Origin of the sequence: Polaribacter sp. R2A056_3_33, assembly GCF_019278485.1 — a bacterium.
Taxonomy (GTDB): domain Bacteria; phylum Bacteroidota; class Bacteroidia; order Flavobacteriales; family Flavobacteriaceae; genus Polaribacter.
Genome location: NZ_CP058984.1, coordinates 115,343 through 230,685 on the forward strand (window position 1 = coordinate 115,343; position 115,343 = coordinate 230,685).

The 115,343-nt window shown below is 28.5% G+C and carries 116 protein-coding genes, 1 pseudogene and 1 CRISPR repeat array (2 of these 118 running past the window's edge); of the genes and pseudogenes, 69 read left to right on the top strand and 48 right to left on the bottom strand.

What is annotated here, in order from left to right; translation table 11 throughout:
- The 6 genes from H0I29_RS00565 to H0I29_RS00590 form a co-directional block, all read left to right on the top strand.
- Positions 1 to 1,342, top strand: partial view of a site-specific integrase gene (locus H0I29_RS00565; protein ID WP_218754041.1) — the 3' portion only. Its footprint begins 20 nt before the window's first position; 1,342 of the gene's 1,362 nt are visible here — the last part of the coding sequence; its start codon lies beyond the left edge, outside the window; the stop codon is at positions 1,340 to 1,342.
- The gene (locus H0I29_RS00570; protein WP_218754042.1) at positions 1,342 to 2,271 is read left to right on the top strand and encodes a hypothetical protein; all 930 of its coding nucleotides are present in this window, start codon (positions 1,342 to 1,344) and stop codon (positions 2,269 to 2,271) included. Before H0I29_RS00565 ends, H0I29_RS00570 begins: the two co-directional genes overlap by 1 nt.
- Before the next feature lie 214 nt (positions 2,272 to 2,485).
- Positions 2,486 to 2,698, top strand: coding sequence for a hypothetical protein (locus tag H0I29_RS00575; RefSeq protein WP_218754043.1), 213 nt, complete (start codon positions 2,486 to 2,488; stop codon positions 2,696 to 2,698).
- 10 nt (positions 2,699 to 2,708) lie between these two features.
- The gene (locus tag H0I29_RS00580) at positions 2,709 to 3,743 is read left to right on the top strand and encodes an AAA family ATPase (RefSeq protein WP_218754044.1); all 1,035 of its coding nucleotides are present in this window, start codon (positions 2,709 to 2,711) and stop codon (positions 3,741 to 3,743) included.
- 5 nt (positions 3,744 to 3,748) lie between these two features.
- Positions 3,749 to 3,937 carry a hypothetical protein gene (locus H0I29_RS00585; RefSeq protein ID WP_218754045.1) on the top strand — a complete coding sequence of 63 codons (189 nt, stop codon included), beginning with the start codon at positions 3,749 to 3,751 and terminating at the stop codon, positions 3,935 to 3,937.
- A 59-nt stretch (positions 3,938 to 3,996) separates the two neighbouring features.
- Positions 3,997 to 4,854, top strand: coding sequence for a DUF6371 domain-containing protein (locus H0I29_RS00590; protein WP_218754046.1), 858 nt, complete (start codon positions 3,997 to 3,999; stop codon positions 4,852 to 4,854).
- Positions 4,855 to 6,826: 1,972 nt separating this feature from the next.
- A CRISPR array of direct repeats spans positions 6,827 to 8,393; the repeat unit is 46 nt; unit sequence GTTGTGAATTGATTTCAAATTGTATTTTTACGTGAGCAATCACAAG.
- 114 nt (positions 8,394 to 8,507) lie between these two features.
- Here the strand turns inward: H0I29_RS00590 and cas2 are convergent.
- From cas2 to H0I29_RS00635, 9 genes are all read right to left on the bottom strand, one after another.
- The gene (gene cas2 / locus H0I29_RS00595) at positions 8,508 to 8,846 is read right to left on the bottom strand and encodes a CRISPR-associated endonuclease Cas2 (protein WP_218754047.1); all 339 of its coding nucleotides are present in this window, start codon (positions 8,844 to 8,846) and stop codon (positions 8,508 to 8,510) included.
- A 5-nt stretch (positions 8,847 to 8,851) separates the two neighbouring features.
- Positions 8,852 to 9,739, bottom strand: coding sequence for a type II CRISPR-associated endonuclease Cas1 (gene cas1 / locus H0I29_RS00600; RefSeq protein ID WP_218754048.1), 888 nt, complete (start codon positions 9,737 to 9,739; stop codon positions 8,852 to 8,854).
- Positions 9,736 to 14,346, bottom strand: coding sequence for a type II CRISPR RNA-guided endonuclease Cas9 (cas9, locus tag H0I29_RS00605; RefSeq protein WP_218754049.1), 4,611 nt, complete (start codon positions 14,344 to 14,346; stop codon positions 9,736 to 9,738). Before cas9 ends, cas1 begins: the two co-directional genes overlap by 4 nt.
- A gap of 545 nt (positions 14,347 to 14,891) precedes the next feature.
- Positions 14,892 to 15,479, bottom strand: coding sequence for an SOS response-associated peptidase (locus H0I29_RS00610; protein WP_218754050.1), 588 nt, complete (start codon positions 15,477 to 15,479; stop codon positions 14,892 to 14,894).
- A gap of 67 nt (positions 15,480 to 15,546) precedes the next feature.
- Complete coding sequence (locus H0I29_RS00615) at positions 15,547 to 16,710, bottom strand: RES domain-containing protein (protein ID WP_218731061.1); 1,164 nt, start codon at positions 16,708 to 16,710, stop codon at positions 15,547 to 15,549.
- Between the two features lie 145 nt (positions 16,711 to 16,855).
- Complete coding sequence (locus H0I29_RS00620; RefSeq protein ID WP_218754051.1) at positions 16,856 to 20,302, bottom strand: DEAD/DEAH box helicase; 3,447 nt, start codon at positions 20,300 to 20,302, stop codon at positions 16,856 to 16,858.
- A complete protein-coding gene (locus H0I29_RS00625; RefSeq protein WP_218731063.1) occupies positions 20,295 to 21,119 on the bottom strand; it encodes a Hachiman antiphage defense system protein HamA in 825 nt (274 codons plus the stop codon). The genes H0I29_RS00620 and H0I29_RS00625 overlap by 8 nt, the downstream gene beginning before the upstream one ends.
- Positions 21,120 to 21,122: 3 nt before the next feature.
- A complete protein-coding gene (locus H0I29_RS00630) occupies positions 21,123 to 22,121 on the bottom strand; it encodes a hypothetical protein (RefSeq protein WP_218754052.1) in 999 nt (332 codons plus the stop codon).
- Between the two features lie 266 nt (positions 22,122 to 22,387).
- The gene (locus H0I29_RS00635; RefSeq protein ID WP_218754053.1) at positions 22,388 to 22,543 is read right to left on the bottom strand and encodes a hypothetical protein; all 156 of its coding nucleotides are present in this window, start codon (positions 22,541 to 22,543) and stop codon (positions 22,388 to 22,390) included.
- Between the two features lie 335 nt (positions 22,544 to 22,878).
- Here H0I29_RS00635 and H0I29_RS00640 point away from each other — a divergent pair, with 335 nt between their 5' ends.
- Positions 22,879 to 23,154: a hypothetical protein gene (locus H0I29_RS00640; protein WP_218731065.1), complete on the top strand. Its 276-nt coding sequence runs from the start codon at positions 22,879 to 22,881 to the stop codon at positions 23,152 to 23,154.
- Between the two features lie 5 nt (positions 23,155 to 23,159).
- Here the strand turns inward: H0I29_RS00640 and H0I29_RS00645 are convergent, their stop codons facing one another.
- The 3 genes from H0I29_RS00645 to dinB (H0I29_RS00655) all read right to left on the bottom strand — a co-directional run bounded on the left by H0I29_RS00645 (position 23,160) and on the right by dinB (H0I29_RS00655) (position 28,144).
- On the bottom strand, positions 23,160 to 23,702 hold the full coding sequence (locus H0I29_RS00645) for a hypothetical protein (RefSeq protein ID WP_218731066.1): 543 nt from the start codon (positions 23,700 to 23,702) through the stop codon (positions 23,160 to 23,162).
- Positions 23,703 to 23,966: 264 nt separating this feature from the next.
- The gene (locus tag H0I29_RS00650) at positions 23,967 to 26,918 is read right to left on the bottom strand and encodes a DNA polymerase III subunit alpha (protein WP_218754054.1); all 2,952 of its coding nucleotides are present in this window, start codon (positions 26,916 to 26,918) and stop codon (positions 23,967 to 23,969) included.
- An 11-nt stretch (positions 26,919 to 26,929) separates the two neighbouring features.
- The gene (dinB, locus tag H0I29_RS00655) at positions 26,930 to 28,144 is read right to left on the bottom strand and encodes a DNA polymerase IV (RefSeq protein ID WP_218754055.1); all 1,215 of its coding nucleotides are present in this window, start codon (positions 28,142 to 28,144) and stop codon (positions 26,930 to 26,932) included.
- Positions 28,145 to 28,196: 52 nt separating this feature from the next.
- Here dinB (H0I29_RS00655) and H0I29_RS00660 point away from each other — a divergent pair, with 52 nt between their 5' ends.
- From H0I29_RS00660 to H0I29_RS00815, 32 genes are all read left to right on the top strand, one after another.
- Positions 28,197 to 28,976: a LexA family transcriptional regulator gene (locus H0I29_RS00660; RefSeq protein WP_218754056.1), complete on the top strand. Its 780-nt coding sequence runs from the start codon at positions 28,197 to 28,199 to the stop codon at positions 28,974 to 28,976.
- Positions 28,977 to 29,209: 233 nt separating this feature from the next.
- Positions 29,210 to 30,679, top strand: a complete 1,470-nt coding sequence (locus H0I29_RS00665) for a tyrosine-type recombinase/integrase (RefSeq protein ID WP_218754057.1) — start codon at positions 29,210 to 29,212, stop codon at positions 30,677 to 30,679.
- Positions 30,680 to 31,315: 636 nt separating this feature from the next.
- Positions 31,316 to 31,465 carry a hypothetical protein gene (locus H0I29_RS18450; protein ID WP_218754058.1) on the top strand — a complete coding sequence of 50 codons (150 nt, stop codon included), beginning with the start codon at positions 31,316 to 31,318 and terminating at the stop codon, positions 31,463 to 31,465.
- A gap of 603 nt (positions 31,466 to 32,068) precedes the next feature.
- The gene (locus H0I29_RS00675) at positions 32,069 to 33,184 is read left to right on the top strand and encodes a tyrosine-type recombinase/integrase (protein WP_218754059.1); all 1,116 of its coding nucleotides are present in this window, start codon (positions 32,069 to 32,071) and stop codon (positions 33,182 to 33,184) included.
- 124 nt (positions 33,185 to 33,308) lie between these two features.
- Positions 33,309 to 34,055 (top strand): hypothetical protein, encoded by a 747-nt coding sequence (locus H0I29_RS00680; RefSeq protein WP_218754060.1) that lies wholly within the window; start codon positions 33,309 to 33,311, stop codon positions 34,053 to 34,055.
- 210 nt (positions 34,056 to 34,265) lie between these two features.
- Positions 34,266 to 34,559: a type II toxin-antitoxin system HigB family toxin gene (locus tag H0I29_RS00685; RefSeq protein WP_068449008.1), complete on the top strand. Its 294-nt coding sequence runs from the start codon at positions 34,266 to 34,268 to the stop codon at positions 34,557 to 34,559.
- 2 nt (positions 34,560 to 34,561) lie between these two features.
- Positions 34,562 to 34,918, top strand: coding sequence for a type II toxin-antitoxin system HigA family antitoxin (locus H0I29_RS00690; protein WP_068449010.1), 357 nt, complete (start codon positions 34,562 to 34,564; stop codon positions 34,916 to 34,918).
- A gap of 166 nt (positions 34,919 to 35,084) precedes the next feature.
- Positions 35,085 to 36,146 carry a GTP pyrophosphokinase family protein gene (locus tag H0I29_RS00695; RefSeq protein ID WP_218754061.1) on the top strand — a complete coding sequence of 354 codons (1,062 nt, stop codon included), beginning with the start codon at positions 35,085 to 35,087 and terminating at the stop codon, positions 36,144 to 36,146.
- Between the two features lie 154 nt (positions 36,147 to 36,300).
- Complete coding sequence (locus tag H0I29_RS00700) at positions 36,301 to 36,780, top strand: hypothetical protein (protein WP_218754062.1); 480 nt, start codon at positions 36,301 to 36,303, stop codon at positions 36,778 to 36,780.
- 275 nt (positions 36,781 to 37,055) lie between these two features.
- Positions 37,056 to 37,766, top strand: a complete 711-nt coding sequence (locus H0I29_RS00705; RefSeq protein ID WP_218754063.1) for a hypothetical protein — start codon at positions 37,056 to 37,058, stop codon at positions 37,764 to 37,766.
- 163 nt (positions 37,767 to 37,929) lie between these two features.
- Positions 37,930 to 38,886: a hypothetical protein gene (locus H0I29_RS00710; RefSeq protein ID WP_218754064.1), complete on the top strand. Its 957-nt coding sequence runs from the start codon at positions 37,930 to 37,932 to the stop codon at positions 38,884 to 38,886.
- 105 nt (positions 38,887 to 38,991) lie between these two features.
- Positions 38,992 to 39,513, top strand: a complete 522-nt coding sequence (locus H0I29_RS00715; protein ID WP_136583671.1) for a helix-turn-helix domain-containing protein — start codon at positions 38,992 to 38,994, stop codon at positions 39,511 to 39,513.
- Positions 39,510 to 40,346 carry an IS3 family transposase gene (locus H0I29_RS00720; protein ID WP_254712735.1) on the top strand — a complete coding sequence of 279 codons (837 nt, stop codon included), beginning with the start codon at positions 39,510 to 39,512 and terminating at the stop codon, positions 40,344 to 40,346. The genes H0I29_RS00715 and H0I29_RS00720 overlap by 4 nt, the downstream gene beginning before the upstream one ends.
- A 174-nt stretch (positions 40,347 to 40,520) precedes the next feature.
- Positions 40,521 to 40,979 carry a helix-turn-helix domain-containing protein gene (locus tag H0I29_RS00725; protein ID WP_218761396.1) on the top strand — a complete coding sequence of 153 codons (459 nt, stop codon included), beginning with the start codon at positions 40,521 to 40,523 and terminating at the stop codon, positions 40,977 to 40,979.
- A complete protein-coding gene (locus H0I29_RS00730) occupies positions 40,925 to 41,773 on the top strand; it encodes an IS3 family transposase (RefSeq protein WP_254712736.1) in 849 nt (282 codons plus the stop codon). Before H0I29_RS00725 ends, H0I29_RS00730 begins: the two co-directional genes overlap by 55 nt.
- Before the next feature lie 121 nt (positions 41,774 to 41,894).
- Positions 41,895 to 42,425, top strand: a complete 531-nt coding sequence (locus H0I29_RS00735; RefSeq protein ID WP_218754065.1) for a hypothetical protein — start codon at positions 41,895 to 41,897, stop codon at positions 42,423 to 42,425.
- A 185-nt stretch (positions 42,426 to 42,610) separates the two neighbouring features.
- A complete protein-coding gene (locus H0I29_RS00740; protein ID WP_218754066.1) occupies positions 42,611 to 43,615 on the top strand; it encodes an IS30 family transposase in 1,005 nt (334 codons plus the stop codon).
- Between the two features lie 26 nt (positions 43,616 to 43,641).
- On the top strand, positions 43,642 to 44,289 hold the full coding sequence (locus tag H0I29_RS00745; RefSeq protein ID WP_254712671.1) for a DUF3885 domain-containing protein: 648 nt from the start codon (positions 43,642 to 43,644) through the stop codon (positions 44,287 to 44,289).
- 113 nt (positions 44,290 to 44,402) lie between these two features.
- Positions 44,403 to 44,924, top strand: coding sequence for a helix-turn-helix domain-containing protein (locus tag H0I29_RS00750; protein WP_218754067.1), 522 nt, complete (start codon positions 44,403 to 44,405; stop codon positions 44,922 to 44,924).
- A 50-nt stretch (positions 44,925 to 44,974) separates the two neighbouring features.
- Positions 44,975 to 45,250, top strand: a complete 276-nt coding sequence (locus tag H0I29_RS00755) for an IS3 family transposase (RefSeq protein ID WP_218754068.1) — start codon at positions 44,975 to 44,977, stop codon at positions 45,248 to 45,250.
- 45 nt (positions 45,251 to 45,295) lie between these two features.
- On the top strand, positions 45,296 to 45,757 hold the full coding sequence (locus H0I29_RS00760; RefSeq protein WP_078617556.1) for an IS3 family transposase: 462 nt from the start codon (positions 45,296 to 45,298) through the stop codon (positions 45,755 to 45,757).
- Positions 45,758 to 46,392: 635 nt separating this feature from the next.
- Complete coding sequence (locus H0I29_RS00765; RefSeq protein WP_218754069.1) at positions 46,393 to 47,397, top strand: IS30 family transposase; 1,005 nt, start codon at positions 46,393 to 46,395, stop codon at positions 47,395 to 47,397.
- 101 nt (positions 47,398 to 47,498) lie between these two features.
- Entirely contained in the window at positions 47,499 to 47,957 is a 459-nt protein-coding gene (locus tag H0I29_RS00770) for a helix-turn-helix domain-containing protein (RefSeq protein WP_218761396.1), read from the top strand.
- Positions 47,903 to 48,751, top strand: coding sequence for an IS3 family transposase (locus H0I29_RS00775; RefSeq protein WP_254712737.1), 849 nt, complete (start codon positions 47,903 to 47,905; stop codon positions 48,749 to 48,751). Before H0I29_RS00770 ends, H0I29_RS00775 begins: the two co-directional genes overlap by 55 nt.
- A 502-nt stretch (positions 48,752 to 49,253) precedes the next feature.
- Positions 49,254 to 49,613: an integrase core domain-containing protein gene (locus H0I29_RS00780; protein ID WP_218731049.1), complete on the top strand. Its 360-nt coding sequence runs from the start codon at positions 49,254 to 49,256 to the stop codon at positions 49,611 to 49,613.
- A 66-nt stretch (positions 49,614 to 49,679) separates the two neighbouring features.
- Positions 49,680 to 50,114 carry an integrase core domain-containing protein gene (locus tag H0I29_RS00785; protein ID WP_218731050.1) on the top strand — a complete coding sequence of 145 codons (435 nt, stop codon included), beginning with the start codon at positions 49,680 to 49,682 and terminating at the stop codon, positions 50,112 to 50,114.
- Positions 50,115 to 50,339: 225 nt separating this feature from the next.
- On the top strand, positions 50,340 to 51,701 hold the full coding sequence (locus tag H0I29_RS00790; protein WP_218754070.1) for a site-specific integrase: 1,362 nt from the start codon (positions 50,340 to 50,342) through the stop codon (positions 51,699 to 51,701).
- On the top strand, positions 51,701 to 52,630 hold the full coding sequence (locus tag H0I29_RS00795) for a hypothetical protein (RefSeq protein ID WP_218754071.1): 930 nt from the start codon (positions 51,701 to 51,703) through the stop codon (positions 52,628 to 52,630). The genes H0I29_RS00790 and H0I29_RS00795 overlap by 1 nt, the downstream gene beginning before the upstream one ends.
- Positions 52,631 to 52,845: 215 nt before the next feature.
- On the top strand, positions 52,846 to 53,064 hold the full coding sequence (locus H0I29_RS00800) for a hypothetical protein (RefSeq protein ID WP_218731053.1): 219 nt from the start codon (positions 52,846 to 52,848) through the stop codon (positions 53,062 to 53,064).
- Between the two features lie 4 nt (positions 53,065 to 53,068).
- Entirely contained in the window at positions 53,069 to 54,103 is a 1,035-nt protein-coding gene (locus H0I29_RS00805; protein WP_218731054.1) for an AAA family ATPase, read from the top strand.
- 5 nt (positions 54,104 to 54,108) lie between these two features.
- Positions 54,109 to 54,297: a hypothetical protein gene (locus H0I29_RS00810; protein WP_218754072.1), complete on the top strand. Its 189-nt coding sequence runs from the start codon at positions 54,109 to 54,111 to the stop codon at positions 54,295 to 54,297.
- Positions 54,298 to 54,356: 59 nt separating this feature from the next.
- Complete coding sequence (locus H0I29_RS00815; protein WP_218754073.1) at positions 54,357 to 55,214, top strand: DUF6371 domain-containing protein; 858 nt, start codon at positions 54,357 to 54,359, stop codon at positions 55,212 to 55,214.
- A gap of 227 nt (positions 55,215 to 55,441) precedes the next feature.
- On the opposite strand, the pseudogene H0I29_RS00825 reads toward H0I29_RS00815, so the two are convergent.
- The 5 genes and pseudogenes from H0I29_RS00825 to H0I29_RS00845 all read right to left on the bottom strand — a co-directional run bounded on the left by H0I29_RS00825 (position 55,442) and on the right by H0I29_RS00845 (position 59,569).
- Positions 55,442 to 56,446, bottom strand: a pseudogene (locus tag H0I29_RS00825) (IS30 family transposase).
- A gap of 271 nt (positions 56,447 to 56,717) precedes the next feature.
- Complete coding sequence (locus tag H0I29_RS00830; protein WP_218754075.1) at positions 56,718 to 57,455, bottom strand: YggS family pyridoxal phosphate-dependent enzyme; 738 nt, start codon at positions 57,453 to 57,455, stop codon at positions 56,718 to 56,720.
- Between the two features lie 55 nt (positions 57,456 to 57,510).
- The gene (locus H0I29_RS00835; protein WP_254712672.1) at positions 57,511 to 57,966 is read right to left on the bottom strand and encodes a hypothetical protein; all 456 of its coding nucleotides are present in this window, start codon (positions 57,964 to 57,966) and stop codon (positions 57,511 to 57,513) included.
- 239 nt (positions 57,967 to 58,205) lie between these two features.
- Entirely contained in the window at positions 58,206 to 59,090 is an 885-nt protein-coding gene (locus H0I29_RS00840) for a dihydrodipicolinate synthase family protein (protein ID WP_218754076.1), read from the bottom strand.
- Positions 59,091 to 59,110: 20 nt separating this feature from the next.
- Positions 59,111 to 59,569 carry a cupin domain-containing protein gene (locus tag H0I29_RS00845; protein WP_218754077.1) on the bottom strand — a complete coding sequence of 153 codons (459 nt, stop codon included), beginning with the start codon at positions 59,567 to 59,569 and terminating at the stop codon, positions 59,111 to 59,113.
- An 89-nt stretch (positions 59,570 to 59,658) separates the two neighbouring features.
- On the opposite strand from H0I29_RS00845, the gene H0I29_RS00850 reads away from it, so the two are divergent.
- Positions 59,659 to 61,065 (top strand): PLP-dependent aminotransferase family protein, encoded by a 1,407-nt coding sequence (locus tag H0I29_RS00850; RefSeq protein WP_218754078.1) that lies wholly within the window; start codon positions 59,659 to 59,661, stop codon positions 61,063 to 61,065.
- An 81-nt stretch (positions 61,066 to 61,146) separates the two neighbouring features.
- Here H0I29_RS00850 and H0I29_RS00855 read toward each other — a convergent pair whose 3' ends face one another.
- From H0I29_RS00855 to dinB (H0I29_RS01005), 31 genes are all read right to left on the bottom strand, one after another.
- Positions 61,147 to 61,725, bottom strand: a complete 579-nt coding sequence (locus H0I29_RS00855) for a MarR family winged helix-turn-helix transcriptional regulator (RefSeq protein WP_218754079.1) — start codon at positions 61,723 to 61,725, stop codon at positions 61,147 to 61,149.
- The gene (locus H0I29_RS00860; protein WP_218754080.1) at positions 61,718 to 62,455 is read right to left on the bottom strand and encodes an AAA family ATPase; all 738 of its coding nucleotides are present in this window, start codon (positions 62,453 to 62,455) and stop codon (positions 61,718 to 61,720) included. The genes H0I29_RS00855 and H0I29_RS00860 overlap by 8 nt, the downstream gene beginning before the upstream one ends.
- 40 nt (positions 62,456 to 62,495) lie before the next feature.
- Positions 62,496 to 62,858 carry a gamma-glutamylcyclotransferase family protein gene (locus H0I29_RS00865; RefSeq protein WP_218754081.1) on the bottom strand — a complete coding sequence of 121 codons (363 nt, stop codon included), beginning with the start codon at positions 62,856 to 62,858 and terminating at the stop codon, positions 62,496 to 62,498.
- A gap of 3 nt (positions 62,859 to 62,861) precedes the next feature.
- Positions 62,862 to 63,119, bottom strand: coding sequence for a DUF2024 family protein (locus H0I29_RS00870; protein ID WP_218754082.1), 258 nt, complete (start codon positions 63,117 to 63,119; stop codon positions 62,862 to 62,864).
- Positions 63,120 to 63,178: 59 nt separating this feature from the next.
- Positions 63,179 to 63,412, bottom strand: a complete 234-nt coding sequence (locus H0I29_RS00875; protein WP_218754083.1) for a thioredoxin family protein — start codon at positions 63,410 to 63,412, stop codon at positions 63,179 to 63,181.
- A 388-nt stretch (positions 63,413 to 63,800) separates the two neighbouring features.
- Positions 63,801 to 64,118 carry an integrase core domain-containing protein gene (locus H0I29_RS00880; protein WP_218754084.1) on the bottom strand — a complete coding sequence of 106 codons (318 nt, stop codon included), beginning with the start codon at positions 64,116 to 64,118 and terminating at the stop codon, positions 63,801 to 63,803.
- A 27-nt stretch (positions 64,119 to 64,145) separates the two neighbouring features.
- Entirely contained in the window at positions 64,146 to 64,475 is a 330-nt protein-coding gene (locus tag H0I29_RS00885) for a hypothetical protein (protein WP_218754085.1), read from the bottom strand.
- Between the two features lie 111 nt (positions 64,476 to 64,586).
- Positions 64,587 to 65,591, bottom strand: a complete 1,005-nt coding sequence (locus H0I29_RS00890) for an IS30 family transposase (RefSeq protein WP_218754086.1) — start codon at positions 65,589 to 65,591, stop codon at positions 64,587 to 64,589.
- A 225-nt stretch (positions 65,592 to 65,816) separates the two neighbouring features.
- Complete coding sequence (locus tag H0I29_RS00895) at positions 65,817 to 66,482, bottom strand: PliI family lysozyme inhibitor of I-type lysozyme (RefSeq protein WP_218754087.1); 666 nt, start codon at positions 66,480 to 66,482, stop codon at positions 65,817 to 65,819.
- 121 nt (positions 66,483 to 66,603) lie between these two features.
- Positions 66,604 to 67,533 carry a hypothetical protein gene (locus H0I29_RS00900; RefSeq protein WP_218754088.1) on the bottom strand — a complete coding sequence of 310 codons (930 nt, stop codon included), beginning with the start codon at positions 67,531 to 67,533 and terminating at the stop codon, positions 66,604 to 66,606.
- A gap of 161 nt (positions 67,534 to 67,694) precedes the next feature.
- Positions 67,695 to 70,445, bottom strand: coding sequence for an ATP-binding protein (locus H0I29_RS00905; RefSeq protein WP_218754089.1), 2,751 nt, complete (start codon positions 70,443 to 70,445; stop codon positions 67,695 to 67,697).
- 163 nt (positions 70,446 to 70,608) lie between these two features.
- Entirely contained in the window at positions 70,609 to 71,013 is a 405-nt protein-coding gene (locus H0I29_RS00910) for a hypothetical protein (RefSeq protein ID WP_218754090.1), read from the bottom strand.
- 86 nt (positions 71,014 to 71,099) lie between these two features.
- Positions 71,100 to 72,104, bottom strand: a complete 1,005-nt coding sequence (locus H0I29_RS00915; protein ID WP_218754091.1) for an IS30 family transposase — start codon at positions 72,102 to 72,104, stop codon at positions 71,100 to 71,102.
- Positions 72,105 to 72,314: 210 nt separating this feature from the next.
- A complete protein-coding gene (locus H0I29_RS00920; protein ID WP_218754092.1) occupies positions 72,315 to 73,193 on the bottom strand; it encodes a DUF4238 domain-containing protein in 879 nt (292 codons plus the stop codon).
- A 230-nt stretch (positions 73,194 to 73,423) separates the two neighbouring features.
- Positions 73,424 to 74,254, bottom strand: coding sequence for a DUF6602 domain-containing protein (locus H0I29_RS00925; protein WP_218754093.1), 831 nt, complete (start codon positions 74,252 to 74,254; stop codon positions 73,424 to 73,426).
- Positions 74,255 to 74,405: 151 nt separating this feature from the next.
- A complete protein-coding gene (locus H0I29_RS00930; RefSeq protein WP_218754094.1) occupies positions 74,406 to 75,128 on the bottom strand; it encodes a hypothetical protein in 723 nt (240 codons plus the stop codon).
- A gap of 148 nt (positions 75,129 to 75,276) precedes the next feature.
- A complete protein-coding gene (locus H0I29_RS00935; protein WP_218754095.1) occupies positions 75,277 to 75,972 on the bottom strand; it encodes an HNH endonuclease signature motif containing protein in 696 nt (231 codons plus the stop codon).
- A gap of 123 nt (positions 75,973 to 76,095) precedes the next feature.
- The gene (locus H0I29_RS00940; protein WP_218755159.1) at positions 76,096 to 77,010 is read right to left on the bottom strand and encodes an IS3 family transposase; all 915 of its coding nucleotides are present in this window, start codon (positions 77,008 to 77,010) and stop codon (positions 76,096 to 76,098) included.
- The gene (locus H0I29_RS00945; RefSeq protein ID WP_136583671.1) at positions 76,929 to 77,450 is read right to left on the bottom strand and encodes a helix-turn-helix domain-containing protein; all 522 of its coding nucleotides are present in this window, start codon (positions 77,448 to 77,450) and stop codon (positions 76,929 to 76,931) included. Before H0I29_RS00945 ends, H0I29_RS00940 begins: the two co-directional genes overlap by 82 nt.
- A 110-nt stretch (positions 77,451 to 77,560) precedes the next feature.
- Positions 77,561 to 78,595 (bottom strand): hypothetical protein, encoded by a 1,035-nt coding sequence (locus H0I29_RS00950; RefSeq protein ID WP_218754096.1) that lies wholly within the window; start codon positions 78,593 to 78,595, stop codon positions 77,561 to 77,563.
- Positions 78,596 to 78,748: 153 nt separating this feature from the next.
- On the bottom strand, positions 78,749 to 79,198 hold the full coding sequence (locus H0I29_RS00955; RefSeq protein ID WP_218754097.1) for a hypothetical protein: 450 nt from the start codon (positions 79,196 to 79,198) through the stop codon (positions 78,749 to 78,751).
- A 263-nt stretch (positions 79,199 to 79,461) separates the two neighbouring features.
- Positions 79,462 to 79,974, bottom strand: a complete 513-nt coding sequence (locus tag H0I29_RS00960) for a hypothetical protein (RefSeq protein WP_218754098.1) — start codon at positions 79,972 to 79,974, stop codon at positions 79,462 to 79,464.
- Positions 79,975 to 80,095: 121 nt separating this feature from the next.
- A complete protein-coding gene (locus tag H0I29_RS00965) occupies positions 80,096 to 80,944 on the bottom strand; it encodes an IS3 family transposase (protein WP_254712738.1) in 849 nt (282 codons plus the stop codon).
- Positions 80,890 to 81,348: a helix-turn-helix domain-containing protein gene (locus H0I29_RS00970; protein WP_025566198.1), complete on the bottom strand. Its 459-nt coding sequence runs from the start codon at positions 81,346 to 81,348 to the stop codon at positions 80,890 to 80,892. Before H0I29_RS00970 ends, H0I29_RS00965 begins: the two co-directional genes overlap by 55 nt.
- A gap of 202 nt (positions 81,349 to 81,550) precedes the next feature.
- Positions 81,551 to 82,624: a Fic family protein gene (locus H0I29_RS00975; protein ID WP_218754099.1), complete on the bottom strand. Its 1,074-nt coding sequence runs from the start codon at positions 82,622 to 82,624 to the stop codon at positions 81,551 to 81,553.
- Positions 82,625 to 82,848: 224 nt separating this feature from the next.
- On the bottom strand, positions 82,849 to 83,229 hold the full coding sequence (locus H0I29_RS00980; RefSeq protein WP_218754100.1) for a hypothetical protein: 381 nt from the start codon (positions 83,227 to 83,229) through the stop codon (positions 82,849 to 82,851).
- 136 nt (positions 83,230 to 83,365) lie between these two features.
- Positions 83,366 to 83,797 carry a hypothetical protein gene (locus H0I29_RS00985; protein WP_218754101.1) on the bottom strand — a complete coding sequence of 144 codons (432 nt, stop codon included), beginning with the start codon at positions 83,795 to 83,797 and terminating at the stop codon, positions 83,366 to 83,368.
- A gap of 190 nt (positions 83,798 to 83,987) precedes the next feature.
- On the bottom strand, positions 83,988 to 84,350 hold the full coding sequence (locus H0I29_RS00990) for a hypothetical protein (protein WP_218754102.1): 363 nt from the start codon (positions 84,348 to 84,350) through the stop codon (positions 83,988 to 83,990).
- Positions 84,351 to 84,793: 443 nt separating this feature from the next.
- Positions 84,794 to 85,918: a tyrosine-type recombinase/integrase gene (locus tag H0I29_RS00995; protein WP_218754103.1), complete on the bottom strand. Its 1,125-nt coding sequence runs from the start codon at positions 85,916 to 85,918 to the stop codon at positions 84,794 to 84,796.
- Positions 85,919 to 85,953: 35 nt separating this feature from the next.
- On the bottom strand, positions 85,954 to 88,905 hold the full coding sequence (locus tag H0I29_RS01000) for a DNA polymerase III subunit alpha (protein ID WP_218754104.1): 2,952 nt from the start codon (positions 88,903 to 88,905) through the stop codon (positions 85,954 to 85,956).
- A gap of 11 nt (positions 88,906 to 88,916) precedes the next feature.
- Entirely contained in the window at positions 88,917 to 90,131 is a 1,215-nt protein-coding gene (gene dinB / locus H0I29_RS01005; RefSeq protein ID WP_218754105.1) for a DNA polymerase IV, read from the bottom strand.
- Positions 90,132 to 90,183: 52 nt separating this feature from the next.
- On the opposite strand from dinB (H0I29_RS01005), the gene H0I29_RS01010 reads away from it, so the two are divergent.
- The 29 genes from H0I29_RS01010 to H0I29_RS01150 all read left to right on the top strand — a co-directional run.
- A complete protein-coding gene (locus H0I29_RS01010; RefSeq protein ID WP_218731069.1) occupies positions 90,184 to 90,963 on the top strand; it encodes a LexA family transcriptional regulator in 780 nt (259 codons plus the stop codon).
- Between the two features lie 233 nt (positions 90,964 to 91,196).
- Positions 91,197 to 92,666 (top strand): tyrosine-type recombinase/integrase, encoded by a 1,470-nt coding sequence (locus H0I29_RS01015; protein WP_218754106.1) that lies wholly within the window; start codon positions 91,197 to 91,199, stop codon positions 92,664 to 92,666.
- Positions 92,667 to 93,302: 636 nt separating this feature from the next.
- On the top strand, positions 93,303 to 93,470 hold the full coding sequence (locus H0I29_RS18455) for a hypothetical protein (RefSeq protein ID WP_218731034.1): 168 nt from the start codon (positions 93,303 to 93,305) through the stop codon (positions 93,468 to 93,470).
- A 154-nt stretch (positions 93,471 to 93,624) separates the two neighbouring features.
- The gene (locus H0I29_RS01025) at positions 93,625 to 94,740 is read left to right on the top strand and encodes a tyrosine-type recombinase/integrase (RefSeq protein ID WP_218754107.1); all 1,116 of its coding nucleotides are present in this window, start codon (positions 93,625 to 93,627) and stop codon (positions 94,738 to 94,740) included.
- A gap of 124 nt (positions 94,741 to 94,864) precedes the next feature.
- Complete coding sequence (locus H0I29_RS01030) at positions 94,865 to 95,494, top strand: hypothetical protein (protein WP_218754108.1); 630 nt, start codon at positions 94,865 to 94,867, stop codon at positions 95,492 to 95,494.
- Between the two features lie 160 nt (positions 95,495 to 95,654).
- Positions 95,655 to 96,449, top strand: a complete 795-nt coding sequence (locus H0I29_RS01035) for a hypothetical protein (RefSeq protein WP_218754109.1) — start codon at positions 95,655 to 95,657, stop codon at positions 96,447 to 96,449.
- A 211-nt stretch (positions 96,450 to 96,660) separates the two neighbouring features.
- Positions 96,661 to 97,665, top strand: coding sequence for an IS30 family transposase (locus tag H0I29_RS01040; RefSeq protein ID WP_218754066.1), 1,005 nt, complete (start codon positions 96,661 to 96,663; stop codon positions 97,663 to 97,665).
- A gap of 117 nt (positions 97,666 to 97,782) precedes the next feature.
- Positions 97,783 to 98,388, top strand: coding sequence for a hypothetical protein (locus H0I29_RS01045; protein ID WP_218754110.1), 606 nt, complete (start codon positions 97,783 to 97,785; stop codon positions 98,386 to 98,388).
- A 430-nt stretch (positions 98,389 to 98,818) separates the two neighbouring features.
- Positions 98,819 to 99,931, top strand: a complete 1,113-nt coding sequence (locus H0I29_RS01050; RefSeq protein WP_218754111.1) for a hypothetical protein — start codon at positions 98,819 to 98,821, stop codon at positions 99,929 to 99,931.
- A gap of 210 nt (positions 99,932 to 100,141) precedes the next feature.
- Positions 100,142 to 100,888 (top strand): hypothetical protein, encoded by a 747-nt coding sequence (locus H0I29_RS01055; RefSeq protein WP_218754060.1) that lies wholly within the window; start codon positions 100,142 to 100,144, stop codon positions 100,886 to 100,888.
- Between the two features lie 227 nt (positions 100,889 to 101,115).
- Positions 101,116 to 101,667 (top strand): hypothetical protein, encoded by a 552-nt coding sequence (locus tag H0I29_RS01060; RefSeq protein WP_218754112.1) that lies wholly within the window; start codon positions 101,116 to 101,118, stop codon positions 101,665 to 101,667.
- 159 nt (positions 101,668 to 101,826) lie between these two features.
- Positions 101,827 to 102,285, top strand: coding sequence for an RDD family protein (locus tag H0I29_RS01065; RefSeq protein WP_218754113.1), 459 nt, complete (start codon positions 101,827 to 101,829; stop codon positions 102,283 to 102,285).
- Positions 102,286 to 102,452: 167 nt separating this feature from the next.
- The gene (locus H0I29_RS01070; RefSeq protein ID WP_218754114.1) at positions 102,453 to 103,304 is read left to right on the top strand and encodes a hypothetical protein; all 852 of its coding nucleotides are present in this window, start codon (positions 102,453 to 102,455) and stop codon (positions 103,302 to 103,304) included.
- A gap of 180 nt (positions 103,305 to 103,484) precedes the next feature.
- Positions 103,485 to 104,387 carry a hypothetical protein gene (locus H0I29_RS01075; protein ID WP_218731073.1) on the top strand — a complete coding sequence of 301 codons (903 nt, stop codon included), beginning with the start codon at positions 103,485 to 103,487 and terminating at the stop codon, positions 104,385 to 104,387.
- A 115-nt stretch (positions 104,388 to 104,502) separates the two neighbouring features.
- Complete coding sequence (locus H0I29_RS01080; RefSeq protein WP_025562376.1) at positions 104,503 to 105,024, top strand: helix-turn-helix domain-containing protein; 522 nt, start codon at positions 104,503 to 104,505, stop codon at positions 105,022 to 105,024.
- The gene (locus H0I29_RS01085) at positions 105,021 to 105,857 is read left to right on the top strand and encodes an IS3 family transposase (RefSeq protein ID WP_254712739.1); all 837 of its coding nucleotides are present in this window, start codon (positions 105,021 to 105,023) and stop codon (positions 105,855 to 105,857) included. The genes H0I29_RS01080 and H0I29_RS01085 overlap by 4 nt, the downstream gene beginning before the upstream one ends.
- 162 nt (positions 105,858 to 106,019) lie before the next feature.
- Positions 106,020 to 106,577 carry a hypothetical protein gene (locus H0I29_RS01090; RefSeq protein ID WP_218754115.1) on the top strand — a complete coding sequence of 186 codons (558 nt, stop codon included), beginning with the start codon at positions 106,020 to 106,022 and terminating at the stop codon, positions 106,575 to 106,577.
- Positions 106,578 to 106,902: 325 nt separating this feature from the next.
- Positions 106,903 to 107,283 carry a hypothetical protein gene (locus H0I29_RS01095; RefSeq protein ID WP_218754116.1) on the top strand — a complete coding sequence of 127 codons (381 nt, stop codon included), beginning with the start codon at positions 106,903 to 106,905 and terminating at the stop codon, positions 107,281 to 107,283.
- A 160-nt stretch (positions 107,284 to 107,443) separates the two neighbouring features.
- Positions 107,444 to 107,947, top strand: a complete 504-nt coding sequence (locus H0I29_RS01100) for an energy transducer TonB (protein ID WP_218754117.1) — start codon at positions 107,444 to 107,446, stop codon at positions 107,945 to 107,947.
- A 207-nt stretch (positions 107,948 to 108,154) separates the two neighbouring features.
- Entirely contained in the window at positions 108,155 to 108,613 is a 459-nt protein-coding gene (locus H0I29_RS01105; protein WP_218761396.1) for a helix-turn-helix domain-containing protein, read from the top strand.
- Positions 108,559 to 109,407, top strand: a complete 849-nt coding sequence (locus H0I29_RS01110; protein WP_254712740.1) for an IS3 family transposase — start codon at positions 108,559 to 108,561, stop codon at positions 109,405 to 109,407. Before H0I29_RS01105 ends, H0I29_RS01110 begins: the two co-directional genes overlap by 55 nt.
- A 502-nt stretch (positions 109,408 to 109,909) precedes the next feature.
- Positions 109,910 to 110,269 carry an integrase core domain-containing protein gene (locus H0I29_RS01115; protein ID WP_218754118.1) on the top strand — a complete coding sequence of 120 codons (360 nt, stop codon included), beginning with the start codon at positions 109,910 to 109,912 and terminating at the stop codon, positions 110,267 to 110,269.
- Between the two features lie 66 nt (positions 110,270 to 110,335).
- Positions 110,336 to 110,770, top strand: a complete 435-nt coding sequence (locus tag H0I29_RS01120; RefSeq protein ID WP_218754119.1) for an integrase core domain-containing protein — start codon at positions 110,336 to 110,338, stop codon at positions 110,768 to 110,770.
- A gap of 649 nt (positions 110,771 to 111,419) precedes the next feature.
- The gene (locus H0I29_RS01125; protein WP_254712673.1) at positions 111,420 to 112,358 is read left to right on the top strand and encodes a site-specific integrase; all 939 of its coding nucleotides are present in this window, start codon (positions 111,420 to 111,422) and stop codon (positions 112,356 to 112,358) included.
- Positions 112,358 to 113,287: a hypothetical protein gene (locus H0I29_RS01130; protein ID WP_218754120.1), complete on the top strand. Its 930-nt coding sequence runs from the start codon at positions 112,358 to 112,360 to the stop codon at positions 113,285 to 113,287. Before H0I29_RS01125 ends, H0I29_RS01130 begins: the two co-directional genes overlap by 1 nt.
- Positions 113,288 to 113,502: 215 nt before the next feature.
- Positions 113,503 to 113,721, top strand: coding sequence for a hypothetical protein (locus H0I29_RS01135; protein WP_218754121.1), 219 nt, complete (start codon positions 113,503 to 113,505; stop codon positions 113,719 to 113,721).
- 4 nt (positions 113,722 to 113,725) lie between these two features.
- The gene (locus H0I29_RS01140) at positions 113,726 to 114,760 is read left to right on the top strand and encodes an AAA family ATPase (RefSeq protein ID WP_218731054.1); all 1,035 of its coding nucleotides are present in this window, start codon (positions 113,726 to 113,728) and stop codon (positions 114,758 to 114,760) included.
- Positions 114,761 to 114,765: 5 nt separating this feature from the next.
- Positions 114,766 to 114,969 (top strand): hypothetical protein, encoded by a 204-nt coding sequence (locus H0I29_RS01145; RefSeq protein ID WP_218731055.1) that lies wholly within the window; start codon positions 114,766 to 114,768, stop codon positions 114,967 to 114,969.
- 59 nt (positions 114,970 to 115,028) lie between these two features.
- On the top strand, positions 115,029 to 115,343 hold the 5' end (the start) of the coding sequence (locus H0I29_RS01150) for a DUF6371 domain-containing protein (RefSeq protein WP_218754122.1). It continues 543 nt past the right edge of the window; the window shows 315 of its 858 coding nt (coding positions 1-315); it begins with the start codon at positions 115,029 to 115,031; its stop codon lies beyond the right edge, outside the window.

A 115,343-nucleotide genomic window follows, 5' to 3' on the forward strand; every position in this document is an offset into this window, starting at 1 on the left:
TTTACAAAGAGTACACGATAAAGTACACGATTCCACTATGAAATTGAATTATTCAGAGCCAAAAATCTTCACAGGTGGAGTTAATATTGGAGACTGGTCTAAACTGTCAAAAAAAAATAAAAAAGAAGCATTATCCAAAAGTTGGTATGTCTATTATTCATTTAGAGATCCAATTACAGGAAAACTAAAAAGGCAGACTAATATAAAAGCTGGAGTCAACCTTTATAAAGATAAAAGAAGTAGAATACACATCTTAACTCAATTAAAGGAAAGTTTAGAATATGTTTTATCAAAAGGCTTCAATCCTTATGAAGACAATAGTTCCTTAGCTGAATTTATCGAAAATCTTCTATCTCCCGAAGAAGACAAAATCAAGAATACACCAACACAAAAGGAAACTCCTGTGTATCTTGAAAAAAAGGCTGTACAAGAAACACCAATCCTCTACCCTATTAACACTTCTTTTGACTTAGCATTAAATACCAAATCTAAAGTTCTAAGTGGAATTTCATATCAAAATTTAAAAAATAGAATTGAACGATTTAAAAAATGGCTCAACGATGAAGGCTATAATCTTAAAGAAGATATTTCAATTATAAATAAGAAACTTGTAATACAATATCTGAACACTGTATTACAAGCTACAAGTCCTAGAAACAGAAACAATACACGTACTGACATCAGTTCCTTATTTCAAACGTTAGAAGACAATGAAATAATTGAAAATAATTTTGTTAAGAAAATTAATGTTTTAAAATCTGTACCAGAAAGAAATAAAACCTATACTACAACTGAGCAGAAAGATATTTTTAAATATTTAGAAAAACATGATGCAGTATTATATCTTTTTGTTCAATTTATATCTTATAATTTTCTTAGACCTGTTGAAGTTTGTCGATTAAAAATTGGTGATATCGATTTAATAGATAAAAAGATTTATGTTAGAGCCAAAAACAAGCCTGTAAAAATTAAAATCATTCCTGATATATTAATTAAGCAATTACCAGATCTATCTAAATTAAATAAAATCGATTTTTTATTTACTCCAAATGAAATTGGTGGCGAATGGGAAGCAAAAGAAAACAATAAAAGAAATTATTTTACCAAACAGTTTAAAAAAGTAAAAGACCATTTTGGTTTAGGTAAAGATTATGGTTTATATAGTTTTAGACACACCTTTATAACGAAGTTGTATAAAGAAATGGCAAAAGCAGCAACTCCTTTTGAAGTAAAAAGTAAATTAAAATTAATTACAGGACATGCAACAATGGATGCACTAGAATTATATCTACGAGATATTGATGCCGTATTGCCTGAAGATTATTCAAAATTATTAAAGTAATGGAAAGTAAATATTTTGGAATTATTCCAAAAGAACTAAACTCTTTGAATAAAATTATACAATTAGAAAATTTTCTAAAGGAAAATGATTTAATAATTATATCAAATAAATTAGAAATAATAAAATCAACTAAAACAGAAAATCTAGGAGAACGAAAGAACGTAGTTAAATACGATCATAATAATACTGGTTACAAATTTACAGATGAACTTACTATAGAGGTTTATGACTTTTTATTAAATCAATATAAGAATAGTTTATGTAAAAATATTTTATTTAACATTAACTTTGATGATGAAACCTTTGGTTTTTTAGAAGCTAGAAAAAAAGAAGCTGCCTTAATACAGTTCAAAAATCTTTATTCTAAATGGACTAACAATCTACCTACAATGGTCTCGGAAAATGAATTTAATAAATTAAAGAGAGCTAGAGCATTATTCCAAAACCAACTAAAATATCAGTATGAGTTAGTTGTAGCCTTCCTTATTGGGGAAATAAATTACTTTAACAGAGATTTACTTCAAACTAATGAATTATTAATTGAAATGTTTGATTTTGAAAATGATTTATTAATTTTAATAGATTTAAACCAACGTTTTTCTTTTTCAGAAGATAATGTCTATACAAAAAAAACAATAGCTCAAATAATATATAAAGAATACCCTGAAGAATTTCATTCTTTAAAACAAATTGAATTTATAGAACATCTAATTACTAAAAAAGAAATAATAAATAGAGCTTTTATCGTAAGCCTTTTTGATTTTTTTAGTAACAAACTAAGTATAAAAACACCATCTGCCGAGTCCTTTGGGAAAATTATAAATAGTCACTTTAGCTTTACTTTTGGAGAAATTAAATTAAACAGTTCTGAAGGGGATAAACATTTTAAAAGAGTAAAAGAAATTGAAAAAGAATGGGGGGAATTTTAATAATTAGAAGCTATTTTTAACTATTCCCCATAAACCTTAAAAATTCCCACACATTTTCCACACATTTCCCCTTTTCCCTCCCTTTTAAAACCTTAATTGTATCACGTAATTGCACTTAGTTAATTCTTGTTAATTAGGCAGTTATCTTTTGATGTAAAACCACCTTACTTTTTAACAAGTATTTATTTTAAAAATATTTAAAACAAAAAGTAAAATGATTGCAACAATTAATTTTAGAATTGATGAAGACCAAAAAGAGTGTCTTCAAATTTTAGCAGATGAAAAAGGTATAAAAGTATCCGCTTTAACTAGAGAAATTATAACAGACTATTTAAATAGTTTAGATAATCACGGTCTGTATGATCCATCAAAAACTATCGGTGGGTTAATAATGCCTATTCCGCCAATAGACTCTATTAATCTTTAAAATTAACTTTATGATAAGAGATAAAGTTAATTTAATAACTAAGGATATAGAAAACAATCAAAAGAAATTTAAAAATAAAGGTTTTGAATATGGCTGTTTAATTATTAAAGAAGCAAACACTTGGGTAGAGGAAGCTAAAAACAGACCAATACCCAACATGCTTTTTAGTGAGCTATGGTATGAAAATGAGGTTTGTATTTTATTTTCGGATACTAATTTAGGTAAATCTATTTTAGCTGTTCAAATTGCAGATAGCATCAGCAAAGGAAGACCAATTCCTGGTTTTAAACTTGAAAGTTCTCCTAAAAAAATACTCTATTTAGATTTTGAATTGTCTGATAAACAATTTGAAAATCGATGTTCTGAAGATTATGAAAATCATTATCAATTTAATGAAAATTTTCTAAGAGCAGAATTACATACTGAATTAGAATTGCCCAAGGAATTTAAGAATATTGAAGAATACCTATGTGCAACGTTGTCAAATATTATAATTGAAACAAAAGCATCTGTTGTAATTGTAGATAATCTCACCTTTTTAAGTAGCGAAAATGAAAAAGCAAAAGATGCTTTGGTATTAATGAAAACTCTTAAAAAAATATCTAAAACAAATAATGTTTCAATTCTTGTTTTAGCTCACACTCCTAAAAGAGATGACTCTAAACCAATTACCAAAAATGATCTAGCAGGAAGTAAAATGCTAATGAATTTTTGTGATAGTTGTTTTGCTATTGGTAGTAGTTCTCAAGAAGCATCGTTTAGATATATCAAACAAATAAAACAACGTAATACAGAGCATCTATATCATTCAGAGAATGTTATTGTTTGCAGTCTTGATAAAAAAACCAACTTTCTAGAATTTAATTTTGAAGGTTTTGATTCTGAAAAAGCACATCTTAAAACTTTTAGAACATCGGACTTAGAAGAAAGAGACGAACAGATGAAGTTTTTAATTTCTGAAGGAAAGAATAATGTTCAGATAGCTGAAATGTTAAATGTATGCGAAGGAACTATCAGAAAAAGAAGAAAAAAACTAAATATCTAAGATAGATGGTTGCTTCAGACATATACACAATAGCCAAAGCTCTTTCTAAAGAAGAGTTTATCAAGCTATCCGATATGCTAAGAAGCGATATAAAGAAAAGTGAAATAAAACTGAAAAAGAAATATGAGCTACCAGACTTCACCAAAGAAGATGGATTACGTTACCTATTAGAAAATCACATTCGCAAAAATTAAAAAACGTAATCGTACCATTCGTACCAATAAATAAGTACGAATGGTACGAATTCAAAAAAATGAAACATAATTATAAATACAGTTTAGATAGATCAAGCAGAAAGTTTATCTGCCCTAATTGCCATAAGAAAACATTTGTAAAATTTATTGACAATGAAACTAATCTTTATTTAAATTCTAGTGATGGAAGATGTGATAGAGAAAGTAAATGTGGTTATTTTAAAAAACCAACATCAAATTGTATTACAAATATTAATAACTGTATCACAGAAGTAATACAACCTTCGTATCACAATAGAAAAGTATTGCAAGAATATTGTAATACAAAGCAACAAAGTAACTTTATAAGCTATTTATTAAGGAATTTTGAGCCTAAAATGGTATCACAAGCAATAGATATGTATCACATAGGGACAACAAACTATTGGTATGGAGCTACAATATTTTGGCTAATAGACACAAAAAACGTAATACGTGGTGGCAAGATTATGTTGTACAATTGTAATACAGGTAAAAGAGTTAAAAAACCTTTTAATCATGTTAGCTGGATACACAAACAACTAAAATTAAATAATTTTGTATTACAACAATGTTTATTTGGGCTACACCTTATAAACAGCATTTCTAAAAGTGATACAATTTGTATTGTAGAATCAGAAAAAACTGCAATCATCATGAGTATTATGATTCCTAATTTCATTTGGTTAGCTACAGGTAGTAAAACAGGTTTTAAAGAAAAAATGCTAAAATCTATTAAAGAATTTAATGTTATTGCTTATCCAGATAAAACAGTTTATAGTAATTGGAACAAAGAAGCAATACTTTTAAATAAACAAGGATATAAAATTGAATGTAGTAATTTATTGGAAAGCATTGAATTAGAAAATGGAGGGGATTTGGTTGATTTTTTATTGTAGTACTTTGATTTCAAATTGTATTTTTACGTAAGCAATCACAAGCAAGTAGTGGCGTTAGTATTGGCGCTATTGGTTGTGAATTGATTTCAAATTGTATTTTTACGTGAGCAATCACAAGAAAAACTAAAGAAAAAAACAAACCGAACGCGTTGTGAATTGATTTCAAATTGTATTTTTACGTGAGCAATCACAAGATATTACTATATACACATTAATTATTAAATGTTGTGAATTGATTTCAAATTGTATTTTTACGTGAGCAATCACAAGAATGAGGTAGTCTACACTAAAGATGGTTACGTTGTGAATTGATTTCAAATTGTATTTTTACGTGAGCAATCACAAGAAAATATTTTCTGTGCGCTATACTGCAGTTGTTGTGAATTGATTTCAAATTGTATTTTTACGTGAGCAATCACAAGGCTTTCTCTGATTCTTTCATCTTATCGTTCGTTGTGAATTGATTTCAAATTGTATTTTTACGTGAGCAATCACAAGATATTCAAAACAAAGCAGCCAAGAAGGACTGTTGTGAATTGATTTCAAATTGTATTTTTACGTGAGCAATCACAAGCGTTGTTGTGTATTATTAGTAGCGTAAATAGTTGTGAATTGATTTCAAATTGTATTTTTACGTGAGCAATCACAAGATGTTAATATTAATCAATGGACACCGATATGTTGTGAATTGATTTCAAATTGTATTTTTACGTGAGCAATCACAAGTTGTTAAGTCTTTCATTGCTAACATTAATTGTTGTGAATTGATTTCAAATTGTATTTTTACGTGAGCAATCACAAGATTAGAAGTATATTAAACAATCCAGCATATGTTGTGAATTGATTTCAAATTGTATTTTTACGTGAGCAATCACAAGAAATTAGAAATTCATATTAATGATGATTTTGTTGTGAATTGATTTCAAATTGTATTTTTACGTGAGCAATCACAAGTGGTCCGCTCCTAGTACGCCCTTACCCTGTGTTGTGAATTGATTTCAAATTGTATTTTTACGTGAGCAATCACAAGGCTAATCCTTTTTTGAGACTCAGTACCCTTGTTGTGAATTGATTTCAAATTGTATTTTTACGTGAGCAATCACAAGCTATTGGTAAAATGAAACAAGGGGGTTTAGGTTGTGAATTGATTTCAAATTGTATTTTTACGTGAGCAATCACAAGCAGTGAGAGACGTAGACTACTCAGGGGTGAGTTGTGAATTGATTTCAAATTGTATTTTTACGTGAGCAATCACAAGCGTGCCTTTAAATCTTAAAGACGAGTATCAGTTGTGAATTGATTTCAAATTGTATTTTTACGTGAGCAATCACAAGTGATTTCTTTGTTTTTGCAGATGCAACAATGTTGTGAATTGATTTCAAATTGTATTTTTACGTGAGCAATCACAAGTAAACGAAAATAAAAACCCATATACCCTTAGTTGTGAATTGATTTCAAATTGTATTTTTACGTGAGCAATCACAAGGACAAGGAGGTGTAGAGGAATTCTACCCATGTTGTGAATTGATTTCAAATTGTATTTTTACGTGAGCAATCACAAGTTAAATTTACAGAACTTTAAGAAGCGATTAGTTGTGAATTGATTTCAAATTGTATTTTTACGTGAGCAATCACAAGAAAGTCGTTTCTGTAAGCGTCTCCAAAGGTGTTGTGAATTGATTTCAAATTGTATTTTTACGTGAGCAATCACAAGTGGAATTATAGTTGGTGTTTTGGACTGTAGGTTGTGAATTGATTTCAAATTGTATTTTTACGTGAGCAATCACAAGAAAAGAGTTAGGAACATTAATAATATTTCCGTTGTGAATTGATTTCAAATTGTATTTTTACGTGAGCAATCACAAGAGGGTGTTGTTATTTCTAATTGGTCTCATGGTTGTGAATTGATTTCAAATTGTATTTTTACGTGAGCAATCACAAGGCGGATAGATAAGATATACCTTTAAAGGTGGTTGTGAATTGATTTCAAATTGTATTTTTACGTGAGCAATCACAAGTTGTTCTATCTGGTTACGGTTATCATCTATGTTGTGAATTGATTTCAAATTGTATTTTTACGTGAGCAATCACAAGATGAAAGACTTCAAATTACATACCGTTGCGGTTGTGAATTGATTTCAAATTGTATTTTTACGTGAGCAATCACAAGTATAGGAGAACAAAACAAATAGCAAATAATGTTGTGAATTGATTTCAAATTGTATTTTTACGTGAGCAATCACAAGGTAGGAACAGAAATAAACCAACCTATAATAGTTGTGAATTGATTTCAAATTGTATTTTTACGTGAGCAATCACAAGGATGGAAAAGAGAGCATACAAGAGATAATAGTTGTGAATTGATTTCAAATTGTATTTTTACGTGAGCAATCACAAGGGAGGTTTCAAGGGATATGTTTAGTGATATGTTGTGAATTGATTTCAAATTGTATTTTTACGTGAGCAATCACAAGAGGCTTACTATCTACTAAACCACTTCTCCAGTTGTGAATTGATTTCAAATTGTATTTTTACGTGAGCAATCACAAGACAACATTAACTGGTAATTGGTTAGATGCTGGTTGTGAATTGATTTCAAATTGTATTTTTACGTGAGCAATCACAAGACTACTATTATAACCAATTGATTGTCTAAAGTTGTGAATTGATTTCAAATTGTATTTTTACGTGAGCAATCACAAGGGCGCTGTCTGTACCTTTTCTATTCTCCAAGTTGTGAATTGATTTCAAATTGTATTTTTACGTGAGCAATCACAAGTTGGTGAACACCATCTTTAGGCTGTCCGTTGTTGTGAATTGATTTCAAATTGTATTTTTACGTGAGCAATCACAAGAATCTTTCATTATCTAAGTAATGATTTTGTGTTGTGAATTGATTTCAAATTGTATTTTTACGTGAGCAATCACAAGATTTTTTATAAATTTATTGTTAATTAATCAGTTGTGAATTGATTTCAAATTGTATTTTTACGTGAGCAATCACAAGCTTTTCATTACGATACACAAAGAATTGATTGTTGTGAATTGATTTCAAATTGTATTTTTACGTGAGCAATCACAAGGACGTGGCAAATTTTGGTACTTTGATGATAGTTGTGAATTGATTTCAAATTGTATTTTTACGTGAGCAATCACAAGTATAAGTGTTAGAGATATAAATGAACACTTGTTGTGAATTGATTTCAAATTGTATTTTTACGTGAGCAATCACAAGTACACTACAGTAAACCTAACAGTAAAGGTAGTTGTGAATTGATTTCAAATTGTATTTTTACGTGAGCAATCACAAGCTTTACATTTAGGCGATGTAATAAGGTTACGTTGTGAATTGATTTCAAATTGTATTTTTACGTGAGCAATCACAAGTAATAGTGTCTAATCTTCTCCCAATAAACTGTTGTGAATTGATTTCAAATTGTATTTTTACGTGAGCAATCACAAGCAAATTAAAAAGGCGGCACCAGAAGCATTAGTTGTGAATTGATTTCAAATTGTATTTTTACGTGAGCAATCACAAGGTCAATCCCAAAATATTGAGTAAAATTAATACTTTGGGATTCCTTTTTTAGATTACAAAATTCTGTTATCTAAATAAGATTAATATCTTTTACCTAGATTTTTTTCATCCTATTTTAAAATAACTGCAATTGCTGCGTAGGTTGCGGTAAGTCAACTTCTTTTATCCCATGAAATAATTCCATATTACCAAATTGTTTGTCTGTAATTTCTAAAATACACACTTTACCATGTTCGGGTAAACTCATTTTCACCCTTTTAGTATGGACTTTAGCATTTTCTCTACTAGGACAATGTCTTAAATAAATAGAAAATTGAAACATAGTAAACCCATCGTCAATTAATTTTTTACGAAATTGACCTGCAACCTTTCTTTCTCTCTTGGTTTCTGTTGGTAAATCAAAAAATACTAAAACCCACATAACTCTATAAGCATTATATCTTTTTGATGACATTTTTATTAATCTAGTTCGGGGTATTTTATTTGCCTTAACTCTCCTGTAAAACATTTATACAAGCTAGCTGTTGTTGTAGAAACTGCAATAAATAAAGGTCTTACAACTCCATCAATAAAAACATCTTGTGTTGCAATTGTTAAAATAGTTGCTTTAGCATCTTTATTTAGCTCATAATTATTGTTATTTGCTATATAATTGTAAACTAACTTATCTACAAAAGGCCTATAAGGCTCCATAATATCATCTGCTAAACAATAGGAATTATACTTATTTCTATGAAAAACTCCTAAAACAGGCAATAGTCCGCTACTTACTAAAGCTCTAGCTACGATACTTCTTAAAACTGCATACCCAAAATTCAATAAATTATTAGGTTCTTCTCCGTAACGTTCTCTAGAAAAATTTTCAAATAAATGTTTCCAATAAAATTGAGCAGCAATACCTTCTCTATTTGAAGTATCTCCACTTTTCACATGTAGTTTATATTCAGCTAAAGGCTCCGAAACCTTATTATTTAAATCTAAAAGGGCTTTTTGATTTTCTATTTTTTGCTCAACTGTTTGTTTCCAAAGTTGTTTTTTTAAAGGTTCTGATGCTGCTAATTGATATTTAATTCTCTCAGAGTATTCTGAATGACCATACATTGGTAACATCATGCCAAAAGGTAAATGATGCTCATCACAACTAATTACAGCAACGTTGTTACCTTGTAGCTTTATTAATAATTGATTAGAAATTGTTATCTGGTAATGATCCAACATTAACAAAGCAATATCTTCTATAGGTACAGTTCCTTTAATTTCTTTTGTTTCTGGCTCTTGAACCACTAATTGTTTTTGTTTTAATTTTAAATAAGATGGATTACCGATATAAATGGTTCTTTTTATCATATTTGAGTATTTATATTTCCAATTCTATTTATGTTTAATCTCCAACATCTATCCTTTATCATTCTGTCTTCAATATCCTTTTCCATTTTATTTTTAACAGAAAACTCTTTTTTATTATAAATAGGTTTCGAGATATCATTTCTTATAAAAAAACATTGAGAATTTGAACTACTTACCATCTTATAAATTCTAGAAACTTGTTCATTAGAAAGGTTATTAAAATCTACTAACGCTTTATTTTCTAATTCTTCATCTGTTGGAACATAGACCAAATCATTAGGAGAAAGAGTAAATAAAAAGTCCCCTTTTATATTACTTGGCTGTATAGGTATTCGTTTTTCTTTGGGAAATGATGCAGTTTGCTTTTGATGTGCTATAACCTCGTTTAAAGGAATGGTTTCAAATACTCTTTTTTTCTTTTCTTCATCATAATAAATTGCAAAGAATAAATTTGTTCCCTTGGCAGCTTCTACAAACTTATTTGCTTTAGCACCACTTTCTCCAATACTAAACTTACTCCCTTCTTCATATAAACGTACTTTATAAATTGGATAATGATTTTTACCATTATTTAATACTTTTATATTTTTATTTAAAGCATCTATTCCATCTGGGCTAAAAGCTAAATCAAATCGTTCTTTTTGGTTGTCATCTATATAATTTTTTAAATGTCTTTCTAAAATAGTTATGATACCTCCATCTGTAATAGATTCAAGCTGTTTTCTAGTAAACTTTTCATTTAAAGCAACTCTAGTAGCAGTTGCATTTTCAGACCATTCAAATACTTTTGTTTTAGTAATTTCTTTTCCTTCAATTAAAAGAGGTGTTTCCTTCAGATATTTTCTAACTTTCTTTAAATCATTGTCAAAGAGAGTCAATAAACTCTTAACTTTTCTTTTAATTGATTTATCTACAATTAAATCTGACTTATCTAAATAATTAGTAATATTACTAAATCCTTTTTTTATCTTTTTTATTTTAACAGCACCAGATACTGTTTCTTTATGCATTGGCTTTCTAATAGCCCAATTTGTTTTATTAGTCGAGTTTGTGGAATCTTTTTGTTTTTTTAATATTTTTTTAAAAGTTCCATCACTTTGCGGTTCCCATTGCCAAGTTTTATTATTCGTTTTATTTATTATTCTTAAATTTTGCTTAAAACTGATAATTGTCTTTTCTAGGTCCTCCTTAGCTTCTGTAGAGAAATTTACCCAAGGTAATTGAAAGTGTTTCGTAAAATCTCCTTGTTTATTCTTTATTAACAAACTCTCTTTTAAACCGTAATTTTCTCTTTCAGAATTTAAAGAACCTAAATAATTTGTATGCTTCTTTGTACAACAAGCTATAATTAAAGCATCTAAAGCATGGTGTCTATGATCTATTCTTTTTTTACTAAAACCTCTTGAAATTTCATCAGGAACTTTTGTTCTAAAAGCATTTATTTTTGAATCCCATTCCCCAAAATCTTTAGAGTTTGTCAATTCATTTAATCTCATAAATCTAGGAGCAACAATTTCATTCCACTTATCATTTAGACCCCAATCTTGCTTTAACCTAGAGGTAATTGAGCCTGTAACTGGCACTAGTCGTTTTGTTGTAGCTTCTTTTTCTCCGTCCTCTCTAACAATATTACTTAAAAGCGTTTTAATAATTTTACTTATATATCTACTATCATTAAGTTGCCTATTAATAAAACCTTCGGGAATATCTTCTGATAATAAATTATTTAGTTTTGTTCTATTTTTTTTAAAATATTGCTTGCAATGTTTTTCATATTTATCAATATTAAATAAAGTGACGGTGTTACCATCACTTAAAGAAACAACTCTACCTCCTTCTCCTTTTAAAAACTCATAGGCTGTTTTATTGTCTTTTAATTGATTTACTTCACTCTCACAAATTATTTTATTTGTCATTGAATTATCAAAATAACGAGATTGTGGAATTATATGTTCTATTTGATAATCAATAGAAAATAACTTACTTAAAGGAATTATTTTACCTGTATAAGGAGAAATATACCCTTGTTCTAACCATAACTTATACTTATTAATTTCAGATTTTGTTGGAGAACTACTTCTTCTAATTTTATCTATATCATCTTCTTTAACTTGAAGAAAAGAAACTTCTGGATTTTGATAAACACCTTCTTCGTAAATTTTTAAAATTTCTTGATGACTTGGAGAATAAGGTCTTACATCATCACTTGTATCATTTTTAAGTTCTTCTAATAAAAATTTTATTCTTTCATTTGTATTTTCATTTTCTATATTTCTAGATGACATTGCTTTACGCTTTTCACTAGAATTTTTCATTTCTCGACCTAATTCAACATGAATTTCATAAAAAAAATCGGTTTCACCTTTTCCATAATGTTTCCAAATATCCCTTACTACTCTTAAAGTTTCTGTAACAACTTGTTCTACAATTGGGTTTCTTAAACTATGCTGTTTAAACTCATTTAGATAAGTATCTATATCGTTTGGAGATTTCCATGGTTTAATTATACCAGATTCAGAGTGACGCTCATAAATTGCATAACAAGCTTGATACGTATTTAAGCCTTTTAAAGGGTTTTTATCTTTATAATTTATAAAGCTTTTTATAAACTGTTTAGGAATTTCATCATCTGCTATCGTTTTTAATCGGTCTTTTTTATCACCTTTAAACACTTCTTTGTCATAATTTATACTTTCTAAACGCTCTTGTATTTGTAAAATTCTATTTTTTACATCATCAGAAATTTTAGTTTCATCCCAATATTTACCCATTCTCATTAAAGGCAATATCTTTTTAATTGCTTTTTCTGAATAGGCTCCATAATCATTTTTAAAAGGAGGATATTTTATAAAAGCATCTACGAACGTATCTTTATCTAAATTATTTTTTAAAGCAAAAGTTTTAATAGCCAATTCATATTCTTTTTTATCTTTTACAGAATAAATAATGTGCCACAAAGCAATCTCTATCTCTTTTGACAAAAAATAAGTTCTGTTTTCATTCTTTACTTTCTTTAATCTCGATAAAAAAGAAGCTCTAGTTTCATTTGCAGGATACTTCTTATCTTCTACATAATTCCATCGATAATTTTTCTTATCACTTTTTGCTATCTTTTTATTCTCAACTAAAAAATCAATAATATGTTTCTGTTCAACTTCTTTTTTATCATTTAAAAAATCAAATAATAAAACCCAATCATTATCAGTTTTAAAAATAAGACCTGTTATATCTTCATCAAATTTACCATTATCTACATTTTCTTTTTGATGAATTTTTAAATTTTTCAAAAATTGCCACAACCTAAATTCTTGAAATAAAGGATGTGATTTAGCTATACATTTTATCTTTTGTATATTTCTAACTCCATCTTTTATAAATACTCTTTCTTCATAAGGGCAATCTGAAATGGTAGATTTCTTACTTTTTAAAGGTCTTTGATAAAAAATTATATCATCAATAAAGAGATAATTAAACCCATTATCTTTTATATTATTTTGATGCGCTTCATTTCTTGGGTATAATTCATTTACACAAACTTTGTATAATTCTCTATCTTTTAATTCGGGATGAAATTGTATTTGTGTTTTTAATATAGCTTGTAATTCTTCTTTATAAAACTTTCTTTCAATTGTTTTAACAAGTTTCCCTCTAATTTTTTGAGATGGATTATCTAGTAGTGTTTCGTAAATATATTGTCCAACAGTTTTAGTGCTTTGCTCGATATCTTGCTCTGTTTTCTTTTTGATAGCAATCCAATCTTTTTCGGAATCTACAGCACTAAAACTTCTACGTATATTACCTTCTTTGTCTAATTTATCTGTTCCGTCTTTTTCTAACTGAGTGGTTACGATAAATTCTTTAGTTTTACCTAACCAATTTCCTAAAGACTCCTTACTTTGTCTTTTATAAATCCAATCATTTTCTAATATTACATGATACCAGATTCCTCTTGCATTTTTATCTTCTGTAGCTATAACCTCCTTTACCTTTAAAGAGTAATATTCCTTTTTATTTGTTTGACTTTCATCTTCCTCCTCCCCTCGTAATTGATAATATCCCCTTTTCTGATTAAAGTTTAAAAGCACCCAAGCTAATTCTTGTTTGGTTATTTTATGTGTTAATGCTTTTTTACGTAAATAGTATATCGTCCAATCTAAAGGTATTTTAGTTTCTTTTCTAGCTTCTTTAAATTCAGTAACCATTTCGTTAAAAGAGTCCATGAAAATAAATTCATGTTTTCCTTCACTATTTTTACTATAGTTAAGTTTTACTTCCGTATTATTTTTAAATTGCCCAAAATGCTTTTCAAAATCAATAGATTCTTTATAATGTTTTGGTAAAAAATTTAAAACATTTAAAACTCTATGCAGTCTTTCTCTTCTTAATAAATTTCTTTGATAAAGCCTTCTAACTCCTCTATAACTTGTTCTATTTGCTGTTTGAGAATGAGATTGACCTGAATCAAATTTACCTAAAATATCTTGAGACATAGGAATAATCCTACTTCCCAATCCATTTATTTCTCCTTTTTTATTCTCAAAATCTTGTGAAGTTAAAGCCCAACCTATAGAGTTTGTTCCAAGGTCTAATCCTAATATCTTTTTCATAATCTCTTTTTTATTACAACTTTAAATTTATAATAAAAAAATTAGACCGTATTACGGAAAGCCGTATAATGTTTTGTTTTTTTTAAGTTATATTTGTAGAACAATTTGAAATCAATTCACAATAAGGATTATTCCGTTGTGAAAACATTTAAAGCGGCAACTTCGGTTGTCGCTTTCTTTTTTGTATTACAATTATTGTTTTTTTGAAAAGAAAATTATTATAAATCAGAGTTCACATTTCGGTACACTATTTAATTAAAACAGAGCCTGAAAGTGTAAAAAAATGAATTTTTGTTAAATTTATAAACTTGATACGATCATCTATCTGAAAGGCTTTTCTTATTCATAGCTTATAAAAAGAAGTAAACGAACTAATATATATCTATATAATTAACTAAAATCTTAATTAATAGGTTATTGTGACCTTATAATTTCTCGAATCAACCGTAAAACTCATTTTTTTAAGATATTAATAATAGTCATAAAACAAAATCCATAAGTCAGTTTAGTTAATCCAAAATAATTACAAATTAAGTAGTTATTTTTTAAAACAAAGTTGGTTGAGAAAACCCTATTTGGTTTGTAGTAAAATCATATTGAGGATTAACTTCTTCCATATTCAACCATTTTTTAAAATCATCGTCCGTTTTTAAACTAAAAGGCATTCTTAATTTTGTGTTGTGAATTTCTCTCATTATACCTTTAGCTTCGGTAGTTACTATGGTGTATGTGTTATTTAAATATAAACCTGCAAAAGCAAATAGCTGATTATTAAAACCAATATCAAATTTTATTTTTTCTTTTCCTTTATGCTGCCATTCATAAAATCCATCTACCAAAATGATACATCTATTTTCTATATAGTTTTTAAATGAAGGTTTTTCTGATAAGGTTTCTATACGTGCATTTAAAGTGTAATTTCTTTTCCATTCTTCATTTGCCCAATCTGGTACTAATCCCCAATTAAATAGTTGAATTTTAGAGGAATTTAAATTTGTAATTATAGGTGTTTTTGGGTAATTGAATCCATTTATATCTGCTGATGGTTTTAACGTTTCGCTTGAATCAATTTTAGCTTTGAATTTTTTTTCAAGATCTTTAATAGTTTTGGTTTGTTTAAAGTGGTAGCACATAATAATTTTTAAAAATTAATGAGTTTTTACTTGTTTTTTACCACAGTACTTTGTTACCTGCCGTTATTTAGTATTTCGTTATTTTACATTTACCTAATTCTATATCGGATTTCACTTTTTTATATTTGATATTATCAATTCTTTTTCCGTTTTGGTAAACTATGTTTATTTTCTCATTTCTACCAATTTTTTTGATTGAAGTAATTTTGCTTTCCTTTTTGTGATTTTCTGGCGTACAGTTAAATAAAAGGTTTTTTGGGTAACCTTCGTGTTCATAACGAACTTGTTTTCCTTCTCCTATTTGCATTTCTCTGAATAACTTAAATAGCTTATCTGCCTTTTCTTTGTCATAAAGTATTTTTCCGTTTTCTAAATCAAATGCTTCCGTTCCAAAAGAGCCTACAATTTGGTCAGTTGTAACTTCTTCTGATGTGTGGTCAAGTTCCGCATATTCGTCAAGAATAAATCGTGTCTCAACTCCGATTAAATTATAGCGTTCTAATATTAATTCATTTCGGATAGCTACATTCCAACCGTGCTTTTTTCGTTGGACACTTGGATACAATATTGCATCGAAATTTAATTCAGATACGACTGGATAAAATAGTTGGTCGGATGATATTTGTCCGCTAAATAAATAATCTCTTGGTCTATCTCGAGAAACACGAAGACTGTAAATTTCTTCAAAGAATTCTTCAAGTAAATAATAAACTTCGTGAAGTTTACTTTTAATTTCAGGGTTCTCGGTTACATCTTTTTTTACAATGAAAGAATTAACTTTTGTGTTCGGTTTTAATTCAAAATGAGAGACTGTTATTACATCTCCATTTTGCGGTTTGATTTCCCAATATGCTCCAGCTTCTGAAGTAGCACAGTATAAAACTTGTTGTTTTGGGATATTACACCTTCCAAAATTGCAGTATTCAATTGGTGGTGCTAATAATTGAGATATGTCTGTAAAATAACTTAACTCTTTACCTTGAGCTTCAAGAATTCTATTGTTGTTTGATATTCTGACAAGTCTATTTGGTGGTTCATCATTATGAGAACCAACTTTTAGTGTAAAAAACTTTGAAATTTCATTCCTTAAATTATCAAATTCCTCATCAGATAAGTCTTGTATTTTTCCAAAAAATGAACGAAAATAATTTAATTTTTCAATAATTTTTTCAATTGGGTGCAAATCAGGCTCTCCTAAATTATCTTTGTTCTTTGTTATTTTCTCTATCATTGGCAGATTTTTCTAATGGCAGGTAACGGTTAGTATATGAAAAGTAGGTGATTACTATACATAATCCTTTCGGTTAAGCACTCTATTTGCAACAAGTCAAAAGCTTTAATTTCAGTACTGTTTCGCCTATTTTTTATATACATTGTTAGCTGTTTTTATTCATTTCTACTTCTATTTCATTATAATTTTCGAATGTAAAAATATTTATTACCCTAATATCGTATTTACTTTCTTCAATTTCAATTTCTGCAGAAAGTAGTTTAGCATATTCTCTTGGAATATAACCTAATTCTTTGCCTTCATTATAAACTAAAATGGCATAAGGATCATATTCATTTTCTTCATGTCGTTTGTAAGTCAAATAGTCATTAATACTTACTAATTTAGAGTTATCACTCATTCTATCATTAAATGAGGTTCCGTTTATTTTAAAACTGAAAGATTCAGGTATTTCTCTGTAGCTATTAGGTGTTAATTTTAATGAAACATTTCTAATATTTTGCTTATCAAAATCTGAAAGAACAAACGTGTCAATTTCCAAACTAGTTAAGTTGGATAGCCAAACAATAAATTCCTTGCCTTCTAATTTATTTGACGAGTCATATAAAAACTTTGAAACTTCTCTTCCTTTGATACCAAGTGACCTACACAAGCAACTTGAAGGCTCATTCAATCCAAATTTTAAATAACTAGAGAGGCTTTTTATGTTTTCAGGAAGTTCATTAACCTTTTTATTGAGTTTAAATCCCAAAATAGATATGAAAGAAGATATTCCCCAAGGATATAAATAATATAAAGCCTTAGATACAAAAATGTGAAATTGTGCAATCTCCATTTCCTTTATTTGCCATTTTTCTAATATCTCATTAATTGATTTTCCAATTACCCAGTCTTCGATTGTGTCATAAAAATCAGAAGGTTTAATTACAAATTTGTCTAATTTATAATCATGCATTTCATCAATATCATTTTCTGACAATAATTTTAAAAAACTATTGATTATACTTAGATAATTATCTTCATTAACAAACTCCTTTAAAGAATCTTTGTTATTATCTATATATTCATCTATTACAAGGTTACTTTTAAGAGATAAACCTGTTGTTTTAAAAGTTTGTAATTGTTTAAATGTTGCTTTTACTTCAATTGATTTAAAAATTTTAGTAAACCCCTTTTTTAAGGGCTCAATATCGAAATCTCTTTTATCCAACTGTACTTTAAACAAGCTATTGCTAATTATTTTTTCAATAACTTCCTGGTAATCTGTCCCTATGATTTCTTCAGTCATTAAATCTAACAGATATGTTTCGGATAGAATTGATAATAAATCATCTTGCTTTGTTTCAGAGATTCTTCCATCTAAAAGTGCATCAGCTAAAGAAAAGAAGAGACTATTTGCATTTTCGATATTATCTTTATTAATAAACTCTTTATATTTTCTCCTGTCAGTAGGTGAATTTATTATAAATACTATATTACCTTCAGTTTCTTTTCCCGCTCTTCCAGCCCTTCCAACGATATTCCAGAAATCTCTTTTTTGAATATAAATATTTTCTTCAGTTTCAAGATTTCTTCCTATTTGAGTCTCGTAAAATATTAAGTTTTTTATAGGAAAATTTAAACCCTGACCTATCGTATTTGTAGAAAGTAATACAGTTAAAAGTCCTTTTCTAAAATCACTTTCGACAGCGTTTCTAACTTGTTCAGGCATGTCACCATAATGAATTCCAATTCCTAAATTTATAGATTGAGTTATATATGAATCGTTTCCATACCATATATCAGCGTAATAAGATGATTCCTTAGTCTCATTTTCAATAAACCTTGAGGGCCTTTGCTCTTTTTCAATATTTGATAATAATTTCAAAAAAGCTGTTGCAACGGATTTTATTCTTGGTACTTGAGCGCAAAAGACAAGTGTATTTCCTTCTTCAGAAAGTTTATAAGCCAATGTTGCAGCCGATTGAGGCTTATTATTTTTTAATGGAAAACGATTAGAGAATTCCTTTTCTACGATGAAAGAATATAATTTTGCTCCATATTTAATTTTAGTTTCTTCATCTTCTCTAATAACATTTTGAAATGTAATATTTCCTTTCTTTCCTTCCCATTCGAAATAGCTAATTAATTTTCTTGTAGGTTCCCATTCTTCATTTATTGGGCTCTCTTTATGTAAGAGTGACCTTAAAACATTTTCCTTTTTACCACTTAACCAAATGGCATATTCATTTGCGTTTTCACTTGGCATAACCGCAGAAATGAATAACGTCTTTAATTCAGGGATTTTTATTTTTAATCTAATTATTAAAAACTCTAATAATGTTGCTCTTGTGCTATAATCACCTATTATATGGCCTTCGTCTACAACCATAAATGAGATATCATTGAAGAAGTCTGGATTTAATCTAAGTAGCAAATCAATTTTTTCAGGTGTAGCAATTAATATATCTGTTTCTGATAATATTAAATCCTGAAATTCATCAACTTCATAACTACCTGATAAAGCAGAAACCGAATATCCCATTTTGGAAAAATATTTAGCTAACTCAATCTCTTTTTCACTAGTAAGCGCTCTAAAAGGAGCAATGTAAATACATTTCTTCTTTGGGTACTTTATCAAATATTTTAAAATTGATAATTCTGCTATAAAAGTCTTACCAGCACTTGTTGGCATTTGTATTACAAAATTTTCATCTTTTGCAATTAAACCACCTTCTATAGCTCTCAATTGCGAAGTCCATAATTCGAAAATTGATTTTCGTTTATCAATTTCCTTTATTCTATTATTAGCATAATAGTCATAAGCGAGTAGCTTAATGTATTTCCTCCAATTTTTACTACTTTCAATAAATTCATATTGATTAAGATTATTAAAGATTGAGCGATTTTCAAATAATACAACCCTTGTTTTTAATAAAAAAATCAGGTGTGATAAATACGTGTTACCAATGTTTAAAAAATACTTATACGCATCATCAAATTGGCTGATAAAGTTACTCTCATCTAGTTTTAAAATATAACTATACCAACTGCTAAGTGCTTTTTTAAATAATAAAAAACCTAAATCATCATTCTTATAAAGTTGAAGTTTACTTTGAGCTAAAGGTATTTTTTTTAATAAAATTAAAATTATTTGCTCAATAATTAGATTGTCGATTTCAACATTGATTAATTCAGCTTCAGATTTTAAAACTAAAGAATCTAATCTACTCGCAACACAAAATGCATTTGCTTGATAGCCAGATAGGTCATAGCATAATGCAGATTTCAACATCAAGTACTCTCTATCATATTTTTCATTAATGTCGCTTAAATCACTTAAATATTCATAAATCTCAGCACTTTCTTTTAAGCCTGAAATTGCGATTTTTCCATTTCCTTCATTATTAATCAACAAACAAGAATTGGAAGATAAAAACAATGCTCTATTATATAAAAAGCTTTCTTTATAGCTTCTCTTAAATTCAGCATTTAATTTCCAAGCAAAAATTTGATTTTTGTAATTACTTAATAAAGTATCTTTTAACAGTTCTTCAATGTCAGATTCAGTTTCTGTAATGTAGTCACTCTTACTTAGTATGTTTTCACTCATCTTTAAGAAGTTTTACTAATGCAGATTCTATATCATCCCAAGTATTTTGAACTAAATTTTGTAAATCTTCAATAAATATTAATGTTACTTTTAATGGATCTAATTGAGATGGTAGAACATTTAATTCATCAAGAATTTTCATGTCAAAATTGTCTTTGTCAATTATGAAAAACATTTCAAAATTACGTTTATAATTCTGTGGGTTTTTAACCATGTCTTTGAATTTTTTTGCTTCATCAAAATTTCTTTTTTCGAAAAATAATCTTTCAAAAAATTCTGCGATTGCTTCAGTGGGAGAGTTTTCGTCTTTTAATAAACTATTGTGTGCAACAACAGTTATATAAGACCTATTGGGAGATTTTCCTAACTTTTTCCTTGGGTCAAGCTTAGTTTTTATTTCATAATAATATAAATCAGTTATTGAGTCTCCTTTATTATATGCAAATAAATCAGTGCCAAATACAGCTTTATCTTTATTTACTTTCCATTGGAGTTTATTAATAGGGATTACCAATTTTTGAAAATACGCAACGATTAATGCTGATAAAATTTCTCCCCAATCTCCTTGTCTAACAGCTTTGTCAAAGTTAGAATTGTCTCCAGGAATTACTTGGTTCAAAACATAACTTCTAATTTCAGCTTCTGAAGATCCTTCTAGTTTATATTTATAAAAATCAATATTTCGATATGATGTAATTATCTGTTCTTGTAAATATTTTATCGTCTCGTTATCAGGTTTTGCTTTTTCACTTACATAAACAGACCTAAAAGAATAACTAGGAACCTGCTCGTTGTGTTCTAACCAATTGTTTATCATTTGTTATTCTATTTTTCTCTGTAAATATTTTAATAAATGTTTGTCATTTGCCATAGACCAAGCAATTCTTTGGTCTTCTAATGTAACTTCATAATTCTTTAAATAACCTTTTCCATAGATTCCGATTTCATTATCGATTTGTTCTTCTTCTATAGACTTTAATATTTCTCTAATTTTTTCACAAAGAAATAAATAACTTACAGCACTCTCTGCAATGTCTATTGTTTTTATATAGCTTATTATGTAACGATGTATTACTCTATTTCTCATATCGTAAAGTAAATTTAACTCGTTAAATATTTCTTCTGATATAATATTTAATGATTTTGCTTCTTTGTAAATAGTTCTTTCCATTATGCCTCTTTCATTTTCTTCTTGAAAAAGGTATTTAATTTGAATATTGTTGGTCTTTTCTTCTAATTGTTTTTTAAGCACAATAGAAATTCTTAGATAGGCATCAATTTGATTTGAAACGATTGCAATAATTTCTATATGAGATTTTGATTCTAACGCTCTTTCTCTTAAGTCATAAGAACTTGCTAACGAGCCGTTAAAATTATCATATTTGTTCAAGGCAATTGCATAGCTTCTGTCATCCACAGGTACTACTCTTAAACTCTCCAAAGCCTTTCTAGATTTTTTGACTAATTTTTTTACTTTAGAAGTTTTTCGGTCTTTTGCAGAATAAATACATTTAGCCATACAAAATTGGTCATCAACTTGAGCGTGCCATAAATACATATCAAACTCTTCATCATCCATTCTTGATTCTAACCAATTAATTTTAGAATCACTTTTTTGAATAGGGAAATTCGGATTGACACCTCTTTCTGATAAAGGATAGCAACTTAATTGAAAACATCCAGTAGAATTTTCATATTGTTCAAAACTGTATGGTGATTTTTCTTCAATATGTTCGAATACTGCATTTTTGTATTGCCAATTCACAGGAATATTTATAATGAAAATTCCGTTTGGTTCAGTCCAATGTTTTTCTGTCATATTCGGAATTTTCTCTAATTACAGCTAACGTTGTTTTGTATGGAAATTTGCGTTTAAAATGAACGGCATTTTTCCGCAGGAAAAATAGAGTTTATTAAAAAGTACAAACTTTTGATTAAGCCAAATTTAGCATTTTTTTATACAAGGTGTTAGCAAATGCGTGTTTTACTTTTCGTTCAGTATTTTTTTCCTTTTTCATACAATTCAAAATTGAAGATTAATTCACACAATTCGTTTTTTTTAATAATTTAAAATTTTTCAAAATTCTATAAATTTTCAAGAGTAGGAGAGAGCTTTGTCATTTTTGCTTTTCCAAAATATAAACCTTGAGTGATAATTCCACCATTTTGCTTTATATCACAATATTTGTTTTTCAACGTTTGAGTAAATTCCTTTTTTATTATAGATCTAAAATTTTTCAATTTTTAGAAATTTTGATTCGTAAGAAAGTGTTTCGTAATTTTATAATATTATTTTTTCAACATTTAATTTTCACAAACTATTGAAGTAAAATGATATTTACAAGAACTATTGCTTTTCTGGCGACTTTCAACCAGTTTTTGCTAACGTTGTTGTGTAAGGTTTGTTGCGTAAATTTAGCTAAAAATAACCAATAATTACAGACTTTTACGCTTGCGAGGTTTTTCGCCAGAAAAACCTTAAAAAGCAATAAATTTTACACGGTGTTGTGATGCGTTTTATTTCACTTTACTGATTCAAATATTTCATATAACTTTGACTTCAAAACTATAACATAATGAACTCAATAAATTTCAATGTCTTGTCAATCCTTAATGAAAATGAAATATTTCAAACAGAAGTAAATCAAATTCCTATTATATTTAGAGTTAATAAGGAGAAAATTGATTTTTCGGAATTTGAAAATTTAACAGATTACGAAAAAAGTAAAAGAACAATAATCATTGAAAAAGTCAATAATTTGGATTTATATAGAACATCTAAATTTAAAGAAGGTTTTGAAGATTTTTCATTGTTATTATCTTCTAAACTCTCTGATATTAAAAAGATATAATTCTTTTAAAACTTACCATCAGCATCATAAATGCTATTATAATGTAGGTTGTCATCATAAATTTCTATATATATCCCAGCAGGATACTTTTCTGAATTGTCGTAATGCAGTGTCATTCCAACCGAAATATCTTTGTCATACCAAGTATGAGTATATGCAACTATGTTAGCGCTGTAACTGGTTTCTTTTCCAAATTGTTGTCTTAAACCAATTAAAATCTTTTGTAAATCTTGTTTATATAGTTGATTATATTGAACAATGATTTTGGTTAAAGTATTTCCGCTAAATCCAAGATGGAGTTTGTCCCAAGTTTGATAAAAGACAGCTGAAGGCTTATTTGCAGTATAGGTGTAAAATGTTCTTTCATCGGTTAACCCTTTCCATTTACTTTGAAAGTCAAGTTGGTGAGAGTACGTGCTATAATTATCTCCAAAACTGAATTTTTTAAATCCATTTTTCTCTTTTAAAGCAAGTATGTTTCCTTGCGCTATTGTATAGGATAATGGAGATAGAAATATTAAAGTGAAAATGATAGTTTTAATTTTCATAAATTTTAATTATTTTTGGTTAATGCATCACAACTAGTTATATACAAGTAATTATTTGGCTTACTATTTAAACATATCGTGATAATAAAAGGTTTTGATTTTCATTATCATGCTTATTGATTTTCTATTTTACTTTCCCCATGAGTTCTTTGATTAAGAAATAGATTAAGTAAATTTTTACATTCTTTTTCAATAGCTGTTAAATTTACACAAAAAATCAGTTATAAAACAACTACAACTAGGTATATATAAATTTATTAAATTTTAACTCCTCGGATCTACCGCTACACTCATCTTTTTAGATTGAATTACATTCATACTACAAAATCCATAACGATTGGTAATTTTCCCATAACAACCATAAATCCCCATTCCGTTTACTGGATATTGATGTACAACATTTGTAAAATGTACTGCATCAAAGTAATGACCATCTTTATCAATAAAAGTACTCAGTCTCATTAATTTATTTTGAGACGTTTTGTTAAAGCGAGTAGTTACCAGTAAACCATAAATTAAAACATGCTGATTCTCAAAATCAATCATTTGTTTTGCTTTAATACTTGGCAGAAAAGGTTCAGTCACCAGTTTAAAATAATCATGCACAGTAAACCCTAATAATTCCATTTCATCATAGACTTTTTCTAACCAATGAGATTCTAGTTTTGGTAATTCATACTTTACTTGTTCTGTCTTAAAAAGCAGTTCTTGTTTTGTTTTTTGTTTCGTTGCCTTCAATTTAAAAATAGCTTGCCACAATAGTTGTTTTTTGGTTTTATGCGTAAAACGAAAAGCATCAATTCTAATTAAAATGGTTAGTTGTTCAATACTAATTACAACACGATCTATAAAATTTTCTAAAGACGTAAAATCCCCATACAATTGTCTTTCTGTTAACAATCTTTGAATTGTTAAATGCTCTAAACTTTTTAAATACCCAAAACCTAAATAAATAGTTTTATCTATAACAATGTTGGGGTGATTACTTTTATTGATACTGGGTAATGCAATAATTGCTCCTTGCATTTTTGCTTCATGGATATAATGTTCCGTTGAATAAAATCCACCTCCGTTATTTAAAACCGCCACCATAAATTCTATGGGGTAATAACATTTTAAAAACATACTTTGATAGCTTTCTACAGCATAAGAAGCTGAATGTCCTTTGGCAAAAGCATAGCCTGCAAAACTTTTAATTTGATTCCATACTTCAAAAATTAAAGCATCTTTATGCCCTTTTTTTCTACAGTTAGCAATAAACTTATCTTCTACAGCTTTAAACTCTGATAATGATCTGTATTTCCCACTCATTCCGCGTCTTAAAACATCCGCTTCACCCAATGTTAAGTCTGCAAACTTACTCGCCACCTTCATCACATCTTCTTGATAAACCATTACACCATAGGTTTCTGGCATAATTTCTAACAAAATAGGATTCGCTTCTTTCCTTTTTTCTGGAAAACGATGTCTTTTTATAAATTCATCTTTCATTCCTGATCCCGAAACGCCTGGTCTAATAATTGAACTTGCAGCCACTAATCCTAAATAATCTTGGGTTTGTAGTTTTTGCATCAATCCTCTCATTGCTGGAGATTCTACATAATAAGCACCAATGGCTCCACCTGACTTTAATAAATCATTGATTTTTTTATCTTTTTTAAAACTTTCTACATCCGTAATATCTATGGAAGGATCATTTGGTCTGTTTCTTTTTATAATTTCTAAGGCTTCTTTAATTTTTGCCAAACCTCGTTGTCCTAAAATATCAAACTTAAAAACACCTACATCATCTGCAATGTTCATGTCAAACTGAACTGTTGGAAATCCTTTTGGAGGTAAACTTGTTGCTGAATAATAATGTATTGGTTTATCTAAAATCAATATCCCTGCAGAATGGACACTTACATAATTCGGAAAACCCTCAATTAGTTTACCATATTTTAAAACCAACGTTGCAATACTATCCGTTTCTTGCTGTTTAATTCCCTTACTTAATTTATCTATTTCCTCTTTTGGCAATCCAAATACTTTTCCTAATTCTCTAATGACTGCTTTATACTTAAAAGTATTGTAGGTTGCTAAAAGTGCTGTGTTTTTAAAGCGTTTAAAAATATAGTTGGTAACATCTTCTCTATCTTTCCATGAAAAGTCAATATCAAAATCAGGTGGAGAAGCTCTAAAAGGATTGATAAAACGTTCAAAGTACAAATCTAATTCTACAGGATCTACATCTGTAATACCAATAATATAAGCAACAATACTATTGGTACCACTCCCCCTTCCTACATGAAAGTACCCTTTACTTTTTGCATAACTCACAATATCATAATTGATTAAAAAAAAGGAAACAAACTTTAAATCAATAATTACTTTCAATTCTTTCTCAAGTCGATCGTGTACTTTTTGAGTTGGATTTTTATAACGTTTATGTAAGTTGTTTTTACATAAATCTAATAACATATTGCAATCTTTTTCAAAACTATTGCAATACTTTTTAAGATTTTGGTTTTTTCTATCTTCGTGAAAGTCAAAAAACGTATTACAACCTTGCAATACTTTTTCTGTGTTTGTAATACTATTTGGAAACTCTTTATAAAACGTTAACAATTCTTTTCTTTCATGCATTACATCTGTTGTAATACATTGTTCTGTAGTAGGAAGTTTACTTAATAAAGTATTGTTATCTATGGCACGTAACAATCTGTGTGCGTTAAAATCTTTTTTATTTCGGATGGTAACCTGTTGTTGTATCACAATTCTATCTTCAAACTTCTTTAAATGAGAAAAACGGAGTTTATTAATTTCTGCAATAGAAACTCCAATAAATTCATTCTCTTTAAAAGTGGTCATGTTTAACTGCAATACTTTTTCAAATGGATAAACAATAAATGCATCTTCTAAATAACTAGGAGTATCTGGAATATCAGTTTTAGTTTCTAAAAAAGTAGATAAGTATTGATTGATATTTTGAAAACCAACATTACTTTTTGCGAGTGCTACAAATTGTTGGGAATTTCCATTTCTGAAATCAACACCAATTACAGGTTTAATGTTATACTTTTTAGCTTGTTGTATAAAATTCATACAAGCAGAAGTATTGTTGATATCTGTAAGCGCAATACTTTTGATATTGTTTTCTTTTGCGAGTTCTAGTAGTTCTATTTCCGAAAAAGTACCATAACGTAAGGAATAATAGGTATGACAGTTTAAATACATAAAGCAATCAATTATTGTTTTCTATGTGCAAGAACCAAAGGAGGTTCTCCATTAAAAGGATTGCTAAAACGACCAATAGATTTTGCTCCCATAGAAGCTGCTCTCATAATACTTTTATCTCCATATTTATTTCTAACAGTATCCATTGCATTGTATAAATCCAATAGTTGTTCTGTATCGTCAAACAAATTAATTTGGTAATTACCACTGACAATGTCAGATACTTTTACCCCCACCAATCGAATTAACAATCTTCGTTGATATAATTGTTTAAACAATTCTAAAACAGCAGGAATGATAATGTGATCTGCACTTGTATAGGGAATTTTTATTTGCTTGTTATACGTGTTAAAATCTGAATATCTAATTTTTACACTAATCACACCTGCTAACTTATCTCCTTTTCTCAATTGATAAGCTAAATTTTCTGCCATTGCAAAAATGGTTTCTTTTAACTTTATCATATCAATTGTATCTTTAGTGTAGGTTCTTTCTGTGGATAAAGATTTACGTTCGTGAAAAGCAATAATGGGTGGATTATCTATTCCGTTTGCACGTTTCCAAATAGTTTTTCCATTTTTCCCTAAAACGCTTATCATCATTTCTAAAGGCATTTCTTGAATTACTTTTATTTTTTCTACACCTAAATTCCTTAAAATTTGATACGTTTTTTCTCCAACTGATGGAATTTTACGAATTGATAATGGTGCCAGAAATTCTTTCTCAAATCCTGCATCAATCAATAATTGATTATTGGGTTTCGCTTCTCCTGTTGCAACTTTAGATACAATTTTATTTTGTGACATTCCAAAGGAAATAGGCAAACCACTTTCTTTTATAATTCGCTGACGTAATTCAGAAGCGTATTTATAACTCCCCAAAAAAGCATCCATTCCAGAAAGGTCTGCATAAAATTCATCAATACTCGCTTTTTCAAAAATGGGTACTTTTTCTTTGATGATTTCTGTAACAATATTTGAGTATTTAGAATAAATACTCGTATTTCCTCTAATAACAATTGCTTCAGGACATAACTTTCTAGCAATCTTCATTGACATGCCTGAATGCACGCCAAAAGTTCTCGTTTCATAACTACAAGCTGCTACAACTCCACGATCTCCTGTTCCTCCAACCAACAACGGTTTCTTTTGCAATCGACTATCAATCAATCGTTCACAAGAGACAAAAAAAGTGTCTAAATCGAGATGTAAAATATTTTTCTTCACACCACAAAATTAGCTACAAAAACAAACAATTATTGCTTACATTTGTAGTATTATGAAAATTATATCCAAAAACATACGTCATTTAAGAAGTTTAAAAGCGCTTTCACAAGAGCGTTTAGCTGATGATTTAAATGTAACAAGATCAAGAATAGGTTCTTATGAAGAGAATAGGTCTTCTCCAACCTTAGAGTTTTTAATAGATTTCTCCAATTATTTTAAAATACCTATTGATATTTTATTGAAAAATGATTTGACAAAAACAAAAGATATATCATTTATAGAAGTAGGAAGCAAACGTGTTTTATTTCCAATTACAGTTGATGACGAAAATGAAAATTTAATTGAAGTAGTTTCTGCTAAAACTTCTGCTGGTTATTTATTAGGGTATGATGATCCTGAATATATTGAGCAGTTAGAAAAAATAAAATTACCTTTTTTACCTACTGGTAAACACAGAGCATTTCCTATTAAAGGAGATTCCATGTTACCTATGAAAGATGGATCTTATGTGGTTGCTGAATTTGTAGAAAATATTACAGATGTTAAAAATGGAACGTCTTATATCATAGTCACTAAAAATGATGGTATGACCTACAAAAGAGTCTATAATCAAATTGAAGAGAAAGGAAGTTTACTTTTAAAACCTGATAACAGAGAATATCAGTCTTATGAAGTTCCTTTAGAGGAAGTTTTAGAACTATGGAAATTTACTTGTAGCATAAATACGCAAGAGTATGAAGAACATGAACTAAAATTGAGTAGTATTATGCAAATGTTTAATGGTTTAGGTGTTGAATTGAAACAATTAGAAAAATCTTTAAAAATGAGTTAAAAAAATCAATTTTAACCTTTAAGGAATAAAAATCTTAATTATATTTGAATAGAAATTATATATAAATCCGAGTACACGATTCAGTACACGATTTAGTTAAAATAAAGCATAAAAGCGTGAAATTAGGGTGTTTTGTTAAATTCATAACCCTGAGGTCACGGGTTCAAATCCCGTTCTCGCTACTATTTTAAATCAATAAAAAACAACAGTTTAGGTCTCTAAACTGTTTTTTTATGCAATCAATTTACCATTACCTTACCCTAACAACAGAAATTGAACACGATTTTGAACACGATTCTAAAGTTTTAAACCTTTTTTCTTCCCCAAAAATCTATACAGCAAAAGGAGATTTATCTAAGCGATGGTACATCTATTTTTCCTTCAGAAATCCAAAAACAGGGAAATTGGAACGAATGGCAAATGTATATGGTAAAGTAAACCAATACAAAACCAAAGAGAATAGAATGAGCATCTTGTCTTCTTATAGAAAAAACTTGTTGTTTTTACTAAAACAAGGCTTCAATCCTTTCATAGATAACTCCGAGTTGTATGAGCAGTTGAAAAATCACACTGTTGATATAGAACTAGAAGAAACTCTTAAAGAAGAAGCAATATCTCCATCAAAAATAAACGAATCTGTAAAAAATGCTGTAAAGGAAGCCCTAGATGAAAATATGATTACTTCACTTTTAGAAAATGTAATTCTAAAGGGAGACTTATCTAAAACAACCAAAAAACCTATAAAAAACAACCAAAAAGAAATTCACATAAAAGAACAAAATACTGGGAATAAGAATCAAGAAGAAATGTCTATTGTAAAAGCTTTTGACTTTGCTCTAAGCTTAAAAGAAAAGGCAGTAAGTAGTGGAACGATAAAAGATTATAAAAGAAAAGCAAAACTTTTTATTATTTGGATGGAAGAAACGCATCCAACCAAAAAGAATATAAGAGAAATTTCTAGAAAAGATTTATTAGATTATTTTAATGGAATTGTTTTAAAAACAAGCGCAAGAAATCGTAATAATTACAGAACAGAATTAGGAAGTATCTTCCAAGTATTAAAAAATAATGAATTGGTTGCTGAAAACTATATTCAATCAATTCCTGTATTAAAATCCAAAACAGAAAGAAATAAGGTTTACACATTAAAAGAGCAACAAAATATATTTGAATATTTAGAAAAACAAGATCAACTATTATTACTATTCATAAAATTCGTTTCTTATAGTTTCATTAGACCTATTGAGGTTTGTAGAATAAGAATTAAGGACATTAATTTAGAAACTAAAACCGTTCAATTTAAGGCTAAGAATAGCCCTTTAAAAACAAAAATTATTCCTAGTATTTTATTTGATGAATTACCAGATTTATCAAAGTTAGATAAGGAATCCTTTTTATTTACTCCAGAAGCAATTGGAGCTTTCTGGGATGCAAATGAAACTAATAGAAGAGATCATTTTTCTAAAAGATTTAGAAAAGTTGTAAAAGACCATTTTAAATTGAATAAAGATTATGGAATTTATAGTTTTAGACATACCTTTATCTCAAAATTATATAGAAAACTGAGAGAAAATGCTTCTCCTTTTGAAGCTAAGAGTAATTTAATGCTGATTACAGGACATAAATCAATGAGTGCATTGGAAAAATATTTAAGAGAAATTGATGCAGAGTTGCCAGAAGATTACTCAAAATTATTTAAGTAAAAAATGAGTAAAGAAACTAGAAAAGTAAATGTAATTTATCAGGAGTTTAGAAAGAGGGTATTTTACCCTCTTTTACTCAATTCCCCAAAATTCTATTTCGAACACTTAATTGAACAAGTACAAATCTAACAAATAGAATGGGTGTTTGATATTTTGATATTAGCAAGAAAGAAAATGGATATTGTTTTTATTGATGATAAAGATGAATCACAAGAAATTTTAAATAAACGGAGTCTTTTAAACGAAAACTTGTTTGATTTAGTAGACTGTCAAATAGAACTCAAAACTAATTAATTTTTCTTTTTCACCTAAAAAACTGCTATAACAATACCCAATATGTTACCTAATAATACTATTGCTTAGCTCGAACTCACGCTATTTAACAACTTTTTATAACTCCATAATAGTATAAAAATCAAGTGCAATTATTTTACATTGCCTATATTATGCGTTAATTATACGTAAAATTAACGCATAATTCAACTATAGATATGCTTAAATTCATAATTATTTTTAATAAAAATAAAGAGTATTATATAAAACAAAAATTTAAACTAAAGACTTTTCAAAGCATCTAACTCCACTCCTATCCCAAATAACATTAGTGTAATACAAGTTTGTAATACAAAACTTGATTTGTATTACAAGTATTTTATCAATCCTTTTAAAGTATCTCCTCCATATTTTGATAATGATTTTTCTTCGAAAAATCGAGATAATGTAACTAACTATAGTTTTACTCCCAATAAATACAAATCATTTGCTTACAACTTACCATACATTTAAATACAGAAGTATAATTTGATAATTAAGAAAAATATTTGAATTACCTAAAAAGGAAATTGATACACAAAGTTAAGACTTCTAAATAACAAAAAACGTTTTTCAATAGTACCGAAACTCCCTAAAATAAGGCTTTAAAACAAAAAAGTAACAGTTTAGCAAAAACAAAAAATAGTTAGTATTGCAAAATTAGTTTTAAATGGAAAATTAATTGAAGGATTCCCCAATTACCTCAATGTTCATTCAGCAGGAATTTTAATTTTAGAAAAAACCGATTCTTCAGTATACTACAACGAATCTTACATCAAAAGGATATTCTACTATTCAACTTGATTTGAATATTGCTGATGATGTAGATGTTTTTAAGTTTGATATTATACGGCAACATGGTTTTACTAAAGTTAAAAAAACTCTTGAAATTATAAAAAATAAACCCAGTAATTTTTCAATTGGTATTAAAGATGTAGAATAATTTAAAACTAAAAGACATTGTGTATACCTTTACATTACACTCGAATCAAAAATCGACGAATTAAATCTATTAAAGCACAAAGCTACATACCTCTTATTTAGTTTATTTTCACTACATTAGATAATTATTTAGCTATGAAATCTATTATTTTACTTCCTAACATTCATAAGGGTTCAAATATTGTTATGATTAATTTTCCTTTTGATCAGGAAATAAAAAATCATTTAAAATTATTACCCGAGGTACAATGGAGCCAAAATTTGAAATCTTTCTACATTAAAGATTCTTCAAGTAATAGGAGTTTATTATATAACCATATTCGACTAAAAAAATGGTTTGTTAATTATGAAAAACTTAAAAAAAAAGTTATACCTCCGTCAGAAGAAATCTACAAATTGGTCTTACCTGCTTTATCTATCGACTTAACTTCAGAATTAAAAAAGTTTAAAAGATGGTTGCAACAAAAAAGATTAAGTGAGAATACTGTTAATACTTATGTGGAAGTAACTGCATATTTTCTTCGTTATGGATTACTAAAAAAAAATGAAGATTATTCAATAAAATTAATTGAACAGTTTAACTATGACTTTATATTTAGAGCAAACAGATCCGTATCATATCAAAATCAATGTATTAATGGAATCAAAAAATTTCTTTTTTTTAAAGGTATAGAAATTAATTTATTAAATATTGAAAGACCTAAGAAAGAAAAGAAATTACCAGCAGTTTTAAGTGTTGCAGAAATTAAAGCCATATTTAATAATCTTACAAATCTAAAGCATAAAACATTATTAAGTCTTCTTTATTCTGGTGGACTCAGAATTGGGGAAGCATTAAATTTAAAAGTTGATGATATTGATAGCAAAAGAATGTTAATTCATATTAAGCAAGCTAAGGGGAAAAAAGACAGGTATACTTTGCTCTCGTATTCTTTTTTAATACTTCTTAGAGAGTACTATTTAGCTTATAAACCTAAAATTTTTCTTTTTGAAGGGCAAAATGGACATAAATACAGTGGTGCCAGTGCTCAAGCTGTGTTAAAAAAAGCATTGAAAAATACTAAAATTACAAAAAAGGTTACATTACATACTTTAAGACACTCTTTTGCAACACATTTATTAGAAAATGGAACAGATATTAGGTATATACAAGAATTATTAGGTCATAGTAGCCCAAAAACTACAATGATATATACTCATGTTACAAAAACTAGTCTTAAAAATATTAAAAATCCTTTTGATGAATTGTAGGAATAAATTACTTTTAAAGAATCATATTCAATGTATAAATATAATCATAAAACTTCAGCATATAAACCCAATTAAGAGATATATACTGATATAACATAAGCATATAAACAAGTTGGCAATAATTATGAAGAAAACACTACTACTGTTCATATTTACAACACTATTTATCTCTTGTAATAAAGAGAATGAAAAATCTGATTTTATTGGAAATTGGAGTTCAATTTCAGATGAAAACTTTGAGTTTGATATCGATATTGAATTTTTTAAAGATTCTATGGTGATTGACAACCCTTTAATTTATGGAACATATTCCAATAAATGGAAAGTTATAGATGATAAAATTGAACAAACTTTATTACGAGGAAACTCTGATTTAAATTATAAAAATACGAATTATTATAAATTTAATTCAACTAAAGACACCCTGTTTATTAAGAATGAACGCGATTCAATTCATTACTTTAAATTTGCGAAAATTACAAATGGATTTGAATATTTTGAGAATAAAATAGGACTTAAAATAGAATTAGACAAAGTATCTAATGGTTTAATTTCAGCAGGAAATAATGACTATAATTTTAATATCTATTTAACTTTAAAAAATAATAAAGTAATTGCAAAAACCGACTATTCAAACAATCTGAATAATCTGGCATATCAATTATTGAATTTTAAATCTAAAATTTATGAAAAAGGTTTAGATAAAATTAAATATGTTCTTTTTATAGATAAAAAGGTATCAAATAAAAAAATTGATTCTATCAAATCTTTATTTATAAAGGAAATTGTGGAAAAGACTTTTATTGTAAAAAACTACAAAGAGAATAAGTGGAATGAACAAATTAACTGGTTAGGAATTTATGAAAATTAACTATTGCCAACACCGTGTAAAAAAAATTGCTGGTAAAATCCCACTTACGAAAATCCTTGCAGATTTTCTTGGTTCGTGTTTTATTTACTAACTTTAGTGCTTGAAACACGCAACTTTTCTTACACAACAACGTTGCCAACAAGCTAAAAAAACCGAACTAATTACCAAATTGGTAACTTTTTTATTATATTTGCGTCAAACAATTATAATGTGAGAGTAATCGCAAAACGAACTTTACGAGATTTTTGGGAAAAACACGCTGATTGTGAAGAACAATTAAAATCGTGGTATAGAGAAACTGAAAAATCCGAATGGAAAAATATTAACGAATTAAAAAGTGAATATCCGAGTGCTAGTATTTTAAAAGACAATCGAATTGTTTACAATATAAAAGGTAATAATTATCGTTTGATTGTAAAATTTAATTTTGAATACGGAATATGCTGGATAAGGTTTATCGGAACTCACGCTGAATATGATAAAATTGACGCAAATAATATCTAATTATGAAAATATTACCAATTAGAAACGAAAAAGACTATCAAAACGCACTCAACAGACTTGAGGAAATTTTTGATGCAAAAAAAGGAACGGAAGATGGAGACGAATTGGAAATCTTGTCAATTTTGATTGATAGATATGAAAATGAACAATTCCCAATCGGAATGCCTGACCCAATCGAAGCAATTAAATTCCGAATGGAACAAATGGGAATGAAACAAAAGGATTTAGCAGAAGTTGTTGGATTTAAAAGTAGAGTTAGCGAAATTTTAAATAAAAAAAGAAAACTGACTCTAGATATGATTAGAAAACTCAACACTACTCTACATATTCCTACTGAAGTTTTAATTCAAGATTATTAATTGAAAAAAGCCAGTTGGCAACACCGTATATAATTTATTGCTGGCTTCTCGCCTACTTACGAAAGTCCTCGCGGACTTTCTTCGTCGGTAATTATTTACTAAATTAGTTGCTTAAACCACGCAACAAACCATATACAAACACGTTAGCTAACATTTGAACCAAACTATGAATAAAAACAAATTTCTAAATGAATTTTCTGAATTATCACCTACTTTGGAGAGATTCAAAACTAAGGTTGAAACATTAGTTCAAGATTTACTAGAAAATGAAAATATACAATATCACGTCATTGAAAGTAGAACTAAAACATTAAGTAGTTTTAAATCTAAATTAGAAACTAAAGGAGAGAAATATGATAACCCACTTGAGGAAATAATCGATTTAGTAGGATTAAGAGTTATTTTGTATTATTTAGAAGACGTTAGCAAAGTAAGAGATTTAATTGAAAAAGAGTTTAAGGTTATTCCTGAGCATAGTTCGGATAAAATAAAAAACCTTAAGCCTAATGAATTTGGTTATTTATCTGTTCATAGTGTTATAAAATTAGATACTAAAAGAGCAAAATTAACTGAATGGAAAAAATATAAGAATATCAGTGCTGAAATTCAAATCAGAACAGTATTACAACATTCTTGGGCTTCAATTTCTCATATTTTATTATATAAAAAAGAGGCTGATATTCCAAATGTGTTAAAGAGAAAATTGAATAGATTATCTGGTCTTCTAGAATTGGCTGATGAACAATTTCAAGAATTAAAAATTGAACAAGAATTAACTCTTAAGAAAATAAGTGAATCAATAACTAATTCGGAATTCGAAATTGATATAAATTCTAATTCTATAAAAAAATTCATAGAAAACACAAAAATAGAATCTCTTATTGAACATCAACTTGATTTATATAAAAGATTTGGTCATAATTATGAAAATGAAGCAGACGATATATCTCAAATAATTACTTTAACAAATACATTAGGATTTAAAACTATAAATGACCTTAATGAATGTATAGAAAATTCAGTTGAATTCATTAATCAATTTTTTATGAATTTTTACTCTGAAGATGAAGACGATTCTACTTTGGGTAGTATTGCGCACTTTTTAGCAGTAGTTTTAGCTGGAATTAATATTAGAGATGAAAATAAACTAGAAATGGATTTTTGGTCTGTTCCATATTGGCGAGAAATTAAAAACACAGTAAATAGAATTGAAAAAAACGTTAGCTAACACCGTGTAAAAAAAATTGCTTATTTTTAGCTTAACCAAAGTTAGTTGCATTTTTGTAAACTCCTATTTTCCTGCGGAAAATAGCCGTTCACTTTAAACGCAACTTTTCTTAACACAACAACGTTGTGCATAATATCGACAAACAGATCGCTGAATGAAAAAAACTATAATCTTAATCACAATATTTCTTCTAATCGGACTTAAAATCAATGCGCAAGAATTGACTTGTTCGGATTTTAAAATCGGAACTTTCTACATTCCAACAAGTGATGAAATGAAAAAATATAAAATTACTTCAAATGACAGTATAAGTGAAATGACAGCCGAAAGAGACCTAAATGTTAATCGTTATGTTGTTATCCGAGAAAAAAACTCTCAAACCGAATGGAAAAACGGAATCGGAAACGGAAACCCAACTTATGAAATTCTTGAATGGATTGATGATTGTACTTATCGATTAACTTACGACTCTTCCAAAGGAGAAATGGACGAAATGACTAAATGGGTAAACGAAAATAACGGAATTGTTGTTTCTAAAATTAAAATTGAAGGGAAATGTTTATTTTACGATGCAACAATGACAACGAATGAAGGACAAAAAATTTCACAAGAAGGACTTATTTGCGTAGAATAAATACTATGCACAACACCGTATAAAAATAATTGCGGTTTAGTGCTTAATCAAAGGTCGTTGCGTGTTTGTAACGTCTGATTTTCCTTCGGAAAATCCTCGCATACAAACCCGCAACTATTCTTATACATAAACGTTATGCAAAACTATAAAAGAGCATCTAGCAATAAATAAAAGCAGATATGAATACAAGATATAATATTAGTATTAATAGAGCATTAATAATAATACTGAGCCTTATATTGATAATTATGGCTTTCATACTTAACACAATTCCAATGAATAATACAGAAATAAATTCTTTAGAAAAAAAAATAAGTATTAGTGATGTAATAACAATGATTGCAATCTTTTTGACATTAGGAGCGTCAATATTTTCTTTTACATATAAGGGTAAATTAAATGATTTACTAAAAAAGGAAAAACAAACAAACGAACTAATAATCGCGAAGGCGGAAGAAAGTTCTGAGACTGCTAAAAGAGACGCAGCAATTGCAAATGAAAAATCAATGATTGCTATGAAAAATGCCGCTGATGCAAATATGAAAACTGCCGAAATAAACGAAAGAGCAATAAATGCAGAATTAAAAAGTAAAAAGTTAGAAATCGAATTAATAAAACTAAGATTAGATGTTGGAGACAGGTTTTTGCCTATTGAAATTCAAAAAGAACTAATTAAAGAATTAGCCAAATATCCTAAGAAAACTATTGCAATTTTTGTAAATATTGCAAATAATAGTGAACCTAATATATTTGCAAATAATCTTAAGAATTTTTTCACGAAATTAGGTTGGGATTCAAATATTTATCAACAAAATAATGTTATAGTGCCGCCTCCAACTGGTATGCAAATTATAGGTAAGACTGAATGTATTCCTATTCTTGAGATATTTGGAAAACACTTAAAATCAATGAATTATGAAAATAAATTATCTAATAATGATTCTTTAGAGACAGATTTAAGAATTGTGATTTTTTCAAATAAGTAATAAATAGCATTGCATAACACCGTGTATAATTAATTGCTAGTTTTAGCTCACTTGGGAAATTCCTTCGGAATTTCGCCGTTCGTGCTTTATTTACTAAATTCACTGCTTAAAACACGCAACTAATCATACACAAACACGTTGGCATTAATACCGAGAAAAAATTATGGGATATGATTCATCCATATATTTAAATAAAGAAACGGATATCATAGAAGTAAAACAATTTCTGAAAATTTTAAACTATGAAGAATTTGAAGAAAATTACTACTTCTACAACAATAATGATTCCGAAGAGCATTTTACTGGTGTTACATTAAATATTATTGAGGAAAATTCAGAATATTTAGAATTACATATAAGAACTACAGTTTGGAAAACTTTATATGATAATGACTATGTAAATTTAACTTTAAAACAAATTAGTGAAAGGTTTCAAGGATATTTTGAAACAGAATTTGGTAAAAACACAATTTATGAATTTGATGGAGTTGAAAGAAAAGATGCTGAAGTAGGTTGTTTTACAGTTTTTAGGACTTTCAATAATAATATGACTAAACCTAGTGTATTTCTACAGTTTTTAGAACACGAGGAAATGAAAAATCCAGTTCCGATAGAGATTCCAATTCTAAACGAAATGAATCCAGTTAGTATTGGAATTAATTTTACTATTCCATACTTGATATCTGTACTCGAAGAATATTTAAGGTCAACATATATTGTACTTCTAAAATATTCAGAAAACAAAAAAGATATATTTAAAAGTTCAAGAATTATATCAGAAGATTTATTTGAAGTTTCCGAGGGATTCTCATCAGCTGAAAAAATAGTTGCTAGAACAATTTCTTTTCAAAATATAAATGGAATAAATTCAGCTTTTAAGAAAATATCAAATGATATCAATTTGACAAATTTGCTAAACTCAAAAAAACCTGAAAACAACTATCTAGAGAGATTAGAAAATCTTATTAAGTTTAGACATTTAATTATTCATTCAAATCAAACAATTTCATATTATTCAACTAATGATTTGAAAAATGACATTTCTTTGATTTTTGATATTTGTGACATTTTTTATGACAACTTAATTAAAATTTACAATTGGAATCCAGAAAAGTACTAATGCCAACACCGTATATAATTTATTGCTAGTTCTAGCCTACTTACGAAAATCCTCGCGGATTTTGAACTGCTCCCAAAAAGTTAGACACTATTTGAGGGTATTATTATGGGAAGAAAAGTCAAGTATGATTACGCATTTAAACTTCGATGTGTAAAGCAAGTTTTAAAAAATCACCAAACAGTTGAAGATGTGTCTAAGTTATATGGTTGTCATCATACAACCCTTCATGATTGGATTCGATTTTATGAAAAATATGGTAAAAAAGCACTATTACCAAGAAAAACCAAAGTGTATAGCATTCCTTTTAAACTTAAAGTTTTAAAAGCTATTGACAAAGATTCATTATCTTTCAGTCAAGCTTGTTTAGAATTTAATATTCCTACTAAATCTGTAATTATGAAGTGGCAACGTAATTATAAAAAAGAGGGTATTGTAGGCTTAAACATTAAACCTAGAGGTAAACCAAAATCTATGCAATTTAAGAGGGCTAAAAAAAAGTCTAATAAACCTTTAACAAGAGAAGAGGAACTTTTATTAGAAAATGAATCATTACGTGCAGAACTGGACTTGCTAAAAAAGTTACAGGCCTTAATTCAACAAGAGCAAAACAAAAAGCAAAAGCCATAACAGAATTAAGGCATAAGTACGATTTAGATATTTTATTATATCATACGAACATGGCAAGAAGTAGTTATTATTATCATCATAAAAAAAGTCTTTTAGTTGATAAATATAAAGAGATAAAACTATTGATTCATCAAATATATCATCGTCACAAAGGAAGATATGGCTATAGAAGAATCTCTTTAGAAATCAACAAAATAGGCACTCTAATAAATCATAAAACAGTACTCAAGTTAATGCGTGAATTAGGTTTAAAAAGTTTAATCAGAACTAAAAGATACAAGTCTTATAAAGGGCGAATAGGAGAAACAGCTCCTAATATATTACAACGAAATTTTAAAGCTATTAGGCCAAATAAAAAATGGGCTACCGATATTACAGAATTTAAAGTTTTAGGAAAAAAACTATATCTATCTCCAATAATTGATCTCTTTAATAGAGAAATAATAAGTTATCAATTATCTGAAAAACCTGATTTTAAACAAGTAGCTATTATGCTGAAAAAGTCTTTTAAGAAAATACCAGATCAAACAAATTTAATATTACATTCAGATCAAGGGTGGCAGTATCAAATGAAACAGTATCGAAGATTATTAACAAAAAAAGGAATTACTCAGAGTATGTCTCGTAAAGGAAATTGTTTAGATAACGCTGTGATAGAAAATTTCTTCGGTATTCTAAAATCTGAATTGTTTTATATAAATAAATACAAGTCGATATCTCAATTAAAAAAAGAGATTAAAGTGTATATAAAATATTATAATAATGAGAGAATTAAACAAAATTTAAAGGGAATGAGCCCGATTGAATATCGAGCTAATTATTATCAAAATTAATTATAAATTTGTCTAAACATTTGGGTGCACTTCATTTTATATTCGGTTTTTATTTGCTAACTTTAGTGCTTAAAACACGCAACAAACCATATACAAACACGTTGTAAAACATTTACCAAATGTACTTTCCTGAAATAGGTTGACTAAAAATTAAACACTTAATTATAGTCACTTATGAAAGCTCAAAAACAACCCTGGCGAAAAAAAACGTACGAAAAAGCAACTTTAGAACTCAAATTATTCGTCGTTGACCAAATTCAGAATGGACAGATTTCCACAAACTTTGCTTCCAAAAAATATGATGTTCCTAGAACTACAATTGGGTATTGGATCAAAAAATATAGTACTTTAGTCCAACAAAATACAGGTATGAGTAAATTAGATGAGATTAAAAAACTAAAGGAACGTATTGAAGAATTGGAGTTTGTAAAGGAATTTCAACAAGATATTATTGCTGACATGGAAATCATTACTGGAGTCGATTTGTCAAAAAAGTCGTTGCCCAAAACATTAGCGAAAGAGATAGAACTAAAAAAGAAAAACCGTTTAAAAGAAAATGGTTCTATGAGTGTTTTGGGATTAGTAAACAAGCCTTCTACAAAAGACTCAAAACCCAAAAAAACAAACGACTAAACGATGAAAAAGTCATCGCAATGATACAAGAATATCGAAAATTAGTTGGTATGAGAACTGGCGGAATTAAGTTATATGATGAACTTAAACAAGACTTTATAAAACAAGGTATTAAAATCGGTAGAGACAAGTTGTACGATGTGTTAAGGCTTCATAATTTACTTGTTCCTAAGCTTAAAAACTATGTAACAACAACAAATTCTAATCATCAATTTAGAAAATATAAAAACCTAATTAAAGACCAAGTTCCTACTCGACCAGAACAACTATGGGTAAGCGATATAACATACATTAAAACAGACAATGGACACAATTACCTAGCAATCGTTACAGATGCATATTCTAAGCAAATTATGGGCTATAAATTAGATAACAACATGAAGACATCACTTTGTTCAGAAGCGCTAGAAATGGCTATTAAAAATAGAAAATACCCTGATAAAAAATTAATACATCATTCTGACAGAGGTTTTCAATACTGTAACCCCAAATACACAGCATTTGCAGAAGAAAATGGCATAATGATGAGCATGACAGAACAATATGATCCTTATGAAAACGCAATTGCAGAGCGAATTAATAGAACTTTAAAATATGAATATGGACTTAGAAATTGCATTAAAAACACTGCCATTGCTCAAGAAGTAACAAAACAAGCAGTATATATTTACAACAATTTAAGAACCCATTTTAGCTTAGAATTAAGAAAACCAGCTGAAGTACATTTAAATCCAAACATCAAATACAAATCATATCGAAGAAATAATGTAAATTTGACTGAACTAACAATTTGAAAACAAAACTAGTTCAAAATATTTTTTGCCTTCTAAACGGCTAAAAAAATCTTTTGAACGGTATAAATTAACCTAAAAAAAGGTCAACCTATATCAGTATAATACAAAAAACGAAACTACATTGAAAACTGAAATTATAAACCAACCATATTCTGGAGAATTTAAAGAAAGGATTTATGACATTGAAAGTCCTTGGAATTCTCAATCTTGGACTTGGATAAAGTTTACCGATGAAGATTTGAATGAAACGGTTGGACAATTTCGCGGAACACAAAAAGAAGTGAAATACTCTGAAAATCGGAACGAAATTATTGTGTTGACTTCTGATTATGTTTTTCTATTAAACGCTTCTGACTTGAATATAATTGAATCGGAAAGTCAGCCTGAATATCAAGACGTGGAAGTTTCGCCTAATGGAATTTTCTTTTTCCATAACTATTATGAAATTGAGAAAATGAACAGTTCCTTATCGGACTTGACTGAAATCCAAAGTCCGTTTAAAATGGATGATATTCGATTTAGAAAATGGAATGGAAAAATATTGGAATTTGAATGCGAGGAATTCACTAATTGGGATAGAAGTGAAATAATGGAATTAGACACAAACGAATGGAAAATAAGAATAAAAACGAACACACAACACCGTGTATAATTAATTGCTTTGGTCGTTGCTTATTTGGAAAATTCCTTCGGAATTTTCTCGCGTTCGTTTTTGTTTACTAAATTAGTTGCTTAAACACGCAACTAACCATACACAAAACCGTTAGCCACAATTAAAACAAAATAACCTCCATTCAATAACTTAACGCAACAAATCTAAAATTATAGATTTGTAAAATGGAAGTAAAAAAACATAGACGATTAACTTTGAAAGAAAGAGTGATTATTCAGACTCTTTTAAATGAAGAAAAGTCTAAATCTTATATAGCAATTAAACTCAATAGATCTCGTTCAACTATCGGTAGAGAAGTGAATAAATGGGTGCAAAAAAAAGAACATAGATATGATGCTGAACTTGCTCATTGGTGTGCTAAAGAAGATTATTTAAACAAGAGAAATTTAGATAAAATAAGCACTTATTCTTTACTCAAATTTTTTGTTTACAAAGGACTTTTATCAAACTGGACTCCTGAACAAATTTCTGGAAGATTAAAAGAGTTGTATCCTAATAATCTAATAATGTCTATTTCACACGAAGCTATTTATAGACACATTTATACTAGACCACAAGCTCGTTTAAATAAAAAGTTAATCAAACTATTAGTACGTAAAAAAACAAGACGTAGAACCCCTAAAAAAAGACGTGGTGGTGGAAGTAAAATCATTAACCAAGTCAGTATTGACAACAGACCACAACATATTGACCTTAGAAATGAAGTGGGACATTGGGAAGGAGATTTAGTGATTGGGAAAAATCATAAAAGTGCTATTGGAACTATTGTAGAGCGCAAAACTAGATTTACTTTAATAGTAAAATTAGAGTCTAAAAAAGCAGGTGAAGTAGCTAATGAGTTTTCTAAAATATTAAACAAATTAAATCCTATTTATAAAAAATCAATGACATATGATAACGGAATTGAAATGGCGAGACACGAAATGATTACTAAAAAAACAGGTATGAAAATATACTTTGCACATCCATATTCTTCCTGGGAAAGAGGAACAAATGAAAATACAAATGGACTCATTAGAAGATATCTTCCAAAAGGAACAAACTTCAATGAAATTGACGTAAATAAACTCCAAAATATTCAAGAAAAATTGAACAACAGACCAAGAAAAATTATAGGATACAAAACTCCAAAAGAAATGATGGATTTAGAACTTAAATTTGTAGCTTAGTAACATCAATAAACAAAAACGGTTTGTTGCGTTACAACATTGAATCCAAGCTCGAACAAGAATTAAACTATTTAGGTTCAAATATTGAATTAACTGATTTCAATACAATTGAACGTGGACTGAAATATTATTTGAGATTTGAATTAGGAGACCCTTTTGACAACGGAACAAAAGAACGAGTAAAACAAGCAACAAAACGTGCGTCTGAACTGTTTGAGAACCATTTTGAGAAAGATTCTGAATTATACATAATTATTTATGATTTTGGAAACGATATGTTTGCTGAAACGCCAAATCACATTTATGAATTGTTAAAATCGGAAAATATACAAACTCAACAGTTTGAGGAAAATCTTGCAACTAGATATTTTGATGACGAAGACAATATTGAGCGAATTAAAGGAAAATTAACAATTTGTAAAGTAGAAAGAAACGGAATTAATTATCAAGAAATATTCAACGGAATTGCAAATACAGAGATGGGATTTTCACCAACAATTCATCAATTAGTGTACTTTTTTCAACCGAAAACCAAAAAATGGTTTTGGATGTATGATGACAGAGGTTGTTTAATGTTTAGTAACGAAACAGATGATTTGAAATTGAACATATTGAAATTTGACAAATGGATTGTTGAATCTCAAAGAGAAGTAATGGAAAAACAATTTGAATAAATCACTATTGCCAACACCGTATATAATTTATTGCTAGTTCTAGCCTACTTACGAAAATCCTCGCGGATTTTGAACTGCTCCCAAAAAGTTAGACACTATTTGAGGGTATTATTATGGGAAGAAAAGTCAAGTATGATTACGCATTTAAACTTCGATGTGTAAAGCAAGTTTTAAAAAATAACCAAACAGTTGAAGATGTGTCTAAGTTATATGGTTGTCATCATACAACCCTTCATGATTGGATTCGATTTTATGAAAAATATGGTAAAAAAGCACTATTACCAAGAAAAACAAAAGTGTATAGCATTCCTTTTAAACTTAAAGTTTTAAAAGCTATTGACAAAGATTCATTATCTTTCAGTCAAGCTTGTTTAGAATTTAATATTCCTACAAAATCTGTAATTATGAAGTGGCAACGTAATTATAAAAAAGAGGGTATTATAGGCTTAAACATTAAACCTAGAGGTAAACCAAAATCTATGCAATTTAAGAGGGCTAAAAAAAAGTCTAATAAACCTTTAACAAGAGAAGAGGAACTTTTATTAGAAAATGAATCATTACGTGCAGAACTGGACTTGCTAAAAAAGTTACAGGCCTTAATTCAACAAGAGCAAAACAGAAAGCAAAAGCCATAACAGAATTAAGGCATAAGTATGATTTAGATATTTTATTATATCATATGAACATGGCAAGAAGTAGTTATTATTATCATCATAAAAGAAGTCTTATAGTTGATAAATATAAAGAGATAAAACTATTGATTCATCAAATATATCATCGTCACAAAGGAAGATATGGTTATAGAAGAATCTCTTTAGAAATCAACAAAACAGGAACTCTAATAAATCATAAAACAGTACTCAAGTTAATGCGTGAATTAGGTTTAAAAAGTTTAGTCAGAGCTAAAAGATACAAGTCTTATAAAGGGCAAATAGGGGAAACAGCTCCTAATATATTATAACGAAATTTTAAAGCTATTAGGCCAAATAAAAAATGGGCTACCGATATTACAGAATTTAAAGTTTTAGGAAAAAAACTATATCTATCTCCAATAATTGATCTCTTTAATAGAGAAATAATAAATTATCAATTATCTGAAAAACCTGATTTTAAACAAGTAGCTATTATGCTGAAAAAGTCTTTTAAGAAAATACCAGATCAAACAAATTTAATATTACATTCAGATCAAGGATGGCAGTATCAAATGAAACAGTATCGAAGATTATTAACAGAAAAAGGAATTACTCAGAGTATGTCTCGTAAAGGAAATTGTTTAGATAACGCTGTGATAGAAAATTTCTTCGGTATTCTAAAATCTGAATTGTTTTATATAAATAAATACAAGTCGATATCTCAATTAAAAAAAGAGATTAAAGTGTATATAAAATATTATAATAATGAGAGAATTAAACAAAATTTAAAGGGAATGAGCCCGATTGAATATCGAGCTAATTATTATCAAAATTAATTATAAATTTGTCTAAACATTTGGGTGCACTTCATTTTCTATTCGGTTTTTATTTGCTAAATTAGGTGCTTAAACCACGCAACAAACCATATACAATAACGTTGCCAAGCATTGCGGAACGTACTCTGAACGGAAAAGCGGAATTTAAAAACATCTGATTTTTGAGAAATAAAACGTTGACTAAATTGCACTGATTTCTCACTCAAATGCGGAATGAAAATCACAACGGATTTTTAGCAAGTTTGCAGAATCAAAGCCTGAATTTAAAACTCAAAAACTGAATTGCGCGCGGAATTTAGCAAGTTGCGGAATTGCTCACTCAATCGGAATTGAAAATATTACGGAATAAAACGCTGACCGAATTTACTCAATTGCCGAAAATTGGAAAACGGAATTTAATTGGATAATTTATACTCTGAAAAAAATCAACGACTTGGCAACAACGTATAAAATTAATTGCTACATTAGTGCTTAATCAAAAGTCGTTGCAGTTTTGTTACGTCTGATTTTCCTGCGGAAAATCCTCGCACACAAAACCGCAACTAATCTTATACAAACACGTTGTGGTTAATACAAAAAATGTACCCTCCATTCAATAACTTAACGCAACAAATCTAAAATTATAGATTTGTAAAATGGAAGTAAAAAAACATAGACGATTAACTTTGAAAGAAAGAGTGATTATTCAGACTCTTTTAAATGAAGAAAAGTCTAAATCTTATATAGCAATTAAACTCAATAGATCTCGTTCAACTATCGGTAGAGAAGTGAATAAATGGGTGCAAAAAAAAGAACATAGATATGATGCTGAACTTGCTCATTGGTGTGCTAAAGAAGATTATTTAAACAAGAGAAATTTAGATAAAATAAGCACTTATTCTTTACTCAAATTTTTTGTTTACAAAGGACTTTTATCAAACTGGACTCCTGAACAAATTTCTGGAAGATTAAAAGAGTTGTATCCTAATAATCTAATAATGTCTATTTCACACGAAGCTATTTATAGACACATTTATACTAGACCACAAGCTCGTTTAAATAAAAAGTTAATCAAACTATTAGTACGTAAAAAAACAAGACGTAGAACTCCTAAAAAAAGACGTGGTGGTGGAAGTAAAATCATTAACCAAGTCAGTATTGACAACAGACCACAACATATTGAACTTAGAAATGAAGTGGGACATTGGGAAGGAGATTTAGTGATTGGAAAAAATCATAAAAGTGCTATTGGAACTATTGTAGAGCGCAAAACTAGATTTACTTTAATAGTAAAATTAGAGTCTAAAAAAGCAGGTGAAGTAGCTAATGAGTTTTCTAAAATATTAAACAAATTAAATCCTATTTATAAAAAATCAATGACATATGATAACGGAATTGAAATGGCGAGACACGAAATGATTACTAAAAAAACAGGTATGAAAATATACTTTGCACATCCATATTCTTCCTGGGAAAGAGGAACAAATGAAAATACAAATGGACTCATTAGAAGATATCTTCCAAAAGGAACAAACTTCAATGAAATTGACGTAAATAAACTCCAAAATATTCAAGAAAAATTGAACAACAGACCAAGAAAAATTATAGGATATAAAACTCCAAAAGAAATGATGGATTTAGAACTTAAATTTGTAGCTTAGTAACATCAATAAACAAAAACGGTTTGTTGCGTTACAACATTGAATCCAAGACTTTCCTGAAATAGGTTGACTAAAAATTAAACACTTAATTATAGTCACTTATGAAAGCTCAAAAACAACCCTGGCGAAAAAAAACGTACGAAAAAGCAACTTTAGAACTCAAATTATTCGTCGTTGACCAAATTCAGAATGGACAGATTTCCACAAACTTTGCTTCCAAAAAATATGATGTTCCTAGAACTACAATTGGGTATTGGATCAAAAAATATAGTACTTTAGTCCAACAAAATACAGGTATGAGTAAATTAGATGAGATTAAAAAACTAAAGGAACGTATTGAAGAATTGGAGTTTGTAAAGGAATTTCAACAAGATATTATTGCTGACATGGAAATCATTACTGGAGTCGATTTGTCAAAAAAGTCGTTGCCCAAAACATTAGCGAAAGAGATAGAACTAAAAAAGAAAAACCGTTTAAAAGAAAATGGTTCTATGAGTGTTTTGGGATTAGTAAACAAGCCTTCTACAAAAGACTCAAAACCCAAGAAAACAAACGATTAAACGATGAAAAAGTCATCGCAATGATACAAGAATATCGAAAATTAGTTGGTATGAGAACTGGCGGAATTAAGTTATATGATGAACTTAAACAAGACTTTATAAAACAAGGTATTAAAATCGGTAGAGATAAGTTGTACGATGTGTTAAGGCTTCATAATTTACTTGTTCCTAAGCTTAAAAACTATGTGACAACAACAAATTCTAATCATCAATTTAGAAAATATAAAAACCTAATTAAAGACCAAGTTCCTACTCGACCAGAACAACTATGGGTAAGCGATATAACATACATTAAAACAGACAATGGACACAATTACCTAGCAATCGTTACAGGTGCATATTCTAAACAAATTATGGGCTATAAATTAGATAACAACATGAAGAGATCACTTTGTTCAGAAGCGCTAGAAATGGCTATTAAAAATAGAAAATACCCTGATAAAAAATTAATACATCATTCTGACAGAGGTTTTCAATACTGTAACCCCAAATACACAGCATTTGCAGAAGAAAATGGCATAATGATGAGCATGACAGAACAATATGATCCTTATGAAAACGCAATTGCAGAGCGAATTAATAGAACTTTAAAATATGAATATGGACTTAGAAATTGCATTAAAAACACTGCCATTACTCAAGAAGTAACAAAACAAGCAGTATATATTTACAACAATTTAAGAACCCATTTTAGCTTAGAATTAAGAAAACCAGCTGAAGTACATTTAAACCCAAACATCAAATACAAATCATATCGAAGAAATAATGTAAATTTGACTGAACTAACAATTTGAAAACAAAACTAGTTCAAAATATTTTTTGCCTTCTAAACGGCTAAAAAAATCTTTTGAACGGTATAAATTAACCTAAAAAAAGGTCAACCTATATCAGTATAATATAAAAGGATTGCAACTGTAATACAAAAGAATTGCTACTACCCTACACTGCAATGTTTATCATAAAGTAAAAACAATTGCTACAAATTCACAAAGACGATACAAATTCTCATCAAAATAAATAATTGCATTACAAAAACAAAAAGGATTGCAAATGTAATACAAAAGGATTGCCATTACTTTACACTGCAATTTTATCACAAAGTAAAAACAATTGCTATAAATTCACAAAAACAACACAAAGCCATATCAAAATAAATTATTGTATTACAAAAACAAAAAAGATTGCAACTGTAATACAAAAGAATTGCTACTACCTTACACTGCAATGTTTATCATAAAGTAAAAACAATTGCTACAAATTCACAAAGACGACACAAATTCTCATCAAAATAAATAATTGCATTACAAAAACGAAAAGGATTGCAAATGTAATACAAAAGGATTGCCATTACTTTACACAGCATTTGCAGAAGAAAATGGCATAATGATGAGCATGACAGAACAATATGATCCTTATGAAAACGCAATTGCAGAGCGAATTAATAGAACTTTAAAATATGAATATGGACTTAGAAATTGCATTAAAAATACTGCCATTGCTCAAGAAGTAACAAAACAAGCTGTATATATTTACAACAATTTAAGAACCCATTTTAGCTTAGAATTAAGAAAACCAGCAGAAGTACATTTAAATCCAAACATCAAATACAAATCATATCGAAGAAATAATGTAAATTTGACTGAACTAGTTATATAGAATATAAATAATTTAAAAGGTATAAATTAGACCAAAAAAGGTCAACCTATATCAGTATAATACATTATGGGATACAAACTTGATAATCATATGAGAACATCACTTTGTACAGATGTGCTGGCTATGGCTATTAAAAATAGAAAATATCCAACTAAAAATCTCATTCATCATTCAGATATAGGTTTTCAATATTGTAACCCTAAGTACACGGAATTTGCAGAAAATAACGGAATTACAATGAGTATGACTGAAAAATATAATCCTTACGAAAACGCTATTGCAGAACGAATTAATAGAACTTTAAAATACGAATACGGATTAAAACAAATTCTTAAAAACACAGATATTGCCCAAGAAATAACAAAACAAGCAGTATACATTTACAATAATTTAAGAACACATTTTAGCCTAGGTTTAAGAAAACCTGCAGAAGTACACTTAAATCCGAATATAAAATGTAAACTTAAGATGTATAAAAATTTATCTTTTAAAAGTATGTAAAACATATAGTAAAATTAGTAAATTGCATACAGAAATTTATACTAATAATCTGGTCTAAACTGAACACGTTTTTGAACACGATTTACAAATAAAAAAGGTTATTTATTACGTTATAAGCATTTTAACTCGAATTCATAACCCTGAGGTCACGGGTTCAAATCCCGTTCTCGCTACAAACTTAATGTTAATTAAATCAACGAATTGTGTCTCACAATTCGTTTTTTTATGTCTACATTTTTCTTACTTTTACAAAGAGTACACGATAAAGTACACGATTCCACTATGAAATTGAATTATTCAGAGCCAAAAATCTTCACAGGTGGAGTTATTATTGGAGACTGGTCTAAACTGTCAAAAAAAGATAAAAAAGAAGCATTATCCAAAAGTTGGTATGTCTATTATTCATTTAGAGATCCAATTACAGGAAAACTAAAAAGGCAGACTAATATAAAAGCTGGAGTCAACCTTTATAAAGATAAAAGAAGTAGAATACACATCTTAACTCAATTAAAGGAAAGTTTAGAATATGTTTTATCAAAAGGCTTCAATCCTTATGAAGACAATAGTTCCTTAGCTGAATTTATCGAAAATCTTCTTTCTCCCGAAGAAGACAAAATAAAGAATACACCAACACAAAAGGAAACTCCTGTATATCTTGAAAAAAAGGCTGTACAAGAAACACCAATCCTCTCCCCTATTAACACTTCTGTTGACTTAGCATTAAATACCAAATCTAAAGTTCTAAGTGGAATTTCATATCAAAATTTAAAAAATAGAATTGAACGATTTAAAAAATGGCTCAACAAAGAAGGCTATAATCTTAAAGAAGATATTTCAATTATAAATAAGAAACTTGTAATACAATATCTGAACACTGTATTACAAGCAACAAGTCCTAGAAACAGAAACAATACACGTACTGACATCAGTTCCTTATTTCAAACGTTAGAAGACAATGAAATAATTGAAAATAATTTTGTTAAGAAAATTAATGTTTTAAAATCTGTACCAGAAAGAAATAAAACCTATACTACAACTGAGCAGAAAGATATTTTTAAATATTTAGAAAAACATGATGCAGTATTATATCTTTTTGTTCAATTTATATCTTATAATTTTCTTAGACCTGTTGAAGTTTGTCGATTAAAAATTGGTGATATCGATTTAATAGATAAAAAGATTTATGTTAGAGCCAAAAACAAGCCTGTAAAAATTAAAATCATTCCTGATATATTAATTAAGCAATTACCAGATCTATCTAAATTAAATAAAAGCGATTTTTTATTTACTCCAAATGAAATTGGTGGCGAATGGGAAGCAAAAGAAAACAATAAAAGAAATTATTTTACCAAACAGTTTAAAAAAGTAAAAGACCATTTTGGTTTAGGTAAAGATTATGGTTTATATAGTTTTAGACATACCTTTATAACGAAGTTGTATAAAGAAATGGCAAAAACAGCAACTCCTTTTGAAGTAAAAAGTAAATTAAAATTAATTACAGGACATGCAACAATGGATGCACTAGAATTATATCTACGAGATATTGATGCCGTATTGCCTGAAGATTATTCAAAATTATTAAAGTAATGGAAAGTAAATATTTTGGAATTATTCCAAAAGAACTAAACTCTTTGAATAAAATTATACAATTAGAAAATTTTCTAAAGGAAAATGATTTAATAATTATATCAAATAAATTAGAAATAATAAAATCAACTAAAACAGAAAATCTAGGAGAACGAAAGAACGTAGTTAAATACGATCATAATAATACTGGTTACAAATTTACAGATGAACTTACTATAGAGGTTTATGACTTTTTATTAAATCAATATAAAAATAGTTTATGTAAAAATATTTTATTTAACATTAACTTTGATGATGAAACCTTTGGTTTTTTAGAAGCTAGAAAAAAAGAAGCTGCCTTAATACAGTTCAAAAATCTTTATTCTAAATGGACTAACAATCTACCTACAATGGTCTCGGAAAATGAATTTAATAAATTAAAGAGAGCTAGAGCATTATTCCAAAACCAACTAAAATATCAGTATGAGTTAGTTGTAGCCTTCCTTATTGGGGAAATAAATTACTTTAACAGAGATTTACTTCAAACTAATGAATTGTTAATTGAAATGTTTGATTTTGAAAATGATTTATTAATTTTAATAGATTTAAACCAACGTTTTTCTTTTACAGAAGATAATGTCTTTACAAAAAAAACAATAGCTCAAATAATATATAAAGAATACCCTGAAGAATTTCATTCTTTAAAACAAATTGAATTTATAGAGCATCTAATTACCATAAAAGACATAATAAATAGAGCTTTTATCGTAAGCCTTTTTGATTTTTTTAGTAACAAACTAAGTATAAAAACACCATCTGCCGAGTCCTTTGGGAAAATTATAAATAGTCACTTTGGCTTTACTTTTGGAGAAATTAAATTAAACAGTTCTGAAGGGGATAAACATTTTAAAAGAGTAAAAGAAATTGAAAAAGAATGGGGGCAATTTTAATAATCAGAAGCTATTTTTAACTATTCCCCATAAACCTTAAAAATTCCCACACATTTCCCACACATTTCCCCTTTTCCCTCCCTTTTAAAAGCTTCATTGTATCACGTAATTGCACCTAGTTAATTCTTGTTAATTAGGTAGTTATCTTTTGATGTAAAATCACCTTACTTTTTAACAAGTATTTATTTTAAAAATATTTAAAACAAAAAGTAAAAATGATTGCAACAATTAATTTTAGAATTGATCAAGACCAGAAAGAACACCTTCAAATTTTAGCGGATGAAAAAGGGATAAAAGTATCCGCTTTAACTAGAGAAATTATAACAGACTATTTAAATAGTTTAGATAATCACGGTCTGTATGATCCATCAAAGACAATTGGTGAGTTAATAATGCCTATTCCGCCAATAGACTCTAATAATCTTAAAAATTAACTTCATGATAAAAGATAAAGTTAATTTAATAACTAAGGATATAGAAAACAATCAAAAAAAACTTAAAATTAAAGGTTTTGAATATGGTTGTTTAATTATTAAAGAAGCAAATACTTGGGTAGAGGAGGCTAAAAACAGACCAATACCCAACATGCTTTTTAGTGAGCTATGGTATGAAAATGAGCTTTGTATTTTATTTGCAGACACTAATTTAGGTAAATCTATTTTAGCTGTGCAAATAGCGGATAGTATTAGTAAAGGAAAAGCAATACCTGGGTTTAAACTTGAAAGCCCTCCTAAAAGAGTTCTCTATTTAGACTTTGAATTATCTGATAAACAATTTGAAAATAGGTGTTCTGAACAATATGAAAACCATTATCAATTTAATAAAAATTTTCTTCGTGCAGAATTTCATACCGAGTTAGAGTTACCAAAAGAGTACAATAATATTGAAGAATATCTTTGCGCAACCTTGTCAGATATTATTACCAAAACAAAAGTATCTGTTTTGATTGTAGACAATCTTACCTTTTTAAGCAGCGAAAATGAAAAAGCAAAAGATGCTTTGATATTAATGAAAACTCTTAAAAAAATATCTAATACAAATAATGTTTCAATACTTGTATTAGCTCATACTCCTAAAAGAGATGACTCTAAACCTATTAGTAAAAATGATCTAGCAGGAAGTAAAATGCTAATGAATTTTTGTGATAGTTGTTTTGCTATTGGTAGTAGTTCTCAAGAAGCATCGTTTAGATATATCAAACAAATTAAGCAACGTAACACAGAACATTTATATCACTCAGAGAATGTTATTGTTTGCAGTCTTGATAAAGAAACTAACTTTCTAGAATTTCATTTTGAAGATTTTGATTCTGAAAAAGCACATCTTAAAACTTTTGGAACATCGGACTTAGAAGAAAGAGACGAACAGATGAAGTTTTTAATTTCTGAAGGAAAGAATAATGTTCATATAGCTGAAATGTTAAATGTATGCGAAGGAACTATCAGAAAAAGAAGAAAAAAACTAAATATCTAAGATAGATGGTTGCTTCAGACATATACACAATAGCCAAAGCTCTTTCTAAAGAAGAGTTTATCAAGCTATCCGATATGCTAAGAAGCGAAATAAAAAAAAGTGAAATAAAACCGAAAAAGAAATATGAGCTACCAGACTTCACTAAAGAAGATGGATTACGTTACCTATTAGAAAATCACATTCGCAAAAATTAAAAAACATAATCGTACCATTCGTACCAATAAATAGGTACGAATGGTACGAATTCAAAAAAATGAAACATAATTATAAATACAGTTTAGATAGATCAAGCAGAAAGTTTATCTGCCCTAATTGCCATAAGAAAACATTTGTGAAATTTATTGACAATGAAACTAATCTTTATTTAAATTCTAGTGATGGAAGATGTGATAGAGAAAGTAAATGTGGTTATTTTAAAAAACCAACATCAAATTGTATTACAAATATTAATAACTGTATCACAGAAGTAATACAACCTTCGTATCACAATAGAAAAGTATTGCAAGAATATTGTAATACAAAGCAACAAAGTAACTTTATAAGCTATTTATTAAGGAATTTTGAGCCTAAAATGGTATCACAAGCAATAGATATGTATCACATAGGGACAACAAACTATTGGTATGGAGCAACAATATTTTGGCAAATAGACACAAAAAACGTAATACGTGGTGGCAAGATTATGTTGTACAATTGTAATACAGGTAAAAGAGTTAAAAAACCTTTTAATCATGTTAGCTGGATACACAAACAACTAAAATTAAATAATTTTGTATTACAACAATGTTTATTTGGGCTACACCTTATAAACAGCATTTCTAAAAGTGATACAATTTGTATTGTAGAATCAGAAAAAACTGCAATCATCATGAGTATTATGATTCCTAATTTCATTTGGTTAGCTACAGGTAGTAAAACAGGTTTTAAAGAAAAAATGCTAAAATCTATTAAAGAATTTAATGTTATTGCTTATCCAGATAAAACAGTTTATAGTAATTGGAACAAAGAAGCAATACTTTTAAATAAACAAGGTTATAATATCCAATGCAGTACAATGTTAGAAAATTTAGAAATTGAAGACGGTGGTGATTTAATTGATTTTTTATTGTAGTACACTTATGTAAGACACTAACACTCAAAATAAATATCACTTTATACAAACATTTAGATAGTATCGGTTTGCGTATATGAGAAGTATCGGATTAAAAAGCACTTCAGTTTCAGATTGGACTGACTTTTATTAAATGAACTGACCTTTGATTTATCACTGAATCAGCTATTTCTTATACTTGGATTCAATGTTGTAACGCAACAAACCGTTTTTGTTTATTGATGTTACTAAGCTACAAATTTAAGTTCTAAATCCATCATTTCTTTTGGAGTTTTATATCCTATAATTTTTCTTGGTCTGTTGTTCAATTTTTCTTGAATATTTTGGAGTTTATTTACGTCAATTTCATTGAAGTTTGTTCCTTTTGGAAGATATCTTCTAATGAGTCCATTTGTATTTTCATTTGTACCTCTTTTCCAGGAAGAATATGGATGTGCAAAGTATATTTTCATACCTGTTTTTTTAGTAATCATTTCGTGTCTCGCCATTTCAATTCCGTTATCATATGTCATTGATTTTTTATAAATAGGATTTAATTTGTTTAATATTTTAGAAAACTCATTAGCTACTTAACCTGCTTTTTTAAACTCTAATTTTACTATTAAAGTAAATCTAGTTTTGCGCTCTACAATAGTTCCAATAGCACTTTTATGATTTTTTCCAATCACTAAATCTCCTTCCCAATGTCCCACTTCATTTCTAAGTTCAATATGTTGTGGTCTGTTGTCAATACTGACTTGGTTAATGATTTTACTTCCACCACCACGTCTTTTTTTAGGAGTTCTACGTCTTGTTTTTTTACGTACTAATAGTTTGATTAACTTTTTATTTAAACGAGCTTGTGGTCTAGTATAAATGTGTCTATAAATAGCTTCGTGTGAAATAGACATTACTAAATTATTAGGATACAACTCTTTTAATCTTCCAGAAATTTGTTCAGGAGTCCAGTTTGATAAAAGTCCTTTGTAGACAAAAAATTTGAGTAAAGAATAAGTGCTTATTTTATCTAAATTTCTCTTGTTTAAATAATCTTCTTTAGCACACCAATGAGCAAGTTCAGCATCATATCTATGTTCTTTTTTTTGCACCCATTTATTCACTTCTCTACCGATAGTTGAACGAGATCTATTGAGTTTAATTGCTATATAAGATTTAGACTTTTCTTCATTTAAAAGAGTCTGAATAATCACTCTTTCTTTCAAAGTTAATCGTCTATGTTTTTTTACTTCCATTTTACAAATCTATAATTTTAGATTTGTTGCGTTAAGTTATTGAATGGAGGGTACATTGCTCAACTTGTGGCTAACGTTTAGTATAAGAAACGTAGGGCAGTTAATAAGCACTTTCGTTTCGGTTTATTACTTAGCTAAATATAAATATTCTGCTTTTATCTTTTTTCTATAAACGCCAAATTTTATATTTAGCGGACTTAGTTAAAACTCACAGAACTTTCGGTTTAGCACAAACGCCCTATGTTTTTTATACATTGTTGGCAATAGTATTTTATTCAGTATCTTGTTTCGTTTCATTCCAATAATAACTATCGGGATAGATACGCTCTCCAAAAACAGCAGTTCCTACTCGTATAATTGTAGCTCCTTCTTCAATTGCAATTTCTAAATCACCACTCATTCCCATAGATAATTCGTTCATTTCTACATTTGGGACGTTAAGGGTTTTAATATCTTCTTGTAATTGTTTAAGAAGACGAAAACATTTCCTTATTTCTGTTGAATCAGAGCTAAACAAACCAATAGTCATTAGCCCTTTAATATGGATGTTTTTTAATTTGGAAACTTTCTTTACAAGTTCAATAGTTTGGTCAGGAGAAATTCCAAATTTGCTTTCTTCAAACGAAGTATTTACTTGAATATAAACATCTATTTCCTTTTCTTCAAGAACTAATCTTTGTTGTAATTTTTGAGCAACAGACATTCTGTCAATAGATTCAATGCAACTTGCCCATTTTAAAACTTCTTTAATTTTATTACTTTGTAAATGACCAATAAAATGAATTTCAGGATTTAACTCTTTTACGGCATTACATTTCTGTTTTAACTCTTGTACTTTATTTTCACCAATTAGTGTTTCACCTTGTTGTAATGCAAAATTTATACGCTCTGAACCTACCGTTTTAGTAGCCAGTAATAAGCGTACATCTTCAGGTTTTCTATTTGTTTTTTCGCAAGCATATTTCATTCTGTTACGAATGATTTTTAAGTTATTTATAATGTTTTCCATTTTTAATTACTTTCTATATAATAAATCAATTTATTCAAGTTAGTTATTAAGTTTATTATATAAATTGATTGATTTTATTTTTAATTTCTTCCAAAGTAATATGACCAAACCATTCCTGTAAAACTTCATACTCTTTGTTGAAAAGAACAAAACTTGGTGTACCTCGTAATTGATTAATTGTAAATGAGAATGAAATTTCATCTAATGATTTTAAATATTTTTCAATTCTTTTTTCTAACGCCTTTTGTTCAAAGTCAGGCCATAATTTATAGTTTGGATTTATTCTACAAATAGCATGGATAGCATATTGAATCTCTTCTTCTGATTTACCCATTTCTTTATCCATAGCAATAGGGAAGTCAAACTTATCAGGGTATTTTTCATAGCCATTTTGGAGCATAAACTTTTTTGTCTCTCCAATTAAATCTCCATTATTGATTAACTTTTCTGTATTTTCAATAGTGTTCTTGTCAAAATCTTCAAAAGCTGTAGATAATGCTAAAAACGCCATATCTTCATTTTGAAATTATTGGTATAACGTATTGAATAATGGAAGAGCATAAGAGAAACATCCAGGGCAATTGACTTGAAAAACTAATAAAATATTCAAGTTTTTTAAATTAAATTTGCCTTTTAATTCCTTATCAAACTGTAATTCTAATTTTTTCATAACGATAATATCTGTTTTATACAAATGTAAATAACCAATACAAAAGAATAGTTTATTTTTTGTATTGGTTATCAATGCTATTAATTCAATGTAGAAGTTAATATACTTCTTAATTCTTCTTGTTCTTCATTTGAAAGTGGTTTCAGAGGACTTCTTAAATATCCACCATCTTCACCAAGAATATTAAGTCCTGCTTTTATAGATCTAGGCAGTCCAACTCTCACAATAAATTTCAGTAAATCTAGTTGTTTATGAAAAATAATTTGAGATGCTTTGAGGTCGTTTTTTTCAATTGCCTCATATAATTTTACATTCAAATCTGGAATTAAATTATGAGCAGCCGTACACCATCCAGTAGCTCCAGCAGCAAAAGCGCCCAAAGCAAGTGGATTTGATCCATTAAAAAAGGCTACTTTATCTCCAAGTGTTTTTTTCAAATAATGCATGCGTTGAATATCACCTGTACTTTCTTTTATCATTGTAACATTTGGAATCGTTAACAATCTTTCCAATAATTCTGTAGGCATATCCACACCACTTGTTGCTGGATTGTTGTATGCCATAATAGGAATATTTATTTCTTGAGCAACTGTATTATAATGATCAAAAATTTCTTCAGGTGCTAATTTCCAATAACTCATAGGTATTATCATTACCGCATCAGCTCCTTGTTGTTCAGCATATTTAGCATGGTGTATTGTTCTTTCTGTAGTTAGATTTGATACGCCAACCAAAACAGGAATTCTTCCTTTAACTTGCTCGATAGTTGCTTTAACAATACTTTCTTTTTCAGAATCATTCAAATATGGTAATACGCCAGTGCTTCCTAAAGGTGCTATTACGTTGGCATTATTTAGTATTAACCTTTCAACTAGTTTTTTAAATAATGGAATATCGACACTCTCGTCTTTTTTGAAAGGTGTAATTGGATATGCAATTATACCTTTAAATTTATTGTTGTTCATATAGCAAATGAATTGTTGATTTATAAATCTCTTCCTTCTTCTTCTCTTAAGGCAACTCCTAAGTTTTGAAGTTGTGGCGCATTTTCACAAGCTAAATACTTAGCAGATTCATCATTGCTGAGATTCCCATGTCTGTGCCATGCCCATGATGGGATATAAACAGCATCACCAGCTTTCCATTCTACTCTTTTATCTTCGACTTCTGTCCAACCAGATCCTTCAATCACATATAAAACAGTTTCATAAGTATGTCTATGTCTACTTGTAACCTGATTTGGAAGTAATCCTCCAATGGTCATAGATACGTTTTTACTAGGTAAGTCAATAAAATGAACAGGATGCTTTCTCTCTTCTGAAAACTGACTGTGAACACCTTCACCTTCAACATTTCTGTAAATGAGTCTTTCCGGCATTCTAACTTCTGGTTTAGCGAATGTTTGATGAAAATCTTTTGAACTAAATTCTTTTTTTTCTGACATTATTTATGTTTTAAGTATTAATTGTATACAAATTTAAATTACTTTTGGTCTATCAATATGATCCAGTTTAATTAAAAATAGGTAGACCAATGAATAGGTTATGGGATTTTGATATCCAAATATCTTTAAAGGCTGATAAAGCCGTTTATATTCAAATAGTAGATGCTTTTATTTTAGCGATAAGAAAAGAACGTTTGAAATCTGGTGAAATATTACCTAGCTCTAGAAAACTAGCTGATATTATTGGTGTAAATAGAAATACAATAATAAAAGCACAAGATATTTTAATAGCAGAAGGATGGCTTATTTCAAAAAATAGAACAGGTGTTTTTGTTGCAGAATTAACAATTGAATCGAGTCAACTAAATATTGATAACCAACAAAGTCAATTCGTTTTAAAAAAACCTTTAATAGTTATTGATGATGGAGTACCAGATACTAAAATTGCTCCGATAAAAGAATTGGCTAGTGCTTATAGAAGAGTGTTTGGTCTTAAGTCGAAATTAAATATATTAGGATACGCTGATAGCAAAGGGAGTCGAGAATTTAGGAATGTAATTTCTCAAATGTTAAACCATAGAAGAGGTATGAATACAAGCTCTGACAAAATTTGTATTACTCGTGGTAGTCAAATGGCATTGTATTTAATTGCTCATGCTTTATTAACTCAAAAAGATATTGTTTTAGTTGAAAATCCTGGATATCAACCAGCATGGAAAGCTTTTAAAAGTGCTGGGGCAATTGTTGTGCCTATTGGTGTTGATAATGATGGATTAAAAATTCTAGAAGTAGAAGCTATCCTTCAAAAAATATCCAATATAAAAGCAATATATATAACGCCACATCATCAATATCCAACAACTGTATCGCTTAGTTTACAGCGAAGATTAAAGCTAGTTGAATTATCTAATAAGTATAATTTTATAATAATTGAAGATGATTACGATCATGAATTTCATTTCGATCACAGACCAATTTTACCTATTTCAAGCTTACCAAGTATAAAAAACTATGTGTATATCGGAACTTTCAGTAAAATTATTGCTCCCTCTTTACGGATAGGTTTTTTAGTTTGTAATGTTGAATTAATCAATAAAATAGCTTCTTTAAGAGAGATTATTGATGTTCAAAATGATTCCATTATGGAAAGAGCAATTATTGAACTCATTCAAAATGGAGATATAAAACGACATCTAAAAAGAGCATCCAAAAACTATATTGAAAAAAGAAGGTATTGTGATAATTTATTAAAAATTCACTTAAAAGATAAAGCCCATTATAGCACACCTACAGGAGGTCTAGCATTTTGGATAAGACCATTAAAATCAGAAAGTCTGAAAGATTTAACCGTTAAGTTAGAAATGAATGGTATTCAGATAACAGATGCTTCTAAATATTGTATTGAGAATTCTTTTCGAGGGTTCAGACTAGGGTATGGTAGTTTAAGTAAAAGTGACCTTGAAAAGGTTATTATAAAACTAGGTCAATTACTATAAATTAATGACTTTGTTATAATTAAAAAATCTAGATTTATTTACCTTAATGCGTACGGTTTAATTTTTTAACCAATTTGTTTTTTAATTATGAAGCACTTGATGTTCTGGACAATCTATTTGTAATTCCGAATTTTTCAACTGTTCTTCCATTAAATTACAATAATGATTGTTGCCATCTTTTTTGTAATGAAAACATGTTAAGCACATGCGTTGTGTAGAGATTACATCTTTTTGATTTAATTGATAAATGAGTAGCATTAGTCTTTCTAAAAAAATACCTTTTTCTAATTCAGAGAAGGAATTAATAGATTCTTTTAATACAGTTGTAAAACCACTTGTTTTTTCTACAATTTCTTTCCCTTTTTTTGTTAATTGAACTGTGAATCTTCTAGAGTCTTTGGCATTAATGGTTTTGGAGAGTAGTTCCTTTTTTAGTAATACTTTAATAGAATCACTAATGGTAGCTTTTGTTAAATCATATTCGGTAGCTAAAAAACTTACATTCAAGTCTTCTTTTTTATGAGTGCCACAGAAAATAAGCAATTGTATTTGTATAGGACTTATTTTATATAACTTACTTTCTTCCCAAAGTAAAACCCTAAAGGCTTTAGAAATTCTTTCTAGTCCACTTATTATTTTTTGATTAACATTATTATCCATTCTGTCTTACTATTATTAATTCTTTTGCTTCTTCAATTTCTATAACTTTATTTTTAACAGCTCTAAAAGTAATGTCTTTAGCTTCGGCATAGGATATAGAATAATTACGTGTTACATTTCTGAATTCTTCAGGAAATTGCATTAACAAAGAGTCATAATATTTATCTAACTCTTTATTATTAGGTGCTTCAAATTTTAGCTTTAATTGAAAACGTCTTAATAAAGCGGTATCAATAATACTAGAATGATTAGTTGCTGCAATTAATAAAGTATCGTTTGGTAACTGATCTATAAGTTGAATAACGGTGTTTACCAACCGTTTCATTTCACCAGAATCTTTATTATCGTAATCGCGTATTTTGCCTATGTAATCAAATTCATCTAAAAACAGTACAGCATTTTCTCGAGATGCTTTTTTAAAAACTTCAGTAATATTTTTAGCTGTTTCACCTAGACGTGAAGATATAATACCACCTAAATTTAAAGTGAGTATTTTTTTATCTATTTCTTGGGCGATTGCTTTAGCAGTTGTTGTTTTTCCACAACCTGTATGTCCAAATAGCAGTAACTTATTGTCAATGGGTAATTTGTAATTGTTTAAAACATCAACATACTTAAATTCTTTAAGTAATTGGTTTAAAATAATTTTATTATTCGCACTTAAATGAATGTTACTTAACTCAATAGTAGTTTCATTTCTAGAATTTAAGATTAGGTCATATATCGCCATTAATATTTTTCTTTTTAAAACACAAAGTTAGTAATCCTAATTAAACAGACATACGTTTTTTATTAGATATATAAATCCAAGATTTTTTGCCAGATTTAAATGTTTCTATAATTCTTTTGTAATCTGAAACTTCATAATTATCAGTTTGTATGAGTTCTTGCTCTGTAATTTCAAAAATAACACCTTCAATACAATTTTTTTTATATTTTGAAGGAGTGGCAATTGGATGAAATTGTTTTTGACTTATAGCGAGAACATCTTTATCTGTGATTTTAAGTTGTTCAATAGTGTAATTCTCTAGGGTATCTTTAAAACCAATTAGCTTTCTATTGTAAGTCTCTATTTGAACCTTTTCCAATTGAAGTGTTCCGTAAGAGAATAAATAATGAGCTTTACTATGCATAGATTAACAATTTTCCATTTCTAGAATATAATAACCATCTGTTAAAACTGCTTTTTCTATTTCAATAGGAGCAGTTTCTATGTGACAAAATGTACACTCTTTAGTTGTTAATTTACCATCAGATAGACTCTTTGAAACTAAATACTCTTTGCCAAAGGCAATTGCTTCTTCTACAGTTTTGCTTTCTTCCACTAAAATATCGAAGTGCATAATTGTACTATTATTTTTTTTAACGTAGGTATCGTAAACTGAAATTTTCATAAGTATCTTTATTTATTTAAAGTAGTGAGTAGTATTTACTCACTACTTTAAAATTATTTTTAACCTTTTACATCTGCCATTGATGCACCAAAGTTAAGATGCAATACGTTTTTAGTTGGCGTTAATAATGCTGGTACAGATTTTACTCCAGCTGATTCTGCCTCTTCAATTCTAGTTCTGTCTTCTCCAATGTTTACAATTTCTACATTGTCTTTTCCAACTAATTGAATTATGTCGTGTTCTGCGCTAATACAAACTGGACATCCTGCGTGATAAAAAATTGATTTACTCATTTTGTTTGTTCTTTAATGATTAATAAATATTGTGTTGTGAATTCACATTACAAATATAGTAAGTAATCCTAACTATATTGCATATTTATAAATATTTTTTTTAAATACTATATTATTACAGTACTATTAATTATTTTTCGGACAGAATAATGTTGATGATTTAATAATATATAGTGAGCAAAATATACCTCCATTAGAGAAATTGAGAGGTAGAAAATTTAGATTGTGATTAAGTGATTGTATTATACTGATATAGGTTGACTCTTTTTTAGTTAAAATCCTCTGTTCTTAAATTGTAAGCTCAGGTAAATTTACTTTATTTTTTCGATACGACTTGTATTTGATATTAGGATTTAAATGCACTTCTGCAGGTTTTCTGAGATCCAGGCTAAAATGAATTTCTCAAATTGTTATAAATATAGACTGCTTGTTGTGTCATTTTTTGTGCTAATTCAGTGTTTTTAATGATTTGTTTTAGCCCGTATTCATATTTAAGAGTTCTGTTAATGCGTTCTGCAACAGCATTTTCGTAAGGATCGTATTGCTCGGTCATACTCATTGTAATTCCATTATCTTCAGCAAACTGCGTGTATTTGGGTTTGCAATATTGAAAACCTCTGTCCGAATGATGAATTAGTTTTTGATTAGGATATTTTCTGTTTTTAATAGCCATAGCTAGCGCATCTGAGCAAAGTGATGTTCTCATATGATTATCAAGTTTGTAACCCATTATTTACTTAGAATAGGCGTCTGTGACTAAAGCTAGATAGTTGTGTCCATTTTCTGTTTTAATATAAGTGATATCACTAACCCAGAGCTGTTCCGGTCGATTAGGAACGTGGCCTTTTACGAGGTTCTTATATTTTTTGTACATATGGTTTGAGTTTGTCGTTGTGATGTAATTTTTATTTTTTGGAATCAAAAGATTATTTAGTCTAAGAAAGCGATAGAACTTGTCTCTACCTATCTTAATATTAGCCTCAATAAAATTAGTTTTAAGTTCCGCATGTAATTTTATTCCACCAGTTTTAGAGCCTACTTTTTTACGGTAGTCTTTAACCATCTTGATCATTTTTTGATGATCTATTTCTTTTTTCTGTTGCGTTCTTAGTCTTTTGTAGAAGCTTGGATTCAATGTTGTAACGCAACAAACCGTTTTTGTTTATTGATGTTACTAAGCTACAAATTTAAGTTCTAAATCCATCATTTCTTTTGGAGTTTTATATCCTATAATTTTTCTTGGTCTGTTGTTCAATTTTTCTTGAATATTTTGGAGTTTATTTACGTCAATTTCATTGAAGTTTGTTCCTTTTGGAAGATATCTTCTAATGAGTCCATTTGTATTTTCATTTGTTCCTCTTTCCCAGGAAGAATATGGATGTGCAAAGTATATTTTCATACCTGTTTTTTTAGTAATCATTTCGTGTCTCGCCATTTCAATTCCGTTATCATATGTCATTGATTTTTTATAAATAGGATTTAATTTGTTTAATATTTTAGAAAACTCATTAGCTACTTCACCTGCTTTTTTAGACTCTAATTTTACTATTAAAGTAAATCTAGTTTTGCGCTCTACAATAGTTCCAATAGCACTTTTATGATTTTTTCCAATCACTAAATCTCCTTCCCAATGTCCCACTTCATTTCTAAGTTCAATATGTTGTGGTCTGTTGTCAATACTGACTTGGTTAATGATTTTACTTCCACCACCACGTCTTTTTTTAGGAGTTCTACGTCTTGTTTTTTTACGTACTAATAGTTTGATTAACTTTTTATTTAAACGAGCTTGTGGTCTAGTATAAATGTGTCTATAAATAGCTTCGTGTGAAATAGACATTACTAAATTATTAGGATACAACTCTTTTAATCTTCCAGAAATTTGTTCAGGAGTCCAGTTTGATAAAAGTCCTTTGTAGACAAAAAATTTAAGTAAAGAATAAGTGCTTATTTTATCTAAATTTCTCTTGTTTAAATAATCTTCTTTAGCACACCAATGAGCAAGTTCAGCATCATATTTATGTTCTTTTTTTTGCACCCATTTATTCACCTCTCTACTGATAGTTGAACGAGATCTATTTAGTTTAATTGCTATATAAGATTTAAACTTTTCTTCATTTAAAAGAGTCTGAATAATCACTCTTTCTTTCAAAGTTAATCGTCTATGTTTTTTTACTTCCATTTTACAAATCTATAATTTTAGATTTGTTGCGTTAAGTTATTGAATGGAGGATGGTTTTTTCAGCTTGTGGGTAACGTTGTTGTATAAGCTTTGTTGCGTTGTTTAAACAGTGAATTTAGTAAATAAAACAAGAACGGAGAAATTTCGAAGGAATTTCCCAAGTGAGCCAAAAACAGCAATAAAGTTTATACGGTGTTGGCAATAGTTTTTATTTAATAATTATTATTAATATTCACTAATTTTATCTATCACAAATAATCTAGATGTTTCACCATCTTTTAATTTGTATTTTATTTGGCGAGTACCTCCGGTTGGGTTATTATTAGTATCTTCATCATTGTAAATAGGGAACCTTCTTGCTAAAGTGGTTTCCGTAATTGCAAATTCATCGTGTCCCATATATCCACTGCATGCCTCCTCATTTTTAGATATTTCTGGGAAGTAAATTTGACTTATCGACTTTCCATTATTTACTGAATAGCCTATAACATCGCCATAGCTACCGCTTCCTGCAGATATTGTATAAATCAATATTTCTGGAAATCCATCTGCATTTAAATCTTTAATTTCTGCATTGGTAACTTGTCCTTCCAATTCAAGAGTAATTTTTTTATTATCTATTTCTAATCCTTTAGGTTGAATTGTTAATTGACTAATAGACCCTTCTCCGGTATTACTTAAATCAAAGGTTATATTTTGTAGAGTTAAATTTTTTTGAAATATAATTTTTTGACCTTCTTGAATTTGATTCTCAATTATGACCTCATTATTTTCAATTTGTTCTTTATTAGTTTTTCCCTGTTCGTTCTTACAAGAAATAATAGTCAATGCTCCAACTAGAGCAATTGTGATTGTTTTTAATTGTTTCATGCTTGATTTAATTATTGCCAACGTTGTTGTATAAGCTTTGTTGCGTTGTTTAAGCAGTGAATTTACTAAATAAAACACGAACGGCGAAATTCCGAAGGAATTTCCCAAGTGAGCTAAAAACAGCAATAAAGTTTATACGGTGTTAGCAAAAGTTTTTATATTCCATAAACTTTTTCCAACTTCCTAAGGCTGGTGATTCAGCAAGTTTTGTTTCCGGATTCATATTTATTATTTGAAATCCTCCTTTTTGTATTTTAGGAGAGTGTTCAATATAATTTTCTCTAAATTCATCGTGCATTCCATTCAAAACGTGAGAAATTTTTAAGAGAGTTTGTTTTATTAATTCTGACGAAGCATAACTGATACAGTATTCTAAATCTTTATCTATAATTTTCTTTAAATTAGATTTTATTTTTTCAGAACATTGAAATTGGGTAGTTACTTTTCCTGAGTTTAATTCCCAAGAAACATTTGCAAAAGATGTTGATTTTTTCCTGTGAATAAGTTCCGCTCGATAGTCATTAAACTTACTCACAAATTCCGAATTAACTTTTATTATGTTATCTACAAACTTCCTATCTGAAAATTCACTTTTATTGTTGTGACAATGTTTTACTAAAGTTATCCATTGCAATTTTGTTTGCGGGTTTTTTCCAAATATAAATTGAGTTAACATAGCCAAATAATCAAAACAAGAAGATAGATGGAAAACAATACTGTCATAGATTGCCATTATTTCATCAGCTGCTATTTCAAAATGAGGATTTCCCATTATAAACCCGTCAAAAGAGGAAGGTTTATCTTTTAACATTTTAGCAAATCTATTTTCTATTTCCATTTTTCGGACAATGAGTAAATAAAAATGAAGGTTTGCACTTCTTATTCTATAATCAATACTATCTCTTAATTCGTAAATTTCGTGTTTCCCATCTTTCGATTGTCCAAAAACATTATTAATATGATATCCATAATCCATTGCTAAAGCCATAAAACCTTCAGAAACAACCTTTATGAGGCTCTGAATTTCGTCCAATTTCTCTTGTGGTTTGTCTATGTAAATTATTTCACTCATTGGTCTGGTTTTGAATTTTTGCTAACGTTGTTGTAAATGGTTTGTTGCGTGTTTCAAGCAACTAATTTAGTAAATAATTACCGACCAAGAAAGTCCGCGAGGACTTTCGTAAGAAGGCTAGAACTAGCAATAAATTATATACGGTGTTGTAATGAGTTTTTTTAATAAGTATCAATCTTTAATATTTCAGTCGCAGGTGTTGGCTTTCCATTTTTAAGTAGATTACGATATGAAATCGCTAACAATTCATCTTGTTTTATATGACCCCATTTATTCCATCCTTCATCATATGTATCTACATGTAAAAAGAATTGATTTTCAGTTTCATCATCTTTAGCGAAAATATAATGAGATAAACCATATTCCCTTTCTGGAATGTGATATACTTGAACTATTTTATAGCCTTGATCTTTTAATTCCTTTAAATGTTCAATATCATAAGTTGCTTCTGTTTGTTGAGTATACCATTTAACATTATGCATTGGGTTGTTTTTTATTTCCATAGCATATGCTTTTTCTAATAACTCTTTAGATTCATTTGAATCTACGCTTTCGTTCCTTAAACGAGAGACCATGTCAAAATAATGATTTGCTAAGAATGAAACATATTTATTTACAATTTTTGAGAAACTGGGATTTGTCAATATAAAGTCAAACTCTTTAATCATTTTTGTTGATTCAATACACGCAACAGTAGGATAATCGCCATTACTAAAAATTAGATCAAAAATAGCGAGAGAATCAATTACAGCTTTTTCAGTTTCTTGAACATTATACCTCTTTAATTCTGCTTTTCTTTTAAAAGCTGATGCACGATATGTTCCATAAATTGTTGACCAATGAAGGTCATTTTCCCAATCAACTGTTAACTTGAGAATTTCATCATATTTTGCTAAGTATAATAAACATAACATTCTTAATTTAGTCAAAGAAAAACTAAATTTATTTGATGAGTTTTCAGGTATGTTTAAATCTTTTTCTACTAAAATATTAAATATTTCTAAAGCTTCTTCATAGTCACCATTATAAAAATGATGCATTGCAATAGCGTGAGTAGTCCTTGGTGATTTTGGATTTAAATCTTGAGCTTGTTTCAATATACTTAACTCACCTGATTTATCTCTTAAAGCTTTAAGTACTCTTGAATAATGATAGGTTAGTTGATAATCTTTCGAATTATAAATTATTAAATCTGCAAATTTTGATTTTAATTCAATAAGATCAGAGTGATTTCGATTCTGATATGGTTTAGAGAAAAATTTATTTAAATCAACTATTAGTGCATGAATTGACCTATCTGTATTTTCTTCTACGAAATTCTCTTCAAATTGAGTTAATCCTAATTGTTTATTTCTTGTGGTTTGCTCTAATATTTTTGCTTTAGTTCTTTTTAGGCTATCTGATATTTTTGAGCGAACTTCAATATTTCTTGGGTTAATTAATAGTAAATCACGAATAGAATCACTTAATTTATAGGAATCAATCCCTATGTCATTGGATGATCTAATAATTAAACTAGTTTTAGATAATTCGTTTATGGATTCTGCTATTTCTTCGTTGTTTAATTCAAGAAAATCAATTAATTCAGATTTGCTCGAATCACCTAAAACATACAATGCTTCTAATATAGAAATTGAGTTAGGATTTAATGATTCGATTAAATTTTTATAAGAAAATGACGCAATATCTTGCTGTGATTTTTTTATAGATTGCGAGATATCTACACCTTGTAAATATAGATCTATTGTTAGCCGAATTGCTAAAGGATTATTGTTTGCCATATCGGCTATTCTTTCTAATTCGGAATTATCAAATTGTTGAACACCTCTTTTTCTAAAATAATTGCGACTTAGATTAATAGCATGGCGTTTAACTAATGGTTCAAGTGGAACAGTTGTAGCTGAGTCAATAGAAATTCTAGAGGTGACAATAACACGCCAATGTAGCGGTAATGATTGATTAAATTCTATGAATTCTTTTTGAGAATGCATTAATAATGTTTCTAGATTATCAATACAGATTAATACTTTTTCATTCTCAAGTTTTTCACAAGCATCTTCAAAAGTAATATAGGATTCTTCTCCATACAAACGATTTAAATCGTTTAAAATGCTTTCTTTTATTTGTTCAATACCATTGATTGCTTCAATTTGTTCAATACCTTTTGCTGTTAATCGTTCATTTTTTAATGTACAAAAAATAATTGCATTTATTTTTGAATTATAATTTGGACTTAGACTTAAGTCTTTTAAAAACTGAAGTATTAAAGCTGTTTTTCCAATTCCTCCTGGTGCAACAACTGCAATTAAGTTATTTCTAACTTTAGAAAGAGTTGAATGTAAATCTTTAAATTCTTTATCACGTCCTAGAAGTCCTGTAATTTCATGATCAAATGATTGTGGTAAAGTATTTGGTATAGCCCATCTAACATTTTCGAACCATTCTTCTGGTGGTGAATTTAAATTTTCTTGAATTGCAGAATTTAATGCTTGTCCGACTTTAATTAATCCGAGTTTTTCAATCAGAGGATCACTCGCTATTGTTGCTGACCTAAACCAAAAAGCTTGAGGAAATGGTCTATTCGGATGACTAATAGCATTTCTAATATCAAAAATCCCTAGAAGAGTACAGAATTTTTTTAATTCTCTCATATACTGGTTAAGAGAGGTGCCTTCTGTTATGTCAATTGCAAGGTTAAATACTTCGTCCAAATAGCTAGATTCAACTAAAAAGGTCACAGAATCATTTTGTATATTGTTTCCTTTTTCCTTTTCCCTATCTGTTATTGCTGATTTGTTATTCTCGGTTATATTGTCAAGTATATCATTTTGAATTATATAATCTCCCAATGAAGATTCAAGTTCATATATAATCATTGCACTTTTAATGCGTAATTTGTTAGAATTGTTCATTTATTCGTATTTTTCTTAAATTCATTACAACGTTTATGTATAAGAATAGTGCGGTTTTGTGTGCGAGGATTTTCCGCAGGAAAATCAGACGTAACAAAAGAGCACTAACCTTTGATTAAGCACTTAATACCGCATTATTTTTATACGGTGTTAGCTGTAGTTTTTATCTTTTGAATTCAGCTGTAAATCCATCATTAAAATCATCTGTTATTATAAGGCTTTTACCAATTGAAAGAATAACCATTCTATAGTCATCATTATCAATGAAAAGGATTTGGTCTTCATTATTATCTTCAATATTGAATGAGTAGGTTCCGCTGTGCAAATAAAAACCATTATCGTTTCCAATTTTGTTTTCTACTGTCAAAATAGTAGATGTTTGGTCAAAAGTCCATTTTATGTCTCCTTTTGAATAGTCATTATCGATACTTGCTAATCCTCCGCGTACATTTACTAAATTCCAAGTTCCATCAATAGTGTTTTCTTGCGATGAATTATCGTCATTGCTACAGCTAGTCAGAAATCCGACTCCGACAATTATAAGTAGGGTGATAATATTTGCTTTCATAATAGTTTTCTTTATAGATGCTAAAATTCATAAACGCTTGGATTCAATGTTGTAACGCAACAAACCGTTTTTGTTTATTGATGTTACTAAGCTACAAATTTAAGTTCTAAATCCATCATTTCTTTTGGAGTTTTATATCCTATAATTTTTCTTGGTCTGTTGTTCAATTTTTCTTGAATATTTTGGAGTTTATTTACGTCAATTTCATTGAAGTTTGTTCCTTTTGGAAGATATCTTCTAATGAGTCCAATTGTATTTTCATTTGTTCCTCTTTTCCAGGAAGAATATGGATGTGCAAAGTATATTTTCATACCTGTTTTTTTAGTAATCATTTCGTGTCTCGCCATTTCAATTCCGTTATCATATGTCATTGATTTTTTATAAATAGGATTTAATTTGTTTAATATTTTAGAAAACTCATTAGCTACTTCACCTGCTTTTTTAGACTCTAATTTTACTATTAAAGTAAATCTAGTTTTGCGCTCTACAATAGTTCCAATAGCACTTTTATGATTTTTTCCAATCACTAAATCTCCTTCCCAATGTCCCACTTCATTTCTAAGTTCAATATGTTGTGGTCTGTTGTCAATACTGACTTGGTTAATGATTTTACTTCCACCACCACGTCTTTTTTTAGGAGTTCTACGTCTTGTTTTTTTACGTACTAATAGTTTGATTAACTTTTTATTTAAACGAGCTTGTGGTCTAGTATAAATGTGTCTATAAATAGCTTCGTGTGAAATAGACATTACTAAATTATTAGGATACAACTCTTTTAATCTTCCAGAAATTTGTTCAGGAGTCCAGTTTGATAAAAGTCCTTTGTAGACAAAAAATTTAAGTAAAGAATAAGTGCTTATTTTATCTAAATTTCTCTTGTTTAAATAATCTTCTTTAGCACACCAATGAGCAAGTTCAGCATCATATTTATGTTCTTTTTTTTGCACCCATTTATTCACCTCTCTACTGATAGTTGAACGAGATCTATTTAGTTTAATTGCTATATAAGATTTAGACTTTTCTTCATTTAAAAGAGTCTGAATAATCACTCTTTCTTTCAAAGTTAATCGTCTATGTTTTTTTACTTCCATTTTACAAATCTATAATTTTAGATTTGTTGCGTTAAGTTATTGAATGGAGGTTTTTTTTTTTTTAATGACACCTAACGTTGTTGTATAATGAAAGTTGCGGTTTTGTCAGCGAGGAATTTCCGAAGGAAATTCAGAAGTTGGCAAAAATGCAACTGCCTTTAATTAAGCACTAATTTAGCAATTTTTTTTATACGGTGTTGGCAACTGTAATTATTCAAAAACTTCAAATATTTCATTTTTAAGATAAAGTATTTTTTCAGGAGTATTGTATAGTTTTGATAATTCAATAATTGAGTTCAAGTAGCTTTCATCTGAACAACAGACAAATTTTTCAGCTTGTAAATACAATAAAATATCAATTGAAATATTATTCATTGGAGGGATTTCTTTTAATCTATTTCCTTTTGTATGATATACTGTTTTGCTTTTTGATAAATTAAAAATTAATTCAGATTCTAAAACATTTTCACTTTCATTTCTCGTTATTATTGGATTGTCGCATAAAATTTTTAATTGTGGAGCTTCTTTCGGTCTGTAATAAATTAACCAATTCTCCACTTTAATCTTTTTTGAGTTTTTAATATAATCTTGTATTGCTTGTATATGTTTCAAACTTTCAATAAAAGCAGGTTCTTCTGTAAACTCTTTTAATTGACTAAATGGTGTTTTCTTTCCTGTTTTTTTATCTATAATTTTAAAAGGAGCATTTTCAAAATCATAGTTTTTTATGTTTTTATTAAATATTTTGTCACGAATTGGTATTCTCCAATGTATTTCACTGATAAATAGAGTTAGATGAAGAATATCGTAAGTAGTTATTTCGATGGGTTCAAATTTTTCAGTTAACTTTTTATAAATATCGGCAAATTTAGTTTCACCAAATTGATATACATTTTCTAAAAAGTCAGTTTCATAACCATTAATGTTAAAACTATTTCGATTCCATTCAAAAAAGATTTGTTTCGGGCTTTTTCTTATTTTATCAATAGTTCCTTTAGTTTTGTCAAGCACTGAAAGTTTTCCATCTTCACCCGTAAATCCATTTATAAAAAATTTTGGTATATAATGGTGTCTTTTGGATTTATTCAATTTTGGAGTGTTTCAGGTTTATTGTTGCCAACGGTTTTGGCTAGGCTTTGTGCGGGAAGAAAATCGCCAAGATTTTCAGACACGGACTAAGCCGAAGCTTTTTGTTTGGTTTTGTTTCTTTTGGTTTGAACTAAGCCAAATCAACAAGATTTGGCGACTTAGTAAATATACACAAAACTTTGAGAAAGCACAGAACCCGCATTAAGTTTAGCCGGTGTTGTACACTGCCTTTATCCATTCTCTAATAATCCCTTGTTTATTTCAGCATTGTAAGTTGCAACAGGTTTTTCATTTTCGTTGTAATAATAATTTAGAACTGGTGTACCAAACTTTTCTTCAGGTTGTGGAAATCTATTTAATTGAAGTAGGAATGACGCTAATGTTTTTTTGTTGTGTTCAATAAAATATAAACCTTCATAACCAGCAAAGTCAATGTTGTAATTTTTTCTTGAATTATATAATATTCCCCTTCCATTTATAACTATTAAGTCGAATTGTTCTCTTTTAACAATTTTATTTTCAATGTAATAATTCCCTATATGTTTTATTAATGTCTCAATATTAGAAAATGTTTTGTTAGCGAAAATTACAGAAGAAATTTGTTTACGAGAGATTTCCATTTCTTCAATGATTTTTTTTCCTAAAAGTTTGATATGGTCATCTTTTTTTCTTCTTAATTTTTTAACCGATTTAATTTGATCTAAACTTCTAAATAATTCATTTTTATTTGATAAGTCAGGTTTAACTTCGATTGCTGTATCAACTCCATCTGCAAAGATAAGAGAATATTTACTTTCATCTGTCACAGTATATGGATGACAAGGGTTAAGTAATATACAATCTATTGAGTTACTTCTCAATCCATAACTATCAATTATATTTCCTTTAGCAATTCTGTATGGAAAAGGAAAATAACGTTCTAGAAATTTTTTTACTGCAATTTCTCTTCTATCTGCTACTTCTTGTGAAGTTCCTCTACCTTCAATACTAGCTTTTTTAAAGAAGTGATTAATTTCGTCTGCTTCAAATTCTATTATTTTTAAGAAATCTTCTGAGTTCATTTTTTGGTTGTGTACAATGTTGTTGTATATGGTTTGTTGCGTGTTTCAAGCAACTAATTTAGTAAATAATTACAGACCAAGAAAGTCCGCGAGGACTTTCGTAAGTAGGCGAGAAGCCAGCAATAAATTATATACGGTGTTGGCAACTGGCTTATTTACGCTGTATCGGGTGTATTGGCTGTTCAAGTTTTCTTAAATTCCAATTTTTATTAATCATTACTCCGCTTTCAATATTGTCTTTCCAAACATTTCCATAAATTGGATTTATGATTAGGTTATCTGGAACGAAAGTCAGAACATCTTCATAAGTTAAATAAAATTGAATAAATCCGCCTACATATTCATTGTGACTAACACTTACAATTCCGCACTTATTTATTAAACTACTGAGTTTTTGAAGGTCATTAAAAGGATTTTTATTTCCATATATTTCTGTTTCTAAATATTTTTCTCTTCTAATAGAATCGCCTATAATCTTAAATGATGGACTAACCCTAATTTGACCATTCTTTAATTTCGTTAACCAAATATTCGATTTAATTTTTGAAGTGTCAAAATCAACGAGAATCGGATATTCAGTAGATTTCAAATGTTTAGGATAAATCATAAAAGAGGTGCTATCATTTTCTTTATAATAGTATGCTCGAAAATCAACTCTATTATTTTTAATCTTTCTCCATATTTCGCCTTTACCGTGATATTCGAATTTCCAATTTTTAAAAATATTAATATCTTCTTGGCTTAGTTCTTTAACAATATTCCGCGCTTTACTTTCAATTTTCGCATCCGAATACTTTGAATTATTGCAACTAAAGATAAGAGACATAATTAATGTCACAAAAAATAAATTTGAAGCTTTAAATGTTTTTTTCATGCTTGTTGCCAACGTTGTTGTGTTATGGAAAGTTGCGTTTAAAGTGAACGGCTATTTTCCGCAGGAAAATAGAAGTTTACAAAAATGCAACTAACTTTGGTTAAGCTAAAAATAAGCAATTTTTTATACACGGTGTTGGCAACTGCCTTTATTTTTTCAGTTCTATTTTTCGTTTCATAACTGTTTCCATATTAATATCTCCTTTTGTTATTTTCGAGTGGCAATTCGGACACAGCATTAGTAAATTCTCTTTTTTATTATTCTCTGGATTTTCATTTATATGATGAATTTGAAAATGGTCAACATCTTCATTTTTACAAAATGGACATTCAGAGCCAATTTCTTTCTGTAAAAGTGATTTTATTCTTGAAGGTATTGCCTTTCGTCTTTTTGTGGTTTTTCTCTTTTTTCCAATTTTATCATTGTCAAACATATATTTATTAAATTCCGCACATTCTGAAAAGTGTTGAGATTTTAAAACTCTGTTTTTTTCTCCTTTATAATATTTGTCGTAATCTCCTTTTGAACAGGCTTTTCCAGAAATCATAGCGTTCATACCGTCAAATAAATTTACTTCGGGACAAACATCTGAAAAATAGTAGTTGTCACTTCCTCTTATTATAGAAGGTGATTCTCCTTGCACCAATATTTCGTTTTTTTCAAAATCTTTCGGTATTTCTCCTGCTTTTTGCAAAGCTTGCACCATATTTAAACTTGGGTCATATTTTGAATACTCGGAAAATAAATAAATTGTCCAAGCTCTTCTTGAACAATAATTCAGAATCGGACACCTTAATGGCAAGTCATTTTCTTTACTTATTTTGTAATATTCACTTTCTTCCATTTCGGTTTTAGGTTGTTGCCAACGTGTTTGTATATGGTTTGTTGCGTGGTTTAAGCAACTAAGTTAGTAAATAAAAACAGAATAGAAAGTGAAGTGCACCCAAATGTTTAGACAAATTTATAATTAATTTTGATAATAATTAGCTCGATATTCAATCGGGCTCATTCCCTTTAAATTTTGTTTAATTCTCTCATTATTATAATATTTTATATACACTTTAATCTCTTTTTTTAATTGAGATATCGACTTGTATTTATTTATATAAAACAATTCAGATTTTAGAATACCGAAGAAATTTTCTATCACAGCGTTATCTAAACAATTTCCTTTACGAGACATACTCTGAGTAATTCCTTTTTTTGTTAATAATCTTCGATACTGTTTCATTTGATACTGCCACCCTTGATCTGAATGTAATATTAAATTTGTTTGATCTGGTATTTTCTTAAAAGACTTTTTCAGCATAATAGCTACTTGTTTAAAATCAGGTTTTTCAGATAATTGATAACTTATTATTTCTCTATTAAAGAGATCAATTATTGGAGATAGATATAGTTTTTTTCCTAAAACTTTAAATTCTGTAATATCGGTAGCCCATTTTTTATTTGGCCTAATAGCTTTAAAATTTCGTTGTAATATATTAGGAGCTGTTTCTCCTATTCGCCCTTTATAAGACTTGTATCTTTTAGTTCTGATTAAACTTTTTAAACCTAATTCACGCATTAACTTGAGTACTGTTTTATGATTTATTAGAGTGCCTATTTTGTTGATTTCTAAAGAGATTCTTCTATAGCCATATCTTCCTTTGTGACGATGATATATTTGATGAATCAATAGTTTTATCTCTTTATATTTATCAACTAAAAGACTTTTTTTATGATGATAATAATAACTACTTCTTGCCATGTTCGTATGATATAATAAAATATCTAAATCGTACTTATGCCTTAATTCTGTTATGGCTTTTGCTTTTTGTTTTGCTCTTGTTGAATTAAGGCCTGTAACTTTTTTAGCAAGTCCAGTTCTGCACGTAATGATTCATTTTCTAATAAAAGTTCCTCTTCTCTTGTTAAAGGTTTATTAGACTTTTTTTTAGCCCTCTTAAATTGCATAGATTTTGGTTTACCTCTAGGTTTAATGTTTAAGCCTACAATACCCTCTTTTTTATAATTACGTTGCCACTTCATAATTACAGATTTAGTAGGAATATTAAATTCTAAACAAGCTTGACTGAAAGATAATGAATCTTTGTCAATAGCTTTTAAAACTTTAAGTTTAAAAGGAATGCTATACACTTTGGTTTTTCTTGGTAATAGTGCTTTTTTACCATATTTTTCATAAAATCGAATCCAATCATGAAGGGTTGTATGATGACAACCATATAACTTAGACACATCTTCAACTGTTTGGTGATTTTTTAAAACTTGCTTTACACATCGAAGTTTAAATGCGTAATCATACTTGACTTTTCTTCCCATAATAATACCCTCAAATAGTGTCTAACTTTTTGGGAGCAGTTCAAAGTCCGCGAGGACTTTCGTAAGTAGGCAAGAAACCAGCAATAAATTATATACGGTGTTGGCAGTAGTTATTTCTTTTTTGCTTTCGCTTGTTCTTCTTTTGCTTTAATTTCAATTCGTACTTTTTCTATTCTATCGCTTATTATTTTCGATGTATTTTTCAAGTCTTCCAAAGTGTCATTTATACTTCTTCCTTCAAGTTGGTTTACCGTTTCTTTAAATACGCTATAATAAGATGATAGAGTGTTCAATGTTTGCTCATTTTGCATTTTCATAGCACTCAAAGCTCCTATATCTCCAATATTGTCAATTCTATCAATTGTTGTTTTGTCAATATTTCTATCTCTTCTCTTTAAAAAGTTTGTTACATCATCGTATTCTTTCCAACTCTCTACAATTTGAATGTGGCTTGAATGTTCTCCAATTATCTTTTCTATTTCTTCTCTTTCATTTTTTGGGCAACATATTACTTTAATTGCAGATAATGGAAAAGTCATACCTGATTCACTTGGGCATCTCCATTCTCTTTCCCACATAAAACCCTGACTTCTTGTGTTTTCAAGTAAAGGAAATAGTAATGGTTTTATTTTGGATATTAATGGCTTTAAATCTTGAATTTCTCCGTTATTGTCTGAAATAACAAATGAATCGTCGTTAATTTTGTTACAAAGATTTAGAAGTTCTCTATTAGTTTCTGTTTCTAAATATACTACAGGTCTAACATTTCTATGTTTTACGAGGTCAGTTTTAGAAAAACCAATTCCAAACTGTTGGTCAGATTCCCATCTGTTAAAACTACGATATCTAAAAAAATCTAAAGCAAATAAAGGCGATTCTGTAAAACAAACTACATTAGAATTATAATATCCTTGACTTCCATTAAAGGTAGGAACGACGGATTTTAAGAATCCTTCTCCTTCAGCTACTTCTACACCCTCATTTGCATTTTCTCCCTTTAAAATACTTATCAGTTGATTTCTCCCTGTCATATGAATCAAGAAAGGTGATAAGTCAGGTTTTTCTATTGAAGAAAGTTTAAAAGTCGGAGTTTCTATTCTATAGTTTCTCCAAGTAATTCCTGAACCTGGTCCTGGTAAATTCATATTTTCGATTTAGTTCTAATTACTGCCAACGTTGATGTATATGGTTTGTTGCGTGTTTCAAGCAACTAATTTAGTAAATAATTACCGACCAAGAAAGTCCGAGAGGACTTTCGCAAGTAGGCAAAAAGCCAGCAATAAATTATATACGGTGTTCTACGCAGTTTTTTCTTCGTTTTGTATCAAATCCGTCACTTTTTTAATTCCGCAACCAATTACAAAAATTCGAGTTTTCCAGTCGTTTATTCCTCCATAAGGAATTTTGTCAGTCCAATATTCAACTTCACGTTTTTTGAGTTCCAATATTATTCTTTCAACTTCTTCGTTTTCTTTATACATTCCAATAAAATTCCGATTTGAGTGTTTATCAGATTTTATTTGTTTTAGAGCATATTGAACAGCATCTTTTTCGGTAGCAAAATATTCCAAAGTAGTTTTTTCTCCACGTTCTGTATAGTACCAAAGATAAAGTCCTCCATTATTTTCAATTCCACAACCTTCATAAATGAAATTTCCATTTATACTATAACTTTTCATTGGATAACAATTGTCTTTCAACCATTTCTTCAATTCCAACTCTGTTTCTATTTCGGTTTCGTTTTTCAAGTTTCGTAGAATTTATTCCTTCGTTTTTTTTAGTTTCAATTTCGGTTTCATTTTTTATTTCTTAAAATCCAAAAATTTTAAATTTATGAACAATTTTTGTTGGTTTGGTCAAATTGCGTAGAACGTTTACGTATATGAAATGTTGCGTGTTTGTGTGCGAGGATTTTCCGTAGGAAAATCAGAAGTTAGCAAACAAAGCAACTCACATTGGTTAAGCTAAAACTAGCAATTTTTTATATACTGTGTTGGCAACTGGCTTTTATTTATTCAGTCGGCATTTTTGTCGATACGTAAATCAGTTCATCATAATTGTCCGATGTAAATTCTTTTATTGCGCTCTGTTCCGTTATTGTCCCAATTCCAATTACTTTGCTTTGGTCAATTTTTTTATAATCCTCGTAGGTGACTATTTTTCCATCAAGAACGTAAAGTGTTTTTTTAATTGAGTTTTTATTTCCAGTTTGCAATTCCTGTAATTTTGTCGTTAGTAAAACAACACCATTAATATCTTTACTTCCATATATTTTTGTTTCTCCTTTTTTAATATACTTGAGGCTGGAAATATCTTCTTTTTTAATTAAAAACCATCCATCATTCATTGATTCATAATGTGTTCCAACTCCATCAATAACCAAAAGAGGGTTCTCTGTTAACGAATATTCCGTTTTTAATGAGTCAATATAGTTTGCTAAATACGTTTTTTCTGGTTTCTTTTTATCGCAAGAAATGCTCACTAAAATTAGAAATAAAATTAAGATTTTTGTTATTCGGTTCATTTTTAGCGTAATGTTTGTATTATACTGATATAGGTTGACCTTTTTTTAGGTTAATTTATACCGTTCAAAAAATTTTTTTAGCCGTTTAGAAGGCAAAAAATATTTTGAACTAGTTTTGTTTTCAAATTGTTAGTTCAGTCAAATTTACATTATTTCTTCGATATGATTTGTATTTGATGTTTGGATTTAAATGTACTTCAGCTGGTTTTCTTAATTCTAAGCTAAAATGGGTTCTTAAATTGTTGTAAATATATACTGCTTGTTTTGTTACTTCTTGAGCAATGGCAGTGTTTTTAATGCAATTTCTAAGTCCATATTCATATTTTAAAGTTCTATTAATTCGCTCTGCAATTGCGTTTTCATAAGGATCATATTGTTCTGTCATGCTCATCATTATGCCATTTTCTTCTGCAAATGCTGTGTATTTGGGGTTACAGTATTGAAAACCTCTGTCAGAATGATGTATTAATTTTTTATCAGGGTATTTTCTATTTTTAATAGCCATTTCTAGCGCTTCTGAACAAAGTGATGTCTTCATGTTGTTATCTAATTTATAGCCCATAATTTGCTTAGAATATGCATCTGTAACGATTGCTAGGTAATTGTGTCCATTGTCTGTTTTAATGTATGTTATATCGCTTACCCATAGTTGTTCTGGTCGAGTAGGAACTTGGTCTTTAATTAGGTTTTTATATTTTCTAAATTGATGATTAGAGTTTGTTGTTGTTACATAGTTTTTAAGCCTAGGAACAAGTAAATTGTGAAGCCTTAACACATCGTACAACTTGTCTCTACCTATTTTAATACCTTGTTTTATAAAGTCTTGTTTAAGTTCATCATATAACTTAATTCCGCCAGTTCTCATACCAACTAATTTTCGATATTCCTGTATCATTTCGATGACTTTTTCATCGTTTAGTCGTTTGTTTTCTTGGGTTTTGAGTCTTTTGTAGAAAGCTTGTTTACTAATCCCAAAACACTCATAGAACCATTTTCTTTTAAACGGTTTTTCTTTTTTAGTTCTATCTCTTTCGCTAATGTTTTGGGCAACGACTTTTTTGACAAATCGACTCCAGTAATGATTTCCATGTCAGCAATAATATCTTGTTGAAATTCCTTTACAAACTCCAATTCTTCAATACGTTCCTTTAGTTTTTTAATCTCATCTAATTTACTCATACCTGTATTTTGTTGGACTAAAGTACTATATTTTTTGATCCAATACCCAATTGTAGTTCTAGGAACATCATATTTTTTGGAAGCAAAGTTTGTGGAAATCTGTCCATTCTGAATTTGGTCAACGACGAATAATTTGAGTTCTAAAGTTGCTTTTTCGTACGTTTTTTTTCGCCAAGGTTGTTTTTGTGTTTTCATAAGTGACTATAATTAAGTGTTTAATTTTTAGTCAACCTATTTCAGGAAAGTACAGTTTTTAGCTTGTTGCCAACGTGTTTGTGTATGGTTAGTTGCGTGGTTAAGCGACTAAGTTAGCAAACATTTACGAACCCGTGAATATTCCGCAGGAATATTCGCAAGTAGGGAAGAACCTAGCAATTAATTATACACGGTGTTGTACTTAGTGCTTTTTTAATATTTCTATCAATTTTGTATTTACGTAAACGCTTTCTCTTCCAATTTTTTGAGAAGTTAATATCCCAATATCTTCCAATTTTTTTAAATATCGTGAAGCCGCTTTTCTTTCTACGTTTAATTTTTCTACAACAAATTCTATTTTAGAATAAGGTTGTTCAAAGAGTAATTCAATTAATTCTTTTCTATAAATTTTAGGTTCTTTTTCTTGAGCAAATATTATAGTTTTATCCAATAATACTTTAATTGAATTTATTTTTTCAATAGTTCTATTTGATGTTACTTCAACAGCTTTTAACATATAAATTATATATTCAGACCATTCGTTTTTATTGTTAACTGTATTTAGTAAACGATAATAATCTGCTTTATTTTCGTTGATATATGAGCTTAAATATAAAATAGGAATATCTAAAAGGTCGTTTATGATTAGGTATAAAATATTTAGTATTCTTCCTGCTCTTCCATTTCCGTCATAAAAAGGATGAATACTTTCAAATTGATAGTGTAAAATAGCTAAATTAATTAACGGATTTAAATTGTTTTGTTTAACATTAAAATGTTCTAAGAAGTTTCCTAATAAATCTAAAATTTCATCTTTTTCTTGTGGCGGTGTATAGACAATTTCTCCAGTTTTATCGTTTTTTAACACAGTTCCAGCCATTGAGCGAATTCCAGCATTATTTTCGATAATGGTTTTTTGAATAGTTTCAATATCTTTTAACTTTAAAAATCCTTGTTTCTGAATTAATTCAAAACCAGAAAAAATAGCACTTCTATAGTTTATAACTTCTTTAACTTGAGTTGGTTGTTTTGTGTTTGTTGCTAAAGCTTTATATAATTCATCTTGTGTTGTAATAATATTTTCTATTTCCGAACTATCTTTAGCTTCTTGTAAGACAACAGCATTTATCAACATTTCTTGATTAGGAATAGTTTTGGCAATTCCTTTTAATTCTCCTAATGAATTTGAGGATTTACTCAATTGACGAAGAATTTCAATAGTTTCTACTTTTTCTCTTTTTGGTGGAAGTTTTGCAAGTTTATTGATTTGGGACATTTTATCTCTTGTGAATTTTATATGTACCAAAAATACAAAAAATAGTTCAATTAAATTCAATATGCGACTTTTTGTCCCGCATTAAGTACAACGTGTTTGTGTATGGTTAGTTGCGTGGTTAAGCAACTAAGTTAGCAAACTTTAACGAACCTGAGAATATTCCGCAGGAATATTCGCGAGTAGTGAAGAACCTAGCAATTAATTATACACGGTGTTGGCAGTAGTTATTTATATTCAATTAGTTGCTTTTCGGTCAATTCAGAAATGCTATTATCAATATAAAGTTTTTTGATTCCAGCTCTTTCAAATAATTCAATTAATACTCTTTTTTCAACTTCAGAAAGTCCTCCGTCAACCATTTCTCTTTGTTGAACAATTCCAATCGAATTTCTAGTATTTAAATTATTATTTTTAAAAACGGATTTCACGAACTTTTCAGCTTTTTGAAACTCCGCAATTAAGAGTCGTTTATTGTTAAATTCAGTTTGAGAATTTTCAATTATAGTTCTTCCATTTGTCAAGTCCTTTATCTCAATCTTGTTGACGTAAAGTTTGATGTAATATTTGTTCTTACTAAAGATTCCCATTTTTTTAATTACTGCCAACGGTTACGTGTAAGAATCCGTTGCGTGAATTTAGAAAAAAGATAACAAAAAAAGACATAAATAATGGTAGAAAAAGAATATTCAGAAGTAAACAAAAAAAGCAATTGTTTTTACACATTGTTGGCAAATCGTTTTTTTAATTTTTTAAGGTCGGTATGGAATCGTTGGTTTTTACCGAATCTTGTTCTCTGGTTAATGATTCTTGTTTATAACCTTCTTTTTTTATGGTTGTTGAATCGTCAGAATCATATAATTGAGAATCAGAATCAACTTTATAATAATCAGATTCGTTTGACGGATAAACATTAATAATTGTTTCATTTGGGAACATTAACGGAATCAAGAAAGGCGTTAGGGCAACTCCAAAAAACGCTATTTTTTCACCATTTTTAAGTGTCGCCCACCAATCTAAAAAAGAAGTAATGATGAAATATTTTTTGCGAATTATAGTCCACCCATCGTCTAAGTGTTTTTGTAATTCCGATGGTTTTACGGTTATAAAATCATATCCAATCATCACCATCCATCCGTCCGACTTTTTTTCTCGTTTTAATTCGTATTTAATCATTTTAAGTATGAGTGATAAATGTTTGCCAACGTTTATGTATAAGAATAGTTGCGGGTTTGTATGCGAGGATTTTCCGAAGGAAAATCAGACGTTACAAACACGCAACGACCTTTGATTAAACACTAAACCGCAATTATTTTTATACGGTGTTGGCATTTCGTTGTTTTTATATTTTCATATCTTTTTGAAATCAAAATCTTCTTAAATCTAAAATTCCAACTATTAGTGTAGGAATAGCAAAAGGAAACATAAATAGTAAAAGTTTTTTATTCGGAATAAATGAGTAAATCAAAAGTGTTGATATTATAAAAATTATAATTTCTCCATAAATTATTTTTAAATTATACTTTTTAAAAATCGCACCAATTATTACAGGAATGATTGCTCCTAAAAGAACTCCAGAGATTAAAAGTCCAGATATGATTAATCCAGATTTTATTCCACTATAATAACTAACGATTAAAAAAAATGGAATTGTCCAAACAAACCAAGAATAATTTTTCAATTTATTCTGGATTTTATCCAATTTGGTTTCATTTCTTTTTTTATTCATATTTTGTAAATTCCGATTGAGTGAGGAATTCCGCAACTTGCTAAATTCCGCAATCAATTCGGGTTTTGTTTTTCAGTTCAGTTTTCGATTCCGAAAACTAGCTAAAAGTCCGACATAAATTTATTTTTTATTTTCCTTATTTTCAGTAATAAATATTTTTATTAAAGCTGCAATAAGTAAAAGTGTAGAACCTATAAATAACCAAAAACTAAATGAATCAATATTGAAATTTAAGTAACCAAAATTCAAGATATTTAAAATCATAGCTATGATAACTAATATTGAGGAAAAATTTCTTTTAATCATAGATATTTCAATTTGAGTGCGTTCTGTCAATGAATGCCAACTTGTTTATATACAGAGCTTTTATACTGATTTTGTTCCGTTATGGTGGGATATGCAGAAGTTTATTGTCTTTATATCCATTCTATAAAAGTAAGTGATTAAAATAAATCATCAAACGGATTTTTAATATTTTTTAAGCTTGGTTCTGTAACATGTGTATAAATCATAGTAGTTTTTGGACTACTATGACCTAATAGCTCTTGGATATATCTAACGTCTGTCCCTTTTTCCAATAGATGAGTTGCAAAACTATGTCTTAAAGAATGTAGTGTTGCTTTCTTTCTAATACCAGCTTTAAATAAAGCATTTTTTAATACTTTTTGTGCACTTGTATTACTATATTTTCCTCCTTTTTGTCCTTCGAATAAATATTTTTCTGGTTTATAAGCAATATAATATTCTCTTAAAATTTTTACAAACACAGGTGATAAAAGAGTGTATCTATCTTTTTTTCCTTTAGCTTGTTTAATATGTATTAACATTCTTTTACTATCGATATCGTTTATTTCTAGATTGATAGCTTCACCAATTCTTAAGCCAGCAGAATACAATAAGCATAAAAGAGCCTTATGCTTAAGGTTTGTTAAGGTGTTAAATAGCGATTTTATTTCAGATCCGCTTAACACTATTGGTAGTTTTTTTTCTTTTCGAGGTCTTTCAATTTGTATTTCTTCATAAGAATATCCCTTGTATTCAAAAAACTTTTTAATTCCACTTATAAATTGATTTTGATATGAAATTGATTTATTTGGAATAAAAATATAATCATAACTAAATGCTTCCACTATTTTTGAAGAGAATATTTCAGCATTTTTTAAAAGAACATATTTAATATAAGTTGTAGTAACATCTACATAAGTGTTCACAGTATTTTCACTAAAACGTTTTTGAAACAACCATTTTTTAAACTTTTGTAATTCTAATTGATAAACATCAGGTAGTTGTTCTATTAGGTGTGAATTTCTTCTTTCCTCTATTTTACTTTTGTTGATGAAAGGTTGTAATTCTATATAGTCAATAGTCCAATTTGGTTTTTTCAAATGATTGAAAACTATTCTTAAATTTTCTAACGAAAGTTCAGAATAAAAAGACCTTAAAGTTTGACTCCAAACAACATTTTTAAGTTTTTTAAGATGTTCTTTTATTTCATTATTATAAGCAAACCGAATTACTAAAACATTTTTATTACGAAGTTGAGAAATTGTTAAGTTGATTTTTTTCATAGCTTTTAGGTAAAGTTAACATTTTTTTTATAAAATCAATTTCTCGGATCTACCGCTACACTCATCTTTTTAGATTGAATTACATTCATACTACAAAATCCATAACGATTGGTAATTTTCCCATAACAACCATAAATCCCCATTCCGTTTACTGGATATTGATGTACAACATTTGTAAAATGTACTGCATCAAAGTAATGACCATCTTTATCAATAAAAGTACTCAGTCTCATTAATTTATTTTGAGACGTTTTGTTAAAGCGAGTAGTTACCAGTAAACCATAAATTAAAACATGCTGATTCTCAAAATCAATCATTTGTTTTGCTTTTATACTTGGCAAAAAAGGTTCGGTTACTAGTTTAAAATAATCATGCACAGTAAACCCTAACAATTCCATTTCATCATAGACTTTTTCTAACCAATGAGATTCTAGTTTTGGTAATTCATACTTTACTTGCTCTGTTTTAAAAAGCAATTGTTGTTTTGTTTTTTGTTTGGTAGCCTTCAATTTAAAAATAGCTTGCCACAAAAGTTGCTTTTTGGTTTTATGTGTAAAACGAAAAGCATCAATTCTAATTAAAATGGTTAGTTGTTCAATACTAATTACAACACGATCTATAAAATTTTCTAAAGACGTAAAATCCCCATACAATTGTCTTTCTGTTAACAATCTTTGAATTGTTAAATGCTCTAAACTTTTTAAATACCCAAAACCCAAATAAATAGTTTTATCTATAACAATGTTGGGGTGATTACTTTTATTGATACAGGGCAACTCAATAATTGCTCCTTGCATTTTTGCTTCATGTATATAATGTTCCGTTGAATAAAATCCACCTCCATTATTTAAAACCGCCACCATAAATTCTATGGGATAATAACATTTTAAAAACATACTTTGATAGCTTTCTATAGCATAAGAAGCCGAATGTCCTTTGGCAAAAGCATAGCCTGCAAAACTTTTAATTTGATTCCATACTTCAAAAATTAAAGCATCTTTATGCCCTTTTTTTCTACAGTTTGCAATAAACTTATCTTCTACAGCTTTAAACTCTGATAATGATCTGTATTTCCCACTCATTCCACGTCTTAAAACATCCGCTTCACCCAATGTTAAGTCTGCAAACTTACTCGCCACCTTCATCACATCTTCTTGATAAACCATTACACCATAGGTTTCTGGCATAATTTCTAACAAAATAGGATTCGCTTCTTTCCTTTTTTCTGGAAAACGATGTCTTTTTATAAATTCATCTTTCATTCCTGATCCTGAAACACCTGGTCTAATAATTGAACTTGCAGCCACCAAACCTAAATAATCTTGGGTTTGTAGTTTTTGCATCAACCCTCGCATTGCAGGAGATTCTACATAATAAGCACCAATGGCTCCACCTGATTTTAATAAATCATTGATGTTTTTATCATTCTTAAAACTTTCTACATCTGTAATATCTATGGGAGGATCATTTGGTCTGTTTCTTTTTATAATTTCTAAGGCTTCTTTAATTTTTGCCAAACCTCGTTGTCCTAAAATATCAAACTTAAAAACACCTACATCATCTGCAATGTTCATGTCAAACTGAACTGTTGGAAATCCTTTTGGAGGTAAACTTGTTGCTGAATAATAATGTATTGGTTTATCTAAAATCAATATCCCTGCAGAATGGACACTTACATAATTCGGAAAACCCTCAATTAGTTTACCATATTTTAAAACCAACGTTGCAATACTATCCGTTTCTTGCTGTTTAATTCCCTTACTTAATTTATCTATTTCCTCTTTTGGCAATCCAAATACTTTTCCTAATTCTCTAATGACTGCTTTATACTTAAAAGTATTGTAGGTTGCTAAAAGTGCTGTGTTTTTAAAGCGTTTAAAAATATAGTTGGTAACATCTTCTCTATCTTTCCATGAAAAGTCAATATCAAAATCAGGTGGAGAAGCTCTAAAAGGATTGATAAAACGTTCAAAGTACAAATCTAATTCTACAGGATCTACATCTGTAATACCAATAATATAAGCAACAATACTATTGGCACCACTCCCCCTTCCTACATGAAAGTACCCTTTACTTTTTGCATAACTCACAATATCATAATTGATTAAAAAAAAGGAAACAAACTTTAAATCAATAATTACTTTCAATTCTTTCTCAAGTCGATCGTGTACTTTTTGAGTTGGATTTTTATAACGTTTATGTAAGTTGTTTTTACATAAATCTAATAACATATTGCAATCTTTTTCAAAACTATTGCAATACTTTTTAAGATTTTGGTTTTTTCTATCTTCGTGAAAGTCAAAAAACGTATTACAACCTTGCAATACTTTTTCTGTGTTTGTAATACTATTTGGAAACTCTTTATAAAACGTTAACAATTCTTTTCTTTCATGCATTACATCTGTTGTAATACATTGTTCTGTAGTAGGAAGTTTACTTAATAAAGTATTGTTATCTATGGCACGTAACAATCTGTGTGCGTTAAAATCTTTTTTATTTCGGATGGTAACCTGTTGTTGTATCACAATTCTATCTTCAAACTTCTTTAAATGAGAAAAACGGAGTTTATTAATTTCTGCAATAGAAACTCCAATAAATTCATTCTCTTTAAAAGAGGTCATGTTTAACTGCAATACTTTTTCAAATGGATAAACAATAAATGCATCTTCTAAATAACTAGGAGTATCTGGAATATCAGTTTTAGTTTCTAAAAAAGTAGATAAGTATTGATTGATATTTTGAAAACCAACATTACTTTTTGCGAGTGCTACAAATTGTTGGGAATTTCCATTTCTGAAATCAACACCAATTACAGGTTTAATGTTATACTTTTTAGCTTGTTGTATAAAATTCATACAAGCAGAAGTATTGTTGATATCTGTAAGCGCAATACTTTTGATATTGTTTTCTTTTGCGAGTTCTAGTAGTTCTATTTCCGAAAAAGTACCATAACGTAAGGAATAATAGGTATGACAGTTTAAATACATAAAGCAATCAATTATTGTTTTCTATGTGCAAGAACCAAAGGAGGTTCTCCATTAAAAGGATTGCTAAAACGACCAATAGATTTTGCTCCCATAGAAGCTGCTCTCATAATACTTTTATCTCCATATTTATTTCTAACAGTATCCATTGCATTGTATAAATCCAATAGTTGTTCTGTATCGTCAAACAAATTAATTTGGTAATTACCACTGACAATGTCAGATACTTTTACCCCCACCAATCGAATTAACAATCTTCGTTGATATAATTTTTTAAACAATTCTAAAACAGCAGGAATGATAATGTGATCTGCACTTGTATAGGGAATTTTTATTTGCTTGTTATACGTGTTAAAATCTGAATATCTAATTTTTACACTAATCACACCTGCTAACTTATCTCCTTTTCTCAATTGATAAGCTAAATTTTCTGCCATTGCAAAAATGGTTTCTTTTAACTTTATCATATCAATTGTATCTTTAGTGTAGGTTCTTTCTGTGGATAAAGATTTACGTTCGTGAAAAGCAATAATGGGTGGATTATCTATTCCGTTTGCACGTTTCCAAATAGTTTTTCCATTTTTCCCTAAAACGCTTATCATCATTTCTAAAGGCATTTCTTGAATTACTTTTATTTTTTCTACACCTAAATTCCTTAAAATTTGATACGTTTTTTCTCCAACTGATGGAATTTTACGAATTGATAATGGTGCCAGAAATTCTTTCTCAAATCCTGCATCAATCAATAATTGATTATTGGGTTTCGCTTCTCCTGTTGCAACTTTAGATACAATTTTATTTTGTGACATTCCAAAGGAAATAGGCAAACCACTTTCTTTTATAATTCGCTGACGTAATTCAGAAGCGTATTTATAACTCCCAAAAAAAGCATCCATTCCAGAAAGGTCTGCATAAAATTCATCAATACTCGCTTTTTCAAAAATGGGTACTTTTTCTTTGATGATTTCTGTAACAATATTTGAGTATTTAGAATAAATACTCGTATCTCCTCTAATAACAATTGCTTCAGGACATAACTTTCTAGCAATCTTCATTGACATGCCTGAATGCACGCCAAAAGTTCTCGTTTCATAACTACAAGCAGCTACAACTCCACGATCTCCTGTTCCGCCAACCAACAACGGTTTCTTTTGCAATCGACTATCAATCAATCGTTCACAAGAGACAAAAAAAGTGTCTAAATCGAGATGTAAAATATTTTTCTTCACACCACAAAATTAACTACAAAAACAAACAATTATTGCTTACATTTGTAGTATTATGAAAATTATATCCAAAAACATACGTCATTTAAGAAGTTTAAAAGCGCTTTCACAAGAGCGTTTAGCTGATGATTTAAATGTAACAAGATCAAGAATAGGTTCTTATGAAGAGAACAGGTCTTCACCTACTTTAGAGTTTTTAATAGATTTCTCTAACTATTTTAAAGTACCTATTGATATATTATTGAAAAACGACCTTACCAAAACTAAAGATATTTCGTTTATAGAAGTTGGAAGCAAACGTGTTTTATTTCCAATTACAGTTGATGACGAAAATGAAAATTTAATTGAAGTAGTTTCTGCTAAAACTTCTGCTGGTTATTTATTAGGGTATGATGATCCTGAATATATTGAGCAGTTAGAAAAAATAAAATTACCTTTTTTACCTACTGGTAAACACAGAGCATTTCCTATTAAAGGAGATTCCATGTTACCTATGAAAGATGGATCTTATGTGGTTGCTGAATTTGTAGAAAATATTACAGATGTTAAAAATGGAACGTCTTATATCATAGTCACTAAAAATGATGGTATGACCTACAAAAGAGTCTATAATCAAATTGAAGAGAAAGGAAGTTTACTTTTAAAACCTGATAACAGAGAATATCAGTCTTATGAAGTTCCTTTAGAGGAAGTTTTAGAACTATGGAAATTTACTTGTAGCATAAATACGCAAGAGTATGAAGAACATGAACTAAAATTGAGTAGTATTATGCAAATGTTTAATGGTTTAGGTGTTGAATTGAAACAATTAGAAAAATCTTTAAAAATGAGTTAAAAAAATCAATTTTAACCTTTAAGGAATAAAAATCTTAATTATATTTGAATAGAAATTATATATAAATCCGAGTACACGATTCAGTACACGATTTAGTTAAAATAAAGCATAAAAGCGTGAAATTAGGGTGTTTTGTTAAATTCATAACCCTGAGGTCACGGGTTCAAATCCCGTTCTCGCTACTATTTTAAATCAATAAAAAACAACAGTTTAGGTCTCTAAACTGTTTTTTTATGCAATCAATTTACCATTACCTTACCCTAACAACAGAAATTGAACACGATTTTGAACACGATTCTAAAGTTTTAAACCTTTTTTCTTCCCCAAAAATCTATACAGCAAAAGGAGATTTATCTAAGCGATGGTACATCTATTTTTCCTTCAGAAATCCAAAAACAGGGAAATTGGAACGAATGGCAAATGTATATGGTAAAGTAAACCAATACAAAACCAAAGAGAATAGAATGAGCATCTTGTCTTCTTATAGAAAAAACTTGTTGTTTTTACTAAAACAAGGCTTCAATCCTTTCATAGATAACTCCGAGTTGTATGAGCAGTTGAAAAATCATACTGTTAATATAGAACTAGAAGAAACTCTTAAAGAAGAAGCAATATCTCCATCAAAAATAAACGAATCTGTAAAAAATGCTGTAAAGGAAGCCCTAGATGAAAATATGATTACTTCACTTTTAGAAAATGTAATTCTAAAGGGAGACTTATCTAAAACAACCAAAAAACCTATAAAAAACAACCAAAAAGAAATTCACATAAAAGAACAAAATACTGGGAATAAGAATCAAGAAGAAATGTCTATTGTAAAAGCTTTTGACTTTGCTCTAAGCTTAAAAGAAAAGGCAGTAAGTAGTGGAACGATAAAAGATTATAAAAGAAAAGCAAAACTTTTTATTATTTGGATGGAAGAAACGCATCCAACCAAAAAGAATATAAGAGAAATTTCTAGAAAAGATTTATTAGATTATTTTAATGGAATTGTTTTAAAAACAAGCGCAAGAAATCGTAATAATTACAGAACAGAATTAGGAAGTATCTTCCAAGTATTAAAAAATAATGAATTGGTTGCTGAAAACTATATTCAATCAATTCCTGTATTAAAATCCAAAACAGAAAGAAATAAGGTTTACACATTAAAAGAGCAACAAAATATATTTGAATATTTAGAAAAACAAGATCAACTATTATTACTATTCATAAAATTCGTTTCTTATAGTTTCATTAGACCTATTGAGGTTTGTAGAATAAGAATTAAGGACATTAATTTAGAAACTAAAACCGTTCAATTTAAGGCTAAGAATAGCCCTTTAAAAACAAAAATTATTCCTAGTATTTTATTTGATGAATTACCAGATTTATCAAAGTTAGATAAGGAATCCTTTTTATTTACTCCAGAAGCAATTGGAGCTTTCTGGGATGCAAATGAAACTAATAGAAGAGATCATTTTTCTAAAAGATTTAGAAAAGTTGTAAAAGACCATTTTAAATTGAATGAAGATTATGGAATTTATAGTTTTAGACATACCTTTATCTCAAAATTATATAGAAAACTGAGAGAAAATGCTTCTCCTTTTGAAGCTAAGAGTAATTTAATGCTGATTACAGGACATAAATCAATGAGTGCATTGGAAAAATATTTAAGAGAAATTGATGCAGAGTTGCCAGAAGATTACTCAAAATTATTTAAGTAAAAAATGAGTAAAGAAACTAGAAAAGTAAATGTAATTTATCAGGAGTTTAGAAAAAGGGTATTTTACCCTCTTTTACTCAATTCCCCAAAATTCTATTTCGAACACTTAATTGAACAAGTACAAATCTAACAAATAGAATGGGTGTTTGATATTTTGATATTAGCAAGAAAGAAAATGGATATTGTTTTTATTGATGATAAAGATGAATCACAAGAAATTTTAAATAAACGGAGTCTTTTAAACGAAAACTTGTTTGATTTAGTAGACTGTCAAATAGAACTCAAAACTAATTAATTTTTCTTTTTCACCTAAAAAACTGCTATAACAATACCCAATATGTTACCTAATAATACTATTGCTTAGCTCGAACTCACGCTATTTAACAACTTTTTATAACTCCATAATAGTATAAAAATCAAGTGCAATTATTTTACATTGCCTATATTATGCGTTAATTATACGTAAAATTAACGCATAATTCAACTATAGATATGCTTAAATTCATAATTATTTTTAATAAAAATAAAGAGTATTATATAAAACAAAAATTTAAACTAAAGACTTTTCAAAGCATCTAACTCCACTCCTATCCCAAATAACATTAATGTAATACAAGTTTGTAATACAAAACTTGATTTGTGTTACAAGTATTTTATCAATCCATTTAAAGTATCTCCTCCATATTTTGATAATGATTTTTCTTGGAAAAATCGAGATAATGTAACTAACTATAGTTTTACTCCCAATAAATACAAATCATTGCTTACAACTTACCATACATTTAAATACAGAAGTATAATTTGATAATTAAGAAAAATATTTGAATTATCTAAAAAAGACATTGTATATATCTTTACATTACACTCGAATCAAAAATCGACGAATTAAATCTATTAAAGCACAAAGCTACATACTTCTTATTTAGTTTATTTTCACTACATTAGATAATTATTTAGCTATGAAATCTATTATTTTACTTCCTAACATTCATAAGGGTTCAAATATTGTTATGATTAATTTTCCTTTTGATCAGGAAATAAAAAATCATTTAAAATTATTACCCGAGGTACAATGGAGCCAAAATTTGAAATCTTTCTACATTAAAGATTCTTCAAGTAATAGGAGTTTATTATATAACCATATTCGACTAAAAAAATGGTTTGTTAATTATGAAAAACTTAAAAAAAAAGTTATACCTCCGTCAGAAGAAATCTACAAATTGGTCTTACCTGCTTTATCTATCGACTTAACTTCAGAATTAAAAAAGTTTAAAAGATGGTTGCAACAAAAAAGATTAAGTGAGAATACTGTTAATACTTATGTGGAAGTAACTGCATACTTTCTTCGTTATGGATTACTAAAAAAAAATGAAGATTATTCAATAAAATTAATTGAACAGTTTAACTATGACTTTATATTTAGAGCAAACAGATCCGTATCCTATCAAAATCAATGCATTAATGGAATTAAAAAATTTCTTTTTTTTAAAGGTATAGAAATTAATTTATTAAATATTGAAAGACCTAAGAAAGAAAAGAAATTACCAGCAGTTTTAAGTGTTGCAGAAATTAAAGCCATATTTAATAATCTTACAAATCTAAAGCATAAAACATTATTAAGTCTTCTTTATTCTGGTGGACTCAGAATTGGGGAAGTATTAAATTTAAAAGTTGATGATATTGATAGCAAAAGAATGTTAATTCATATTAAGCAAGCTAAGGGGAAAAAAGACAGGTATACTTTGCTCTCGTATTCTTTTTTAATACTTCTTAGAGAGTACTATTTAGCTTATAAACCTAAAGTTTTTCTTTTTGAAGGGCAAAATGGACATAAATACAGTGGTGCCAGTGCTCAAGCTGTGTTAAAAAAAGCATTGAAAAATACTAAAATTACAAAAAAGGTTACATTACATACTTTAAGACACTCTTTTGCAACACATTTATTAGAAAATGGAACAGATATTAGGTATATACAAGAATTATTAGGTCATAGTAGCCAAAAAACTACAATGATATATACTCATGTTACAAAAACTAGTCTTAAAAATATTAAAAATCCTTTTGATGAATTGTAGGAATAAATTACTTTTAAAGAATCATATTCAATGTATAAATATAATCATAAAACTTCAGCATATAAACCCAAATAAGAGATATATACTGATATAACATAAGCATATAAACAAGTTGTGCATAATTATGAAAACAGTACTAAAATCAATCTTTTTGCTAATTATAAACTTCTCGTGTTATAGTCAAAACAGCGGAAAGGAAAATCTGAATTTAGTATTCTATAATGACTGTTCTGAAAAAATCATAAAACCAGAATTTGAAATTGACTCATTTCCAAAATTTAATTATAAAATAATTAATGTTTACGTTAAACGTGGAGAATTAATTGGACAATATTCAACAACTTTAAAAACAATTAATGACACAATTAGAATACCTAAAATTCTATTTTCATTTGGAAATGAATTACATTCAAATCGCTGGAATTATTTGAATTGTGAAAAAGTTTGCAACGGAACTGAAACGGATTTTTACTCGAACGGAAATATAAGAGTTAAAGGAATTTTTAAAAATGGAAAACCGATTGAAATTTTCGACTTCAGGCAAAACGGAAAATTACTTACTCAAACTTTTTACGAAAATCTAACTTTAAATTATAAACGTGTGAATTACTTCGATCAAAATGGAGATTTGACCGAATATGAAATTTATAAAAACAAAAAAAGGAAAACTATAATAAAAACATTCGATAAAAATCAAAAATTAGTTAGCCAGAAAATTGAAAGATATAATATTGAAAAAACAAAATGGAATTAAAATAACTATGCACAACAACGTGTAAAAAAAATTGCTTAATTTTAGCTTAACCAAAAGTAGTTGCTTTTTTACTCACTCCTATTTTCCTGCGGAAAATAGCCGTTCACAAAAATCGCAACTTTTTATACACAAAACCGTTATAGCCCATTTAAAAAAACCGATGGATACCAAAGCTAAAAAAATTTTAATAAATACATTTTGGACAAGTTCTGGTTGGAAAGATGAAAAAATTACTGACACAAAAGATTTTGAATATGCGAAATCAAAAGGAGTAATGTTTGAAAAAATCACAATCGACCACGAAGAATTGGGAGAAAAATTATTGAAAGTTTATGATAAAATTGACAAGCAACAAGTTGTTGACTTTTTTATCGCAAGTTTGACTTCAAGAAAATTAGAATATCGTTCGTTTCTTTCGAGTTTTGCAATTGCTCGAGTTTTTAAAACACATAAATTCCAATCAACTGATTACAAAATTTGTAAAAATTGCGGAATTTATAATAAAGGAAAAACTGAATATGATTTGAATGTTTTAAATTTTGAAAAAATTAAATGGGGCGGAGTTAGGTTCTCAAGTATAGAATATGTGTTATTTGATTTAGAACAAATAGAGAAAATAACAAATGTAAAACCAACGAAAGAGGATTACGAAATTTTAGAGAATATTAAGAATGTGATTATTAATTTACCACAAGAAGAAAGACCAAGACAATTGGAAAAAAAATTATCGAAAGTTTTTAAATCGAATATAAATGAAAGAGAAAATATTCTTAACATATTAGGAATATGCGGAATTTTAGAAACTGAAGATCAGAAAGGTTTCTATAATAATTTTATACCTTATAACGAAAGAGAAGATAGACCAGTTAATAAAACAGATTGGTCATATCCAGTTGATTGGTGGCAAGGAAAATTCGGAATTAATAAAGAAGCTTGGAATTATTACTTCGGGTAAAAAAAACGGGCTATAACACCGTGTATAATTAATTGCTAGTTTTAGCTCACTTGGGAAATTCCTCCGGAATTTCGCCGTTCGTACTTTATTTAGTAAATTCACTCATTAAACGACGCAACTAATCATACACAACAACGTTGTAACACATTTGACCAAACCAACCTCCATTCAATAACTTAACGCAACAAATCTAAAATTATAGATTTGTAAAATGGAAGTAAAAAAACATAGACGATTAACTTTGAAAGAAAGAGTGATTATTCAGACTCTTTTAAATGAAGAAAAGTCTAAATCTTATATAGCAATTAAACTCAATAGATCTCGTTCAACTATCGGTAGAGAAGTGAATAAATGGGTGCAAAAAAAAGAACATAGATATGATGCTGAACTTGCTCATTGGTGTGCTAAAGAAGATTATTTAAACAAGAGAAATTTAGATAAAATAAGCACTTATTCTTTACTCAAATTTTTTGTTTACAAAGGACTTTTATCAAACTGGACTCCTGAACAAATTTCTGGAAGATTAAAAGAGTTGTATCCTAATAATCTAATAATGTCTATTTCACACGAAGCTATTTATAGACACATTTATACTAGACCACAAGCTCGTTTAAATAAAAAGTTAATCAAACTATTAGTACGTAAAAAAACAAGACGTAGAACCCCTAAAAAAAGACGTGGTGGTGGAAGTAAAATCATTAACCAAGTCAGTATTGACAACAGACCACAACATATTGACCTTAGAAATGAAGTGGGACATTGGGAAGGAGATTTAGTGATTGGGAAAAATCATAAAAGTGCTATTGGAACTATTGTAGAGCGCAAAACTAGATTTACTTTAATAGTAAAATTAGAGTCTAAAAAAGCAGGTGAAGTAGCTAATGAGTTTTCTAAAATATTAAACAAATTAAATCCTATTTATAAAAAATCAATGACATATGATAACGGAATTGAAATGGCGAGACACGAAATGATTACTAAAAAAACAGGTATGAAAATATACTTTGCACATCCATATTCTTCCTGGGAAAGAGGAACAAATGAAAATACAAATGGACTCATTAGAAGATATCTTCCAAAAGGAACAAACTTCAATGAAATTGACGTAAATAAACTCCAAAATATTCAAGAAAAATTGAACAACAGACCAAGAAAAATTATAGGATACAAAACTCCAAAAGAAATGATGGATTTAGAACTTAAATTTGTAGCTTAGTAACATCAATAAACAAAAACGGTTTGTTGCGTTACAACATTGAATCCAAGCAGCAGTATTTACATATTAAGTTTAGTATTATTAATGAATTTATTTTCTTGTAAAAAAGATAATAAAATGAAAAAAAATGAGCCAAAAACTGAAACAAAAACAACTATTGTAAAAATTAAGGAAAGTAAAATTTCGACGATCGAAAGAGATTCAACTTTGGAACTTCAAAAAGTAGATTTAATTTACACATATTCTGACAAACAAGTTGACACTTTAATAGGATTTTGCAATTGCGAAAAGAACGTTAAAAAAAACACCTTAAAAATTCAAATCAGAACTGAATTTCCTTCTTTGAGTGAACTTAAAAAAGGAAATAGAAGTGCAACCGAATTTCAAATGGGAATTGAAAGACAATATAGATTTCTGACTTTTTATCTGAGAGATTCTATTGTGGAAAAAACAAATATTTTTAAAGCATCTACAGAATCACAATTTGAAAATAAAAAAATAGATTCAAGTTCAATTAAAAACTATAAAATTAAAATAAGCAAATTTGATTATAAAATTGCTCAAAATGTTTGGGGAAATTATGAATTAGAATTACCAAATCCTTTTGGTTTTATTGAAAATGATTTTAAAATAAAAGGAACATTTCATTGTAATAATTGGAGAATTGTAGAATATAAAGAATTACCAGATTGGACTATAAAAGGAAATAATTACATTGAATAAAAAACGTTGCCTAACACCGTGTATAAAAAATTGCTTATTTTTAGCATAATCAAAGTTTGTTGCATTTTTGTAAACTTCTATTTTCCTACGGAAAATAGCCGTTCACTTTAAACGCAACTTTCCATAACACAACAACGTTGGCAACAATATTGAAATGACCGAGAAAGAAATTCAAAATCATATATGGGATAATAGAGAAGATTGGACTGAACTTCTTTCTAAAATTGAATTCCCAAAGAAAATAGAGATTGAAAACCCTTCTCATCTCACACCTTCTCAAGCTATTTTCAATATGATAGTTACTCAATATGAGAAGCATTATAATTCATTATATGATTTGGAATTAATTGGTTGTGAAGTGCCACTTAAAAAGGATTCAGATTCAACAATTAGGGCAGATTTCCTTGGAGTACTTGGTGGAAGAAATGGTTTGACTGTAGTAGAACTAAAAAAAAGCAAGCAAACCGAGAGACAAGCATATACTGAATTACTTGCTTATGGAAGCCATCTAAAAACATTATTCTCACCTATGAGTAAAATGGACATTGCTTATGTTCTAATTTCACCAATGGAAGAAAGAATTGTTAGAGAGGCTACTATAAACTCGATTTTATACGACAAAACAAATGTTATCGCAATGATTCCAAAATGGGAAAATGATGATATTAATACTCTTGTCTTAGAACCTTGGATTCCGACATTCGAAGAAATTGACAGTTTAACAACATCGTGCTTCTCAGGGAGCAATTTTGATGTTTTTAAAGTTACTTGGGATGCACTTGAGGGAGATTGGAGTCCAGAAGAAGATGGTGAAGATCCAGACCAAGATATGATTGATAAAATGAACTCTGTTTCTGCCTATGCAGCTCAAATAATGGAAGCTAAAGGAATTCACGGCTTTGTTTACACAATGCAAAATTGGCCAGAAACAAAGGGTATGGGTCATTTAATTAATGCCATTGTTATTGGAGGTATTAATCCATACAAAGCAACCAAGAATAGAGTTTTAACCACTAAATATGACCTTAAGCAAAACGAAGCTGACGATGTCTTAATTGATTACTTTGATATCTACGAGATAATTCCTGAATTGAAACGTGATGATAAAGAAGCTAAAGATGATTACAAACCCAATCATTTAAGTGACTTATCAATGACTTGGGACAATGAGATTTCAGGAATTTGTTTTGACATTGTGAAAACACTCACAAAAAGTCTTGACAAGGATTGGATTGAAACAAGCTATGGTGGATTTGATTGGGAGCGATATCAAAGAAATACTATGGAGGACTCATATTGCCATAATTTTGAAATGAGAGTAACAGGTTTAATTCGAGAATTATTTTTTGAGTACTCTAAAATGGATTATGACTTCATCAGAAAAAATGGAGAAGAAAACCATATGCAGTATTGGTACGGAGATATTCCAAATTATTTAGTTGACATATCGACACATCAATATTATCTAAGGAATTTTATTCTAAGATTATTCAATCCATATTTTGAATTTATGGATAACATTGAAGGTGATGAAGAAAAATAAAATACTGTTGCCAACAACGTATATAGCTCATAGCTAATCAGTTGCTTAATCGAAGTTAAGACATATTTGCAAAGTCGCCAAATTTTTAAATTTGACGATTTTCAATAAAAAAGATAAATAGTAAAATTTAAAAATCTGGCTTGTGCCTAACCGAAAAATAAAAGCTATTTTGCACGCTACGAGCCATATACAAAACCGTTGGCAATAATTATGAAGAAAACACTACTACTGTTCATATTTACAACACTATTTATCTCTTGTAATAAAGAGAATGAAAAATCTGATTTTATTGGAAATTGGAGTTCAATTTCAGATGAAAACTTTGAGTTTGATATCGATATTGAATTTTTTAAAGATTCTATGGTGATTGACAACCCTTTAATTTATGGAACATATTCCAATAAATGGAAAGTTATAGATGATAAAATTGAACAAACTTTATTACGAGGAAACTCTGATTTAAATTATAAAAATACGAATTATTATAAATTTAATTCAACTAAAGACACCCTGTTTATTAAGAATGAACGCGATTCAATTCATTACTTTAAATTTGCGAAAATTACAAATGGATTTGAATATTTTGAGAATAAAATAGGACTTAAAATAGAATTAGACAAAGTATCTAATGGTTTAATTTCAGCAGGAAATAATGACTATAATTTTAATATCTATTTAACTTTAAAAAATAATAAAGTAATTGCAAAAACCGACTATTCAAACAATCTGAATAATCTGGCATATCAATTATTGAATTTTAAATCTAAAATTTATGAAAAAGGTTTAGATAAAATTAAATATGTTCTTTTTATAGATAAAAAGGTATCAAATAAAAAAATTGATTCTATCAAATCTTTATTTATAAAGGAAATTGTGGAAAAGACTTTTATTGTAAAAAACTACAAAGAGAATAAGTGGAATGAACAAATTAACTGGTTAGGAATTTATGAAAATTAACTATTGCCAACACCGTGTAAAAAAAATTGCTGGTAAAATCCCACTTACGAAAATCCTTGCAGATTTTCTTGGTTCGTGTTTTATTTACTAACTTTAGTGCTTGAAACACGCAACTTTTCTTACACAACAACGTTGTACGTAAGCTAGAATTACCAACAAAAATTTAGTTAAAATTCAAGTTTTTAGATATTTAAAAATGAAAAAACAAGCGGAATTTAAAGCTGAAAATGAAAAAATCTGAAACAAAAATATTTGTCGGAATTGGAGTTCTAATTTTATTAATTGATATTTTATTAATGAAATATTGGGTTAGTATAATTGAACCTTATTCATCTATGTCAGTTGGAATTGAATCTTATAGACCTCGAATATTTATTGTGAACATTCTGATTGGAATGATTACATTCTTAATTAAAAAAAGATTTTCTATTTTATTTTTTGTAAACACAATTATCTGTTATTTAATCTTCTCTTTTTTTTGGAATTCTTGGATTGAAAATCATCCTTATTCTCAAACAAACTATCATTTTAAAATTGAAAACAGAAATTTACGTTTAGATATTTCTGAAAACCCAAATACTTATGGAATTTATGAACTGAATCAAAATCCGAATGATTCTTTGAAAATCATAGAAATGGGAATGAATGAAAAAAAAGGAGATAGCATTATATTAAAATGGTGGAAACAAGGCGAAAATTTTGAAATGTATTTTTACAAAAACAAATTAATTGGATTTCCTGAAAACCCGAAAGGAATTGAAATGAAGAAACAGGAATAAAAAGCCTACGTACAACACCGTGTATTAAATATTGCTATATTTGGCTAAACTAAAACTTGTTGCTTCTTTGCAAACTCCTGAATTTCCGTAGGAAATTCCTCGTTCACAAAGCCGCAACATTCAATACACAACAACGTTACCATACATTTGAGAAAAACGATGACAGAAACAAACATTACTACTTCAGAATTAAGAACTGAACCAAATATTGGAAAAAGAATTTTAGCCGGATTTATAGATTATCTAATAATTTACGTGTTCCTTTTTATCTATATCTATGCGTTTGGAGAACCAAATGCGGAAGGTGAATATTCTGTAAATGGTTTACCAGCACTTGTGCCAATAATCTTTTGGGGAATTATGACTGTCGGACTTGAAATCGGACTCGGAGCAACACTCGGAAATTCACTCGCAGGAATAAAAGCAATTCCAAAAAGCGCAATTAACCGAAAACTGACTTTTGGTGAATCTTTTAAAAGACATTTACTTGACCCAATTGATATGTTCTTTTTTGGACTAATTGGAATAGTAACAATAAAAAATACAGATAAAAATCAAAGATTGGGAGACATTTGGGGAAACACAATTGTCGTGCGGAATGAAAATCTGACTGAATAACAAACTGAATAAAAACGTATGGTAACACCGTATAAAAATAATTGCGGCTTAGTGCTTAATCAAAGGTCGTTACGTGTTTGTAACGTCTGATTTTCCTTCGGAAAATCCTCGCATACAAACCCGCAACTATTCTTATACATAAACGTTGTAATGCATTTACCAAAAACATGAAGAACAAAAGAATAATTTATCTATTAGCACTACCAATATTGAATTTAATAGTGCTTATGTTCTTTTTGGGAATTACTGAAAGCTTAATTATTGTTCCTATTTCAATTGTATTATTATATATCTTCTATTTAATAAAAATTTCAAAAAAGTATAAGAAAAAAGGACTAAATATTTTGTTCATTCTATCTTATTTGGCAATATTATTTTTTCCGACATTTCACTTTATTAGTTACAAAATAAATGAAAACAACTATTATCTATCTGACTACTTAAAAGATTCAGCAAATCATAGATTAGAAAACGAAAAAAACAGCAATCAATTCAACACTTTTAATTTTGATCTAATAAAAAATAGTTTAAGTAATGAAAATGATTCAACGCTTAATAAATCAGAATTCTTTAAGCTAAAAGAATTAAATTATTTGGATAGTATAAGATTGTCTGGTGTTACTTTTAAAGCTATTTCTGATTCTACTTATAATTATAAAAAATACAATGGACTTGGAGGAGGTGGAATAAAACCGCCTAAAATCTATTTAACAGTTTTTAAAAACAATAATAAAATAAATATAATTTATTCCAAAAATAATACAATACGCGAAACACTCGAAAGCTATATAAATAGTTATAATTCATTTTATGAAAGATCTAATGACGTTAAAAAAGAAATCGGATTTGTTGACTTTTGGTTTGCTTCTATTTCTTCATTTAAATTTTCTGAAATAATTCCAAATACATACTTGACGAAATCATTATGGCTATTCCAATCTATAATTTCATTCATATTGCTTATTTATATTTCAACTAGCATTCCACAATTGAAAATAAATAAAAAATCGAAAGATTAATAAAAGAGATAAAAACGCATTACAACACCGTGTATAATTAATTGCTTGGTTCTTGCCTACTTGCGAATATTCCTGGGGAATTTTCACGGGTTCGTTAAAGTTTACTAACTTAGTTGCTTAACCACGCAACTAACCATACACAATCACGTTGTAATGCATAATGACAAAACGCAGTCCTGAATGAAAAACCTAGCTTTTTTAATAATAACATTTCTCGCTTTTGGATGTCAAGGACAAAATAAGATGTTCGAGAAAGAAGAGAACAAAGCAAAGGAATTTATGGAATCCAAAATATCGGAAATCTATAATGACCAATTCAAAACCGAATTTATTGGAACTTGGCACGAGTTTGGAAAAATTTATGGCTTTAAGTTTTATATCATTGAAAATAACGACTATCCAATCGCAGTCGAGTACAACCTTGGAGAACAAGAGCCTTTTGAATTTGACAAACAAGGATTTGAAAAGGAATATGAAGCAATTAAGGTAAAAATCAGAGCTTCCGGACAACTCGAAAAGGATATCCAAGCTTATTTTCCTAACGCAAGAGCAATTGCAAATAGGATTGAAAATCGTGATGGAACTTATCGTTGGGTAAATAACATTTATACTGCTCAACCATTGGATAAGGAAAAAGGAAAAACATTTACGGAATTAAATGCACTTTGTAATTCATTGACAAAAAAGTTAAATGAAGAAAAAACATTTTATAACTTCTATTTCCCAAAAGAAGTAGATAAAACCGAATATACTGACAATCGATTTTCTTTCTTCGAATTTGATAATTTTAGTCAAAAGCACATATACCATTATCGAGTTGACTTCATAAAAAGTGGAGAACAATTCGAGATGACAAATCAAAAGCTTCATGATAATCTAAAAGAGGAACAATCAGAAAAACTAAAGAACTCAATTGAGAAATGGAAAAATGAAAACGGATTTGAAAACTGGGAAATATCACTACTTACAGAAAGTAGTATTGATAGAGACCTTGATTTCAAGAAGTTTATATTAGGTTCGAATGGAGAGAAAAAATTCGGATTTATAAACATAGAAACGAAAGAATTAAAATTTGTAAATTAAAAATTACGCATTACAACACCGTGTAAAAAAAATTGCTAGTAAAAGCCTACTTACGAAAATCCTCGCGGATTTTGAACTGCTCCCAAAAAGTTAGACACTATTTGAGGGTATTATTATGGGAAGAAAAGTCAAGTATGATTACGCATTTAAACTTCGATGTGTAAAGCAAGTTTTAAAAAATAACCAAACAGTTGAAGATGTGTCTAAGTTATATGGTTGTCATCATACAACCCTTCATGATTGGATTCGATTTTATGAAAAATATGGTAAAAAAGCACTATTACCAAGAAAAACAAAAGTGTATAGCATTCCTTTTAAACTTAAAGTTTTAAAAGCTATTGACAAAGATTCATTATCTTTCAGTCAAGCTTGTTTAGAATTTAATATTCCTACAAAATCTGTAATTATGAAGTGGCAACGTAATTATAAAAAAGAGGGTATTATAGGCTTAAACATTAAACCTAGAGGTAAACCAAAATCTATGCAATTTAAGAGGGCTAAAAAAAAGTCTAATAAACCTTTAACAAGAGAAGAGGAACTTTTATTAGAAAATGAATCATTACGTGCAGAACTGGACTTGCTAAAAAAGTTACAGGCCTTAATTCAACAAGAGCAAAACAAAAAGCAAAAGCCATAACAGAATTAAGGCATAAGTATGATTTAGATATTTTATTATATCATATGAACATGGCAAGAAGTAGTTATTATTATCATCATAAAAGAAGTCTTATAGTTGATAAATATAAAGAGATAAAACTATTGATTCATCAAATATATCATCGTCACAAAGGAAGATATGGTTATAGAAGAATCTCTTTAGAAATCAACAAAATAGGAACTCTAATAAATCATAAAACAGTACTCAAGTTAATGCGTGAATTAGGTTTAAAAAGTTTAGTCAGAGCTAAAAGATACAAGTCTTATAAAGGGCAAATAGGGGAAACAGCTCCTAATATATTACAACGAAATTTTAAAGCTATTAGGCCAAATAAAAAATGGGCTACCGATATTACAGAATTTAAAGTTTTAGGAAAAAAACTATATCTATCTCCAATAATTGATCTCTTTAATAGAGAAATAATAAATTATCAATTATCTGAAAAACCTGATTTTAAACAAGTAGCTATTATGCTGAAAAAGTCTTTTAAGAAAATACCAGATCAAACAAATTTAATATTACATTCAGATCAAGGATGGCAGTATCAAATGAAACAGTATCGAAGATTATTAACAGAAAAAGGAATTACTCAGAGTATGTCTCGTAAAGGAAATTGTTTAGATAACGCTGTGATAGAAAATTTCTTCGGTATTCTAAAATCTGAATTGTTTTATATAAATAAATACAAGTCGATATCTCAATTAAAAAAAGAGATTAAAGTGTATATAAAATATTATAATAATGAGAGAATTAAACAAAATTTAAAGGGAATGAGCCCGATTGAATATCGAGCTAATTATTATCAAAATTAATTATAAATTTGTCTAAACATTTGGGTGCACTTCATTTTCTTGGTTCGTGTTTTATTTACTAACTTTAGTGCTTAAACCACGCAACTTTCCTTACACAACAACGTTGTAAGCAATTTGACGCAACCATTTCGGAAATTTAGCATCTATTAAAAAACAATAATTATGAAAAAATTAATTCTTCTAATATCATTTATAGGAATTTTATCATCGTGTTCAAATGATGATTCTGAAACCGACACACGAGAGTTTGTAGCTGGAGAAGTTTCTGTTGGAATTAAAAGCGGAACTGACATAAATGATTTGTTTGAGTTTATTAATCTTTTCGACCATCAAGTTGATAATGTGAACTCATTAAATTTTACTTCAAACTTGGAATCAGACAACTTACAATACGTTTTAGATATTCTTAATAACAAAACTTATACAAATGACGGAATTAATTGGTTTGTAACAGGATATTTGCATTCTCAAACAAATGAAATAACGATTTTCCCACGACTTTTTGGAATGGAAAATGTTGACTATCAAAATGACTGGCTTAATTCAATGAACGAACTGGAATTGAACGAAAAACACAATTCAGAATTGAATAGCGGAATTATTCGATTTTATGTTCCTGTTGGTCAAGAAATAGAATGGAGAAACCAATTTGTAAATTATAATATAGTAGATTGGGCTGAACTAAATTATATTGCAGATATAGAAACACATACGAACTAAAAAAAACTGCTTACAACACTGTGTATAAAAAATTGCTTATTTTTAGCTTAACCAAAGTTAGTCGCATTTTTGTAAACTTCTATTTTCCTGCGGAAAATAGCCGTTCACTTTAAACGCAACTTTCCATAACACAACAACGTTGGCAAACATTAACCAATCACACTTTTGAAAAAAACAAAGGTATAATGGAATTATGAAAAACATTAATCTGAAAAAACATTTATTTAAAATTGTACTTCTGATTTTCGGAATTTATTTGACATATAACTATTTTGACAACAAAAAAAAGATTGCGAATTTAGATTATGGAATTAAAGCAAACGTTTTGAGAAAATCACTTAATGTTCCAATCATAGATGAATATATGACAGCGGAAAGCAGACACGACGAGTTTTTCGGAAATAGATGGGAAACTTGGAGAGAAAAACCAAACTCTAACGAAATACTACACGCTTGGAAAGTAGTAACACCTTCAGAAAATGAAAAATATATTCTAGACAAAGAAATGGATGCTTATCGAATGAAAAATGAAAATGGAATAATTTTACAACTGAACATTTTTAGTGAAATTTATAACGACTCTATTTTAACTCGAACTGGAAGAATTGTTTATCATACCGAACCAAGAACTAACATAGAATTAAATGAAAAAGACATAGATAGTGTTGTGAAAAGTTGGAATTTAAACTATCTGATTAAAAAATAACGATTTGCCAACACCGTATAAAAATAATTGCGGTTTAGTGCTTAATCAAAAGGTCGTTGCGTGTTTGTAACGTCTGATTTTCCTTCGGAAAATCCTCGCATACAAACCCGCAACTATCCTTATACATAAACATTGGCAATAATTTAAGAAAAATCCCGAATTGAATAGAATAATAGGAATTATATTGACAATTTTACTTTTGATTTCTTGTAAGAATTCGGAAAATACAGAAACGGAAAAAAAATCTGAATCTGAAAACGAAATCACTCAATCGGAATTTAAAAAAGTTGAGTCTCAAAACGGACTGAATTTGGAATATCAACTTTTAGACGAAAATAACGAACAAATAAAATTTTCGAGTTTAACAAAGATGCCTGAATTTCCAGGCGGACTTGATTCGCTGACTAAATTCATACAGAGGAATTATAAATTTCATCAAGGATTTACGGAATATATAAACGGAAAAGTCAAATCGACTTTTGTAGTTGACACTTTAGGAAAAGTCGTAGATATAGAAATAGTTGAAAAATTGAGAAAAGATTACGATACAGCTTGTTATAAAGTAATATCTAAAATTCCTGACTGGAAACCAGCGGAAATAGAAAATAACAAAAAAGTGAAAGTTAAATTTCTTCTTCCATTCAAATTTGTGACTGAAGAATAAAAACTATTGCCAACAACATATATAATTTATTGCTTGCTTCTTGCCTACTTGCGAAAATCCTCGCGGATTTTCTTTGTCCGTAATTATTTACTAAATTAGATGCTTAAACACGCAACAAACCATATATAAACACGTTAGCAGTAACTACCACTCTGTACTTTCCTGAAATAGGTTGACTAAAAATTAAACACTTAATTATAGTCACTTATGAAAGCTCAAAAACAACCCTGGCGAAAAAAAACGTACGAAAAAGCAACTTTAGAACTCAAATTATTCGTCGTTGACCAAATTCAGAATGGACAGATTTCCACAAACTTTGCTTCCAAAAAATATGATGTTCCTAGAACTACAATTGGGTATTGGATCAAAAAATATAGTACTTTAGTCCAACAAAATACAGGTATGAGTAAATTAGATGAGATTAAAAAACTAAAGGAACGTATTGAAGAATTGGAGTTTGTAAAGGAATTTCAACAAGATATTATTGCTGACATGGAAATCATTACTGGAGTCGATTTGTCAAAAAAGTCATTGCCCAAAACATTAGCGAAAGAGATAGAACTAAAAAAGAAAAACCGTTTAAAAGAAAATGGTTCTATGAGTGTTTTGGGATTAGTAAACAAGCCTTCTACAAAAGACTCAAAACCCAAGAAAACAAACGACTAAACGATGAAAAAGTCATCGCAATGATACAAGAATATCGAAAATTAGTTGGTATGAGAACTGGCGGAATTAAGTTATATGATGAACTTAAACAAGACTTTATAAAACAAGGTATTAAAATCGGTAGAGATAAGTTGTACGATGTGTTAAGGCTTCATAATTTACTTGTTCCTAAGCTTAAAAACTATGTGACAACAACAAATTCTAATCATCAATTTAGAAAATATAAAAACCTAATTAAAGACCAAGTTCCTACTCGACCAGAACAACTATGGGTAAGCGATATAACATACATTAAAACAGACAATGGACACAATTACCTAGCAATCGTTACAGATGCATATTCTAAACAAATTATGGGCTATAAATTAGATAAAAACATGAAGACATCACTTTGTTCAGAAGCGCTAGAAATGGCTATTAAAAATAGAAAATACCCTGATAAAAAATTAATACATCATTCTGACAGAGGTTTTCAATACTGTAACCCCAAATACACAGCATTTGCAGAAGAAAATGGCATAATGATGAGCATGACAGAACAATATGATCCTTATGAAAACGCAATTGCAGAGCGAATTAATAGAACTTTAAAATATGAATATGGACTTAGAAATTGCATTAAAAACACTGCCATTGCTCAAGAAGTAACAAAACAAGCAGTATATATTTACAACAATTTAAGAACCCATTTTAGCTTAGAATTAAGAAAACCAGCTGAAGTACATTTAAACCCAAACATCAAATACAAATCATATCGAAGAAATAATGTAAATTTGACTGAACTAACAATTTGAAAACAAAACTAGTTCAAAATATTTTTTGCCTTCTAAACGGCTAAAAAAATCTTTTGAACGGTATAAATTAACCTAAAAAAAGGTCAACCTATATCAGTATAATATAAAAGGATTGCAACTGTAATACAAAAGAATTGCTACTACCCTACACTGCAATGTTTATCATAAAGTAAAAACAATTGCTACAAATTCACAAAGACGATACAAATTCTCATCAAAATAAATAATTGCATTACAAAAACAAAAAGGATTGCAAATGTAATACAAAAGGATTGCCATTACTTTACACTGCAATTTTATCACAAAGTAAAAACAATTGCTATAAATTCACAAAAACAACACAAAGCCATATCAAAATAAATTATTGTATTACAAAAACAAAAAAGATTGCAACTGTAATACAAAAGAATTGCTACTACCTTACACTGCAATGTTTATCATAAAGTAAAAACAATTGCTACAAATTCACAAAGACGACACAAATTCTCATCAAAATAAATAATTGCATTACAAAAACGAAAAGGATCGCAAATGTAATACAAAAGGATTGCCATTACTTTACACAGCATTTGCAGAAGAAAATGGCATAATGATGAGCATGACAGAACAATATGATCCTTATGAAAACGCAATTGCAGAGCGAATTAATAGAACTTTAAAATATGAATATGGACTTAGAAATTGCATTAAAAATACTGCCATTGCTCAAGAAGTAACAAAACAAGCTGTATATATTTACAACAATTTAAGAACCCATTTTAGCTTAGAATTAAGAAAACCAGCAGAAGTACATTTAAATCCAAACATCAAATACAAATCATATCGAAGAAATAATGTAAATTTGACTGAACTAGTTATATAGAATATAAATAATTTAAAAGGTATAAATTAGACCAAAAAAGGTCAACCTATATCAGTATAATACATTATGGGATACAAACTTGATAATCATATGAGAACATCACTTTGTACAGATGTGCTGGCTATGGCTATTAAAAATAGAAAATATCCAACTAAAAATCTCATTCATCATTCAGATATAGGTTTTCAATATTGTAACCCTAAGTACACGGAATTTGCAGAAAATAACGGAATTACAATGAGTATGACTGAAAAATATAATCCTTACGAAAACGCTATTGCAGAACGAATTAATAGAACTTTAAAATACGAATACGGATTAAAACAAATTCTTAAAAACACAGATATTGCCCAAGAAATAACAAAACAAGCAGTATACATTTACAATAATTTAAGAACACATTTTAGCCTAGGTTTAAGAAAACCTACAGAAGTACACTTAAATCCGAATATAAAATGTAAACTTAAGATGTATAAAAATTTATCTTTTAAAAGTATGTAAAACATATAGTAAAATTAGTAAATTGCATACAGAAATTTATACTAATAATCTGGTCTAAACTGAACACGTTTTTGAACACGATTTACAAATAAAAAAGGTTATTTATTACGTTATAAGCATTTTAACTCGAATTCATAACCCTGAGGTCACGGGTTCAAATCCCGTTCTCGCTACAAACTTAATGTTAATTAAATCAACGAATTGTGTCTCATAATTCGTTTTTTTATGTCTACATTTTTCTTACTTTTACAAAGAGTACACGATAAAGTACACGATTGCACTATGAAATTGAATTATTCAGAGCCAAAAAATATTCACTGGAGGAGCTAATATTGGAGCTTGGTCTAAACTGTCAAAAAAAGATAAAAAAGAAGCATTATCCAAAAGTTGGTATGTCTATTATTCAATTAGAGATCCAATTACAGGAAAACTAAAAAGGCAGACTAATATAAAAGCTGGAGTCAACCTTTATAAGGATAAAAGAAGTAGAATACACATCTTAACTCAATTAAAAGAAAGTTTACAATATGTTTTATCAAAAGGCTTCAATCCCTATGAAGATAATAGTTCTTTAGCTGAATTTATCGAAAATCTTCTTTCTCCTGAAAAAAGCGAAGTCAACAGTACACCAACACAAGAGAAAACTCCAGTGTATCTTGAAAAAAAGGCTGTACAAGAAACACCGATCCTCTACCCCATTAACACTTCTTTTGACTTAGCATTAGACACCAAATCCAAAGTTCTAAATAGGATTTCATATCAAAATTTTAAAAATAGAATTGAACGATTTAAAAAATGGCTCAATGAAGAAGACTATGACCTCAATGAAGATATTTTAACTATAAATAAGAAACTTGTAATACAATATCTGAACACTGTATTACAAGCAACAAGTCCTAGAAACAGAAACAATACACGTACTGACATCAGTTCCTTATTTCAAACGTTAGAAGACAATGAAATAATTGAAAATAATTTTGTTAAGAAAATTAATGTTTTAAAATCTGTACCAGAAAGAAATAAAACCTATACTACAACTGAGCAGAAAGATATTTTTAAATATTTAGAAAAACATGATGCAGTATTATATCTTTTTGTTCAATTTATATCTTATAATTTTCTTAGACCTGTTGAAGTTTGTCGATTAAAAATTGGTGATATCGATTTAATAGATAAAAAGATTTATGTTAGAGCCAAAAACAAGCCTGTAAAAATTAAAATCATTCCTGATATATTAATTAAGCAATTACCAGATCTATCTAAATTAAATAAAATCGATTTTTTATTTACTCCAAATGAAATTGGTGGCGAATGGGAAGCAAAAGAAAATAATAAAAGAAATTATTTTACCAAACAGTTTAAAAAAGTAAAAGACCATTTTGGTTTAGGTAAAGATTATGGTTTATATAGTTTTAGACATACCTTTATAACGAAGTTGTATAAAGAAATGGCAAAAACAGCAACTCCTTTTGAAGTAAAAAGTAAATTAAAATTAATTACAGGACATGCAACAATGGATGCACTAGAATTATATCTACGAGATATTGATGCCGTATTGCCTGAAGATTATTCAAAATTATTAAAGTAATGGAAAGTAAATATTTTGGAATTATTCCAAAAGAACTAAACTCTTTGAATAAAATTATACAATTAGAAAATTTTCTAAAGGAAAATGATTTAATAATTATATCAAATAAATTAGAAATAATAAAATCAACTAAAACAGAAAATCTAGGAGAACGAAAGAACGTAGTTAAATACGATCATAATAATACTGGTTACAAATTTACAGATGAACTTACTATAGAGGTTTATGACTTTTTATTAAATCAATATAAGAATAGTTTATGTAAAAATATTTTATTTAACATTAACTTTGATGATGAAACCTTTGGTTTTTTAGAAGCTAGAAAAAAAGAAGCTGCCTTAATACAGTTCAAAAATCTTTATTCTAAATGGACTAACAATCTACCTACAATGGTCTCGGAAAATGAATTTAATAAATTAAAGAGAGCTAGAGCATTATTCCAAAACCAACTAAAATATCAGTATGAGTTAGTTGTAGCCTTCCTTATTGGGGAAATAAATTACTTTAACAGAGATTTACTTCAAACTAATGAATTGTTAATTGAAATGTTTGATTTTGAAAATGATTTATTAATTTTAATAGATTTAAACCAACGTTTTTCTTTTACAGAAGATAATGTCTTTACAAAAAAAACAATAGCTCAAATAATATATAAAGAATACCCTGAAGAATTTCATTCTTTAAAACAAATTGAATTTATAGAGCATCTAATTACCATAAAAGACATAATAAATAGAGCTTTTATCGTAAGCCTTTTTGATTTTTTTAGTAACAAACTAAATATAAAAACACCATCTGCCGAGTCCTTTGGGAAAATTATAAATAGTCACTTTGGCTTTACTTTTGGAGAAATTAAATTAAACAGTTCTGAAGGGGATAAACATTTTAAAAGAGTAAAAGAAATTGAAAAAGAATGGGGGCAATTTTAATAATCAGAAGCTATTTTTAACTATTCCCCATAAACCTTAAAAATTCCCACACATTTCCCACACATTTCCCCTTTTCCCTCCCTTTTAAAAGCTTCATTGTATCACGTAATTGCACCTAGTTAATTCTTGTTAATTAGGTAGTTATCTTTTGATGTAAAATCACCTTACTTTTTAACAAGTATTTATTTTAAAAATATTTAAAACAAAAAGTAAAAATGATTGCAACAATTAATTTTAGAATTGATCAAGACCAGAAAGAACAACTTCAAATTTTAGCAGATGAAAAAGGGATAAAAGTATCCGCTTTAACTAGAGAAATTATAACAGACTATTTAAATAGTTTAGATAATCACGGTCTGTATGATCCATCAAAGACAATTGGTGAGTTAATAATGCCTATTCCGCCAATAGACTCTAATAATCTTAAAAATTAACTTCATGATAAAAGATAAAGTTAATTTAATAACTAAGGATATAGAAAACAATCAAAAAAAACTTAAAATTAAAGGTTTTGAATATGGTTGTTTAATTATTAAAGAAGCAAATACTTGGGTAGAGGAGGCTAAAAACAGACCAATACCCAACATGCTTTTTAGTGAGCTATGGTATGAAAATGAGCTTTGTATTTTATTTGCAGACACTAATTTAGGTAAATCTATTTTAGCTGTGCAAATAGCGGATAGTATTAGTAAAGGAAAAGCAATACCTGGGTTTAAACTTGAAAGCCCTCCTAAAAGAGTTCTCTATTTAGACTTTGAATTATCTGATAAACAATTTGAAAATAGGTGTTCTGAACAATATGAAAACCATTATCAATTTAATAAAAATTTTCTTCGTGCAGAATTTCATACCGAGTTAGAGTTACCAAAAGAGTACAATAATATTGAAGAATATCTTTGCGCAACCTTGTCAGATATTATTACCAAAACAAAAGTATCTGTTTTGATTGTAGACAATCTTACCTTTTTAAGCAGCGAAAATGAAAAAGCAAAAGATGCTTTGATATTAATGAAAACTCTTAAAAAAATATCTAATACAAATAATGTTTCAATACTTGTATTAGCTCATACTCCTAAAAGAGATGACTCTAAACCTATTAGTAAAAATGATCTAGCAGGAAGTAAAATGCTAATGAATTTTTGTGATAGTTGTTTTGCTATTGGTAGTAGTTCTCAAGAAGCATCGTTTAGATATATCAAACAAATTAAGCAACGTAACACAGAACATTTATATCACTCAGAGAATGTTATTGTTTGCAGTCTTGATAAAGAAACTAACTTTCTAGAATTTCATTTTGAAGATTTTGATTCTGAAAAAGCACATCTTAAAACTTTTGGAACATCGGACTTAGAAGAAAGAGACGAACAGATGAAGTTTTTAATTTCTGAAGGAAAGAATAATGTTCATATAGCTGAAATGTTAAATGTATGCGAAGGAACTATCAGAAAAAGAAGAAAAAAACTAAATATCTAAGATAGATGGTTGCTTCAGACATATACACAATAGCCAAAGCTCTTTCTAAAGAAGAGTTTATCAAGCTATCCGATATGCTAAGAAGCGATATAAAAAAAAGTAAAATAAAAAAAAGTGAAATAAAACCGAAAAAGAAATATGAGCTACCAGACTTCACTAAAGAAGATGGATTACGTTACCTATTAGAAAATCACATTCGCAAAAATTAAAAAACATAATCGTACCATTCGTACCAATAAATAGGTACGAATGGTACGAATTCAAAAAAATGAAACATAATTATAAATACAGTTTAGATAGATCAAGCAGAAAGTTTATCTGCCCTAATTGCCATAAGAAAACATTTGTAAAATTTATTGACAATGAAACTAATCTTTATTTAAATTCTAGTGATGGAAGATGTGATAGAGAAAGTAAATGTGGTTATTTTAAAAAACCAACATCAAATTGTATTACAAATATTAATAACTGTATCACAGAAGTAATACAACCTTCGTATCACAATAGAAAAGTATTGCAAGAATATTGTAATACAAAGCAACAAAGTAACTTTATAAGCTATTTATTAAGGAATTTTGAGCCT

Bases quoted from the DNA above. Each gene is read 5' to 3' on its own strand.
- H0I29_RS01120 (WP_218754119.1), top strand. From the start codon at position 110,336: ATGGGATACAAACTTGATAATCATATGAGAACATCACTTTGTACAGAT.
- H0I29_RS00985 (WP_218754101.1), bottom strand. From the start codon at position 83,797: ATGATTAAATACGAATTAAAACGAGAAAAAAAGTCGGACGGATGGATG.
- H0I29_RS00865 (WP_218754081.1), bottom strand. From the start codon at position 62,858: ATGCATAGTAAAGCTCATTATTTATTCTCTTACGGAACACTTCAATTG.
- H0I29_RS00630 (WP_218754052.1), bottom strand. From the start codon at position 22,121: ATGACAGAAAAACATTGGACTGAACCAAACGGAATTTTCATTATAAAT.
- H0I29_RS00900 (WP_218754088.1), bottom strand. From the start codon at position 67,533: ATGAGTGAAATAATTTACATAGACAAACCACAAGAGAAATTGGACGAA.
- H0I29_RS01065 (WP_218754113.1), top strand. From the start codon at position 101,827: ATGACAGAAACAAACATTACTACTTCAGAATTAAGAACTGAACCAAAT.
- H0I29_RS00625 (WP_218731063.1), bottom strand. From the start codon at position 21,119: ATGATAAACAATTGGTTAGAACACAACGAGCAGGTTCCTAGTTATTCT.
- H0I29_RS00810 (WP_218754072.1), top strand. From the start codon at position 54,109: ATGGTTGCTTCAGACATATACACAATAGCCAAAGCTCTTTCTAAAGAA.
- H0I29_RS00830 (WP_218754075.1), bottom strand. From the start codon at position 57,455: ATGGAAAACATTATAAATAACTTAAAAATCATTCGTAACAGAATGAAA.
- H0I29_RS00750 (WP_218754067.1), top strand. From the start codon at position 44,403: ATGGGAAGAAAAGTCAAGTATGATTACGCATTTAAACTTCGATGTGTA.
- H0I29_RS01145 (WP_218731055.1), top strand. From the start codon at position 114,766: ATGGTTGCTTCAGACATATACACAATAGCCAAAGCTCTTTCTAAAGAA.
- H0I29_RS00700 (WP_218754062.1), top strand. From the start codon at position 36,301: ATGAAAAAAACTATAATCTTAATCACAATATTTCTTCTAATCGGACTT.
- H0I29_RS00690 (WP_068449010.1), top strand. From the start codon at position 34,562: ATGAAAATATTACCAATTAGAAACGAAAAAGACTATCAAAACGCACTC.
- H0I29_RS01130 (WP_218754120.1), top strand. From the start codon at position 112,358: ATGGAAAGTAAATATTTTGGAATTATTCCAAAAGAACTAAACTCTTTG.
- H0I29_RS00915 (WP_218754091.1), bottom strand. From the start codon at position 72,104: ATGGAAGTAAAAAAACATAGACGATTAACTTTGAAAGAAAGAGTGATT.
- H0I29_RS01090 (WP_218754115.1), top strand. From the start codon at position 106,020: ATGAAAAAATTAATTCTTCTAATATCATTTATAGGAATTTTATCATCG.
- H0I29_RS00950 (WP_218754096.1), bottom strand. From the start codon at position 78,595: ATGAATTTACCAGGACCAGGTTCAGGAATTACTTGGAGAAACTATAGA.
- H0I29_RS00870 (WP_218754082.1), bottom strand. From the start codon at position 63,119: ATGAAAATTTCAGTTTACGATACCTACGTTAAAAAAAATAATAGTACA.
- H0I29_RS00675 (WP_218754059.1), top strand. From the start codon at position 32,069: ATGAAATCTATTATTTTACTTCCTAACATTCATAAGGGTTCAAATATT.
- H0I29_RS00715 (WP_136583671.1), top strand. From the start codon at position 38,992: ATGGGAAGAAAAGTCAAGTATGATTACGCATTTAAACTTCGATGTGTA.
- H0I29_RS00575 (WP_218754043.1), top strand. From the start codon at position 2,486: ATGATTGCAACAATTAATTTTAGAATTGATGAAGACCAAAAAGAGTGT.
- H0I29_RS00875 (WP_218754083.1), bottom strand. From the start codon at position 63,412: ATGAGTAAATCAATTTTTTATCACGCAGGATGTCCAGTTTGTATTAGC.
- H0I29_RS00645 (WP_218731066.1), bottom strand. From the start codon at position 23,702: ATGAAAATTAAAACTATCATTTTCACTTTAATATTTCTATCTCCATTA.
- H0I29_RS00990 (WP_218754102.1), bottom strand. From the start codon at position 84,350: ATGAATAAAAAAAGAAATGAAACCAAATTGGATAAAATCCAGAATAAA.
- H0I29_RS00930 (WP_218754094.1), bottom strand. From the start codon at position 75,128: ATGAAAAAAACATTTAAAGCTTCAAATTTATTTTTTGTGACATTAATT.
- H0I29_RS00695 (WP_218754061.1), top strand. From the start codon at position 35,085: ATGAATAAAAACAAATTTCTAAATGAATTTTCTGAATTATCACCTACT.
- H0I29_RS01045 (WP_218754110.1), top strand. From the start codon at position 97,783: ATGAAAAAAAATGAGCCAAAAACTGAAACAAAAACAACTATTGTAAAA.
- H0I29_RS01140 (WP_218731054.1), top strand. From the start codon at position 113,726: ATGATAAAAGATAAAGTTAATTTAATAACTAAGGATATAGAAAACAAT.
- H0I29_RS00905 (WP_218754089.1), bottom strand. From the start codon at position 70,445: ATGAACAATTCTAACAAATTACGCATTAAAAGTGCAATGATTATATAT.
- H0I29_RS01080 (WP_025562376.1), top strand. From the start codon at position 104,503: ATGGGAAGAAAAGTCAAGTATGATTACGCATTTAAACTTCGATGTGTA.
- H0I29_RS00640 (WP_218731065.1), top strand. From the start codon at position 22,879: ATGAACTCAATAAATTTCAATGTCTTGTCAATCCTTAATGAAAATGAA.
- H0I29_RS00800 (WP_218731053.1), top strand. From the start codon at position 52,846: ATGATTGCAACAATTAATTTTAGAATTGATCAAGACCAGAAAGAACAC.
- H0I29_RS00680 (WP_218754060.1), top strand. From the start codon at position 33,309: ATGAAGAAAACACTACTACTGTTCATATTTACAACACTATTTATCTCT.
- H0I29_RS00710 (WP_218754064.1), top strand. From the start codon at position 37,930: ATGGGATATGATTCATCCATATATTTAAATAAAGAAACGGATATCATA.
- H0I29_RS01035 (WP_218754109.1), top strand. From the start codon at position 95,655: ATGGATACCAAAGCTAAAAAAATTTTAATAAATACATTTTGGACAAGT.
- H0I29_RS00765 (WP_218754069.1), top strand. From the start codon at position 46,393: ATGGAAGTAAAAAAACATAGACGATTAACTTTGAAAGAAAGAGTGATT.
- H0I29_RS00740 (WP_218754066.1), top strand. From the start codon at position 42,611: ATGGAAGTAAAAAAACATAGACGATTAACTTTGAAAGAAAGAGTGATT.
- H0I29_RS00815 (WP_218754073.1), top strand. From the start codon at position 54,357: ATGAAACATAATTATAAATACAGTTTAGATAGATCAAGCAGAAAGTTT.
- H0I29_RS00610 (WP_218754050.1), bottom strand. From the start codon at position 15,479: ATGTGCTACCACTTTAAACAAACCAAAACTATTAAAGATCTTGAAAAA.
- H0I29_RS01070 (WP_218754114.1), top strand. From the start codon at position 102,453: ATGAAGAACAAAAGAATAATTTATCTATTAGCACTACCAATATTGAAT.
- H0I29_RS00790 (WP_218754070.1), top strand. From the start codon at position 50,340: ATGTCTACATTTTTCTTACTTTTACAAAGAGTACACGATAAAGTACAC.
- H0I29_RS01025 (WP_218754107.1), top strand. From the start codon at position 93,625: ATGAAATCTATTATTTTACTTCCTAACATTCATAAGGGTTCAAATATT.
- H0I29_RS01015 (WP_218754106.1), top strand. From the start codon at position 91,197: ATGCAATCAATTTACCATTACCTTACCCTAACAACAGAAATTGAACAC.
- H0I29_RS00590 (WP_218754046.1), top strand. From the start codon at position 3,997: ATGAAACATAATTATAAATACAGTTTAGATAGATCAAGCAGAAAGTTT.
- H0I29_RS00855 (WP_218754079.1), bottom strand. From the start codon at position 61,725: ATGGATAATAATGTTAATCAAAAAATAATAAGTGGACTAGAAAGAATT.
- H0I29_RS00615 (WP_218731061.1), bottom strand. From the start codon at position 16,710: ATGATAGAGAAAATAACAAAGAACAAAGATAATTTAGGAGAGCCTGAT.
- H0I29_RS01060 (WP_218754112.1), top strand. From the start codon at position 101,116: ATGAAAAAATCTGAAACAAAAATATTTGTCGGAATTGGAGTTCTAATT.
- H0I29_RS01135 (WP_218754121.1), top strand. From the start codon at position 113,503: ATGATTGCAACAATTAATTTTAGAATTGATCAAGACCAGAAAGAACAA.
- H0I29_RS00725 (WP_218761396.1), top strand. From the start codon at position 40,521: ATGAAAGCTCAAAAACAACCCTGGCGAAAAAAAACGTACGAAAAAGCA.
- H0I29_RS01075 (WP_218731073.1), top strand. From the start codon at position 103,485: ATGAAAAACCTAGCTTTTTTAATAATAACATTTCTCGCTTTTGGATGT.
- H0I29_RS00650 (WP_218754054.1), bottom strand. From the start codon at position 26,918: ATGTATTTAAACTGTCATACCTATTATTCCTTACGTTATGGTACTTTT.
- H0I29_RS01105 (WP_218761396.1), top strand. From the start codon at position 108,155: ATGAAAGCTCAAAAACAACCCTGGCGAAAAAAAACGTACGAAAAAGCA.
- H0I29_RS00845 (WP_218754077.1), bottom strand. From the start codon at position 59,569: ATGTCAGAAAAAAAAGAATTTAGTTCAAAAGATTTTCATCAAACATTC.
- H0I29_RS00890 (WP_218754086.1), bottom strand. From the start codon at position 65,591: ATGGAAGTAAAAAAACATAGACGATTAACTTTGAAAGAAAGAGTGATT.
- cas2 (WP_218754047.1), bottom strand. From the start codon at position 8,846: ATGTCATCAAAAAGATATAATGCTTATAGAGTTATGTGGGTTTTAGTA.
- H0I29_RS00880 (WP_218754084.1), bottom strand. From the start codon at position 64,118: ATGAGAACATCACTTTGCTCAGATGCGCTAGCTATGGCTATTAAAAAC.
- H0I29_RS00970 (WP_025566198.1), bottom strand. From the start codon at position 81,348: ATGAAAACACAAAAACAACCTTGGCGAAAAAAAACGTACGAAAAAGCA.
- H0I29_RS00585 (WP_218754045.1), top strand. From the start codon at position 3,749: ATGGTTGCTTCAGACATATACACAATAGCCAAAGCTCTTTCTAAAGAA.
- H0I29_RS01030 (WP_218754108.1), top strand. From the start codon at position 94,865: ATGAAAACAGTACTAAAATCAATCTTTTTGCTAATTATAAACTTCTCG.
- H0I29_RS00570 (WP_218754042.1), top strand. From the start codon at position 1,342: ATGGAAAGTAAATATTTTGGAATTATTCCAAAAGAACTAAACTCTTTG.
- H0I29_RS00835 (WP_254712672.1), bottom strand. From the start codon at position 57,966: ATGGCGTTTTTAGCATTATCTACAGCTTTTGAAGATTTTGACAAGAAC.
- H0I29_RS00840 (WP_218754076.1), bottom strand. From the start codon at position 59,090: ATGAACAACAATAAATTTAAAGGTATAATTGCATATCCAATTACACCT.
- H0I29_RS00960 (WP_218754098.1), bottom strand. From the start codon at position 79,974: ATGAACCGAATAACAAAAATCTTAATTTTATTTCTAATTTTAGTGAGC.
- H0I29_RS00805 (WP_218731054.1), top strand. From the start codon at position 53,069: ATGATAAAAGATAAAGTTAATTTAATAACTAAGGATATAGAAAACAAT.
- H0I29_RS00660 (WP_218754056.1), top strand. From the start codon at position 28,197: ATGAAAATTATATCCAAAAACATACGTCATTTAAGAAGTTTAAAAGCG.
- H0I29_RS00935 (WP_218754095.1), bottom strand. From the start codon at position 75,972: ATGGAAGAAAGTGAATATTACAAAATAAGTAAAGAAAATGACTTGCCA.
- H0I29_RS00910 (WP_218754090.1), bottom strand. From the start codon at position 71,013: ATGAAAGCAAATATTATCACCCTACTTATAATTGTCGGAGTCGGATTT.
- cas1 (WP_218754048.1), bottom strand. From the start codon at position 9,739: ATGATAAAAAGAACCATTTATATCGGTAATCCATCTTATTTAAAATTA.
- H0I29_RS00945 (WP_136583671.1), bottom strand. From the start codon at position 77,450: ATGGGAAGAAAAGTCAAGTATGATTACGCATTTAAACTTCGATGTGTA.
- H0I29_RS00995 (WP_218754103.1), bottom strand. From the start codon at position 85,918: ATGAAAAAAATCAACTTAACAATTTCTCAACTTCGTAATAAAAATGTT.
- H0I29_RS00620 (WP_218754051.1), bottom strand. From the start codon at position 20,302: ATGAGTGAAAACATACTAAGTAAGAGTGACTACATTACAGAAACTGAA.
- H0I29_RS00860 (WP_218754080.1), bottom strand. From the start codon at position 62,455: ATGGCGATATATGACCTAATCTTAAATTCTAGAAATGAAACTACTATT.
- H0I29_RS00705 (WP_218754063.1), top strand. From the start codon at position 37,056: ATGAATAATACAGAAATAAATTCTTTAGAAAAAAAAATAAGTATTAGT.
- H0I29_RS00785 (WP_218731050.1), top strand. From the start codon at position 49,680: ATGGGATACAAACTTGATAATCATATGAGAACATCACTTTGTACAGAT.
- H0I29_RS00925 (WP_218754093.1), bottom strand. From the start codon at position 74,254: ATGAACTCAGAAGATTTCTTAAAAATAATAGAATTTGAAGCAGACGAA.
- H0I29_RS01010 (WP_218731069.1), top strand. From the start codon at position 90,184: ATGAAAATTATATCCAAAAACATACGTCATTTAAGAAGTTTAAAAGCG.
- H0I29_RS00795 (WP_218754071.1), top strand. From the start codon at position 51,701: ATGGAAAGTAAATATTTTGGAATTATTCCAAAAGAACTAAACTCTTTG.
- H0I29_RS00975 (WP_218754099.1), bottom strand. From the start codon at position 82,624: ATGTCCCAAATCAATAAACTTGCAAAACTTCCACCAAAAAGAGAAAAA.
- H0I29_RS00665 (WP_218754057.1), top strand. From the start codon at position 29,210: ATGCAATCAATTTACCATTACCTTACCCTAACAACAGAAATTGAACAC.
- H0I29_RS01040 (WP_218754066.1), top strand. From the start codon at position 96,661: ATGGAAGTAAAAAAACATAGACGATTAACTTTGAAAGAAAGAGTGATT.
- H0I29_RS00580 (WP_218754044.1), top strand. From the start codon at position 2,709: ATGATAAGAGATAAAGTTAATTTAATAACTAAGGATATAGAAAACAAT.
- H0I29_RS01000 (WP_218754104.1), bottom strand. From the start codon at position 88,905: ATGTATTTAAACTGTCATACCTATTATTCCTTACGTTATGGTACTTTT.
- H0I29_RS00850 (WP_218754078.1), top strand. From the start codon at position 59,659: ATGAATAGGTTATGGGATTTTGATATCCAAATATCTTTAAAGGCTGAT.
- H0I29_RS00755 (WP_218754068.1), top strand. From the start codon at position 44,975: ATGGCAAGAAGTAGTTATTATTATCATCATAAAAGAAGTCTTATAGTT.
- H0I29_RS00770 (WP_218761396.1), top strand. From the start codon at position 47,499: ATGAAAGCTCAAAAACAACCCTGGCGAAAAAAAACGTACGAAAAAGCA.
- H0I29_RS01055 (WP_218754060.1), top strand. From the start codon at position 100,142: ATGAAGAAAACACTACTACTGTTCATATTTACAACACTATTTATCTCT.
- H0I29_RS00885 (WP_218754085.1), bottom strand. From the start codon at position 64,475: ATGGTTAAAGACTACCGTAAAAAAGTAGGCTCTAAAACTGGTGGAATA.
- cas9 (WP_218754049.1), bottom strand. From the start codon at position 14,346: ATGAAAAAGATATTAGGATTAGACCTTGGAACAAACTCTATAGGTTGG.